The organism is Sagittula sp. P11 (assembly GCF_002814095.1).
Taxonomy (GTDB): domain Bacteria; phylum Pseudomonadota; class Alphaproteobacteria; order Rhodobacterales; family Rhodobacteraceae; genus Sagittula.
In genome coordinates this window covers 57,672-170,795 of the sequence record NZ_CP021914.1, presented here as the reverse complement: position 1 = coordinate 170,795, position 113,124 = coordinate 57,672, and the positions used below count along the sequence as shown (strand labels likewise).

The window sequence follows — 113,124 nt, the reverse complement described above, 5'->3', positions numbered from 1 at the left end:
TCGCCCGCGTTTTTCCTCTCCTCCTGCAAGTCCTTCCTCATATGCCGTTCAAATGCCGCCATTCCGACCACCGCCGGGTTGCGGAAACCGGCGCGCGGGGGCCCTTCTGTGCGGCCCTGCGCGCCGGAAGCTTGTTCAGGCGAAGTCGTACTCGAACCCCTTCTCGCCCACCTTCACCGTCACCTCCTTCATGTCCTCTCCGGACACCATGCGCTGCAGCACCTGGCGGGACAGGTCGGGCAGGATGGAGTTGGTGATGATGTTGTCGATCATGCGGCCACCGCTGTCGGGGTCGCGGCATTGTTCGGTAATGTAGTCGATCACCTCGTCGCCATAGACGAGGTTGGCGCCATGCGCGCCTTTCAGGCGCTTGGCCACCGCGCCGATCTTCAGCTTCGTGATACCGGCCAGCACGTCCTTGCCCAGCGGGAAATAGGGGATCGAGACGATCCGGCCCAGCAGGGCCGGGGGGAAGACCTCGAGCTGGAAGGGCTTCAGCGCGGTTTCCAGTTCATCGAGGTCGGGCGTGGTGTTGCCGCCCTCGGCCATCTCCATGATGACATCGGTGCCGACGTTGGAGGTCAGCAGGATCAGCGTGTTCTTGAAGTCGATCCGCCGCCCGTTGCCGTCTTCCATGATGCCCTTGTCGAACACCTGGAAGAACAGCTCGTGCACGTCGGGGTGGGCCTTTTCGACCTCGTCCAGCAGCACGACGCTGTAGGGCTTGCGCCGCACGGCTTCGGTCAGGCGACCGCCTTCGCCATGTCCGACGTAGCCCGGAGGCGCGCCCTTCAGCAGGGAAACGGTGTGCGCTTCCTGGTATTCGGACATGTTGATGGTGATGATGTTGTCCTCACCGCCGTAGATGGCTTCCGCCAACGCCAGCGCAGTCTCGGTCTTGCCGACACCGGACGGCCCGCAGAGCATGAAGACACCGATCGGCTTGTTGGGGTTCGACAGGCCCGCGCGGTTGGTCTCGATCCGCTTGGCGATGGCCTTCAGGCCGTGGTCCTGACCGATCACACGCTCCTGCAGATGCTCTGCAAGGTGCAGAACCGCCTCCAGTTCGTCCTGCACCATGCGGCCCGCCGGGATGCCCGTCCAGTCGGAGATGACGGAGGCCACGGCCTGCGCATCGACGTGGGCATAGACCATGCGGTCGTCCGGGTTGCCCTCTTCCAGCGTCGCCATGAAGGCGTGCATTTCCTTGCGCGCCTCGTCTGGATCGATCGTCGCCCCCTCGGCCTCTGCCTCCGCGTCGGAAGAGGCGTCCTCCGCTGCGGGACGGTTGTCCATGACCTCGGCGACGTCGTGACCTTGCGAGACGGCGATCTCCTTGCGCAGAAGGATGATCCTGTCGACGATCTCCTTCTCCTTGGCGTACTTCACTTCAAGGTCGGCCAGTTCGGACTCCAGCTTCCCTTTCTCCTCCATCGCCTCGAGAATGCGTTCCTCGTTCGACTCGCCCAGATCACGCTCGGACTCCTTCCCGGCGATCTCGACGTCCAGCGCGGCGATCTTCTCGCGGATATCTTGGATGCGGGCGGGAACAGAGCTTTGCGAGACGGCGACGCGGGCGCAGGCGGTGTCGAGCAGCGAAACGGCCTTGTCCGGAAGCTGCCGCGCGGGGATGTATCGGTGCGACAGGGAGACGGCGGCGACGATGGCCTCGTCCGAGATGCGCACGCCGTGGTGCTTCTCCATCGGCTCCAGGATGCCGCGCAGCATGTAGCAGCACTTCTCGACCGAGGGCTGGTCGACGTTGACCGGCTGGAAGCGCCGGGTCAGCGCCGGGTCCTTCTCGAAATAGGTGCGGTACTCCGACCATGTGGTCGCGGCGATGGTACGCAGCGTGCCGCGGGCCAGAGCCGGTTTCAGCAGGTTCGCGGCATCGCCGGTGCCCGCCTGACCGCCGGCACCGATCAGGGTGTGCGCCTCGTCGATGAAGAGGATGATCGGGGTGGGGGAGGACTGCACCTCGTCAATGACCGATTTCAGACGCTGCTCGAACTCGCCCTTCATGGACGCCCCGGCCTGCATGGCCTGAATGTCGAGCATGTAGAGCTTCGTGCCCTGCAGCTTCGGCGGCACTTCGCCCGCGGCGAGGCGCTGAGCGAAGCCTTCGACCACGGCGGTCTTGCCGACACCCGCCTCGCCCGTGAGGATCGGGTTGTTCTGGCGGCGGCGCAGCAGAACGTCGATCACCTGACGGATCTCGTCGTCGCGGCCGACGATCTTGTCCATCTTGCCCGACGCCGCATCCGCCGTCATGTCGACGGAGAAGCGGCCAAGCGCAGTGGACGCCCCGGGGCGGCCGTCGTCGTCGTCACCCGGCTGCGCGGCGGAAGGAGAGGACAGGCCGGAACCGTCCATCGGACGCATCGTCTCTTCCTCTGAATCCTTCCAGAGGCGGCGGCTCTCCTTGGCGAGGATGTCGGCAGAGATGTCCCCGAAGACCGACGAATAGCGCATGATGTGGCGGCGCAAGTGGTCGTCCTGAAGGATTCCGGTCAGCACATGGCCCGTCCGGATCTGGCTCTCTCCGAACAGCAGCGTCGCGTAGGTCCAGGCGTGCTTCAGCGCGTCGAGGAACTGCTCGGAAATGCCGGGGGCCTCGGTGACGTTCTTGTCCAGCTTGGCGAGCGTGTTCTGCAGATCCTTCAGCACCTGCCCGCGGTTCAGCCCGAGCGCGTTCAGCGTGACCGAAACATCGGAGTTCTTGTTGGACACGACCGGCCACAGCCAGTGGCAGAGGTCGATCTGGCGGTTGCGGTCCCCGCGCGCATGCCGCATGCCCTGAATGAAGGCATTGTACCCGGCCTGGTTCATCTTGAGAGCGTAGCTCTCGATCTCAATTCCTGACATTGCAATAATCCCTTCTGAAATGTTCCGGCCCGGTTATCGCTCCGGGTCCGGATCTCCCTGTTGTATCCGCGGCCGTCACGCGGCCGCCTTTTGGTCTTGCCCTTTCGGGGGCAGAAGCTTGAACACCGTCACCTGCACCATCACGTCGGGATCGCCCTTCGGCGGCGCGATACAGGCCATCCAGCCAAGCTGTGCGTTGACGCCCATCACGGCGGGCTGGATCTCGGTCTGCGGCAGCCACAGCACGGTTTCGACCTCGTAGGCCTCGCCGAGATACCAGAACACCAGATCGCGCAGGTCGGGGTGGTCGCCGCCCGACGGCAGCAGTTCGAAGTAGTCCTTGATGGAACGGACATAGAGGTGCACGCGGATCTTCTCTCCGACCGTGCGCACCCGGGACCCGAGGTGCATGTTCATGCCGATGCTGCAGGCCTGGCGCCCCATGTGCGACAGGGTGTCGGGCTCGAAATCGAGCCATGTCGGCACCAGTTCCTCGATCTCGACGCGCAGCTTGCCGTCGAAGTGAAGCTGCAGGATCTGGCGCAGGCGCACCGGGCTTTTCACGCGCCCGCCGGCCAAACCCGCGTAACGCGCCTTCACCGTGTCCGACACCTCGTCCCGGTCGCGCATCGCCTTGGTGCCGTTGCCCGCGACCGCCAGAAGGTAGGACTGGAAGCGGTCGTCGGTCGGGTGGTCGAACTGCGTGATGGCATGGGCGTCGGACCACGCGCGGAAAAACAGCTCCTGGAAGCGTTCGGTGAAAATGTCGACAAAGCGGGTAAAGCTCTTGTCGCCGTGGATGAACCACTGCTGGATTTCCTCGGTCCAGTTCAGCGGGAAGGCCCCGAACGGCCCGAAGAACCCCATGAACTGCGCGCGGATCATCGGCACGCGACGGCTGGGATCGTAACGGGCGATATCGGCAGTTGGGACGCCGGTGAACGGGTCCTGACCCATGCGCACAAGCTGATCGTGAAGCCGGGTGTTGCGCCCGATGCGCGGCTTGGTCCCGGCGCGGCGCTCAAGCTCCCGCAGGAGGAAGAACAGACCCTTGCCCATCGCGCGCCACGCGGCTTGTTCGTCCTCGTCGAGGCCGGAGGGCATCTCCGGCTCTTCGTCGAGGTCGTCCATGGCAAGCTGTTCGACCTGAGAAGTGACGAGTTGCCGGAAGGTGTCGAGCAGCCCGTCCTCGAGGAAGGCATCCTCGGGGTGTTTCAGCCGCTGCCCAGCCCGGCGGATGAGGTCGTCGCGCAGGGCAGGGGTCAGGCCCTCGGGCGCGCGCCGCGCGGTGTGGCGCAGGGCTGCCGTCAGCCCGTGCCCCAGCAGGGCCTGTTCGATCACCTCGTTCGGCGTCCATGCCTCGCGCGGGATGAATTTCTGGATCGAGGTCTCTGCCCGGGGCAGACCCGGAAGCGCGGCGAAGACGGTCTTGTCGTCGTCATCCCAGCCACTCTTGGCGGCGGGGGCGGGTTCCTCCGCCTTCTTGGGCGCATCATCGAACCAGTCGAGGTCCGCCATGACCGTCTTGTCGTCTTCGTCCGTCTTGCCACCCATCAACGGCGGCCGGACGGAGGGCAGTTCGACGACCGGCACGGAGCCCCGCGGCTTCTGCGCCACGCCGGGCAGGGGCGGGAAGGTCGGCTCCTTCACGTCCTTGTCACGCACCGGCTGGGAAAACCCGCCCTTCGGCATCGGCAGCGGCTCGATCTCCTTCGGGTCGCTGTCCTTGTCCTTCGGCGGCGTCTTGGCCCTTGGCTTGCCGGGGTCCTTGTCCAGCCAGGCCATCACCGTCTTTTCGTCGTCGTCCCAGTCGTCGCTCACAGCACGCGCCCTCCGCCCAGCCGGGGCGGCCAGGTCTTCAGGTGCCCGCGCTGGTGCGAGCGGATGACCGTCTTGGTGAACGAATTGACAGAGGCATATTCGGCAAGGAACCGGTCCAGAACGGAGCCGAGCAGCATGATCCCCGACCCTTCGAAGGCCTCCTCGTCGAAGGTCAGCGTGACTTCGAGGCCCCGGGCCGTGTGGAAGCCCTCGGGATGCGGGATCGACGCCGGAACCTGCCGCGTCTCCACCGATTGCAGCCCGTCGATCTGGCTTTCGATGAAGCTGTCCGACAGGTCGGCAAACAGGCGCATCATCTCGCGCAGCGCCTCTGCCGCATCGGCGCCGGTGCGGCCCAGCACGCCGTAGCTGTTCAGCGACATGTGGCTGACGAGCCGCCAGTAGACGTCGCCCGACTGCGTCCGGTGGGCGGCGCCGCCCTCCATGTCGGCAAGGCTGTCGCGCGGCGGAGTCGGGCCGTCGATGCAGGCCAGCCGGATCGTGTTCTCGTCGCAGAAGTAGAAGTCTTCCTCGCCCTGCTTGATAGGCAGTTCCCCGGCGAGGTGCCGGTTGGAACACAGGCCCCGGATCTGTAGGCGTTGCACCCGCACGTCGTCGGGTGGTTCGTAGATCGACAGGAACGTCTCCGTCCCGCGATAGCGCGACCGGGAAATGCCCTGCTTGCGCTCCTGCGCGGTGATCCGGCGCTTCTTCTTGCGGCTGGTATAATACAGCGCGTGCCGCGGGCTGACCTTGTTCGAGGGCAGCGCGTACAGCGGATAGACCCGCGTCTTGGCCTGGCTGCCCTGGTAGTGGGCGAAGACCTCGGTCACGCGGTGGAATTCGTAGTGCGTGACGGGCGTGGAAAGGGGCGTGACCACGTATTCGTGGCTCTTGCGGTCCATGCGCAGCGGCGCCGCGGCCTCTTCGAACAGGTTGACCGCCGGGGCGCAATGCAGGCGGATGTCCTCCGTCGACAGTTGCGCGGCGAGCTTCTGGCTCGACGTGTCGAACTCGAAGATAATCTGGATGCGTGAACCGGGAACGCGGGCCCAGACGTCGCGCAGGCCCTTGACCCGGAAACCGAGGAACTTGCGCGGGTAGACGAAGACCTCGCGCAGCAGGGCGAACCCCTCGAACAGGCGGTCGTCGTGGGGGAAAAGCCGTTCCGACCGGTCGAAACCCACCTGCTCGATCTGGTGCGGGGCGAGCGTCTGGTAAACGTCGTCGCCAAGCGCGTTCTGCCAGCGCAGCGACACCTTCACCCGGTCGCAGAAGATCTGTTCGTAGAGCGCCACGGCCTCGTCCATCGGACCGGCGAGGTGGAACTGCAGCGTATCGGCCTGAAGCTCGGTCAACGGTTCGCTGTTGTCGGCCTTGCCCGTCACGCCAAGCCGCGCGATGTCGATGAGCATGCCCGCTTGCACGCCCTTCGCAGGCTCGCGCATCACCGCACCCACCTGCCCGGAGCGTGAGAGATAGCGCACCTCTGCCACGTCGATGGGCCAGAGGCTGAGGGGAGCGGCCAGCGCGAAGCGGCAGGACACGCGCTTCTCCGTGTCGACGTAGCGCGCCTCCATGTAGTCGCCGGGCCTGAAATGGATGCCGGTCACCGTCTTCGGGTCCTCAAAGGGCGCGGCGGCCCGCACAGTCATGACCGAAGGGGTCGGCTCCAGCACGCCGGGCAGAAGCTGGTCCAGAAGTTCGCGCGTGAAGCCGCGGAATTCCTCGTCCAGCTTCAGCTGCACCCGGGCCGCAAGGAAGGCGGAGCCTTCCAGCAGCGCCTGCGCGGTCGGGTCCATGTTCTCTTCGAGCAGCCCGCCAAGGCGGTCGGCAAGGCCGGGATACTCCTGCGCGAATTCGCGGGCACGCTCCTTCAGCAGTGCGAGTTCCCGGTTGTAGGCGTCGCGGAAGGCCTGTTTCACATCTGCACCCGCAGCTTGGACATGCGCATCTTGCCCGCACCAAGGTCCAGCTCCGCGTCGAAGTCGAGCGGGATGTCCACCGGGTCGCCCATCAGGTCGGCCTGCACGAACAGTTCGAGCCGCTGATCGTTCTGGCTGTCGCTGCGGCGCACCGACACCTCGATGGAGGACGGCACGAGGCGCGGCTCATGATCAATGAGCGACTGCTTGATGGAATCCTTGATCGACTCGCCGTTCAGCTCGCGGATCGTGACGCTCGACAGGTCGCGGAAGCCGTAGTTCAGGATCGACCGCGCCACGTGCGGCGCCTGGTCGAGCGGCAGGGCGGCGTCCAGTCGGATGGTGTTCATCAGGGCGTTCAGGTCCGCCTCGATATGGTGACGCAGGGTGCCCTCGGTGACACCTTCGCGGAAATCGATGCGGCGGGTGATCGTCGTCTCGCCGTCTTCCTTCTGGTCCTGCGTGCGTTCGGCGTGCTGCCGGCGGCGGCGGTCATGGAAGCTGGAGCGGAATATCTGCAGGATCGAGACCTTGGCGCGGTCTTCCTTGCGCCAGACGCGGGTCACCTGCGTCGTCAGATCCGGATCGTCGGAGGTCATGTCACGCTCTCGAAATCAAAAGGCCCGAGACAAAACGTAACGGCCATCCCCCGAGCAATCAAAGAAAAGTTAATGCTGGAAGGGCGGGTTTGCCGCCCTTCCCGATATGCGAATACGCCGAAAGGGCGAAGCGCTTACGCGCTCCATTCCTTGTCTTCGGCGATTTCCCAACCGGCAGAGAATTCGCCGTCCGGCGCACCCTTCTGGTTCTGCTTGGTGTAGGTGATCTCGAACATGCGGAAGTTCAGGGTGAGGCTTTCCTGGATACGGTCCAGGCCGTCGTTCATCCCGCCGGTGTTGTACGACGTGATCATGACGTCCTTCATCTTGATCTTCATGTAGTCGACGGGCTTGGAACCGCCGGCCTTCAGCACGTGCAGCTCTGCGTCGGAGATGTGCTCGCCCGAGCAGCAGCGCTTGATCAGGTCGTGCGAGGACGCGTCGACGTACTTGGTGAACGCGATGTCACCCACGTCGACCTTGCCGCCGCCGCCACCAGACCCCAGGTGGGTCGTGCCCGACTGGGTCATGCCGACGCTCCAAGACAGAATGTCGATCCAGTCCTTGTGCTGGTCATTCTGGGACTCGCCCTTGATGCCGTTGCCGAGTTTCAAAAAGATATTGACAGCCATTTTGCTTCTCCTTCTGGCTTAAAATCTCACCTACCGCTTAATTGCGGGCGGCAATCACTTATTTGGCAGGCAGTTTCGACACGAGGCTCATGCCGATATCCATGCCTTCCATTTGAAAATGCGGTTTCAGGAAGAACTTGCCGGTGTAGTAACCGGGGTTGAGTTCGTCTTCGACCACTTCGACCTTTGCCCCTGCCAGCGGACGCTTCGCCTTTTCCAATTCCGTCGCGGTGTCAGGGTTACCCGTCACATACTTGTTGATCCAGGTCTGCAGCTCGATCTCCAATTGAGCCCGTGTCGGGCTCTGGCCAATCTTGTCGCGCACCATGACCTTCAGATAATGGCTGAAACGCGACACGGCGAAGATATAGGGGATGCGCGACGACATGTTGTCCGATGCCGTGGCAAGGTCATCCACGTATTTCTTGGGCTTGTAGAGCGACTGCGCACCGATGAAGGCCGCCTTGTCGGTATTCTGCCGGTGGATCAGGCCGATCAGGCCTGCCTTCGACAGCTCGCCCTCCCGACGGTCCGTGATGGACACTTCCGTCGGGCATTTCATCTGCTTGTCACCGTCGCCGGTGTCGAAGACGTGTGTCGGCAGGTTGGTCACCTCGCCGCCGGAGGTCACGCCGCGGATGCGGACGGTCCAGCCGTGCTCCTTGAAGGCACGGTTGATGTTCGTGGCCATCGCATGGGCCGCGTTCATCCAGGCGTACTGTGTGCCGCCATGGCCGTCGGTTTCCTCGCGGAAGTCGAATTCCTCCACGACCGAGGTGCTGTCCGGGCCATAGGGCTCGCGGGCCAGCGCGCGGGGCAGGGTCAGCGCGATAAAGCGGCTGATCTCGCTGTCACGCAGCGAATTCCACTGTGCGTATTCCGCGTTCTCGAACATCTCCGACAGGTCCGGCGGAACGGCGATCTCGTTCCAGCTGTCCATGCCCAGCAGGTTCGGCGACGCGCCAGAGATGAACGGCGCCAGCGAGGCTTCGGCGATCCGGCCCATGAAGCGCAGGATGTTCACGTCGGCCGAGGAATGGTCGAAGTGGTAGTCGCCCACGAGGCAGCCGAAGGGCTTGCCGCCCAGCGTGCCGAGCTGCTGTTCGTAGACCATCTGGAAGAGCGGCGACTGTTCCCACTTGTTCTTGGGATAGCGCCGGGTCATGGCCGCCAGCTCCGACTTGGAGATGTTCAGCACCTTGACCTGCAGCGTTGCGTCGGTCTCTGCGTTGTTGAGCGTGTAGGCCAGGCCGCGCCACTGGCTCTCGAAATGCTGGAACTCCTCCTGGTGGAGGATCGCGTTCATCTGGTCGCTGAGCTTCTTGTCCAGCTTGGCCAGCATCGCGTCGAGCGTGTCGATCACGTCGTCTTCGATGATGGTCTGGTCGTCGAGCGCCTCGCGGACCAGTGCCACGAGGGCATTGTCCACCTCACGCTCTGCCACGTCGGTGCGCGGCTTGATCGTTTGCTTCAGAATGTCGGAGAATTCCGCAAGTTCGTTTACGGATTCCGCGACCGCGCCGCCTGCGCCTTCTGTATCCAGTTGTGCGTCGTTAGCCATGGTTCATGTCCCTGTTATCGCGTCGCGGTCAGTTATTCTTCGTCTTTGCCGGCCTTCGCCTGCTCGCCGAGAGCGGCAAGCAGTTCGGGGTCGCTCAGAAGCTTTTTGATGTGCTCCTGCGCCTTGGGCTTCGAAGCCATGTAGCGCTGCAGGGAGGCCAGCTGTTCGCGGGCTTCCAGCAGCTTTGCCATCGCCGGAACCTGGCGGGCGATCTGCGTCGGCTCGAGGTCGTCCATGGAGTGGAACTTCAGGTCCACGCCCATCTTGCCGCCGTTCGGGTCCAGCTTGTTCTCCACCATGAAGGACATGCCGGGCTCGATCGAGGACATGTAGTCGTCCAGTGTGTCCTTGGTCACGCCGGTGAAGGTCCGTTCGGTGACGTCCTCCTTCTCGACGCCCGGATTGTTTCCGGACAGGTCGGAAAGCATGCCCATCACGAAGGGCAGCTCCACCATCTTTTCGCTCTCGTAGGGATCAGCGTACTGGATCGACACCCGCGGAGGGCGATTGCGCTTGATGTAACCGGAACCTGAATCAGACATAAGAAAAACTCCCTGAAGCTTTGTTGCAGTGCTGCAATCTTGTTGAAAATCAAACCGCCAAGCGGACCTAAAGTCAACGATGTAGATATACCAAAAAACCGTACTTGTACACGACGGGAGGAGTACCTACTCAGTCCTCTTCGCGCGGTATAAGCTCGTCTATGATAGACTGAAAATCCCTGTCGAGATAGCTTCTTGCGCGGCTCAGCAGAGTCGGAATCGGGCTGGAGCGTTCGACCCTGCGGAAGTAGTCCTCGACTGACCGGATCGCGACCGCAGCCTCCCCCGCATTGGTTACGGAGACCTCCGGACCGGGCTCCGGCTCGGGGAACGGGGTGTCGGGATCCTCGTGCATGTCCTCCGTCAGCGCCCGAATCCGCGCGATTCCAAGCGAGAAACCGGCCGTCGGACTGAAGCTGACAAGCGCCTCCTCGACATTGTCGGGCAGCAGGGTTTCCAGCGCCTCCAGCAGCGGTTTGCCGATCAGCGACCGGGCCTGCGTTACCAGGAGCAGCGTGGCCGACGACGGCTCGTAGGTCCGGTAATAGGCCTCGCAGGCCTGCAGCAGACGCTTGGCGTGCAGGTGGCTGACCACCTCGGCGCCGCCGCCCTTGGCCGCAGCCGCCGCGGCAGAGAACGCCGGTCCGCCGCTGCCGCTCCCTTCGCTTCTGCCCTCGTCGTCATCGCCCCCCTCTGCAACCGGCTCCTCGACCTGCGCGACAGAGGCGAGGTCGGACCGGGAGTTGGTGATCGCCTCGATCATCTCGGTGATGGTCGGCCCGAAGCGCGAGAAATCGGGAGAGAACTTCGCCGTGCTGCTCGACTCGCAGGCCGCCTTGATGCGGTTCATCGCGTCGCGCAGTTCGACCAGTGTTTCCAGCGTCTTCTCGACGTGTTTGGCGTTGCCCGCCGAGGACAGCGCATCGAGGATCGGCGCCTGTTCGATGTCCTCTTCGGACTGCAGCGCCGTCAGCTCGCCGCGCGCCACCTTCAGCCGCCGCAGCGTCGCATCGCCGGTCGGTGTCAGCGGGGTGAAGTAAAGCGGCTGCACCACGCTGGTGTTGTCGTTGAGGTCGTTGATCGTGCTGCGGCGGTCCCCGGAATCCGTCGGATGCACGTCCGCATCGAAGGTTTCCAGAAGCCCGGCAACCCAAGCCACGGATTCCGTGAACTTGGCCAGGTTTCCGGAGAGGATCGCCCATTGTGCCCTCAGCACCACCAGCCGCAGGTCCTTCGACCGCTCCAGCACCGGGTCGATCAGCTTGATCTCGTCACGGAAGCTGACCGACTTGGGGTCGAACATGTTGTCCGGCGTCATGCTGCCGTCGGGCTTCTCGACGCCGGGCCGGTAATAGAATTCCGGCAATTCGCCCATCCGGTCGAAATAGGCTTCGTCGAACTGCGGGTCACCCTCGGGTTCGAGGTCGGGACCGCAGGGGGCATCCTCCGAAATCGGCTGGAGAAGCTTTTCGAGATCCATTCAGGCGCTCCGTCAGTGGCCCGCGACGATGCGGGCAAATATCATTTTCTGTTGTTGGCCTCCGCGTAGGCCTTTGCAAATGCTTGCAGGAACGCGTCCAGAATTCCGTGTTCCCCGGCTTGCGCCTTCTCGTCCCACCGCTCCACGTAGGTCGGCCACTGTTTGCCCGACCGCTTGCCGCCCAGAAGGTTGGAACCGGTGCTTTCGCAGGCCGCCTCGATCTCTTCGGGGGACAGGCCGCGGAACACCTCGGCCAGCGCAGGCTGCAGCGCGCGGAAGACCGCCTCCTGGTGCTGGCGGATGTCGCCGAGCGCGTCCTTGAAGCTATCCGGCCCCATCATGAACCCGTCGCGCGGTGCCACGAACATCAGCTCCAGCGCCTGCTGGCTGTCGGGCATGAACTTCATCGGGTTGTTGGCATTGGCCGACAGCATCGTGCGCACGCCGCCGCGGGTGAAGTTCTTCACGTCGGCCCGCGCCTTGAGCATCATCATCGTCTCTTCGGTCGCGATCCGCACGCACCGGCCCAGCATGTGCATCAGTTGAACCGCGTTTTCCGACTTCACGGCCTTCGGGTCGAGCCCGGCACCTTCGCAGAACGCGCGCAGGGCAGGGCCCACGTCACCGCCGCCGCCCGCCGCAGAGGGCGCGGGTCCCGGAGCGGGCGCCGCCGGTTGCGGAGAGACCGGGCGCGGCTCGGGCCTCGGCTGTGCCGAGGGCGAAGGCTGCGGCGGCATCGGCCGGGGCATGGGGATCTGCGACGGCGACATGGCGCGACGCGGCTCCTCCGGCAGATGCTCGGGCGGGCGATATTCGGGGCTGAAATCCTCGTGCTGCGGCATCTGCCGCGCCTGCGGCGGGTTGGCCGGGGCCGAGGGCGGCGGCGTCTCCTGCCCAAGGCTGGGCTGGTAGGCGGGTGCATGCGGATCCTGCGGGGCGTCCTGCCCCAGCGACGGCGTGTAGGGCGGCACGTCGCCCGGGGGCGGTGCCTGGCGCTCCGGTGGGCGGGCCGGTTCCTGCGGCGCATCCCGGCCCAGCGTCGGCACATAGGCCGGCTGCGGCTCGGACGGGTGCTGCGGCGGTGCGGGTTGTTGCGGCGGCCCCCATCCGGAAGGCGTCTGCAGCGACCCTTGGTTGTGTGACACCGAAGGCGCGCTGCCCGGCGCGGGCGTGTTGTGCATCGGAAGCTGGAGCGAGGTTTCGGTCTTCAGCCCGGCGCTGGCGCTCGGGCGCTGCACCTGGATAAAACCGTCGTTCAGCGCATCGAGCCCTGCACCGCGACCACCCGAGACCGGCTGCATGTTCGAAGGATTTGGCGACCCGAAGGCGCCCCACGGATCGTCGTCCGGATCGGGCGCGGCGGCACCGGCGGCCTGCTGCACCTCGACCCCTACGATGTAGTGGCCGACGATCAGCCGCTCTCCGCCGCGCAGGGCCAGCTTGCCCTCCAGCCGGTGGCGCTGGCCGTCCACGAAGGTGCCGTTCATCGACACGTCGGTGAGGTAATAGGTCCCGCCCTCGAACGTGATGTCGAAGTGGTGGCCGGAGATCATCTTGGACGGATCGGGCAGCGACCAGTCCATGGAGGCGCGCCGGCCGACGCTCGCACCATGGCCGTCGAGACGGAGAGACGTCGGCCCACCGTTCTCGAGCTGATCGAAGTTCTCGATTCGCAATACAAGTGTCATCGCACTCAATTAACCAGTTGTCCGCAGCCTAAGCCAGTGGCCACACGATCAAAATTTCAGAATGGACGGAACAGCGCCGAGGCCTGGTCAATGAACCTCGCCAGCCGCACGGGGCGCTGCTGAAGCTCTGCACGGGCGAGACAGGACAACACGGCAGAGTTGATTGCACGTGGTGCACGATGGGCCGGAACAGCGGCGCTGTCGTTTGGCGCGATGGGCCCGCCCGACCACCCCACGGCAAGGCCGAGGAAGACCGCCGGGCTGCGCACCGGGGCATAAAGCGACCTGCTCATCACCCGGTATCGGTTCTCGTTGTCGGAGTAGCTGCACCAGTTGGCCACATGCTCCATCAGTTCGCGGTCGGCGGCGGTCATGTCGTCGCTGGCGATCCGCAGGCATTCGTAGGCCCACCAGATCGCCATCGCAGGAACCGCTGCGAAGGCAGCGAAGGTCACGGCCTCTTCGGGCGTCGTGGACCCGGCAAGACGATTGAGATACTCAAGGTTCTCTTCGTCGTCCCGCGGGCGATGCTGGGTCATCTGCTTGACCTGAGGCATCTCGGAGTAGAGTTCGAAAGGGGTCTCGTACCGCAGCGCCGACATGGGCGGCTGGGTTTTGTCCTGGTCTTCCGTGATGTCCTGCACGTCGTTTGCCATGTTTCGACTGTTCCCCGTCGCGCCGTGCCGGTCAAGTAGGGTTTCACCGACCATGCGCATTATCCCCCATGTTGTGTGGCTGCCCGGCCCGGTCACCCAACATGCTGCACCGCAGCCCCTGCTCCGGGGCTCCGATAAGCGGAATTATGTCAAGCAGCCAGCGTCGCGGGTTTGCCGCCGAGTTCAAGGATGCGGTCGGCGAGCCGTTCGGCTTCGGCGCGAGCATGGGTCACGAACAGCGTGGCGGGCCGGGTCTGGGCGATCAGCGCCTCCGTCAGGGCCATCATCTGGTCGGCCATTTCCGGATCGAGCGAGACGAAGGGTTCATCCATGATCAGAAGCTCCGGCCGGCCCGCGAAGGCCCGCGCCAGTGACAGCCGCCGCTGCATGCCCAGCGACAGCTCGCCCGGAAAGGCCGCGCCACGCCCGGCCAGTCCGACCCGGTCCAGTGCCGCCTCGGCCCCGGCGCGGTCGAGGTCGGTGTGGGTCAGGAGCAGGTTGTCGACGGCAGAGCGCCACGGCAACAGCGTCGGCTCCTGGAAGACGATGGCCATGTTCTCGGGCCGCTGCACGGTACCCTCGAACCGGGTGTCGATGCCCGACAGGATGCGAAGGATCGTCGACTTGCCGATACCCGAGGGCCCGACCAGCGCGACCGTCTCGCCCGGCTGGATGTCGAAGCGCACGGGGCCAAGCACCTGTGTGTTGCCGAAGTGCTTGGACTGGATGTCGATCCGGATCACGTGCCCCTCCATCGGCGCACGCGCCGTTCCCAGGGTTGCAGGACCAGCCATTCCACCGCCAGCATCACGGCGATGAAGGAGAAGGCGTAGACCAGCACCATCCGCACGTCGAACAACTGGAAATACAGGTGGATCTGGAAACCGACGCCGGACGACCGTCCGAGGAATTCGACCACCAGAACGATCTTCCAGATCACCGCGATACCGGACCGCGCGGCGGCGGTCAGGAAGGGCGCAAGCTGCGGCAGGGTCACGTGTCTCAGCCGCGCCCACGCCGACATGCGGTAGACCTTCGCCATGGCGTCGATCTGCGGATCGAGTGCGCGGGCGCCCTCGCGGATCACGGTGGCGACGTTGGGAATCTTGTTCAGCGTGACGGCCAGGATCGCCGCCGTCTCGTTCAGCCCGATCCACAGGTAGCACAGCACGATCAGCACAAGCGCGGGCAGGTTGAGGAAGATCACCAGCCACGGGTCGAGCCAGTGGTTGACCGCCGGATACCGTCCCATGACCAGACCCAGCGCCGTGCCCACGGCCATCGCCAGGGTAAACGCCCAGATCACCCGGATCAGCGTCGACCCGAGGTGGTACGGCAGTTCGCCCGACACCGTTTCCCGCCAGAACGGCTGCAGCAGCGACCACGGCTGCGGCAGGACGGTCGCGTCCGCGGTCAGCCACGCCGCAACCACCCATAACAGCAACAGCCCGAAGAGAGACAGGGTCGTTACGCCCGCTGAGGTGTCCTTCATCGGGCTGACTGCCTCATTTCAGATCGGCAAAGAGCCCTGCGGGCACTTCGGTGGCCTGACCGACCAGTTCCTCGCCGCCCAGCTCGTTCATCAGGGCCAGCATCTTGTTCGCGCCCTCGATGTCGATCGGGCCGCGCGCAGGGATGCCCGCGATCCAGTCGGCCTTGAGCTGCTCGAACTCTGCGTCGTCGCTGGCGTTCATGTCCGGGCGGATCGCTTCCCACGCCTCATCGCTGGTGGTCAGCAGGTCCTTGGCGTCGCGGCTGGCGTCGTAAAGCGCCTGCGCAAGCCCCGGATTTTCCTCAAGGAAGCTCTCCTTGAAATAGTAGCCCAGAAGCGGCGTGTCGGTGTTCAGCCCCAGTGCCTGGCCCGCCGTCTCGACCGAGATCACCTCTTCCATGCCGGCGGCCTTCATCTTGGCGAGGAAGTGCCAGAAGTTGATGGCGCCCTGCGTCTCGCCGCCAAGCGCGGATTTGAAGATCAGCGGGGGTGCGCCGAAGACCTGCTCCGTCTCGGCCTTCAGGTCCATGTCGTATTCCTGCTGCGCGTAGGCACGCAGGATCAGCCACGACTTGTCGAGCGGCCCGCCAGCGATGCCGATCTTGCCGCCGGCCAGATCCTTCAGGCTTTCGATCCCGGCGTCGGGTTTGGCTACAAGGCCGCCGACCGCCTTCGAGTACGGCACGAACACGTAATCCTTGCCCTCGGCGCGCTGCCGGGCGACCCAGATCCAGTCCGCAACCGCGATGTCGGCCTCGTCCCCTTCCACCGCGACACGGGTCGCGCCGTTGTCGGCGTAGGGCTTCATTTCAAGGTTGAACCCGTGCTTCTCGTCGAAGCCCTGGTCGATGATGGTCTGCAGTTCCCAGTTCACCGTACCGATCTTGAGAGTGGCGGCACGGATGGTCGGCAGGTCCTGCGCAAAGGCCGGCATCGCCACGGCCAAAGCGGCCAGCGCGACAGAGCCTGCGCGTGTCAGAATGTCGAACATGTCTTCCTCCCCTTGAGACAAGGGGGAGGCTGTCGGGCCTCCCCACTCGTATTCTATGTCACGGGTGGCAGTCTTCACCCGGTTCTTTGGTCGCAGGCGCGCCTATTCCGCGCGGCGGCCGACCTCGTTCAGATCGGCGTCCAGCTCGATATCGAACTGGTTGCCGCCCTTGCAGATGACGTCGTCCAGCTCGTAGCCGCCGTCGTCCTCCATCTCGATGTCGTCGGGCGCCATCTGGCACTCCATGTCGGTCAGCATCGACATGATGGCGTCGACGGTCTCCTGGGGGATACCGCCTTCATGGCTTTCGGCAAAGACGGGCGTGGCCAGGGCAAGGGCGGCGCAGGCAAAGATGATGCGTTTCATGGATGGTTACCTCACTGGATGGAAATCTTGATCTGCTGGGTTTCGCCGGTGGAGCCGGGGATCCTCAGCACGTGCGTACCGGGCTTGATCGCGATGAAGGACATCTCGACCACGCCCGCCTTGTCGAACTCGATCGAGTCGATGGCCATGGGCCTGACCTCGATCTTGTTGATGACGATCTCGTTCATCCAGATCGCCCGGAAGAAGGACGCGCCCTCGACCGCAAGTTCTGCCGACCCGTCCGCCTCGATCACCAGCGTGTAGTAGGCACCGGATTGCAGCACCACGTCCTCGCCGAGCGGCTTGCCGGAGGCCAGCGTGATATTGATGTCCTCGCCGCGGTTGCAGGCGGCCAGCAGCCCGGCAAAGCCCATGTCGTCGCATAGCGGCGCGGCCATGGCGGGCGCAGCCAGTGTGGCGGCCACGAAAGCGGCGGTCAGGCGTCGGATCATTTGGTCTCTCTCCCTTGTCGTGTTTGCACCGGCGAAGGACCGGCCTATTCGATCACCACCACGCCCCAGGGCTGCTGCCCGACCTGGACGGACTTGATGGCCTTTTCCTCGGCCACGTCGATCACGGTGATATCATTGGAATTGCCGTTGGTGGTCAGCAGGTACTTCTCGTCGGGCGTGAATGCGAGCTGCCAGACCCGCTGGCCGGTCATGATGTAGTCGATCACCTCGAGGGTCTCGCCGTCGATCACCGCCACCCGGTTGGCGGGGCCAAGCGCCACGAAGATGCGGCTGCCGTCGCTCGTGACCTTGACCCCAACGGGCTGCAGCCATTCCGGCAGGACGCCCGGCACTTCGAAGCCGATCTTCTTGATAAGGTCGGGGGTGCCGTCCTCCGCGATGTCCATGACGGAGACGGTGCCGCCGATCTCGGACGACACGAACAGCCGTTTGCCATCGTCGGTGTACTGCGCGTAGCGCGGGCGCTGGTCGACCAGCACGTTGTGCTTGATCTTGTAGTCGTCGGTGGAAATGAAATGCGCCATGTTGGTGGTCTCGGACGTGTTGACCACCCACTTGGCATCCGGGCTCATGCCCATGCCCTCGGGTTCGACACCCACCGGCACCTCCGCGATGATGGTGTGCGTCTCCGTATCCGTCACGGTCACGAGGTTGTCGTCCTCGTTCGCGATATACAGCCGCTTGCCCGACGGCTCGATGATGAAGAGTTCGGGGTCGGGGCCGGAGGGCAGGCTTTCCAGTTCCTCGTAGGTCTCCGTGTCGAACACCCGGACAAGGTTGTCGTCGGAGGCGCACACATAAAGCTTCGTCCCGTCCGGCGACACGGTGATGCCGCGCGGACGGTTGCCGCCCGGAAACTCGGTCAGGACTTCCCAGGTGTCTGTATCGACCACGGTGATGGTGTTGCCCCTCTCGTTGGAGACGAAGGCCTTCCCGGCCACCGCAGGTGCGGCGGAGAGGGCGATCAGGGCGGTGGCAAGCATGAGGCGTTTCATGGCGGACTCCGTCAGTTGAAGGCGGTGCATTGGGATTCGGGACGGTCCAGACCCAGCGTGTCGAGGCTGGACACCTGGTGGAGGAAACCGTCCTGCGGGCTGACGCTGACCGTGATCATGCCGTCGTACAGCAGGATCGGCTGACGGAGCTGGCCGTTCCAGTTGCGGAAGGTCACCTTCTGCCCCTTGAACGCCGCCAGCTCGAACTTGTCTGACAGCACGTAGGCCTTGATCTCCATCGGGTCGGCGGTGCTGGCGCGGGTCACGGCCTCGCCGATCACGCGCAGGGCAAGCCAGACGTTGTAATCCTCCGGCTGGACGTAGCGGCGGGTCAGCTCCTCGAACCGGGTGTGGTACTGGGTGGCGCCCCATGCCTCATGCGCACCGTGGAAGGTGACCGGGCGCAGGCCGCCGGACCCCATCACCGGGCGCGGATCCCAAAGGTTGTAGGACAGGTAGCGCGCGAAATAGTCAGTGGCGTCTGCGGCGATCACCACGTCGTGGCGCGAAGCCCCCTGCGTATCGAGCGGCAACTGACGCTGCACCAGCGCGTGGCCCGTGTCGGTGCGCCGCGCACCGCCGGTGTCCTCGATGGTGCGCTCTTCGACGATGCGGGCGCCGAACTTGTTGGCCGAACGGCGGTAGGATTCAGCCAGCGACAGGTCCGCCGGGTTCGAACCGGAGATCAGGAACCAGCGGTCCCACTTTTTCCATATGGCGAACTGCGCGACGGCGTCGGTGGTCATCTGGTCGGAGGGTGCGATGTGCAGAAGATTCGACCGGCAGGCGCCGTTCCTCAGGACGGTGTCCGGGGCGGTGGCATTCAGGACCAGTGCGCCCTCTTCCCCGGCGCGCCGGGTCAGGCGCAGCAGGTCCTCGCGCTCGGCCATCACGACGATCAGGCGGCGACCGTCGGCCAGGATCTCCTCCAGCGCCGCATCGGCCTCCTCGGGGGGAACGGCCACGGTCGTGGTGTCGTAGGTATTGCCAAGGAAACTGCCGGTGGTGTTGTTGTCCTCGTCGGCCAGCATCGCCCCCGCGAACCCGAGGTCCGGCGCCTTCAGGTCGTAGCGCGAAATCGGCAGAAGGCGCGGGTAGTCGATGCGCAGCACGGCGGCCCGCACCTCGACGGCCATGGCCCGGCCCGGGGCCGAAACGATCATCAGCGCCGCCAGAAGCAGCGTCAGCAGTCGTGCCATTTGATCCTCCCTTCGCCCGTCTTCGAGGACGGGTCTGTCGGAAAAAGACCCTTTCAAAACGGGGCCTTTTCGCAACCGATACCTTTGGGCGTGTTGCCAGCCAAACCCTAGCCCAGCCACGATGTGTCTCGACTCTTAATTTCTAAGAAGGGGGCCATGCGGCGCTTCGCGATCTTCCTGTGCCTGACTCTGGCCGCGCCCTGCGCAGCCGACGAGAAGATTGCGTTCTTCGGAATCACCCTCCTCGACGGTTCGCTCCAGACCGCGACGGGCGGCCACGAGGCGGAAGAGGCCCGTATCGAGGCGCTGGAAACCCTCGTCGCCGACCGCTTCCGGGAAGAAGGCTACGACCTCGTCGACATCGCGCCGGTGCAGGAAAAACTCGACCGGGTGGCCAACCCCGCCAAGTGCTACGGCTGCGATGCCCGGATGGCCACGGAACTGGGCGCCGACTTCGCGCTCGTGGGAGAGGTGCAGAAGATCTCCAACCTCATCCTGACGATGAACCTGCAACTGCGCGATGCGGAAAGCGGCGAGACGGTGAAGGGCCGCGTTGTCGACATCCGCGGCAACACCGACGAATCCTGGACGCGCGGCATGCGCTACATCCTGAAGACGGCATTTTTCGAAAGGGAGGAAAAATGAAGAGACGTCATTTCCTGATGACCGCGGCGGCCATGGCCCTCGTGCCCGGCATGGCGCTGGCGCACGGGCCGACCCGCCAGAAGGTCACGCTGACCGCCGAGGTCGCGGCCGAGCCGGCCGAAGTCTGGGCGGCCATCGGCGACTTCCAGGACATGTCCTGGCACCCGGCGGTCGTGTCCTCGACCGGCGAGAACGGCAACGAGATCGACGCCACCCGCGACCTTTACCTGTCGGACCAGGGGGCGGACGGCCCGCTCCTGAAAGAGGTGCTCTACAAGTACGACGCCGACAAGATGACCTATTCCTACCGCATCCGCGAGGACAACGTGGATGTGCTGCCGGTCACCAACTACTCCTCCCACCTGACGGTCAAGCCGCGCGATGGCGGCGGGTCCATCGTGGAATGGCGCGGGGCGTTCTACCGCGGCTACCCTAACAACGATCCGCCAGCAGAGCTGAACGACGAGGCCGCCATCGCGGCGGTCAGCGGCGTCTACCAGGCCGGGCTCGATGCCCTGGTCGAGCGGTTCGGTGCGGCGAGCTAGGCTCGCCCTGACCGCGGCCCTCGCCGCTGCGGTGGTCGGAACGGGACCGCTGGCGGCGGGGGATCGCGCCTTTGTCACCTGTCAGAACGGCGACGCGCTGAGCGTCATCGACCTCGGGACGGGCGAGGAAGTCGCGCGCTGGGACGTCCCCGGCAAACCGGCGGGGGTGGCCGTGGCTTCCGACGGTTCGGTCTACACGGTCTCGCCCGACAGCAAGACGGTCCGACACCTGTCGCCCGATGGCGCGCTCCTGGCCGAAACCACGCTGGACGGCGGCCCCATCGGCATCGTGCTGGACGAGGCACGCGGACGGGTCTTCGTCTCGGACTGGTACAACGCCCGGATCTGGGAATTGACAGCCGTCGACCTGTCAACGCTGTCGCAACTTGCGACCGGAGAGGCGCCTGCGGGCCTGTCCCTCTCGCCCAATGGCCGGTTCCTTGCCTCCGCCGACAAGGACGCCGACCAGGTCTCGATCTTCGACGCCGACACGCTGGAGATCGCGCATCGGGTCAAGGTCGGCACCCGCCCCTTCGGCCTGCGGTTCGCACCGGACGGACGGCTGTTCGTCGGCAATGTCGGCTCGAACGACGTGACCGTGCTCGACCCCGCAAGCGGCGAAATCCTGGCCACGGTGCCGGTGGGCGAACGCCCCTACGGGGTGGCCTTTGCGCAGGGGCGCGCCTTTGTCACCAACCAGTACGCCAACACCGTTTCGGTGATCGCGCTCGACGACCTGTCGACCGTCGCGACGCTCGATGTCGGGGAATACCCGGAAGGCATCGACACAACGCCGGACGGCGCGCATGTGGTCGTCGCCAACTGGTTCGAGAATACGGTCGAAGTGATCGACGCACAGAGCCTCGAAATCGTCGACGCCATCGAGACAGCCGACGGCCCCCGCGCCTTCGGCCGCTTCATCACGGGAGGAACGGAATGAGACATCTGGTTTTCGCAGCGCTGCTCGGCGCCACTGCCCTGCCCGTTTCAGCTGAGGACGCGTGGGACTCCATCGCGCTGCAACTCTACGGGGACCGCGCCCTGCTGGACGGCGGCGATGTGATCGCGATCGACGCGCCCTACCGGACGCAGAACGACAGCCGGACCCAGATCGCCGCCATGGTGCGCGCCCCCGAAGGCCTGAACATCGGCACGGTGACGCTGGTGCTGGACGAGAACCCCATGCCGGTCTCGGCGGTGTTTGCGCTGGAGACCCCCCTGCCCTCCTTCTTCTTCGACGTGACCATGCGGGTGAACGGCCCGACGCCGCTGCATGTCGTCGCCGAAACCACCGATGGCCGCCTCTGGATGGCCGAAGGTTTCGTGAAGACCTCTGGGCAGGGCGCCTGCGCCGCCCCTCCGGGCACCGATCCGAAGGAAGCGCTGGCCACGCTGGGCGAGATGGAACTGGAACTGGCTGACCTCCTGCCCGGCGCCGACGCCAAGGGCCGCCTCGAAGCGCTCGCCACCCGGCAGAAGCGGCTCGACGTAGACATCTCGCACCCCTCGCATTCGGGCATGCAGATGGACCAGATCTCGTTGCTCTACATCCCGATGCGCTACGTGAAGGACGTGCAGATCGACCTCGACGGCGCGGGCTACGTGGATGTGACCGGCTCGATCTCCCTATCGGAAAACCCGCGCCTCGGCCTGTCCGTCCCGGGCCGGACCCGCTCCGTCGACGTGACGATGACCGACACGGACGGCACCGTGACCACGGCACACAAGGACATCGCCGGGTTCTGACCCTGTTGCGCGCCTTGAGGGGTGCGCGGTCACCCGTCAGCACAACGGCTGCCAACGCCCCCCCCCTTGGCGCGAGCATCCCTAGGTGGACGGCGTCGGCAGCGGATTTTCCACGATGGAAGCCATGAACGTCTGGCTCTGCTGTGACTGCGCGATCATGGACCCGAAATCCGTCACCTGAAACGCGAATCCATCGGTCGATGGCGGCCAGGCGCCACCGGAAGAACCGAAGTACCGGTCGGTGTCCCCCACGAGCCGCTCCGGGCATTGGCCGAAACAACTTCCCACCGGTTTCACCGCAAAGGCGAGGTCCGCAAGCTGCTGGTAATCGGACTGCGCACCGGTCTGCAGCAAAGTCACATGCATGTCGTGCAGGCTGTCGACAAGCGACTTCACGTCAGAGTTGCCGCACTGGCAATAGGGCCCCGGCTGGTACGAGGCCTTCAGCATCTTGTCCTCGCTCATCCAGTGATCCCGGAAATAGTATTCCTTCCGGTGATCGTCTTCCTTCACCGGTTCGACGTCCCCCATCCGCGCAGGCTGGATCTGTCCGATCACCGCGGCAACCCGGTCAGAACAGGACTGAGCATAGGATGTGACGTTCTTTATCTCGGCCGCTTTCTGGGTGTCGTCGGGGGCATAGCGGGCGCGCGCCTGGTACAGAGCGATGCAGGCCGCTGCCAGAAGCATGTAGATCGGCAGCGTCTGCACCGTCTCGTCGTCATCCAGCGAGTACTGCAGCATGGTGTCCATCTGATCCTCCATGGCGGTAAGATGGTTGCTGCCGTCGCCGGTGCTCAACAGGGCCCAGATATCGGCTTCGCTTTCACCGCTGGTGACCGCGTCCTGGTAATCGGTGTTGATGAAGTCGAGACCGGCCTGCAGAACGCCTTGGGCCTCTTCTATGGCGGCCTGGGTCAACTCCTGGTGCAGGATGGTGGTGATCGCGTTTTCCAGTTCGCTCACGACCTTCGCGAGGTTGAGTTTGTCCGGGTGGAAGATCTGGTAGATCTTCTCGCCCATCGCGACCAACTTCAGAATGGTGTTGATCGTCTGATAGACCATCAGAAAGGTGCCCATTCTCTTCTCCCCCCTTGAGTGAATGAATGCCGGTTCAGGCAACCTCCCGTTTATCGGCGGCGCCATGACCCGGAAGATTGACGTTGGGGAAGTTAAATAGCAAACCTTTTCGGGCAGGGAGCGTCGTGGCGGATCGACGGCATTTGCGTTTGAGGTTCAACGCCTTGTTCCCGATGAGCCATCGCTGCCGGTCAAAGTGCAGGTCAGGCCCGTCAATACAATCGGGCAGCCTCCGGCTCTGGCTTTGGTCGCGGCACAGCCATTGAAGATACGCGGTGCATACTCGCTACAAGCCGTTTGTCCGAAATCACACGTGCCCGGAGAAACCCTGCTTCAGGGCTGCGGCTCCTCAGGCTTCGCCACTTCCAGCGGGTAATCCATGAAGGACCAGCCGTCCGTGCCTTCGGGCAGCCAGAAGACCTCTTCGTATCCCCATTCGATGGCCCGCTTCGCGGCGTTCCAGCTCATCCAGCAGTCGTCCAGACAGAAGAAGACCACCGGGCGGGAAGGATCGTCGCCGGTGGCCATCTTCAGGCCGCGGCGGAAGTACTCGGCGGTGACGTCGGCAATCGCGCCGTAGCCGACGTTGGGCAGCCAGATCGCACCGGGGATCGTGTCGCGGGGCTTGTCGCGCCAGATCGTGCCCTTGGGCAGGTTCGGAGGACGGGGGGCCTGAGGCAGAACGTCGATGAAGGCGGCTTCGCCGGCTTCCCAGATCCGGTGCGCCTCTTCCGGGTCGATCACCGTGCCGCCGGTCAGCGTATCGGGCACGGGCGCGCGAAACTCTTCCATGCGATAGCCGTCGGGTTCCGGCACCCCCTCGGCGCAGAGCGGCGCGGCGAGGCCTGACAGGATCAGGACCAGCGCCGCGACGGATTTCATTGCGTGACGTCCAGAACCGCGTCGCCCATGTCGTTGACCATCGGCACGCCGGCCTCGGCCAGGACCGCGTTGATTTCGTCCTGATGGCGGCGGATCAGGGAATTCAGCTCGCGCTGCCAGACCTTCTCGCCCTGCCGGACGCCCATCGTGATGCGGTAGTACATCTTGGGTGGCAGCGTTTCATGGATCAGCGGAATGACCTTCAGGTCGGGGTGGTCGGACTTCACCAGCGGACCGCCGATCGGACCCCAGAGGATCGCCGCGTCAATCGTGCCTGCGTCGAGGTCATTCAGCATGTTTTCCGCCGGGCTCTCATACCGGCGATCGACGACCAAGGCGTAGGGTTTCGCCTTTCCGATCAGGCCGTTGCGGGCCATGTGATCCGCCGGGGGCGAGCCTGCGATGACGCCGATACGCTTGCCCTTCAGCGCTTCGTCGGAAAGCGCGGTAACGTTGGCCAGATCGCTCTCCTTCGGCACGATCAGCGTGAAGACGGAGGTCAGGTAGTGGTTGGTGTTCAGGACCAGCTCGTGCCCCTGGGCGTAGCCCATGATGACGTCGCACTTCTTGGCCCTAAGCGTGTTGCGCACGAAGCCGGTGGCCATCGGATACCAGGTGTAGGTGACGGGCAGGTCCAGCTTCTCGCCGATCAGGTCGGCCAGCTTGTTCTCGTACCCGCTCTCGTCCTTGCCGGACATGGGCAGGTTGGCCGGGTCGGCGCAGACGCGCAGGCTCGACGTGGACACGAGGTCCGAAGTCTGCGCCTCGCCGCGCGCGGCCCAGCCGAGAAGGCCGGACAGCGCAAGCGTGAGGCACAGGGTCAGCTTAGCCCATGCATGCATCTTCCTGCTCTCTGATGAGGTCGGATTTTGCTTCCTTCTTCGGCGGGCGGCCGCGCGGCACCGCGTCCATGCCGCGGGCGGCAAGGTAGACGTAGATGTCGTTCAGGTAGCACATCACGTTCTGGTTGTCGCCGAAGTGGGGCATGACGGAGTTGCCGTTCTGCCGCCCGTTCACCACGACGTCGTAGAAGTCGTAATAGCCCATGTGCACGGCAGAGTTCTTGATCTTCGGTGCGTAGGAGGACCCTTCGCCGTCCGGGCCGTGGCAGACGTGGCATTCGGAGTGATAGCGGCGGAAGCCGGAGAAGGTCAGCCAGTCGACGGTGCCGTCCTCGGCCACGTTGTAGGTCGGGATGTCCTCTTCGTTGTAGTAGATGCCGCCGTCCTCGTAGGACACGGTAAACTCTCCTTCGTGGTCTGCGGGCTTCACCGGCTGGTCGCTCCAGCTCTGTGCGGCCGCCACAGCGGGAAGCAGCGCCGAGGCGGCCACTGCTGCAAGAATTCGGGATGCGTGGCGCATCATGTGGGTTCACCTTTCGGCTGTAACTGGGAAGGAGGGGCCGGCACGCGGCCTAGGCGTGCCGGCCCCCTTTTACGGACTGGTCAGATCAGTCGGGCAGTGCGAACACCGTCAGCTGACCACCCAGAGCGGTGTAGTCGCTGAGGGCTGCGTAGCCGCCCACGGCGCCGAGACCGTCGTTCGGGTTGGTCAGACCGGCCGCGAGGCCGATGCCGGCCCAGCCGCCGATGCCGGACAGGATGCCGATGTACTGCTTGCCGGCCTGCTCGTAGGTCATCACGTTGCCGATGATGCCCGAGGGGGTCTTGAAGCGGTAGAGTTCGTCACCCGTCTCGGAGTCGACAGCCTTCAGGTAGCCTTCGAGCGTGCCGTAGAACACCACGTCACCCGCGGTTGCCAGGGCGCCCGACCACACGGAGAACTGCTCCGGCAGCGACCACTTGATCTCGCCGTTGATGTTGTCCCATGCGATGAAGTTACCCATGCCGCCATGGCTGTCCGGTGCCGGGTACATCGACAGGGTCGCGCCGACGTAGGGCTGACCTGCGGTATAGGACACGCGGAACGGTTCGTAGTCCATGCAGACGTGGTTGGTCGGCACGTAGAACAGCTCGGTCTTCGGGCTGTAGGCCGCCGGCTGCTGGTCCTTGGAGCCAAGCGCCGCCGGGCAGATGCCGGTGGAGTTGACGTCTTCGCCGTTCTGCTCGGTGGAGTACTGCGCCACCACGGCCGGACGGCCATAGGTGTCGGATGCCGGGTCCATGTCGACGCCGGTGGTCCAGTTCACAGCCGGGTCGTACTTCTCGGCCACCAGCAGTTCGCCGGTCACGCGGTCCAGGGTGTAGCCCAGGCCGTTCCGGTCGAAGTGGGTCAGCAGCTTGCGCTCTTCGCCGTCGATCTCCTGCTCGGTCAGGATCATCTCGTTGATGCCGTCGAAGTCCCACTCGTCATGCGGGGTCATCTGGTAGACCCACTTGGCCATGCCGGTGTCGATGTCGCGGGCCATGATGGTCATGGACCAGCGGTTGTCGCCGGGACGCTGCGCCGGGTTCCACGTCGACGGGTTACCCGTGCCGTAGTAGACGAGGTTCTCTTCCAGATCGACCGAATACCAGCCCCAGGTGGTGCCGCCGCCGATCATCCACTGATCGCCTTCCCAGGTGTTGGTGCCGGAGTTCTCGCCGACAGGCTCGCCCAGGTGCGTGGTGTTCTCCGGATCCATCAGGATGTCTTCGTCCGGACCCATGGAGTAGGCGCGCCATTCCTGCTCGCCGGTTTCCATGTTGTAGGCCGTGACCGAACCCCGGACGCCGAATTCGCCGCCGGAGATACCGACGATGACCTTGTCCTTGACCGGAAGCACGGTGGCGGTGTTGGTCTCACCGATGGACGGGTCGCCGTTCTGCACTTCCCAGACCACTTCGCCGGTCATCGCATCGAGCGCGACCACCTTCGTGTCGGCCTGGTGCAGGAAGACCTTGCCGTCGGCATAGGCCACACCGCGGTTCACGGTGTCACAGCACATCACCGGGATGACTTCCGGATCCTGCTTCGGCTCGTACTTCCAGATGATCTTGCCTTCCTGCGTCAGATCGAGCGCGTAGACAATGTTCGGGAACGGCGTGTGGACGTACATCACGTCGCCGATCACAAGCGGCGAACCCTCGTGGCCGCGCAGAACGCCGGTCGAGAAGGTCCACGCAACCTGCAGGTCGCCGACGTTGTCCTTGTTGATCTGGTCCAGCTCGGAATAGCGCTGGTTCTTGTAGTCGCCGGTCTGGATCGCCCACTGAGCTGGGTTGTCCATCTGCTCCACGAGATCGCTGTTTGCCATCGCCGTCGTGGCGCAGCAAAGGGCGATGCCCGATGTGAGTAGTTTTAACGATTTCATTGTCTTCCTCCCGATGTGGCGTATTTCGCCGTTTTCTGGCTGGGCCCCTGGAGCCCTGCCGGTTGACACCGCGCCGCCGGTTCTCTCCCACCCGGCGGCACGGCGAATTCCCTTATTCGCCCATTTCGTGGGTCTTGAGGAACGCGATCACGTCTGCGCGCTCTTCTTCCTTGCGCAGGCCGGCAAAGGCCATCTTGGTGCCCTTGGCATAGTCGCGCGGCTTCTCGAGGAAGGCGGCGAGTTCTTCGGCCGTCCACGTCTTGCCTTCCGCGCCCATCTCCTTGAGGACGTCGGAGTATTCGAACCCTTCGACGGATGCGATCTCGCGGTCGACGACGCCGTTCAGCACCGGGCCGACCTTGTTCTCTGCGCCTTCACCCACGGCGTGGCAGGCCTGGCACTTGCGGAACACCCGCTCGCCCTTCTCGGCGTCGCCTTCCATGCCGCCATGGCTTTCGGCCGCGGCGAGGACGGGCAGCAGGGTCAGAATCGATGCGCCGATGATGTGTTTGATCATGTTCTTTCCTTGGTCAACTGGGTTGCTCTAGTGGAGCCGCTCTGCGTGCCAGGCGACGTGGTCTCCGGCGAATGAGTTAACGAAGAAGTACGAATGGTCGTATCCCTTCTGCATCCGGAAGGTCCCTGGTTGGCGGCGACGGGTCATCATACCCGCCAGGGCATCGGGTTTGAGCAGTTCGAGAAACTGATCGGCCCCCCCCTGATCCACCAAGATATCTCCTTTCCAGCCCTTGTCCTCTAGTAACAAAGTCGCATCGTGGTCCGACCACGCCGCCTCGTCGTCGCCCAGGTAGGCGGACAGTTGCTTGCGGCCCCAGTCGCTTTGCGTCGGGTTGGCGATCGGGGCGAAGGCGGACAGGCTTTCGAACAGGTCCGGGTTGCGCATCGCGATGGTCAGCGCGCCGTGCCCGCCCATCGAATGGCCGGTGATCCCGTGCCTGTCGAGCACCGGGAACCCCTTGGTCACGATGTCCCGCAGTTCGTTCACGACGTAGTCGTACATGCGGAAATGCGGTTTCCACGGGCTGCGCGTCGCATTCACGTAAAAACCCGCGCCCTGCCCCAGGTCGTAGGCGTCGTCGTCCGCCACACCGTCGCCGCGCGGCGAGGTGTCGGGGAAGACCACCGCGAGCCCGTGGCGCGCGGCATGTTCCTGGAGACCGCCCTTGGTCATGGCGTTCTCATGCGTGCAGGTCAGGCCGGACAGATACCACAGCACCGGCACCGGGGACTCCTCTGCCTGCGGCGGCAGGTAGACCGCAAAGGTCATCTCGCATCCGCAGGTGTTGGAGTCGTGCTTGTAGACGCCCTGCACGCCTCCGAAGCAGCGATTTTCGGAGATGGTTTCCATGACGCCTCAGAACTCCACGACTGCGCGGATGGACTTGCCCTCGTGCATCAGTTCGAACCCGTGGTTGATCTCTTCCAGCTTCAACTTGTGGGTGATCATCGGGTCGATCTCGATCTTGCCCTGCATGTACCAGTCGACGATCTTCGGAACGTCCGTGCGCCCCTTGGCACCGCCGAAGGCCGTGCCGCGCCAGACGCGCCCGGTGACAAGCTGGAACGGACGGGTCGAGATCTCGGCCCCGGCGGGTGCCACGCCGATTATGATCGACTCGCCCCAGCCCTTGTGCGCGCATTCCAGCGCCTGCCGCATGACCTTCACGTTGCCCGTGGCATCGAAGGTGTAATCGGCACCGCCCTTGGTCAGTTCCACCAGATGCGCGACCACGTCGCCGTCGATCTTCGACGGGTTCACGAAGTCGGTCATGCCGAAGTGGCGGCCCATCTCTTCCTTGTCGTCGTTCAGGTCGACGCCGACGATCTGGTCCGCTCCGGCAAGGCGCAGGCCCTGGATGACGTTCAGGCCGATTCCGCCGAGGCCGAACACAACGGCGCGGCTGCCGATTTCAACCTTCGCGGTATTGATGACTGCACCGATGCCGGTCGTGACGCCGCAACCGATGTAGCAGACCTTGTCGAACGGCGCGTTCTTGTCGATCTTCGCCAGCGCGATTTCCGGCACAACGGTGTGGTTCGCGAAGGTCGAGCAGCCCATGTAATGGTGAATCGGCGTGCCATCGAGCATCTTGAACCGAGTGGTCCCGTCCGGCAGCAGACCCTGACCCTGCGTCGCCCGGATGGACTGGCAGAGATTGGTCTTCGGATGCAGGCAGTATTCGCATTCCCGGCATTCCGGCGTGTAGAGCGGGATCACGTGATCGCCGACCTCAAGGCTGGTCACACCCTCGCCGACCTCGATCACGACACCCGCGCCCTCGTGGCCGAGGATGGCCGGGAAGATGCCTTCCGGATCGTCGCCCGAGCGGGTGAATTCGTCGGTATGACAAAGGCCTGTGGCCTTGATCTCAACCAGAACCTCACCCTTTTTCGGGCCGTCCAGTTCCACTTCCATGATCTCGAGGGGTTTGCCGGCCGCAACGGCCACGGCAGCGCGTGTTCTCATGTCTGTCTTCCTCCCTGGCCCGGGCGTCAATGCACCCCGGCTGTTTGATCCGAGTATGGTGGGCTGCGGCATACCGACACAATGCAGACCATCGGATGCATTCGGTCGGCATGGACAGCCGGGGGTGGGCTTTGGCATCCTTGCGCATCAAGGGAGGACTTCCACCATGCTGACACGCAAGGCGCTTGCTGCGCTGGCCTTATGTGCCGCCACACCGCTTTCCGCCGCCGATTACTCCGACCCGACCTGGCCCTGCATTCAACGCAAGGTAGAGCGGCTGTCGGAAGGTCTGATGTGGCCGCACCCGATTCCCGAAACCATGCCCGAGGATCCCGCCCTCCGGCGGGAGATCGAGCAACTCGCCGCAAAGCTCGCCATCCGGCGTCTCGAGGTCTCCGAGCTTCAGGCGGACGTGACGGCGTTTGCCGAACGCAACGGCGGCGATCCGGCGCTTCTCGGGCTGGTCTTCGAAGAGACCTTCTCCAGCCTGAGCGGCCGCCGCTCCCGGATCATCGACGGCATCGGGAAATTCTCGCTCAGCCAGATTTCCCTGTCAGAGCGGATCGAGGCCGCCCGCCAGGACATGGAGGCGGAGATGGCCCAGGAGGACCCGGATTTCGACAAGGTCGACGCGCTGGAGGAACAGCTGGACTGGGACCAGACGATCTACACCGACCGCCAGCAGTCCATCACCTACCTCTGCGAAACCCCCGTGCTGCTGGAAAAGCGGCTCTACGCGATCTCGCAGCTTTTGCAGGGCGTGGTCTCGGGCTGATCACTCCCATTCCAGTTCGGTGAAGGCGAGAGTGGCGTTGCGGGGATTGTAGGCGTCGAACAGTTCCCAAGCGTCACGCTCGCTTTCTGCGATGTGCTTGACCGCCTCGCCCAGCCGTTCGCCCGCGTCGATGGCGGCGCGGGTCTCGCGCGCCAGCGTGTCGAGGTAGCGCTTCAGCGCCGTGCCGCCTTCGGGCCATGGCAGCAAAGGGTCGCCATGGCCGGGCACCACATGAGTCCCCTGCCCTTCCAGTTCGGCCAGCGCCGCTTGCCAGCCGCGCAGGCTGCCGTCGAGCGCGGGCGTGTGCCGGTGGAACAGGAGATCTCCGGCCAGGAGCGTCCCGGTCGCCGCGTCGAAGACGGTCAGGTCCACGGTCGTATGCGCGGCAGGCCAGGCGTCCAGACGCAGAACACGCGCTCCGAGGTCGATCTCTGCCGTGTCGGCGACCGTCTCGGTCACCTCCGGCGGTTCGGTCCCGAGCATCCCCTGCGCACCCACCAGCCGGTCGAGGCTGTCGAGGTAGTTCTCCTCCCGGTCCGCCAAGGCGCGCGGCAGCCCTTCGTGACCGACGACCTCTGCCCCGGCCTCCGCAAGGACACTTGCGCCAAAGACGTGGTCCGGGTGCACATGGGTCAGGATGACGTGGCTTACCGGCAGGTCGGTCCTTGCCCGGATCGCCCGCCAGAGCGATTCGCCGATCCAGCGCGCCGACCCGCTGTCGATCACCGCGACGCTGTCCCCACCGATCACGATCGCGAGATTGGAGACATCCCCGCCGTTCTCGGTGTCCGGCTCCTCGATCAGCCCTTGGTGCACCCAGAGGCCCGGGGCCACCTCCGCGAGGTCCAGCACCGGCCCGGCGGGAACACACCTTGGGTCCCCCTCTACCGAACCGCGTGAAAACGCCGGTACCTCAGGCGGTTGCGCCGCGATCCTTGCCGCGCACTCCGCCTGTGTGCCGCCTTCGTACCCCGGCAGCAGCACATCGCGACAGGTGTCGCCCCCCGTCGCCAGACACAGCATGACAACCACTTCGAACATCTCCCATCCTCCCGCGACCAGCCTGCCACAGCCATCCCGCCAGACCACACAGACTTAATGCCCGCTATCGCGATGGCGGTCGGCGTGGCACGCTTCGCGACACACCATGCAAAAGGAGGAGGCATGGCCCACACTTTCAGACTGGCCACCGCGCTGGCCCTGTTGATGACCGTTCCCGCCATGGCCGAGACGGTCGAGAACCCGCTTGTCCCGAGCGAGACGTGGGAAGACCTGCGGTTCGACGTGATCGGCGACACCGTCATTTCCGACGCCGAAAGCCCGCTCTCCATCGACGCCCCCTACCGCGCGCATGACGCTGCGACGGTGCCCATCGTCCTGACGCAGACGAACCTCTCCGCCCAGATCGACAAGGCCACCGTGGTGATCGACGAGAACCCGGCCCCGGTCGCGGCGGAACTGACCTTCGGCCCCGCCATGGTGCCCGTCGATTTCGAGCTGCGTGTGCGGGTGAACCAGTATTCCAACGTCCGCGTGCTGACGGAGACGCCGGACGGCACCTTCATGTCGGGCCGGTTCGTGAAGGCCTCCGGCGGCTGTTCCGCCCCCGCCTCCCGCGATCCGTCCGAGATGATGGCCACGCTCGGCCAGATGAAGCTGCGCCTTTTCGGCGAACCTGAGATCTCCACCGCCCGGCGCGAGGCGCAGATCATGCTGCGCCACCCGAACTACTCCGGCCTGCAGCGCAACCAGGTGACACAGCTTTTCATCCCGGCCCACTTCATCGACCACATGGAAGTCTGGCAGGGCGACGAGATGCTGTTCACCATGGATGGCGGCATCTCGATCTCCGAGAACCCGGCCTTCCGGTTCTCCTACACCGACAACGGCGCACCCGCGCTGACGGTGAAGGCCACCGACACCGAGAGCAACGTCTTTGAACAGAGCCTGCCCAAGGACGCGCAGGGGTAACGGATCAGAAGCAGACGACCTCGGCCTCGGCCTGCGCACGGCGAAGGTCGGTGACGAGGTTCTGCGCGGCCACCGCACTGTTGAACACGGCCATGCGCTCGCCCCCGGTGCGGCGCATCGACAGCACCGTTTCGGCTTGCAGGTATTTCTCGTAGGGCAGGATAGAGGCGATCTCGTCGATCGAGCAGGAGCATTGTTCGAGCGTCAGCCGCGACCGGCCGTTCGTCGCCATGCAGGCAAAGACATAGTCCGCCCGCGCGGCGGTGGGATAGTCGTTGTACCGCTGCGCGATGTCCTGCGCCTGCACGCCGTCCGGCATCAGGGACAGGGCCGCCGCACAGAGAGCCGCGCCCAGCACCGACCCGCGCAAGCCCCGAAATCCTGGCAATCTTCGAAGCAAATCGCGTCCGCGGACACCGGACCTTAAGACCTCGCCCCGGATGATAGGGGCGGGAGGACGGGGGAGTAACCGTTTCTTTGCGACTATCTGCGCGGCGGCATCTGCCCCCGCGCGGCTGCACCGGTCTTCAAGATGCGGATGGGTCATTCCGCGCCCTCCGCCTCCAGGCTTTCGAAGTCGATCTCCGAGCGGTAGACTGGCGCGCCTTCTTCGCCCGGCACCTCCGCGACAAAGCTCATGTACCAGCCCGGCACGTCTTCGGACATGGTGACGGCCAGCGCCAGTTCGCCAAAGCCCTGCATGCGGTCACTGTTGGGATCGCCCTCGAACGGGTGCAGCACCACGGTCTTGGTCGGCACGGTACGGCCATCCAGCGTGGCGTCTCCCTCGACCACCTCGCTCGGACGGATCAGCGCCTCCTTCACGCGGTTGCGGATGTAGTACGGGCTGCCGCCTGCCGCCTCTGCCATGTCCCGCACCACGGATTCGTAGAAGAACATGATCATCGGGTTACCCACGCTGGCCGGGAACTTGCCCAGACCCCGGTGCTTGCCATTCTGGCGGAACTCCAGCTCCGCCATCAGCGCCTGCTGCTCCTCGAAGGACAGGCGGATCGTGCCGGTGTCGCGCACCGCCGATTCCGGCTTCAGTGCGTTCACCACCTCGCGCGTGTAGCTCAGCGCCTTGTCCTTGCCCACCGGGTCGAGCGTGCCCGAGCGGAACAGCAGATCATAGGTCTCCTGACCGTCCAAAGTCTCTGCGGCGGCCGGTCCGGCCAGCCCGAGACAGAGCGCGGCGAATAGCATCGTCTTGCGCATGTTGAAATCCTCCTTCACCCGAGACTAGCCGCAGGCCCGGTCCTGTCATTGCCGACTTTCGGCTCGGTCCCCGCGGCGCCGCCCCGGATCTTCCAGTCGATCAGCGGGCGTAAGCGCGACACCTGCACCGGTTTCGTCATCACGGAGAAGTCCTGTTCGGCCCCAGCCCGCAGCAACCGGTCGCGCCGGTCGGCGGTGATCATGATCGCGGGCACGTGGGTTCCGAACTCCGCCCTGACCCGCGCGATGGTCGACAGCCCGGTGTCGCCGCCGTCGAGCTGGTAATCCACCAAAAGGATGTCGGGCGGGATGCCCATGTCCCGCAAATGCCCGACCGCCTCCTCCGTCGAGCGCGCGCCCAGCACGCTGGCGCCCCAGGTCTCGAGCGTCTGGCAGGTGGCGAACAGCACGTTCTCGTCGTTCTCCACCACAAGCGCGATGAAACCCTCGAGGCTCTCCTCGCTTTGCATCGGCACCTTGGGGGCGGTCAGCGCCGTGGCGGCGTCCACCACGTCGAACTCGATGCAGAACTTCGACCCCACGCCCACCTCGGACGACATCCACAGCCGGTGGCCAAGGTGACGGCAGGTGCGCTCCACGATGGACAGGCCCAGCCCCACGCCGGAGCCGACCGGCACATTGCCCGCACGGGCGAATTCCTCGAAGATCCGGGACTGGTCCTCCGGGCCGATGCCGATGCCGGTGTCGAGCACCTGAAGCTCGACCTTGTCGCCCCGCCGGCGGCAGCCCAGCACCACCTTGCCGCCCGGCTCCGTGTACTGGATCGCGTTCACCACGAGGTTCTGGATGGAGCGCAGCAGGTACACCGGATCGGACCTGACCCAGGACATGCAGGGCACCATCCGCAGCGCCACGTTGCGCTTCTGCGCAAGCGGCATCTGGTCCTCGAAGATCGTCTGCATGATCTGGCCAAGGCACAGCGTCGTCGGATGCACCGTGTCGTGGTCGGCGCTGTCCAGCCGCGAGATGTCCAGCAGCGCGTGCAGCAGTTGTTCGATGGAGGTGAAGGCCCCCTTCAGCCGGTCCACCATGGGTTCGTGTTCCGACCCGGCCGAGTTCGTCTGCAAGGTGGCGATCAGCAGTTTGGCGGCGTTGATCGGTTGCAGCAGGTCGTGGCTGGCGGCTGCGAGGAACCGTGTCTTCGACGAAACCGCCGCCTCCGCCCGTTCCTTGGCAACGCGCAGCTCTTCCTCGACGCGGGCCTTCTCCTCGTATTGCTGGGTCAGGCGTGCGTTCGTCTCCGTCAGTTCGCGGGTGCGTTCCAGCACGCGCTTTTCCAGCGTCTCGGTCGCGCGGATCTCCAGCGTCACGTCCTTCAGTTCGACGAGGAAGCCGCCGTCCGGCAGCCGGTTGCCCTGCAGGTCGAACACCTGCCCCGACCGGCTGCGCACCTGCCGCCGGAGCCGCCCCTGCCGCAGCAACTGCCGCCGCCACTCGTCCACCTGCAGCAGCGAATGGTCGGCGATGAAGCCGCGGATCGACATGAGCTGCAGCAGCCGGGCCATGTTCATGCCCTTCTGCAGCACCGTCATCGGCAGGCCGGTCAGCTTGCGGAACTGCTGGTTGTGCATCACCACGTCGCCGTTGGCGGAAAAGCTGCAGACGCCGCTGGTCATGTTCTCGAACACCGCCTGAAGGTAATCGGCCTGCCGGTCGATCAGGTGTTCCTTCTCGCTCCGGTTCTGGCGGACCACGGCTGTGATATCGCTCAGCAGCAGCACCGTGTTGTCCATCGAGGTGCGCTGCGTCGACAGCTGGTAGAAGCGGTCCTCCGTCACCTCGATCACCATCGAGGCCCCGGGCAGCGGGCCGTCGTTCGCGCCGATCTGCCGGTCGGTGGAGATCACGAAACGGCTTTGCGCCAGCAGTTCGAAGTATTCCGGCAGCGGCAGACCGGGCACGATGCGGTCCGACACGTCCGGCAGCAGGTGCTGGAACAGGTCGTTGCAGATGGCAAGCTGGCCCTCGGTAAAGAGCGCAAAGCCCTCGCCCATTGCCGCCAGCGCCTCGTCGAGGTTGCGGCGCGTGCGCTCCCGTTCGAAACGGGTGGTCTCCAGCTCGTCGGCGGCGCGTTCGAGGTCGCGGGTCTTGGCCGCAACCTGTGCCTGCAACTCGATGGCCGACTGGAAGGCGCTGTAGGCCGTCTGGCCCACGTGGTTCTGCCGCATGGCGCGGCGCACCAGCGCCTCGATGATCCTGTCCTGCCTGAGAAGCTGGAGCTCGGGCGGTTCCAGCGGGTCGATCAGGTTCACGGCAGAAGGCTCCCCCTCGGGCCGAAAAAGGCGACGCCCACGAAGGTCTGGTTCATGTGGAGGCCGCAGTGCTGTTCGCCGTAGGTGTTGAAGCCCAGCACCTTGCGGCGCCGGAAGATCTCCGACACCTGGCCGTCCAGCTTCTTCTCCTCGATCTCCAGCTTTCGCAGCACGCAGTCGAAGGCGAGGATGAAGTCCGGTTTCCGGCCCATGGAATCCGTGACGTCCAGCTCGGCTTCCAGCGTCTCGATGATCTCCTTGCCGCGGCCCATCACCATGATCAGACCGTCGTCGATGGCGGCAAGGAAGGACAGCGTGTTGCCCTCAAGCACGTCGGCGATGGCGCGGACGTAATGCGCCTGCTTGTGGCAGACCAGCATTGGGTTCTCGGCAAAGACCTGCGGTGTCAGCTCGGCCACCGAACACCCCACCAGCCGCGCGTATTCCTTGGCCGCCGGCGCGCCGTTGATCTCCGTGACCAGCCGCTCCTCGGTGTTGGCCTCGGTGATGACCAGTTCGTGCCCCTCCGGCAGGAAGTGGTCGAAACTCACGCCCTGGAAATGCAGGTCGGTCTCGATCAGCAGCACCAGCGCGGCGTTGTCGTGGAACTGGCCCTTGTGCAGGATCTGCGTCCGCTCGAAGGCCATGCCGTCCCCGGCGGAACCGCCGAACACCGGCACACCTTCCAGCACGCTCTCCAGCACCGACGCCAGAAGATCCTCCTGCTTCGACAGCCCGTCGGCAAACACCAGCGCCAGCCGGTTCCAGCCCGCCGTGTGGATGAACTTGCCGTTGTTGCGGGTCATCGTCTCGAAGATCTGGGCGATGGACAGCGGCTTCAGCGGCGTGATCAGCGTGGACGCGCAGCGGAAGTGCTCCTTGCGGAAGCCGATCAGCAAAAGCGCATCATTCTCGTATCCGAAGGGGGTGATCTGCCCGGCGGTGGTGCAGCCGAAGACCGGAACGCTTTCCAGTTCCTCGGCGAAGACCTCGGCCACCGCGTCGGAATCCATCGCCGCGGGGATCAGGGCGATGACGAAACAGAGTTCATGCGCGCTGACGGCCCGCGCGGCCTCTCGGGCAGCACAGGCCGGATCCGCGTTGTCGGACCGTCCAACAGTGACATAGGCCGGAAGATCCGGCCCGATTTCATCGCGCGCCATACCTCAGTGACACAGGAAGTTGCGCGCTTCCGGCTCTGCCTCGATACCCGGGGCGGCCGCCTTGTTCGCCGCCTCGACCATCAGCGCCGCCTGCGTCCGGTTGTTGACCCCAAGCCGCCGCAGGAGCGCGGTGATGTGGGCCTTGACCGTCGCCTCCGCCAGTTGAAGCTCGTAGGCGATCTGCTTGTTCGGCTTGCCCGCGCAGATCAGCTTGATGACCTTCTTCTGCTGGGGGGTCAGCGCCGCGAGCTTGGCGTTCATGTCGCTGCCGGGGGCATCCGGTGCATCGGACACGGTGTTCTGGCGATACTCCATCGGCACATGCTTGCGGCCGTTGGCGATCTCCAGAAGCACCTGCTGCAGGTCCTCCACCGGGGTGTCCTTCGTCAGGAAGCCGGAGGCGCCCTCGTCCATAAGCGCATGCACCAGGGCCCGCGAGGTCAGCGAGGAAATCACCAGGACCGGTGTGTCGGGCACGCGCCCGCGCATCGTCACGAAGCCGGAAATGCCCTGCACGTCGGGCAGCTTCAGGTCGAACATCACGAGGTCGGGCGAAAACCCGTCGTCCAGAACCTTCAGTGCGTGTTTGAGAGAACGCGCCTTCTCGAAGCGGCAGAGCGGGAAAACCCCCTCAAGCGCCGAGGCCAACGCGTCACTGAATAGTGGATGGTCGTCCACGATCAGCACGGACGAAATCCCTTCGTCACGCGCTGCAACTTTGAAGTGTTGCATGTCAAAGCCTCCCTGTTGAAAAGCTAGACCAAGCACATCGTTTTGCAACTGTTTCCGAATGGAACAAGTTAGGCTGAGAGGGGGTTACGCGCAACAATGTTGCGAAGACCCTTTGTGGCAAGGGCTTGACGGGTTTTGTGCGGCTGGCGGAAAAACTCCGCTGCACCGCAGAAAATAAGGACAATTTTCCGCACCGCCCTGAAAGGTGATTCGCAGATCGGCCATTTCGCTGCGCCAGCCCTGAAAAAGCCCGTTCCGAACGTGGCCCGCTTGGACGATCTCTGCGGGCCTGCCACCCCGTGGAAAACGCACAACCAAAGCGCGAGTAACGGCGCCCCGCGGCGCACGGTCGGGCACCGGTATGGGAGAGACGGACCCGGTCGGGGCCGCGGGGCGTCGGGAAGACAAGGGGCCCCAGTAGACCCCGATGCCCGCACCCTGCCCCGCGACGGACGGAAACGGAATTCTTAATTTATGAGAGGATCTGCGGCGCTGTGCCCTCGATGCAGAACCCCTTGTTCCGCACCGTGCGGATGCCGAACCCGAAATCCTGCGCGGCCAGCTTCTTGCGGACATAGCCGATGTAGACATCGACGACGTTCTCGTTTCCCGGCCCGTCCGCCCCGCTGTCGGACGCCCACAGCGCGTCAAAGATGGCACCCCGCGCCAAAGGCTCTCCGCCCTGCCGGACAAGCAGCATCAGCAGGTCGGCCTCGCGTTCCGTCAGTGTGGCCTCGGCGTCGCCGAGGCAGAGCAAGCGGATGGATTTACGGAAGATGGCGGGTTGAGGACGGCGTGCCTCCGCGCGTTTTTCCTGCACCCTCAGGCGCGCGACCAGTTCGTCCAGCGAGAACGGCTTCACCACATAATCGTCCGCCCCGGCCTCCAGCCCTGCGGCGCGCTGTTCGACCTCCGACAGCGCGGACAGCATCAGGACGGGCACGTCCACCCCTGCGGCGCGCGCTTCCCGGACAAGGTCGATGCCGCTGTCCTCGCCCAGCATCACGTCGACGATGGCGGCAGCGAACCCGCCGCCCAGCAATTGCGCCAGCGCCGTATCGGCCCGCAGTTCGGTCTGTGCCTCATAGCCATGGATCGCCATCCCCCGCGCAAGGGCAGAGGCGATGCCGGGGTCGTCGTCCACGATGAGCAGCCGCAAGGTCATCGCCGCACCCTATCCTTCCGCCACCGGCAAGCGAACCGAAACTTTCGTCCCCGGTCCGTCGCCAAGCCGCTCTGCCTCGGGCACCGGGCTGGTGACGGAGATCTCACCGCCCTGCGCCTCGATCACCCACTTCGCCAGCGCGAGGCCAAGCCCGAACCCGGCGGAATCCTTGCGTCCCTGGCCGAAGCGTTCGAAGATCCGCGTCTGCGCCTCTGCCGGGATGCCGGGACCGTTGTCGATCACCGCCGCCACGCCGCCCTGTACCACGATCCGCACCCTGCCCCCGTCACGGGCGTGGCGGATGGCGTTGCGCACCAGTCCGGCCAGCACCTGCCGCAGCCAATTCGGGTCAGCCAGCACGGTGCCCTCCCCGGCCTGCGTATCCAGATGGACCCCGGCGCTTCGGCACTCCGCTTCCACCTCTTCGACCACCGCGCGCACCGTTTCCGGAAAATCCACCTTTCCCGGGTCCAGCGCCAATTCGCCGCTGTCCGACCGCGCCACCCGCAGCAGGTCGTCGATGCGCCGGTTCAGCCGCGCTGCCCGGCTCTCGATCGTCCCGAAGATTTCCGCCCCGTCCGCAAGGGTCTGCCTGCCGATCTGCGCCTCCATCAGGATGACGGTCAGGGGCGTGCGCAACTCGTGACTGACATCGGCAAAGAACCGGCGGCGGCGGGCATCGACGGCTTCGAGCTGGGCGTTGGCGGCGCGGAGCTCGGCCGTCCGCTGGGCGATCTCCTCCTCCAGCCGGTCCCATTCCGCCTGCACATGGGCCTGCCGAGAGGCCAGCGCGGCAGCCATGCGGTTGGTCTCCGAGAAGAGCGCGCCGATCTCGTCGCCGCGGGTTTCCGGCAGGGCCACGTCGAAGTCCTCCGCCCCGATCCGCCGGGCGGCGCCCCGGAGTTGCTCCAGCCGGCGGAACTGTGGCCGGACCAGCCCCAGCGTGAACCCCGCCACCATCAGGAGAGACAGAACCACCATCGCAGCGGCCGCCCAGATCATCCGCTGGCGGAGCGTCTCGATCCCCTTCAGGGTTTCGCGGCGAAACATCGCCTCCCCGTTGAGAGCCTCGTTCAGAAGCGGGTCGAAGGTGCTGGCGAAGGCGTCGATGTGGGCGCGCAGAACCGGCACGTCCTGATCGACGCGGCCCAGCCCGGTCAGCGTGGAGCCAAGCTGCGCCTCCATACGTGCCAGCGTAATCGACTGCGTGGCATGGCGCGACTGCCGGTCGATGCCGGAGGCCTCCGCCTCCTCGACCGCGCGCTCAAGGTCGCTGCGGATCAGCAGGAAGGTCGCGCCGATGTTCTCGGCCACCGGCTCCAGCCGCTGCATCCGTTCCTCTCGGGGCAGGCCGCGCTGCACCGCCTCCGTGGCGATCACGAGGAAGGTGGACACCTGCGAGGACAGCGTGCCGTAACGCGTCATCCGGGCCTCGGCGTTCAACGCTGCCTGCATCCGGTCGCCCACCCGCTCCATGCCCCAGAACAGGGTCAGGGCCGTCAAAAGGGTGACCGCGCTCAGCGCCACGGCACCGGCGGTCAACCGCGCGCGCAGCGACCAGGGCTGGCCAAGACGGGTCATCGCCCCAGTTTCGTGATGAAATGGTGGGCAAGCATGGCGGGACTGAGCATTCCTTACGCTGTTCTCCGGACAATTCGAGCCACCGCCCGCCCGGTTAACGGAGTTTTCCCTTACCGCGCGCATAGTGAAACTACGACTAAAGGATGTATTGATAGAGGCCCCCGATGATCGAGCTGCTTTTCGTAACCTGCATGGCGACAGCCCCCGGCGACATGGACACCTGCCGAGAGCGTAGCCTTGTCTTCACCGATGTCACCCCCATGGCCTGCATGATGGGCGCACAGCCGCAACTGGCGCGCTGGGTGAACGAACACCCGAACGAGCGGATCCAGAGCTGGAAGTGCCGGACAGTCGACCATTCCGAGCGAGACGCCTGATCGCCGCGGCCTTCCGCCACTCCGCATAATCCTGCAAAATTTCCGGACAGGCTGACACCCGCTGCCAATCTGTCCGACACTCTGACCCGTCGCCTGCATGCGCCGGGCCATCGTTACCCTTGCCGTATTCGCCGCCTGAGACCTAAAATGGCACTCAGGACGACGGGAGGCGTACGGAATTCATGCAGGACTTCGGCGAAGCATTCTCGCTGGCTTTCGGGCTGGTGCTGCATCCGTCCGCGGACCTGATCGAGATCGTCTCGCTCTCGCTGCGTGTCAGCCTGACGGCGACCGTGCTGGCCTGCGTTTTCGGACTGACGCTGGGCGCGGTCCTTGCCATCGCGCGCTTTCCGGGGCGCGGCGCAGTGCTGATCGTGCTGAACGCGCTCATGGGCCTGCCGCCGGTGGTCGTGGGCCTTCTGGTCTACCTCAGCCTGTCGCGCGCCGGGCCGCTCGGCTTCCTTGGCCTGCTCTACACCCCCACGGCGATGATCGTGGCGCAGACCATCCTGATCACCCCCATCGTCGCCGCGCTGTCGCGGCAGGTGCTCGAAGACCTCCACGACGAATACCGCGACCAGTTCCGGTCTCTCTGCCTGACGCGTGTGCAGGTGGTGCAGGCGCTCCTTTGGGACGCGCGGATCGCCCTAACCACGGTTGCGCTGGCGGGCTTCGGCCGCGCGGTGGCAGAGGTCGGCGCGGTGATGATCGTCGGCGGCAACATCGACCACCTCACGCGGGTCATGACCACGGCCATCGCGCTGGAAACCTCGAAGGGCGAACTGGCGCTGGCGCTGGCCCTCGGCATCGTGCTGATGGTCATTGCGCTTGGCGTCAACGCGCTGGTGCAGGCCCTGCGCCTGTCGTCGGAAAGGCAGCAGGCCCATGCGTGATCTGACCGAACAGGACCTGAAGACCGCCTGCGATGCGGAGGCCCCCTGCCTAAGGATCGAGAACCTGACCCTGCGGCTCGGTGGCAAACCCGTGCTCGACTGGCTTGACCTGACGCTGGAGGGGCGCGGCCTGACCGTGATGCTCGGTCCGAACGGTGCCGGGAAAAGCCAGCTTCTGAAGGTGATGCACGGGCTGACCCGCCCCGATCAGGGCCGCGTCACATGGAATGGCCGCCCCGCCCAGCAGGCCACCCGCCAGCAGGCGCTGGTTTTCCAGAAACCTGTTCTTCTGCGCCGGTCGGTCGCCGCCAACATCGACTTCGTGCTGAAGGCGCGCGGGCGCGCCCGGTCGGAGCGTGACACCCTGCTGAACCACGTGGGCCTTCTGAACAAGGCGCGCCAGCCCGCACGGGCCCTATCCGGCGGAGAGGCGCAGCGCCTGTCGCTGGCCCGGGCGCTCGCGCTCGACCCGCAGGTGCTGTTGCTGGACGAACCGACCGCCAGCCTCGACCCCGGTTCGGTGCTGGCCATCGAGCGCATCATCCAGAACGCCCACGACCGCGGCGTGAAGGTGATCCTCGTCACCCACGACATCGGGCAGGCGCGGCGGCTCGCCGACGAGGTCGTCTTCCTCCATCGCGGCCGGATCGCCGAGCAGGCCCCTGCCCACCGTTTCTTTTCCACCCAGGACAGCGCCGCGGCGCGTGACTTCCTGCACCACAGGATCGTCGTCTGAACTGACTTCATGACATAGGGAGACTTCATGAAACCCGTTAAATTCACGCTGGCCGCGCTGCTGGCGCTGGCCCCGCTTGCCGCATCGGCACAGGAGTCCATCATCGTGCAGTCGACCACCTCGACCGCCAATTCCGGCCTCTACGACTACCTGCTGCCGATCTTCTCCGACAAGACGGGCATCACGGTGAACGTGGTGGCGGTCGGCACCGGGCAGGCGATCAAGAACGCGGCCAACTGCGACGGCGACGTGCTGCTGGTGCACGCCAAGCCCGCCGAGGAGAAGTTCGTGGCCGAGGGCGGCGGTACCTCGCGCACCGACCTTATGTACAACGACTTCGTCATCGTGGGGCCGGCCGACGATCCGGCAGGCGTGGCGGGCACCTCGGACGTCGAGGCGGCCCTGAAGACGATTGCCGGGAAGGGTGCGGTCTTTGCATCCCGCGGGGACGATTCCGGCACCCACAAGAAGGAAAAGGCGCTTTGGCAGGCCGCGGGCGTCGATCCGGCGACGGGCTCCGGCGACTGGTATCGCGAGACCGGATCGGGCATGGGCGCGACCCTGAACGCGGGCATCGGCATGGGTGCCTACGTGATGACCGACCGCGCGACCTGGATCAGCTTTGCCAACAAGCAGGACTACCAGATCGCGGTGGAAGGCGACGATGACCTCTTCAACCAGTACGGCGTCATCCCGGTGAACCCGGAGAAGTGCCCGGCGGTGAAGATCGAGGCGGCAAAGGCGTTCTCGGCCTGGCTGATCTCCGACGAAGGGCAGAAGGCCATCGCGGGTTACACGGTGGACGGGCAGCAGCTGTTCTTCCCCAATGCGCCCAAACAGGGTAGCTGAGAACCGGGGCACGGTCTGCCCCGCCATGGGGCAGAGCGATGCATGAACCGGAATTCCTGACGGTCCCCGAACTGGCGGACCTGTTGCGGATCAAGGAGCGCAAGGTCTACGACCTCGCCGCGTCGGGCGAGGTCCCCTGCACGCGCGCCACCGGCAAGCTGCTGTTTCCCTCCGTCGCGGTGCGCGACTGGCTGGAGGCGCATTCCTCGGGCCACGTTGTGAAGACGCCAAGGCCGCCGGTGGTGCTGGGCAGCCACGATCCCCTGCTGGACTGGGCAATCCGCGAAAGCCGCTGCGGGCTGGCCAGCTACTTCGACGGGTCGGCGGACGGGCTTGCGCGGTTCAACCGGCGCGAGGGCGTGGCGGCGGGCCTGCACCTTCACGACGCTGAGGGACGGGAGTGGAACATTCCCAGCGTGGCACGCAGCTCGGCCAACCAGAACGCGGTGCTGGTGCGCTTTGCCACCCGCGCCCGCGGGCTGGTGCTGAGGCGGGAACTGGAAGGTGTCAGCGGTATCGCCGACCTGGCCGGACGGCGCGTGGTGCCGCGGCAGGGCGGATCGGGCAGCGACGTGCTGTTCCGGCAGCTTGCGGCGAAGGACGGGCTGGATGTGGATGCACTGGACCTGACTGAGGTCGCGCGGACAGAGACCGAGGCCGTTCAGACCCTCGCCCGGGGCGACGCCGACGCGACGCTGGGGCTGGAAACGGTCGCACGGGATTTCGGCCTGCCTTTCGTGCCGCTGGTGGAGGAACGTTTCGACCTGCTGGTGAACCGGCGCGCCTGGTTCGACACGCCGATGCAGCGGCTGATGGTCTTCTGCCAGTCGGAGGCCACGCTGGCCCGGGCGGAGAAGATGGGCGGTTACGACCTGACGGGGCTGGGCACGGTGCGCTGGAACGCCTGAGCGTTTTCGGGGCGCTGCCGCGCGCCCCGACCCGCCGGGGGGCGTCGCCCCCCGGACCCCCCGAGAGTATTTGAGAAGCAAAGAAGCCTGAGTGCCGTGCAGGCGCTGGGGGCTATTGCGCGCCTTTGGCGGTGCGGGTAGCCCCTAGCCTTCCCAGGCGGCGACGCGGCGGTCGATGGTCTTGCGCGAGACGCCTAGGCGGCGGGCGGCCTCTGCCCGGTTGCCGTCGCAGAGGTCGAGCACGTGCAGGATGTGGCGCTGCATGACCTGTTCGAGGTTCAGGGTGGCGCGGGCCCCGGTCACCTTGGCATCGCCGGAAAATTCCTGCGGGAACTGCCCGAGGATCACCGAGCGTTCGATCATGTTCTTCAGCTCGCGCACGTTGCCCGGCCAGTCGTAGCGGCGCATCTTCAGCAGGGTCTCGGCGGAGAGCTCGAGCCCGGACAGGCCGAGGACGCAGGCGAAGTGTTCCATGAAGTAGGCGGCGAGTTCGGTGATGTCCTCGCTCCGCTCCTTCAGCGGCGGCATGTGGATGCGCACCACGTTCATGCGGTGGTAGAGGTCGGCGCGGAAACGGCCCTGCGCCACCGCCGCGTCGAGATCGGCGTTGGTGGCGAAGAGCAGGCGCAGGTTGAGGGGAAACTCCCGCTCGGCGCCGATGGGGCGGACGCGCTGGTCCTCGAGCACGCGCAGGAGCGCCGCCTGCACCTGGATCGGCATCTGCGCCACCTCGTCGAGGAACAGCGTGCCGCCGTCGGCCAGCAGGAAAAGGCCCGGTTTGAGCGCCCCGTCGCCACCGCCGTTGTCGCCGAAGAGCTCCTCGGCGATGCGGTCGGGGGTCACGGCGGCGCAGTTGACGGCGACGAAGGGCCGGTCGGCGCGGTCGGAGAGCGCATGCAGCTGGCGCGCGGCCAGCTCCTTGCCTGTGCCGCTGGCGCCGGTGAACAGCACCGGCGTCGGCAGGGGCGCGAGCTTCTTCAGCATGGCCCGCACCTCTCCGAGCGTGTCGGAGGTGCCGAGCATCTTCACGCCGTTGGGGTCGCTGTTCAACTCGTGGCGCAGGAGGGTGTTGTCGCGCCGCAGGTACTTGCGGTCGAGCGTGCGGGCCACAGCGCCGAGGATCTGGTTGGCGCGGAAGGGTTTCAGCACGAAGTCCGAGACGCCGGCGCGCAGCGCGGCGATGGCGGTTTCGAGATCGGCATAGGCGGTGATCAGGATGGTTTCGGCCATGAAGCCGAGCCGCTTCTGTTCGGTCACCCATTCCAGCCCGGTCTTGCGCGGCATCACGTTGTCGAGGATCACGAGGTCGAAGTGGTTCTCGTCCAGCTTGGCGGTCGCCTCGTCCGGCGAGGCGGCGAGGTCGATCCGTTTCACCCGGGGCTGCAGCGTCTTGTAGAGGAAGTTGCGCATGCCGGGTTCGTCGTCGATCACCAGGATCGACGCCCCCGCGAGGTCGTTGCCGTAATCCTCTGCCACGTCAGTCGAGCCGGACGCTCTCGCCCGTGGTCTGGCGCGCGGCGGTGGTGTCGTCCAGCGCCTCCAGCCCGTAGTGCGCCGCCACGCCGATCACGGCCACCGCGACAAAGCCCATCACCATTGCCTTCATTTCTCAGCCTCCTCGCCGGATTGGTCGTTGGCCGATTTCAGGAAGGCGATGAGGTCGGCCCGGTCGTCCGCCCCCGCGATCACCTGCATCGGCATCTTTGAGCCGGGAATATAGTGATCCGGCCCCTGGTCAAACAGGGCGTCGATGGTGTCGTCGGTCCAGACGATGTCGGCGCCGTCGAGCGTATCGGAATAGGTGTAGCCCGGCACCGTGCCCGCCCGGCGGCCGAACACGCCGTGCAGCGTCGGCCCGGCCTTGCGCGACGGGCCAGGCTCCAGCGCGTGACAGATCGAGCATTTTCGCATGAACTGCCGTTCGCCGTTCGACATGGTCCCGGCATCGCGCAGGAAGCTGCGGTCGCCACTGATGCCCGGATCGAAGGCGTCGAGCGCCTCCACCGGCCAGCCGAAGGCCACGTCGTCCAGACCGCCCGCCCAGATCCGCGCCCCGTCGTCAGAGAAGGCCAGCGCCCAGACCGGCCCTTCGCGGGTGGCGCGGAAATCGCGGGTGATCTGCCACCCGGCGGTGTCGACGATCATGATGAAGCCGTGCCCGTCCCCGGCGGCAAGCTGATGGGTCCCGGCGTGATAGGCCATGGCAAGGATCGGGCGGCGGTCCAGCGTGAAGTCGGCGATCTGGCCGCCCTGGTGGTCTATCACCCGCGTCACCCCGTCGACCGCGCCATAGGCGATCCAGTCGGGCGTCACCACGATCTCGTTGATGCCGAAGCCATGGCTGACGATCTGGTCGGCGGTCTGCTCGATCAGGTCGTAGCGCAGGATGTAGCCGTTGGAAGTCGCGGCCCAGACCCGGGCCTTGTCGTCTATGGCCACGGCGTTCACCCCGCCGGGCGCGTCGAGGAACCGGCCGTCCGTTCCGCCGGACAGCGGCCAGAGCCCGATGGTGCCGTCCCAGCTTGCGCTGGCGGCGAGGCGTGCGTCGGGTGACATGGCCAGCGCCGTGACCTTGCCCTTGTGGGTGCCGAGGAGGCGGGCCTCTCCGTCCTTGCCCCAGAGCCGCACGGTGAAGTCGTCCGCGCCGGAGATCACCGTGCCCTCCGGCCCGAAGGCGACAGCGTTGACCGCCGCCTCGTGGCCTTCCTGCCATTCCGGCTCGTCCGCCGACCAGACGCCGACGGAGTTGTCGAAGCTGGCGGTGGCCACGCGGTCACCGGAGGCGGCGATGCCCATGATCGGTCCGCCGTGTCCCTTGAGGGTGGTGAACTCCTGCGCCCCGGCGGCCGAGGCGCAGAGGCACAGGATCGCAAGCCAGCGCATCACTCCGCCGGGGTCGCCTGTTCGGGCGCCCTGCCCTCGCGCGCGGCTTCGCGTTCCTTGACCTTCTCGTACCAGATGGAGTGGTGCTGTTCGGCCCAGTTCTCGTCCACCTGCCCGGACCCCATGGCGTCGAAGGCGCCCTCCATCCCGATCGAGCCGATGTAGATATGGCCGATGATGATCGCCATCAGGACAAAGGCGACGATGGCGTGCCAGAGCTGGGCAAGTTGCATCTCTTCCTGCGGGGCAAGCGCCACGGGCAGCGGCTCCATGCCGAGGAGGCCGGTGATGCCGATGTCGTTCAGCAGCGTGAAGGTCTTGCCGAACAGCGGCAGGTCGAAGGGGAAGAGCAGCGACAGGCCCGACAGCGAGATCGACGCGCCGAACAGGATCACCGACCAGAAGATCAGCTTCTGGCCCGCGTTGAACTTCTTCGCCGGGGGGTGCTTGTCGCCGACGATGCCGCCCGCCTGCTTGAACCAGATGATGTCCAGCTTGTTGGGGATGTTGTGCGCGACCCAAAGGATGAAGACCAGCACGATCCCCAGCATGAAGGCCCAGCTGACATTGTTGTGGATGTACTTCGAGACCGCCAGCCAAACGGAGTTCGCGTCATGGCCCAGCACCGGGATCAGGAACTTGCGCCCGAAGAGGGTGAAGAGCCCGGTGAAAGCCAGGAGCACGAAGGACCCGGCGGTCATCCAATGGGTGAAGCGTTCGAAGGCGTGGAAACGGGTGACGGTCTTGCCGGTCTTGCCGCCCTCGATCCTGATGCGGCCGCGGAACAGGAAGAAGACGGCGAGGATGCCGATGGTCCCCAGCAGCAGCCAGCCGCCATAGGTGCGCAGCGGGCCGTCGCGCACGGTCAGCCATCTCATGCCGCCGTCCTGCATCAGCACTTCGCCCACCGGCCGGTGCGTCGAGACGGTCACATCCGCCTTGTTGTAGCGCAGCGCGCGCCACAGGTCCGGGTCGGACGAAGTGCCGAGCGGCGCGGTGTTCGGCGGCGGCACGGCGTCGCCGCCGATGTTCGTCGACCGGAAGTCGTCGTTGACCGGCAGGCCCTGCTGCCGCCGCAGGATGTCTTCCAGCGTCTGCGCGCCGCCGGTTTCCAGCCGGGCCGCGGCCAGTTCTGCCTCGGTCTCGTCGATGCGCGGACCCGGTGCCATCCAGAACGAGAATATCGCAATGGCCAGCAGCACGAGTATGAAGGCGACGAAGCCGCTCGAACGTTCAGTCGTCATGTCAAACCCCATCGGCCACGAAACCCCCTCCGGTCCGTGGCAAAAAGGGCGAGGCCGCGAAGGCCCCGCCGTCATGGTGCAGATGTAGGCCGGACAGGCGCCCGGCCCACGCGCGGAAAGGCGTCAGCCGCCCTTCTGGTCGTAAGCCGTGCCCCAGCCCCAGGCGCCGGAGCCGAAACCCCGTGCGACGACGCGCTCGCGGTAGATGGCCGACACGACGTCGCCATCGCCCGCCAGCAGAGCCTTGGTGGAGCACATCTCGGCGCAGATCGGCAACTTGCCTTCCGCGATCCGGTTGCGGCCGTACTTCTGGAACTCCGCCTGGGAGTTGTTCTCTTCCGGACCACCGGCGCAGAAGGTGCACTTGTCCATCTTGCCGCGCGACCCGAAGTTGCCCGCCTGCGGATACTGCGGCGCGCCGAAGGGGCACGCGTAGAAGCAGTAGCCGCAGCCGATGCACAGGTCCTTGGAGTGCAGGACGACACCTTCCTCGTTCTGATAGAAGCAGTCGACCGGGCACACCGCCATGCAGGGCGCGTCCGAGCAGTGCATGCAGGCGACCGAGATCGAGCGTTCGCCCGGCTGGCCGTCCTGGATGGTCACCACGCGGCGACGGTTGATGCCCCACGGCACCTCGTGCTCGTTCTTGCAGGCGGTGACGCAGGCGTTGCATTCGATGCAGCGCTCGGCGTCACAGAGGAACTTCGCTCTTGCCATGTTTCTCTCTCCTTATGCCGGCATGATCTTGCAGAGGGTGGCCTTGGTCTCCTGCATCTGCGTGACGGAGTCGTAGCCGTATGTCTGCGCCGTGTTGCAGGATTCACCAAGAACGATGGGGTCCGCCCCTTCCGGGTACTTCGACCGCAGGTCCTCGCCCTGGTACCAGCCGCCGAAGTGGAAGGGCATGAAGGCCACGCCTTCGCCCACCCGCTCGGTGACCATCGCCTTGACCTTGACCTTGCCGCCTTCGGGACCTTCGACCCAGACCATGGCCGCGTCACGCACACCGAGGTTGTTGGCGTCGCGCGGGTTGATCTCGACGAACATGTCCTGCTGCAGCTCGGCGAGCCACGGGTTGGACCGGGTTTCGTCCCCGCCGCCCTCGTACTCGACCAGTCGGCCGGAGGTGAGGATCATCGGGTAGTCCTTGGAGAAGTCCTGCTTCTGGATCGACGCGTACATGGTCGGCAGACGATAGAACTTCCGGTCGTCGTAGGTGGGATAGTCGGCCACCAGGTCGCGCCGGTTGGTATACAGCGCCTCGCGGTGGATCGGCACGGGATCGGGGAATTCCCAGACCACGCAGCGCGCCTTGGCGTTGCCGTAGGGCGCGCAGCCGTGCTCGATCGCGACCCGCTGGATGCCGCCGGAAAGGTCGGTCTTCCAGTTGGTCTTCGGACCGGCGATCTCGTCGATCACCTTCCGCTCCTCGTCGGTCAGGTCGCTGTCCCAGCCGAGGTCCATCAGCATCTGCATGGTGAACTCGGGGTATCCGTCCTGGATCTCCGAGCCCGGGTTGTAGACGCCTTCCGCCAGCAGGTTGTCGCCGTTGCGCTCCACACCGTAGCGGGCCCGGAACGGCAGGCCGCCGTCCTTCACCGCGAGGTCGATGTTGTAGAGGTTGGGCGAGCCGGGATGCTTGATCTCGGCGGTGCCCCAGCACGGCCACGGCAGACCGTAGTAGTCGCCGTCGGCAGGTCCGCCCACCGCGCGCAGCGTGGTGCGGTCGAAGGTGTGCTGGTTCTCCATGTGGAGCTTGAGGCGCTCCGGCGTCTGGCCAGTGTAGCCGACCGTCCACATGCCGCGGTTGATCTCGCGCAGCGTGTCCTCGATGCTCGGGGTCACACCGTCGTCCTCAAGCGCGATGTTGCGGAACAGCCGGTCGTGGTAGCCGAACTTCTTGGCGAACAGGCCGATGATCTCATGGTCGGGCTTCGACTCGAAGATCGGCTTCACCACCTGCTGGCGCCACTGGATCGAGCGGTTCGACGCGGTGACCGAACCGTGGGTCTCGAACTGCGTGGCCGCCGGCAGCAGGTAGACGCCATCCGTCCGGTCGTGCAGCACGGCCGTCACGGTCGGATAGGGGTCAACCACCACAAGCAGGTCCAGAAGCTCCATCGCCTTCTTCATCTCGACCATGCGGGTCTGAGAGTTCGGCGCGTGGCCCCAGAAGACCATGCCGCGGACCTTGTTGGGCTGGTCCATGTTCTCGGCGTCTTCAAGCACACCGTCGATCCAGCGCGATACCGGTATCCCGGTCTCGTACATCAGGTCCTTTTCCTTGCCGTCGGCGCCGGGCATCTTGGCGAACTGACCGTTCAGCCAGTCCCAGTCCTCGCCCCAGACGCGGGCCCAGTGCTCCCACGAGCCCTTGGCCAGGCCGTAGTAGCCCGCCAGCGTGTGCGACAGGACGCCGAGGTCCGTGGCCCCCTGCACGTTGTCGTGGCCGCGGAAGATGTTGGTGCCGCCGCCGGATACCCCCATGTTCCCCAGCGCAAGCTGAAGGATGCAGTAGGCGCGGGTGTTGTTGTTGCCCGTGGTGTGCTGGGTGCCGCCCATGCACCAGATCACGGTGCCGGGACGGTTGTTCGCCAGCGTCCGCGCCACGCGCTCGAGCTGGGAGCCGGGGACGCCGGTGACGCGCTCGACCTCTTCCGGCTTCCACTTGGCCACTTCCTCGCGGATCTGGTCCATGCCCCAGACACGGGTGCGGATGAACTCGCGGTCTTCCCAGCCATTCTCGAAGATGTGCCAGAGGATGCCCCAGACCAGCGCCACGTCGGCACCGGGGCGGAAGCGCACGTATTCGTCCGCATGGGCCGCCGTCCGGGTAAAGCGCGGATCGCAGACGATCAGCGGGGCGTTGTTCTGCTCCTTGGCGCGCAGCACGTGCAGCAGCGAGACGGGGTGCGCCTCGGCCGGGTTGCCGCCGATGATGAAGATCGCCTTGGAGTTATGGATGTCGTTGTAGGAGTTCGTCATCGCGCCGTAGCCCCAGGTGTTGGCAACACCTGCAACCGTGGTCGAGTGACAGATCCGCGCCTGGTGGTCGACGTTGTTCGTCCCCCAGTAACGCGCGAACTTCTGGAACAGGTAGGACTGTTCGTTGCTGTGCTTCGCCGAGCCCAGCCAGTAGACGGAGTCCGGGCCGCTTTCCTCGCGGATCGCCATCATCTGGTCGCCGATCTCGTTGATCGCGTCTTCCCAGCTGATGCGGACCCACTCTCCCCCGACCTTCTTCATCGGGTACTTGAGGCGGCGTTCGCCATGGGTGTGCTCGCGCACGGAGGCGCCCTTCGCGCAGTGGGACCCGAGGTTGAACGGGCTGTCCCAGCCGGGCTCCTGCCCGATCCAGACGCCGTCCGACACCTCTGCCATGACGGTACAACCGACCGAGCAATGGGTGCACACGGTTTTCTTCAGGTCCACCTTGCCGGTGGCAGCGGTCTGCGCACTGGCCTGCTGGACGGTTCCTCCGGTCGCTGCAATCGCGGCAAGGCCGCCGATCGCCAGACCGGACCCGCGGAGGAATCCGCGCCGGTCAACCGAGGTCTTGGCAACCTCGGACAGGATCGAAGTCCGCTGGGGGCGTCGCGCAACCCCGTTGGTCTTTTTCCTAAGCATGTGTCTCTCTCCCTCAACGCACCTCGCGGTGCGAAAGACAGTGCCCGGCGCACAGGCGCAGAGCGGTGACGGCGGAACGGTCGGGCCTCACGCAACCAGTTGTTCCACCAGCGGGGTGCCACGCCCGGGCGGGGCGTCAGCGGGGCGCTCGGCCAAAGGCCTGTGCGCGGGCGCGGATCAGAACCGCGCGGCGTCGAAGTAGGCGCGGGTGTGCACCGTGTCCTGCATCCGGTTGGACGACAGGTCCGGCTCCGCGGCTTCGGCCTGCGTACCGGCGGTGGCCACGGCCACGGCGGCGGCGGGCGCGGCGGTCCCGGCCAGCTTCAGGAAGTCGCGCCGGGACGCTTCTTTCTCTGACATGTCTTGCTCCTCTGTAGGTTCCGGCGCGTCCCCCGCGCCGCTCGTTTGACGGGACCCGAAGGCCCCGCCGGCTCAGCCGAGGCGGAAGGCTTCCGCCTCGATTTCCATGAAGGTGCGACCGATGGTTCCCACCGGCGCGTAGAACACCGATCCCTTGGCGTTCTCGAGGTCACTGAAGAAGTGCCCGGCCCAGGACGCGATGTGCTTGTTGAAGAAGGTCTTCTGCGCCTCGAGCGACGCGGGCGAGCTGAAGCGCCCGACGATCAGAGCGCCCATCATCTCCATCAGGCTGGCGATGTTGTCCTCCGGCTCGAACACGTTTTCCGCGCGGGCCAGCCCGTGCGCCGTCATGTCCTGCCGCAGCAGGGCCAGCGGCTTCTCGTTCAGGAAGCCGGTCATGTAATAGGAAGCATAGGGCAGAAGCTCTCCGCGCCCGAGGCCGATGAACAGCTTGTTGTATTCGGTCACGACGCTGCGGGGCTTGGTCACCTTTGCCATCTTGGCCAGAGTGGAGATCGCCTCCCCCAGCGGCGTCGCATCGCCGGACAGCGACGCGGTCTGCGCCAGCAGCATCTCGTCCGGCGGCCCGGAGAGGATGACCCCGAGGAAATTGTAGAGGTCCGCGCGCAGGCGGTCCTCTTCGGCGATCTTCGGGGCGGGTGCTGCGGTCATGCCTGTCCTTCCGTCTCTGCGAACACGAAACGCATCCGCCGCGTTGTGGCGGGCAGGGCGTCTTCGCTGTCGTGTGTTTCCGTCTCGGTCGCCACCTCCGCGGCGTCGTCTTCCGGCTCTGCCATAGCGAGTTGCGTCGGCGGATCGGGCAATGGCGCGGGCTCGCGGACCGACACCAGCTCCGGCGCGGGCATGTCGTCCTCTTCGGCCTCGTCGGCGGCGCCCTCCGCTTCGGCGAGCTTCGCCGCCTTGGCGTCCGCCTCCTTCGCGGCCTCGGTCACCTTGTCGAACATGCCCTTGCCGACCTTGTAGGCTGTCTTCATGTCCGGCACGCAGCGCGCGGCGTCGGTGTAATCCTCACCGTAATCCACCAGCCCGTCGAGGTTCGCGAGAACCGGGTTGGTGCGCCACAGCTTGCGCAGCGCCCGTGCCTTCAGCCGCTGCGGCAGCGCGGACTTCATGAAGGCGCGCACCTGCTCGGCGGTCTCGAGATCCTCCGGCATGGGCTGTCCGGCCTCGGCCAGAAGCTCCTCGTCAGTCTTCTCCGCCAGCGCCTGTTCCTCGGCCGCCCGTTCGGCGGCAAGGCGCGCCTCTTCCTCGGCGCGGGCCTCGGCCGCAACAGCGGCACGGCGCTTGTCCCAGAATCCGCTCATGACAGATCCCCGCGCCCGCGGACGGAGAACCGGTGCCCACTTGTCCTGCACGCACTCATTGCAACCGCCTCCGCTTCAGCGCCGGAGAGGCGTATATGTCGCCCGGCTTTGCCACCCGCGCATCGCCGATCCCGTCCTCGACCAGATCGATCCGCTTCTTGTCGCGCTTGCGCTTAACGAAGACCTCTTCCTGGTGGTGCGCCTCGATGAACTCGCGGACCCAGGCGACCAGCCCGTGCGGCATCGGCACCTTCTCAACCAGCTCGTTGCCGCTGTCGGTGTAATCCTGCGCCTCGAAGGGGGAGGCCGTGACCTTCAGCACCTCGTAGGGCTGCGGGCCGTCGCTCGTTTCGCGCATCACGACGTAAAGGCTCGGCACCTCGTCGCTGATCGCCTGAAGGTAGGCTTCGGTCTCTGCGCCGTGCAGTTCCAGGACCGGGGTCGCGGCGTGGTACTCCACCGCCTCGCCTTCGCGGCGCATTTCCTTCCACTCCGCCGGGCCGGCCCCGGGCAGTACAGCGGCTGCCGTCCAGTGCCACTTTGCCCAACGCGTCACACCCGGAGTCCGTCTCAGGACGACCCCGACCGGCATCGTTCGGTAGGCATTCGGATTGTGGATCACTCTGAAATCTCCCTGCCCCAACCTTTGCGCAGCTTCGCAGACCGGTGAAGCGTTTTCGTGCACGACGGTATCCCAAACCCCCGTCCCGGTCATTTTGACCAGCCCCCGCAGCGGCCCGGAACGCCCTTGGCCAACTAGTCCATCTTGACTGTTTTCATCGGGAAAGAGGCGCTCCGCGACCACGCGAATCACCCCGCGGAAATCGCGGCCAAGGCCGCCATGCCCTGCCCCGATGCGCGCCGGGAAAACGGTTGTGGGCGCCTCCGAATCATGTGTAGCTACCGGCTGCGGCGACGTTCGGACCGGCCTGAATCCGGCCCCCGCCACGGGAGGAACATCATGATCAAGTCCTTGATTACATGCGATTGTCTCGGCTCGCAGAAGATCGACGCAGAGGCCCTGTCGCGCACCACCGGGCTGGAAGTCCGCCCCCCCTGTTCGGCGCTCTGCACGAAGGAGCTGCCCCGCGCCGCAGAGGCCTTGACGCAGGGTGACACAATTTTCTGCTGCACCCAGGAGGCCCGGGTTTTCGAGGCCCTCGCAGAGGACATGGACCTTGCCGCGCCCCCTACCCTCGACCTGCGCGACCGGGCGGGGTGGAGCGCCGATCCGGCCTCCAAGGTGGCCAAAATGTCCGCGCTGGTGGCCGAGGCGATGCTGCCCGCCGCGCCGGAAAAGACCATCGACGTGATTTCCGAAGGGCTGTGCCTGATCGTCGGCCCGGCAGAGGCCGCGCTGGCTGCCGCCGAACAGCTCAGGGATCACCTTGGCGTCACCGTCCTGCTGCCGCCCGGCGCGGACATTCCCGACACCCGCGCCTTCGACGTCATCACCGGCCGGCTGAGACGCGCCAAGGGCGCGCTCGGACAGTTCGAGGTGGTGATCGACGCGCTGCGCATGGTCGAGCCCGGCGGGCGCGGCGGCTTCACCCTGACGGAACCGCGCGACGGCGGCGCCTCCCAGTGCGATATCCTCCTGGATCTTCGGGGTGACACGCCCCTCTTCCCGGCGCACGAAAAGCGCGAGGGTTACCTGCGCGCCGATCCGAACCACGCCGCCGCCGTTTCTGCCGCGATCCTCGCCGCGTCGCACCTGACCGGCACCTTCGAGAAGACGATGCACGTCCGGATGGAGCCGCTGCTCTGCGCCCATTCCCGGGCCGAGCAGACCGGCTGCACCCGCTGCCTCGACCTCTGCCCCACGGGCGCGATCACGCCGGACGGCGAACATGTCTCCGTCGACCCGCTGATCTGCGCGGGCTGCGGCGCCTGTTCGGCGGTCTGCCCCTCCGGCGCGATCAGCTACGACGCCCCACCGGTGGACCTGACCATGCGCCGGGTCCAGACGCTGGCGAAGGCCTTCCTCGACGCGGGTGGCACCGCGCCGCGCCTGCTGGTCCACGACGACCACGGGGCCGAGATGATCCGCCTCGCCTCCCGCCACCACACCGGCCTGCCCGCCGACGTGATCCCGCTGGAATTGCCGAAGGTCGGCGCCTTCGGCCATGCAGAGATCGTCGCGGCGCTGGCCGCCGGGTTCGCCTCCGTCGCGCTGCTGCCGGGACCGAAGGCGGACATGGAGGCGATCGGCCCGCAGGTCGAACTGGCCCGCGCCATCGGCGGCGCCACCCGCGTGACGGTGATCGACACGCCCGACCCCGAAGCGCTCTCCGACACGCTCTACGGCGCCGAGGCGCCTCAGCCGCTCGACACCGCGAACGTCAGGCCCATGGGCACCCGCCGCCAGATCACCCGTCAGGCGGCGCGGGCGCTGAACCCGGTGGCCGAGGTCCTGCCCCTGCCCGAGGGCGCGCCCTACGGGGCCGTTCTGGTGGATCAGGACGCCTGCACGCTCTGCCTGTCCTGCGTGTCGCTCTGCCCTTCGGGCGCGCTTGGCGACAACCCCGACCGGCCGGAGCTGCGCTTCCAGGAGGACGCCTGCCTGCAATGCGGTCTCTGCGCCAACGTCTGCCCGGAGGCGGCGATCAGCCTTCAGCCGCAGCTCGACCTGACACCCGCGGCCCTGACCCAGCGCATCCTGAAGGAAGAGGAGCCCTTCGCCTGCATCGAATGCGGCAAGCTCTTCGGGGTGAAGTCGACGGTGGAAAAGATCACCGAAAAGCTGCAGTCGCATTCCATGTTCGCGGGCGACCGGCTGCGCATGGTCCAGATGTGCGACGACTGCCGGATCAACGCGCAGTACCACTCCGACGACAATCCCTTCGCCAGCAAGCCGCGCCCGCGGCCGCGCACCACCGAGGACTACCTGTCAAAGCGGCGCGACCACTGATGTCAGCGGAAATCCAGCGGCGCGCCGAGGTCGGCGGCCTCCATCGCCGCGACATAGGCCAACACCGCGTCGACCTCGTCCAGCGTCATCTCCATGGGGACGATCGGGCTGGGCCGTGCCTCGTCGAACGGCGGCGAGACGCCCTCGATCTGGGTAAAGGCTGGGTGCGGGTTCAACGCGTAGAACCCCATGAATCGGTCGACCCAGTCCGGGAAGGCGCGCATGACCATGAAGCTGGGGGTGGAGCCGATGCTGCGCAGCGCGCCACCCTCTTCGACGGCGTGGCAGCGCCCGCATTTCAGGCGCGAGACCTCAAGCCCCAGCGCGGCGTCGCCGTCGGGGACAAATGCCGCGACCTCGCGCTCCTTCGGCTTCGGCAGGGTGAACAGCGCCTCGCCTTCCGGCGCGTAGGAGGTCACGGTGTTGCGCCCGACCTCTCCGGTCAGCCAGTCCGCCAGCTTCGCCGTCCACTCCGTCTGATCGGTGACCTGCATGGACCAGACCGCGCCCGCGCCTTCAAACAGCGGCGTGCCGTCCTCGCTCAGCACCATCTGCGCGGCGGCCGGGTCATCCACGACCTCCACCTGCACCTGCGTCTTCAGCCTGAAGCGCGGCAGGATGTAGTCCAGCAGACCGGAGGCCACCAGCGGCTCCGGCGCGAACAGACGAACGGCACGATCCTGTGCGACCGCCTTGAAGGGCAGCACGGCAAGGGCCAGTATCAGCAACCAGACACGCATGCCGTCCAGCCTATGGGCCGGGCGCGCCATGCGTCAACATCTCAGGGAGCGATCCAATGAGCGACGATTTCAACATGTCCATGCGCAAGTTCCTCAAGCAGGTCGGCGTGACCTCGCAACAGGCCATCGAAGAGGCGATGCGCGACGCCGACACCGCCGGAAAGTCCTTTCCGGTCAAGGCCGTCATCACAATCCCCGAGCTTGGCCTGACCCATGAGGTCACGGGCGAGATCAAGGGTCAGGAGTAAACCTTGGCATCGCGTGAAGAGATCCTCGAGATCCTGAAGACCGTCTCCGCGCCCTCGGGCGAGGACATCGTGGCCGCCGGCGTGGTCCGTGCGCTCGGCGTGGCCGACAGCGGCGTGCGCTTCGTGCTGGAGGTCCCGCCGGGACAGGCCGACAAGTGGCAGCCGGTCAAGACGAAGGCCGAAGAGGCGCTGGCCGCCGCCGGCGTGGGCAACGTCAACATCGCGGTGACCGCAGACGCCCCGCCGCCCGGCCTCGGCGCCAAGCCGAAACCGAAGCCGCAGGGCCCGCAAAAGATCCCCGGCGTCGATCACCTGATCGCCATCGCCTCCGGCAAGGGCGGCGTGGGCAAGTCCACGGTGTCCGCCAACCTCGCCTGCTCGCTGGCGCAGCAGGGTAAGCGCGTGGGCCTGCTGGACGCCGACGTCTACGGCCCGTCGCAGCCGAGGATGCTGGGGGTCTCCGGCCGCCCCGCCTCGCCCGACGGCAAGACGATCCTGCCGCTGCGCAACCACGGCGTCACCATGATGTCCATCGGCCTGATGACCAACGAGGACCAGGCCGTGGTCTGGCGCGGTCCGATGCTGATGGGCGCGCTGCAGCAGATGATGATGCAGGTGCAATGGGGCGCGCTCGACGTGCTGATCGTCGACCTGCCGCCCGGCACCGGCGACGTGCAGATGACGCTGGCACAGAAGGCGCAGGTGGACGGTGCAGTCATCGTCTCCACCCCGCAGGACGTGGCGCTTCTGGACGCGCGCAAGGGCATCGACATGTTCAAACAGCTGAACGTCCCGATCCTCGGGATGATCGAGAACATGTCGACGCACATCTGCTCCAAGTGCGGGCACGAGGAACACGTCTTCGGCCATGGCGGCGTCGCGGCAGAGGCGGCAAAGCTGGGCGTGCCCCTGCTGGCAGAGATCCCGCTGGACCTGCAGATCCGGCTGGCGTCGGACGGCGGCGCGCCCATCGTGGTCAGCCAGCCCGACAGCCCGCAGGCGCAGGGTTTCCACGCGGTGGCCACCGCGCTCATCAAGGGTGCGCTGGCATGAGCGACCTCGCCTTCCCCCCGGCCATGTTCGGCGAGAAGGTCGACGGCGACCCGGCAGAGACGGCGATCCTGCGGGCGATCCAGGGGGTGGATGCGGGCCTCATCACGTACCGCATCGCCTCGGACCAGGTGGGGGCCGCGCTGGTCTTTGCCCCCGAGGTGCCGCTGGCGCAGGCGATGACCATGCTGCCCCTTTGTGGCGTGGGCTTCCAGAACGCGCTTGGCGCCCTCGCCCCGCCCGAAGTGGCCGTGCACCTGGGCTGGAACGGCGGGCTGCGGGTCAACGGCGCGCTCTGCGGCCGGATGCGGGCCTTTGCGTCTTCCACCGATCCGGAGGCCGTGCCCGACTGGCTGGTGATCGCCTGGCAGCTCATCCTGCTGCCGCTGACGGAGGACACGGGGACGGACCCGGACCGCACCGCGCTTTACGCCGAAGGCTGCGCCGACGTCGATCCCGGGATGCTGGTCGAGGCATGGGCCCGCCACACCCTCAACTGGATCGCCAAGTGGGAAGACGCGGGCCCCCGCGCGCTGGCCGCCGAATGGCGCGGGCTGGCGCATGGCGTTGGCGACGACACGGTGCACGACGGCCGCAAGGGCACCTTCCTCGGCGTCGACGAAGACTTCGGGATGCTCCTGCGCGACGCGGATGGCACCCACCTGATCTCGCTCACCACCCTGCTGGAGGACACGCCATGAACCTCGCCCGCGCGATCCACGTGGACGAAAGCGACCAGTACGTCTTTGCCAACCCGGCGCGCACCGGGGAATGGTGCATCTCCGGCGGGTTCGAGTTCTCCGACTGGACGGAGGGCGACCTCACCGGCAAGCAGCGGCAGGCCTTCGCCAACGGCTGGCTGGGGCTGGAAACCGGCGGGCGCGTCACCTTCGTCGCCGTCACCCCCGTCACGCCCGAAGAGGTCGCCGACCTCGAGGTGAAGCTGGCGCAGCACTTCGTCACTTACTACGGCGCGCCCTCGGTCGATGCCGCCCGCCCCGTCGCCCGCGAAGAGATCTTCCACATGGCCGACCTCTGCGAGGAACACGCGCCCAACACCCTGCTGACCGTCATGCGCGACCTGACCGAGGCCGGCGTGCGCGAGGTTTTCCGTGTGATCGATCCGGAGGATGCCGACCTCGACCAGTTCGCCGTGCACGGCTCGCTGGACGAGTGACCGGGACAGCCCCACCCCGGCGCAGCCCGCTGCGTTCCATCCGGGTGCGGCTGCTGTTCCTTGCGCTGGCGCCGCTGGTTATCCTGACGCCCCTCCTGCTGCTGGTGGGCATGACCCGCTGGACGGCGGACTACGACAAGGTGCTGATCGCAAACGTCGAATCCGACCTGCGCATCGCCGAGCAATACCTTGCCCGGATCATGACCACCACCGGCGAGGACCTGTCCGGCGTGGCGGGCAGCGTCGGTTTCGCCGAAGAACTCGACGCCTCCGAGGCCGCGTTGCAGGCATATCTCGACGACACGCGGCGGGCGCTCGGGCTCGACATCCTCTATTACCTGCCGGGCGGGCAGACGTCGGACTGGCCGGTGATCGACAGTGCGCTGAAGGGCACGCCCGCCACCGCCATCGACCTCTTCGACGCCGAGACGCTCACCGCCTTCTCACCCGATCTGGCCGCCCGCGCGCGGATCGAGCTGATCCCGACCCGCGCCGCCGTGCCCACCGACCGCACGGTCGAGGACCGCGGCATGGTCGTGCACGCCGCGACGCCCGTCCGCCTGCCCGGCCATGACGGCGCGCTGGTGGGCGGCATCCTCCTGAACCGCAACCTGCAGTTCATCGACACGATCAACGCGCTGGTCTACCTGAACGCCGTCACCGGCGGCGACCGGCAGGGCACCGCGACGCTGTTCCTCGACGACGTGCGGGTCTCGACCAACGTGCGCCTGTTCGAGGATGTGCGCGCGCTTGGCACGCGGGTCTCTGCCGTGGTGCGCAGGCAGGTGCTGGACGAGCAGGAGACATGGCTCGACCGGGCCTTCGTCGTCAACGACTGGTACATCTCCGGCTACCTGCCGCTGCACGACAGTTTCGGCGAGGCGGTGGGCATGCTCTACGTCGGTTTCCTCGAAGCGCCCTTCACCCATGCCAAGCGCACCGCCTTCGTCATCATGCTGGCCGCCTTCGCCGCCGTGGTGCTGCTGTCCGCGCCCCTGTTCCTGTGGCTGGCCAAGGGCGTCTTCGACCCGCTGGAACAGATGACCCGGACCATGCGGCGCGTGCAGGACGGCGACCTGTCCGCCCGCAATGCCGTGCCCCGCTCCGGGGACGAGATCGGACAGGTGGCGGGACACCTCGACGACCTTCTCGACCAGGTGCAGGAGCGCGACACACAGCTGCGCGCATGGGCGTCCGAGCTGAACCAGAGGGTCGAGGAACGCACCGCCGAACTGCGCGAGGCCAACGCCAAGCTGGAGGACACCTGGCGGCAACTGGTGATGAGCGAAAAGCTTGCCTCCATCGGCGAGATCACCGCCGGCGTCGCGCATGAGATCAACAACCCGGTGGCGGTCATCCAGGGCAACCTCGACGTGCTGCGCGAGACGCTGGGCGACGCCGCCCAACCCGTCCAGACAGAGATCGACCTGATCGACGGGCAGGTCGCGCGGATCAACGCCATCGTCGGCAAGCTGCTGCAATTCGCCCGGCCCGACGACTTCTCGGGGACGGAACGCGCGGTGGACCTTGCCCCGGTGGTGCGCGACTGCCTCGTGCTGGTGGAACACGTCCTGACCCGCGCCGACATCCGTGTCGAAACCGCGCTGGCAGAGGCCCCCCGCGTCGCCATCGGGGCCGGTGAGATGCAGCAGGTGGTCATCAACCTCGTGGTGAATGCCGTGCACGCGATGGAGCACAGCGGCACGATCTTCCTGACGCTGGACGCAGAGGACCGCAACGGCCGCCCGGGCGCGGCGCTCAGGGTGCGCGACACCGGGCCGGGCGTGCCGGAGAAGCTTCTCGACACGGTGTTCGACCCCTTCTTCACCACCAAGCAGGCAGAGGGCACGGGTCTGGGTCTGTCGATTTCGCAGACCCTGATCCAGCGCGCCGGGGGGCGGATCAGCTACCGCAACCCGCCGGAGGGCGGCGCGGAGTTCCTCGTCTGGCTTCCCGCCTCGGGCGAGACCTGAGTCCCCGCCGGACCGGGTCCGGCAGCGGGGGTATTGAATAAATGACTTCCGGAATCCGTTCGCGTGCCCATATGCTGGTGACGACTGGTAATGTCATTGAAAATGGACAGCCCGCCCGCAGCCGGTTTTGACGTTGCACCATGGGTTGTCTAAGGTACTATCACTTTGGATTAAATCAGGTTCGAACGATGGCTTTGAAACAAGATTCCCGTATGGGGAAGTTGTCGACCGCGCTCGGCAAGGACGTATTGGTCCTCCAGCGGTTCGAAGGTTTGGACCGGATGAACGGGCTCTTCGAATACCATGTGGCATGCCTGTCCGAAAACGAGGACATCAATTTCGATGACCTGCTGGGCACGAACGCCACGGTGACGCTCAAGTCCCAGGACGACTCCGACAAGTTCTTCAGCGGTCTGGTGACCGAGGCGCGCTGGCTGGGCGCCGGCGACAACGGCATCCGGTACGAGCTGACGCTGAAGCCGTGGTTCTGGCTGGCGACCCTGCGGCGCAACCAGCGGATCTTCCACGAGAAGACCGTGATCGAGATCCTCCAGGAGCTGCTGAGCCCCTACGGGACATTGACGGTCAACACCCAGGGCTCCTACCCGACGCTGGAATACACCGTACAGTTCAACGAAAGCGACTTCGACTTTGCCGTGCGGATGATGGAACGCCACGGCATCAGCTACTTCTTCAAGATGAGCGACGGCAACCACGACATGGTGCTGACCGATTCCGTCGAAAGCCACGACGTGCTGGGCAGTTTCCCGGTGAAGCCCTACGTCGGCCACCACCAGGAAGACACCGAACACCTGTGGGAATGGCGCCCGGAACGGCGGATGACCACCGGCGCCATCCGGATGACAGACTACAACTTCAAGACGCCCACCACCGTGATGGAGAAGGATCAGACCGGCAGCGCCGCCTATGCGCACGGGCAGATCGAAAGCTTCGACTGGCCGGGCGACTACCTCGATCCCGGACGCGGCGGCGAGATGGTCTCGCTCGGGCTCGACCGGGCGCAGGGCCATGACAAGCGGTACGAGGCGATGGGCGACATCGTGGGTCTCGTCTCCGGCCTGAAGATCACCGTTTCGGGCGACAGTTCGGAGGTGCCGGGCAAGGGCGACGAATACCTCTGCCTTGTCGCGCACCATTCCTACACCTCCGACAACTACGGCTCGGGCGGCACCTCCGGCGACGGGTTCGCCTTTACCGCGCGCTACGTGATGATGCCGGTGACCGCCCCGCTGATCCCGGAGAAGAAAAGCCGCCGCGCCGATGTGCGCGGGCCGATGACCGCGCTCGTCGTGGGCGCCGAGGGCGAAGAGATCGATTGCGACGAATACGGCCGCATCCTCGTCCGCTTCCCCTGGGACCTCAGCGACGCGCGCTCCATGCGCTGCCGCGTGTCGCAGAACTGGGGCGGCGGAAGCTGGGGCGGCATGATCATCCCGCGCATCGGGATGGAGGTGGTCGTCGAATTCCTCGACGGCGACCCGGACAAGCCGCTGGTGACGGGCTGCGTCTACAATGGCAAGAACATGGTCGCCTACCCCCTGCCCGCCCACAAGACGAAGTCGGTCTTCCGCACCGACAGCCACAAGGCCACCGGCTTCAACGAGATGGTCTTCGAGGACGAGCCGGGCCAGGAAAACATCGCCTTCAAGGCGCAGCAGGACTGGTCGCGGCTGGTGCTCAACGACTCGATCAGCCGGGTGAAACGGCACGACATCGAGAGCGTCGGCATGAACAAGATGGTCGAGGTCGGCAACAACCTGAAGATGGAGGCCGGCGGCTCGGTCAACATCTCCTCGGGCGGCACCGGCCCCAACATCAAGAACCTGCTGGGCGGCATCGGCGGCCTGATGGGCAAGTCGCAGTCGCTGGTGAAGAAGGGCGCGTCCGAAGGCGGCGGCTCGTCCGGCGGCGACCTGGGCAAGTTCGCCAGCACCATCGGCGCCAAGGATCTCGGTTTCATCTCCGGCGACGGCGGGGCCGGACGGACGGGGATGCACGGCGCCGACGAGGAAGGCAAGGACGCCAACCACAAGCTGCGCGAGGACGGCTCCAAGTACGGCGAAAGCGGCTATTCCCTGTTCAAGAGCCCGGGCGTGGTCAACACCTTCGCGTCGAACTTCCGCTCGGACACCACCGGGGTCGCGTCTGTGGAATCGGTCGGCCTGACCAAGATCCTGAACGTCGGCGGCGCGGTGAAGGAGCAGGTCGGCAAGAAGATGACCACCGATGTCGGCGAGGACATCGAGATGACCTCCGGCAAGTCCATCCTGAACAAGACGATGAAGCACACGCTGATCGCCACGCAGAAGTTCACGATCGCCGCGCCCGGCGCCACGATCGAGATGGACGCCTCCGGCATCACCATCAAGGCGTTCAGCATGAAGGTGCAGTGCCCCTCGGTGGACTTCAACATGGGCGCGCCCAGCCAGGCGACGGTGTTGCAGGCGCCCCAGGCCTTCTGCGAAGAATGCCAGGGCACGGCAGGGGGTGATTGATGAACGAAGTGGTCACGCACATGTCGGACCCGGCAGCCAGCGCGGACGAGGCGCTGGCCCTTGCGCTGGAAAAGGCCTGCGGTCCGGACCAGGTTGCCTACCTGCTGGTCGACGCCAGCAAGTCGCCCGCGACACAGTTCATCATCGAGACCATGACCGACGACGCGCTGTGCCTGTTCGACGGACAGGCCTTCGAGGATCTGGCCGCCTATGCCCCGTGGCTGGTGCCGCTGAACGGCTCCGGCCGGCGGGTGTTCGACTGGTTCATGGAGGAAGGCTGGAACAAGGACTGGGGCCTGTTCCTGATCGCCGGGCCGGAGGCGAAGAAGGTGAAGACTTCGCTCAAGCGGTCCCTGCGGGTCAAGACGGAGGACGACAAGGAGCTGTTCTTCAAGTTCTACCGTCCCAGCGTCTTCAACACCTACCTGCCCGCCATGGAACCGGAGCAATGCGCCTACGTGCTGCGTGACCTGTCGCAGGTCTGGGCCGAGGACTCCGACAATCCCAACCTCGTGCACCGCTATGCCATCCGCGAAGGCACCCTGCGCCGTGCCGACCTGAGCCTGACTGTCGCCGAGGATGCCTGATGCCACCGCGGCTCACTCTGAACCTCAGCCAGCGGTCGGCGCCGCTCAATGACGACCGGGCCTTCGCCAGGGCTTACGTCGAAGAGGTGATGAAGACCCACCTGCCCCAGGACTACTGGTCGCTCTCGCCCGAGGGCCGGATCGAGATGACCATGAACGGCCGCCGCTACGCGCGGCATTTCGGCATCCGGGACGTCCCCTCACAGATGATGTTCATCACGCTGATGTGGGAGGTAGGGGCAAATTTCTTCATGTTTTCAGGGTTTAAGGAGATCGCGGTCAGCGCGGTCGAAGGCCCTGCCAAGATAGACGCCTTCTTCGAGGTCGACAGCGACCTCGCAGCCGAGGCGATCATGAATGCGGATCCCAGGTACTGGTATCCGGAGATGGCCGGGATCACCGGCCTGAACGGATGAAGCACCTGATGTGAGCCCTGCGTCATGAGCAAGTACCTGAAGGACGAAGGCGTCGATCCGGAGGCCGTGCGCGCCCAGCACAAGCAGGTCGACGACATGTACAAGGACATCGCGACCGAGATCGGCTTTGCCGTCGGCGGCGCGATCCCCGGTGCCGGCATCGCGGTCGACGCGGCCTCGGCGGTGCGCTCGGCGTGGCAGGGCGACTGGTTCGGCGCGGCGGTCGACGTCTTCGGCATGATCCCCGGCTGGGGGGATGCCGCGAAGGCGGCCAAGGTCACCGACAAGGTCAACACCATCCGCCGCACCATCGACGTTGCACGGACCGGGCTGAAGGCATCCTACCGGCAGACCAAGCAGGCGGCGGCGAAATACTGGGACGACGTCGTCAAGAAGCAGAAGGCGGCCTACGAGGCCGCGGCCAAGAAGTGCAACGGCACGAAGGAATGCCTCGAGAAGCTCGAGAAGATGAAATACCCGCCGCATTACGACCAGGTGCCGACCAACGGCACATGGACCAGCGGCAGCAAGGGCGACGGCTGGTTCCAGCCCGCCGACGCCTCGAAGCCCCCGATCAAGTACACTAACGGCTTTCCGGACCTCTCGCCGCATTCGAAGGGCAACGTCGACATCCCGATGAAGGGCAACCATTCGTCGGATTTCACCAATGCCGACAAGGCGATGCGCGAACAGCTGGGCGACGACAACTGGACCCGGCCCGAAGGCTACACTTGGCACCACCACGAAAACGGCACGACGATGCAGCTTGTGCCGCAGGACATCCATTCGACCAGCAAGGGCGGCTACGCCACGCACACCGGCGGCGCCGCGCTTTACAAGGGCAGCCACCAGTCCGAATTCTAACCCCCGCAGACAGGGGCAAGGGAGACCGCCATGCCACAAGATCCGATCATCGCCCCCGAAGGCAGCGCCTGGCCCGACGAAGCCGCGCTGTCCGACGCCGTGGCAGAGCTGGAGGCCGCGCTCGGCACCACCCTGCCCGAGCCCTACCGCAGCTTCCTGCTGACCTATGGCGGCGGCGCGCCCTACCCGCTGATCTTCGACTACGCCCCCGACGAGGACGATCCGGAACGCTTCCTCGACCGGCTGAACCGGCCCGCCCGCGTGCAGGAACTGTTCACCGGCAAGACCTTCGGCGACGGCACCCCGCAGGGATTTGCCGCCATCGGCGAGGACCCCGGCGGGCTGATCGTGCTCCTGTCGCTGCATCCGGGCGATTTCGGCGCGATCTACGCCTGGTCCGCCACCGCAGAACCCTGGGGCGGCCCGAACAACGCCCCTGACATGTTGGTGCCCCTGGGGCCCGATTTCGGCGCTTTCATGGCCTCGCTCTATGAAACCGAGGACCTCATGGGCTACGAACACTGGAGCACGCCGCAGCGCCGCGCCCTGCAGCGGGACCTCGTGCTGCCATGATCCCCGAAATGCTCGCCCTGACCTTCCCGGAGAACTGGCCGCCGACGCTGACTCTTGCGTCGCTGCCGGGTGTCTCCGTGACCCTGTCGGACGGCGACGCAGAGACACTGGGCAGCCAGTCGGCGCTGTTCCGGGAGATTTACGGCGACACCCGGCAGATCGGGTTCAGCCCGGGCTTCGAGAAGGCCATCGCCAAGGCGCTGGAGGAATTCCCCGAAGGCGTGGTGCCCCGCATCGGCATGTGCAGCTGGAAGGCTTCCACCGTTGTGCACGCGCCCTGCCGCAGCGTGGCCGACGTGATGCGCGTCATTACCGCCAACGACCCGCGCGTCGCGCAGGCGATATTCGACCACCGCATCAGCAAGCGCCGCGTCGTCCTGCACCTTCGCGCCTGGCGCGACATTCCCGACTGGGCGGAATTCCGGCTGTTTGTAAAGCGCCGCCGCCTTGTCGGCGTGTCGCAGTACGCCTGGCAGCAGACCTTTCCCCAGATCGCCACACAGCACGCGGCCATCGTGACGGCTGTCAACGCGCTGCTCAGGGACATCTGGGACGACCTTCACATGGACGACGTGGTGATCGACGTCTGCGTCCTGCCGGAAGGCGACGCGCTGAAGGCATGGCTGATCGAGCTGAACCCCTTCGACCGCCGTTCCGATGCCTGTCTCTACCGCTGGGAAAACGGCGGAGACTTCGACGGCGGTTTCAGATACAATAGATACCAAGACGCGGCGGCCTTCCACGGGACCCCGCACAACGGGTCCGCGTCCGGGTCGTATTCCGGATCTGCATAAGGGCCGGGCCCCGGGAATTACGAAGAGGCTATTGAAAGAAAGGATTTCAGAATGGGACAACCGATTTGCTGTCTCGGCGACATGCACACCTGCAACATCACCATCCCGGCCAGCCCGGTCAGCCCCGCGATCAAGCACCTCGGCGGGCCGGTCGTCCAGCCGGGCCAGTTCCACGTCCGCGTGATGGGGCGCCCGGTGGCCGTCGTGACAGGTCAGACGATCTGCATGAACCTCATCATCCCGCCCGGCGCGCCGCCGGTGCCGACGCCCGACCCGATGGTCAAGGGATCGATGATGGTGCGGATCAACAACCTGCCGGTGATGCGGATCACCGACCTCTGTTCCCACGGCGGGCAGATGTCGACCGGCAACCCCATGGTCAAGATCGCCATGTGACCGGTCCGGGCGGCGGTTGACAGCTGTCAACCAACCCGGTCAACCTGCCTGCGCCGGCCGTCCTGGCCGGCGTTTGATTGAAAGGGGTTCGTATCCATGTCCTTGCGCACATTCGCCTGTATCGCCGCCTTTGCCTGCCCGTCGCTCTCCGCGCCCGTAAGCGCGCAGGAGGATGTCGCCAACGGCCAGAAATTCGGCGCGTGGACGGTGTCCTGCGAGGCGCTCGGCAAGAACCGCACCACCTGCATTCTGACACAGACCCTGAGCCGCGATACCGACAATGCCTTCATCGCGCAGATGATGGCCTTCTGGTCGTCGGACGGCAGCCAGCGCTTCATCGCTGCGCGCGTGCCCATGGGCGCCTACCTGCCCTCCGGCTTTGCGATCAGGGCCGAGGAATCCGACGAGGCGATCCCCTTCGTCTGGCAGTCCTGCTTTGGCGACGTCTGCGAGGCCATGCGCCAGGTCGACGGCGAAGAGATCGACACCGTCGCGCTGGAGAAGGGCACCGTGCTGGGCAGCTTCCGCCCCCGGCTGGGGATGGAGCCGTTCGTCTTCCGCTTCTCGATGGAAGGGCTGGACGCCGGGCTCGAGGCGCTGCGCCCCGCTGCCGCGGAGTGACCGGAGGCAGTTGACGGCTGTCAACCTCACGCCGCCCGCCGTCCACCGCCATTGAGCAGCGCCATCACCATCGGCTTGGTCGAAAATGCACCTTCCGCGCCGCGCATCGAGAGACTGCGGAGATAGCCGCCCGGGCTCTGGATCTGTTCGGCATTCTGGAAGATGCAGGCCACGGTCACGGCGGCATTGCAGGCGCCACCATCGCCGGGATCGAGACATCACACATGATCCGCAAGCGGCAGATCACGGCCAACGGGGAAACGACTTTCCAGATTTTCGACTGGCTCGCAGCATACGCCTGTCCTGCGGCCAAGGCATTCCGCTTTCAGGAAAACTTGTCGACAGAATCGTCGGGCTGGACCATTCGCCGGGGTCCGCTCACTCGCCGCAGCTTATTTCGCAGGACTGCCCGGCCTGCGCCATCCGCGCCGAGCAACTGAAACACATTCTTCGTCAGATCCAGCTCGGCCGCGATAATCTCCGACATGATCGTCCTACTTTGCGGATCAACGCAAACACACCTTGGCACCCCGATGCCGTCGGGTGGCAGTCAGAACATCAAAGCCGCCGCGCCGACGATAACGACGACCCGCTATCCTTCCCTGCGTCTCGATGCTTGGCAGGACGCCTAAAATGGTCTCTTCGAGGAGCGGTGCCCAGGGTCGGTACGGAACCTGTCACGCCTAGCCGCGCCGGGGTCCGATGCCGTCGCGGTTCAGCCCAAGCCGCGTTGCATGCCATGACGCCTCGGCGCGAGACGAAATGCCGAGCTTGCCGTAGATCGACTTGATGTAGCTTGCCACCGTTGTCTCCGCGAGGCCGAGCTCGCGCGCCACCTCGCTGTTGCGCAGCCCGCGCGAAATAAGCGCCAGGACCTCTGTCTCGCGATCAGTGAGCCCGTGGGTGGGCGGTGCACTCGGGCCGGTCAGGCTGAAATGCTCCATGATCCGCCGCGCGATCGAAGGCGAAAGCGCGGGCAGGCCCAGATGGATCTGGCGCAACTGATGAGCCAGCAGCGAGGCCGGGTTCTCCTTGAGGAGGTAGCCTTGCGCCCCCGCAGAGAGGGCGCCCACGACGCTGGCATCATCACCGAGCACGGTGGTGACGACGCAGATCGTGGCGGCGCGGCTGTCCCTGATCTGCCTCAGCAGGTCGAGGCCTGACCCGTCCGGCAGACCCAGGTCGATAAGCGCCAGATCCTGCGGCTGTTCCAGCAGCCCGCGTGCCTGCCGCAGCGTCTCGGCCTGCGAGACCTGCGCGCCTGCAAAAACCTCCTCGACGATGGCACAGAGCCAGCGGCGGGTCTCGGCAATATCTTCGACGACAAGGATCCGCATCAGCCCGCCGCCCTTTCCAGACCGGCAGTGTCAGGCGCGCGCACCCCGGCCAGCGGCAGGGTGGCGCGCACCCGCGTGCCGCCCTGTGCGGGCTCGATCACGAGCGTGCCGCCACAGGCCTCCACGCGAAAGCGCAGGTTTGAAAGCCCGCTTCCCTGACGCAGCCAGTCGCCCTTTGTGCCGGTGCCATCGTCCTCGACGATCAGGCTGAGTCGTTCACCCGGCAGGGGGAGGAACCGGAGATGCACATTGCGGGCTTCGGAATGACGCAAGGCATTGCTGACGGTCTCTCGCAACAGCGCGCGGACCGTTTGCGCCTGAAGCGCCATGAGCGTGATCTGCGGCGCATCCCCGGCGCTCAACCCGCTGTCCTGCCACCCCATCCCGATCCCTGCCGCTTCGAGATGGTCACCGATCTCCCGCCGGAGGTCCGCCAGAAGCTGCGCCAGAACCGCTCCGTCCTCCGCCGGGTTCGACACGATCTGCCGCAAGTCCGAGAGGGTCTGGCGGATCAGCATGTCCTTCCGCTCGGCGTCCGACGAGTGCAGCGCACCCAGCAATTGGACCCCGATGTTGTCATGCATGTCGCGGTTGATACGGCGGCGTTCGGTTTCGACGGCTGCGTCATGGGCGCGCTGCCGTGCGATGGACCGGTCGAGCATTTCGACCACACTGCGCGCCAGCTGTTCGTCGCGCCGGTTGAACAGGGCGCGCCCCTGCCGCGCCCAGTGCAGGCGGATGCCCGGGAGCCCGTGCGGCAAAGGGATCTCGAGCGTTTCGCCCCCGTCGCGCAGGCCCGCCACATCGAAGGCCGTGAGGCCTTGCTCGATGCGGAGCGGATCGAAGAGGCGCTGCAACAGGGCATGCAGCGCGGCATCGCGATCTTCCGCCCGGGTGGCCAGCGCCACGTCGCCCACCAGCGCGAAAAGCTCTTCGCGGGCCAGTCCGCGGTCGTTGCGCAGGTGGCGGGCCAGCACGTCGCGAAGCGGCAGATAGACAAGTCCCACCACGGCGAGCGCGAGGCCGAGCGCGGGCGCCCGGTCGAGCGCAAGCCCGAGGATCAGCGCTGCGTCGAGCACCAGCAACACAAGGACGCCGCCCATGTAGAACAGGATGCGGAAGGACCAGTCCGACAACTCGAACAGCCGATAGCGCGCGATTCCCATGGCGAGGCCGACGAAGATCACGAGGAAGAAGAGAAAGGCGTAGCCCTGCGAAAGGCTCGGCGTCGCGCCCATCAGCAGCGGAAGGGTGACGGTCAGGCCGAAACCACCGGCTCCCAAAAGTACGGAAAGGCCGAACCATCCGAGCATGGCCCGCGCCGTGGGGTTGCGCCGGTTCATCACCGCCTGCGCCAGAACCGCGGCCAGCAGGATCAACATGGCGAGGGCGACAGGCGCCTGTCGGTCCAGCAGCGCATCCGGCCAGTCGATGAAGACGGTCAGGATGCAAATCCCGAAAAGCGCCGCGACGAGCCAGAGTACCGCCCGCCCGGCAAGGCGGCTCGGATAGATCAGGAAGAGGTTGATCATGCCGATCCCGAAGACCAGCGTCCCGAGGTAGTTCAGCCGCGAGGTGATCGTGAAGACCTCGGCGCTGAGCGCAAGCTCCCGAGTGCTGTAGAGCGCCGCCGCGTCGGCAGAGATCATCAGGCCGACACCTGCAAGCCCGAAGAACTGCACCGCCCTGTCATCGCGCCGCAAGGCCATGACCCAGCCGCCCAGAACGACCCCTGCAAGCCCCACGCCAAGCTGAACCCAGAAGACACCCGGCAGGTCGCCAAGCGGCCGGGTGGCAGCGGGTCGGATCTCTTGCATGACGGGGTCGGTTGCGCCTTGGGGGCGTATCAGAAGGTGCGTGGTGGGGCCTGCCATACGGGCGTGCAGCGCGCTCTGCTTGGCAAAGAAGGCGCGCATCGCCGCCGGGTCTGGCAGGGCGTCGGGCTCTTCGGTCAGGTCTCGCGCATCGACCGGCAGGGCCGGGAGGCCCGGAGCCGCAACCGAAAGCAGCGTCGCGCCCTGGGGGACGCTGCCTTCGGCGGGACCGTCAGGATGGACCGAATAGACTGTGGCGCTGTCATCCGGCCCCGCGACGAGCCGCACCCCGAGCCAAGGCTGACTGAGTGCGACCCAGAGCACCAGGAAAGCGACCGCAAGACCAAGTGCCAGTGCCGACGCCGCGAGCAGAGTCGGAGAATAGGTTTGCTTCATGCGGTGGGTGCCATGTCACGAGAAACATCAAAAACCAAGCATTCCGAAAGCTTAGTGCCTGTTTTTTTGCTTGAATACCCCTGAACAGGGGAGAGACAGCGCAATTCCCGGACGCCAAAAGGATTTATTATCAATTTATTAAGGATAAGAGGGATGCGCATTGCAATTCTTGGGCGGCTCGGCTTGGCGCTGGTGCTTGGAACGTCGCTGTCCGGCTGTCTGCATGGCGGCAGTGGTGGTGGTGGCGGAGCCGGTGGCGGCGGCGGAGGCGGCGGAGCCAGCGGCTCAGGTTTCGACGCGGAGTTCGATCGCGTCACCGCCAAGGCTCCGACGTCGAACATGCCGACCGCGATCAACGCATCCTATGCCGGACGGCTGAAGGTGGACGTGACCGATCCTTCCAGCACGATCGGCCAGGTCGAGGGCGATCTGAACCTCGATGTGGCCTGGAATGACGGACAGACCACCAACCCGTTCACCGGGACAGCGTCGAATTTCACCGGCACGCTGGCGACCGGCGAAACGGGCACCATCGACGGAACTCTGACCGTGAACGACAGCTTCGGCGGGTCCATCAGTCGGGTGGTCAATCCCGCGATGAACGTGGGCGGGATCACCGTCCCGGAGACACAGACCGGGGCGCTGAGCGTCACCCTCACCGGCGACCTGAGCCAGGGCGGCACCACGGCCGACACGCTTATCACGTTGGGAGGGTCCTTCTTCGGCAATGCCGGTGAGGCCGCCCTTGGGCCGGTGGTCGGCGGTTACAACCTGCCGGGTTCGTCCAATCCGGCGGTGTTCGACGGCGCCATCGCAGGCACCTACTACATCGAACAAAAATGATGACAAGGCTCGCGGCATTGGGCGTGCGGCGCCTGCTCGCGGGCCTTTTCCTTGCACTGGCGCTTGTGTCCCAAGCGCCGGCGCAGCAGCCTGACGCGATTGCCCGCGCCGAGGCGCAGGTAAATGCCGGAGACTATGCCACAGCTATTTCCGCCCTGCAGGGAATGGGGCCCCAAGCGGTGCGCGAAGCCGAGCTGCGCCGTCTCTGGGCACTCTCCATGGCGCATATTCGGCAGGGTCGACCGCGCGCGGCGCAGCCTTGGCTCGACCGGCTGGTCTCTCTTGCGCCCGATGCCGTCAACTACCGTCTGGAACTCGCCAACGCGCTCGAGGCTGCGGGTCAGGCAGAACGCGCGCGCTACCACTATTCCCTGGCGCGCGGAGCCGCGCTGCCGCCGTCGCTTGCCGCCGAGGTGACGCGGCGCATCGACGAGATCGACCGCGCCCGGGTCTGGGAGGGCAATTTCCGCTTCGCAATCGTGCCCGAAAGCAACCCTGCGAAACGGACCGCGGTTGACACCATCATGATCGGCGACCGGCCCTTCAAGCTCAAGGATGGCTCACGCGCGCAGCCGGCCCGGGGCATCGAGCTTGGGCTTGGGCTTGCCGCCCTGCCCCGGCTGGGACCGGATCTGAGGCTTCGGCTGGGAGCGGCCGTCGATGCGCGGCTTTACGAAGAGGGCGCGCCCGACGACATTCAGGCACGGGCGGAACTGGGGCTGTTGCACTTCGGCGACCGCAACCGCAGGCTGGGCGCCGGGCTCACCCTTGGAAAGCGCTGGATCGACGGAGAGGCCTACGCCAACACGCGCGGCGTCTATCTGACCTGGGGCCGGTCCATCGACGCCAAGGCGCGGAGCACGCTGAACCTGACGCTGATCCGCGAACGCACCGACTATGAAGGCCCCGGCACCGAGCCTGCCACCCGATCCGTCGGAGCCGCATCGCTCAGCCACACGGTCACGCCCCGCCTCCAACTCAGCTTCGGTTTGCAACTGGAGCGGACCGAAAGCGAGCTCGCAACCGAAGCCGGGCAAGGTGGAGCGGTGACGCTTGGCGCGCGCTACGCCTTCGAAGGGGGGCTGCTCGCCGAGCTGACCTTGGCGCTTGGCCGGCATGAGCGCGAGGGTCCCGACAGCCTGCTCGGAATTGTGCGCGAGGACCGGCGCCAGAGCCTGTCACTGAAGCTCACGCACCGCGACTGGGCGGTTGCGGGCTTTGCGCCGGTGCTCGAACTCGGAGCAGAGCAGCAGGACTCGAACAACGACATCTTCAGCTACGAAAACCGCCGCGCGTTGGTGGGCATCACCCGGCGGTTCTGACGCCTGCGGAAGGCGATCGCGGAGCACGCACGACCGATCCGTGGGTCATCGCGGTCGAAGCTTGCCCGACGGTTCTGCCGCTGAGTTTTCCTGAAAGCGGAATGGCCTGGCCGCAGGACAGTCTTATGCTGCGAGTCCGGCGAAGATCTGGAAAGCCGTTTCCCCGTTCGCCATGATCTGCCCCTTGCGGATCATGTGTGAGGTCTCGATCCCGGCGTTGGTGGCGGCTGCCGGGGGGACCATGCCGACACCAATGGACGGGTGGCGGTGAACGCTGGTAGCCGCTTGCCCGCGGCCCGGTCAGATATCCCCTTCGAGGTGTCAAGCTACCCTCTGGAATGATGACGCCGCAGAATGTGCGTCAGACCAAATTAAAACCGCCCGCCTGAGCCACCCGCAGGGGCGCGTTCCTCTATCTATCCCCATCGAAGCCGTCATGAGGATGCGGCAATCGGCGCGACTTGAGGACCGGCCCCGCCGAAAAGGGCGGAGCCGGTCCTGGTGTCGGATCAGGCCTCAGCCCGCGTTGACGGCGGCTCTGACAGGTTCGGATGCACGTTGAGCGACGAAGCCCTCGGTCACCTCGTTGCTGACACGGGTCACAAGGCTGACGCCGACGAACAGCAGTGTGGAAACCGGCAGACCGAGAATGCCCGCGTTATAGCCAAAGAGCTTGTTGCCGGTCAGATACATCACGATCACGAAAAGACCACCCCCCGCGATGGAGGCCAGCGCCCCCGCAGCCGTGCCGCGCTTCCAGAAGAACGCGCCGACGATGGCGGGTACGGTGAACACGAGGCCAGCGGAGGCCGCTACCGACAGGATCGAGATCAGGCTCAGCTCCAGCGCGGCAAACCCCAACGCCAGAAGCGAGATCACCGGGATAACCAGCTTGCCGACCCACAGCTGACGGTGATCGGACTGATCGCCGCCGACATTGCCATAGACGTCCCGCGCCACCATGGACGACAGGGTCAGCAGGATGGAGTCGATGGTCGACACCGCTGCGGCGAGGATGCCCACCATCACGATGACACCCAGCACCGGCGGCACGAAATCAGACGCCAGCAGGACCGAGGTCGCCAGGTCCGGGCTGGCCAGATCCGGGAAGGCGACGAATGCCGAGAAGCCCCAGATCACCGATACCAGCGTGTAGATCAGGCCGAAGCACAGGAAGATCAGCAGCATCCGGCGCAGCGCGCCAAGGGATTCCGGCATGAACAGACGCTGGCTGACCTGCGGATTCGAGATCGAGAAGAAGAACCAAGGGATCGTCAGGCCGATGAACGTCTGCAGGCTGAACAGGCCCGGACCCGGCACGGTCAGCATCTCGGGCTTGCGCTCGGCCACGGTGGCAAACATGGCGTTGAACCCGCCAAGCTCGCTGACCACCAGGATGGCGACCAGCGCCGATGCGACGATCATGACCAGCGCTTGCAGGCTGTCGGTCCACATGACCGAGCGGATGCCTGCCACATACGAAAAGAAGATCGCCAGTACGGTGGCAATCAGGAGACCAGTCCCGAAGGAAATGCCGCCTTCGGTCATGCCCGAGACGAGGTAGCCGATGCCCGACAGCTGCACCGCCGAATAGGGGATCAGGAAGACGCAGCTCACCACCGCCGCCGCAATAGCGACCCAGCGGCTGCCATAACGCGCGCCCAGCATTTCCGACGGGGTGACAAAGCCGTATTTCTTGCCAGCGGCCCAAAAGCGCGGGCCGAAGACCGCCACCAGCGAGACGCCGGCGAAATAGACGATCTCAAAACCCAGAGCGCCAACGCCGCCCTTGTAGGTCAGCCCCGCGAGGCCGACCATCATGAAGGCGGAATAGGTGGTTGCGGAATAGCTCAGAGCCGAGACAACGCCGCCCATGCTGCGCCCGCCCAGAAAGTAATCCGACATGGTGGTGGATTTGCCCGCGCGCGACAGCAACGCGACGATGACCGAGATTACGACATAAGCGCCGATCCCGTACCAGATGAACGACTGGCTCATTGCTCATCCTCCGAGAAAGACGCGGTCGCCAGTGCGTTCAGCACGATGATGGCGACGCCCGCGAGGGTCCAGAACAGAAAGGCCCCGGTCCAGCTTGGCGTGTCGCCAAGCAGACCGTAGGGCACGGCGTAGCAGGCCAGGATGACCAGCCCCACCAGGCATAGGGATACTGTACGTAGCATTGTGGGTGCTCCCGTTGGTGTGTTGAGGTGTTTGCGGTCGGGTGCTTTGCCGCACCGCTTATTGGCTGCCGTCAAGGAGTGCCAGGCGGCCTGAAGACCGCGCAGGCACGTGCCTCTCAGGCGAGGCTGTCGAGCCAGGCCGCGATATCCGCCGCGTCGGTGACATCGGCGTATTTCTGGTTCATGTCATAGAGGTTTGCCTCGTGCGGGGCGGCGGCGCGGTCGGCGCAGCAATCGCGCGGCACCAGCACGTTGAAACCCGATTGTACCGCATCGACGACAGTTGCCCGCACGCAGCCCGAGGTGGTTGCGCCGCAGACGACCAGCGTATCGGTCTTGGCGCCGGTCAGCAGAGCCGCAAGGGTCGAGCCGAAAAAGGACGATGCGCCCTTCTTGACGACGATGGGGTCGTTTGGCTGGATACCGGTAGCGGCGTCGATTTCGACAAGCCGCGATCCTTCGACGAGAGCGCGCATGCCGGCGGCTTTCCGGAGCCAAGGCAGGGTGTCCAGTTCACCGAGGTGAAAGGCGATGGTCGAGAAGATCACCGGGAAGCCCTTGTCGCGGGCGATATCGCAAATCCGGCGCGTCTTGGCCATCTGGGCGCTTGCGTCAGATGCGGTGGGGTATTGCGTGTCGGTGAACCCGTAAGAGAAATCCACCACCACAATCGCCGGGCGTGTGCCGCGCGGCACCGGCTGGCCGAAACCGGCGTCGGAATAGACCTGTTCCTGAGACATCCCTGGTCCTCCTGCGCGGCCTCAGCCGCGCTCCATCTGCATCTCTTTAACCACCAGATCGCCATCGACCACGATCGGCTCGTCGTCGAGGAACAGCGAACAGCCGCGCATCGGGATGTCGAGATGGCAGGGGGTGTCATTCGGTCCGCCAAGCTCGTTGTTCGGCCCGGTGGAGAACATCACATTGCCGTAGAAGCTGCGCGGCTCCATGCCCATGCCGCCCGGGAATTCGCCCGGGGTCATACCATGCCACTTGGCATCGGGGTTCATGCCCCAGCCCACATGGCTCATCCCCATGCCGCGCGGATCGTTAAAGGCATCCATGTAGGATTTGACCAGCTCCGCATCGAGGCCGCCGCGGATATCGGTGACCCAGCCCTTTTCGATCGTGTAGGTGATCGGTTCGCGCACATACATGTTCTGCGGCAAGAGAATGTCACCGGGCGCCACGACGATCTGGCCGTCCACCCCGTCATCGTCCCCGCCTGTAAAGACAAAGCCCGACGGCCAGTGATCCCAGCGACCCGGCGTGTCGGTGCAGGCGTACTCGGCCACCGTCTCGTAGGTGTTGAGCTTGTAGGTCACGTCGGTGCCATGCGGCGAGGTGATCCGCATCACCTTGGCTTTGGACAGGTATTCCGCCCCGATCTCCACCTTCTCGCGCAGCTCCTGCGAGGGCAGCATGCGGGCCAGCAGCTCCGGCGGCTCCACCGCGGTCAGGATGCGGGTGCCGGCGGCCTGGATGGCGAATTGCTCCGGCGAGAACAGCAGGAAGATGCAGTCGATCAGCATGTCGCAGTTCTTCAGCGCCTCGACCGCTTCGGGCATCGCGGCCAGACCGGTCTGACCCACCGCCCAGGCGCCGACAACCGGCGGCGCGGGCAGGCGCATGTGATACATGTTTGCACCGAGGATCCGGCCCGCCGCCATGAAGGCATCGGCATAGTCCAGCCGCTCGCTGCCCTGGGTCAGCACGATCAGCCGCTCGTCGGACTTGACGCCGGACATCTTCAGCTGGTGCAGGCAGATCTCGGTAAAGCTTTGTTGGTCCATCTTGTCTCTCCCTGAATTCCGGTTGTCTTACGCGGTGAAGTCGAGCACGGCGTCGAGGAAGCCGTCGAGATTGTCCCAGGGGATCATGTGCCCTGCATCCGGCACGATGCGCTGTTCGATCCCGGGGTTGAGTTTGGCGACCTCGGCCTGGTCGTCCGCATCGACCACGGTGGCACCCCCGGCGATCACCAGCCGGGCGGGCTTGGCGATCTTGGGGATGTCCTGGTGAATGTCGTCAGTGTGGAACCCGTCAAAGGCGATGCGGATGGCGCCCCAATGGCAGGTGTGCAGCCATTCGGCACGCAGGGCCAGCTGCTCATCGCTCCAGGTCGGGCAATAGGCGCGCATGTCCTCGATGGAACAGCCCTTGGCGGCCATGGCGATGCTGTCACCGTACCAGGGCCATTTGGACGGATAGGCCCGGCGCATCGGCCCGCTCATCGGCGGATCGACCAGCAGGAAGCCAGCAAACGCCTCGGGGTCGCGGGCGTTGGCGCGGATCGCGGTGCGTGCGCCCATGGAATGGCCCATGATGATGGGGCTATTCATCTGGTGCGCCAGGGCGATAGCGTCATCGGCCATGGCATCCAGCGTGTAATCCAGATCGCCGGTCTCGGACAGGCCCCGGCCCCTGACGTCAAGCACATGCACGTCGAACCGCTCGGCCAGGCGTTCAGCGACAAAGCCCCAAGTGATCGCGGGTGAAGTGATGCCCGGGATCAGCAGCAGTTCAGGCGCGCCTTCGGGGCCTTCATGGCGGATCAGGTGCTGGCGGATGCCGTTGGCGCGGGTGTTGTATCCGAATGCCATGTATCTTCTCCCTCAGTATGCGCCGGACAGCAGCGTGCCGCCACCGGGAACGCGGGTGTCCAGATCGAGCGCCTTGAGCATCGACCAGGTGGTGGCAATCGCGGCGGTCAGTACCGGCTTGCCCACCTGCGCCTCGACGGTCGACACCGCCGGCAGCGACGGCATCTGCACGCAGGCCGACAGCACCACCGCATCGACGCCGCTGGTGTCCATCTCCCCGACGATACCGGGCAGGTTCATCGGGTCATGGGCAGCCACGGCGAGGTTGTTGGAAATCTCCAGCGCGCGCCAGGTCACCACCTCGATACCTTCGTTGCGGATATAGTCCACGACCATCTCGGTCAGCGGCTTCATGTAGGGGGCGACAACGGCGACTTTCCTGGCGCCGATCGCCTTGATCCCCTCGACCAGCGCCCCGGCAGAGGTCACCACCGGCGCCTCGGCCTCGTTGGCCTTGGTCACGCCCTGCAGGCGCTCTTGCGAAACGCGGTGATAGCCGTGGCCCATCGACATGATCGCCACGAGACAAGCATACCCCATCACGTCGACCTGCGCATCCGACAGCTCCAGCGCGCAGCGGTCGCTGTCGCCGTCCATCTTCGCCAGCTCTTCCTTCGTCACGTGCTTCATCCGCATCCGCGACGAATGGAAGGTGAACCGCTCGGGCGCGATGGCTTCGCGGGCACGCAGAAGCGCCGGGATCTCGGTTTCCATCGTGATGTTGGAACTGGGGACGATCTGGCCGATCCGATAGGATTTCATGTCCTGCACCTGTTTGTATACGAATTACTCATATGTTTAATTTTTTGTTCGTACCGAAACAAGTTTAAATTATATACTTTTTGTAAACTCGTTTAATTTTAAAGGCTTGAGATCAATCGGCGCGCAGTCCGGCGGCCAGAAAGCGCTGCAAATGGTCGAGCAGGTCCTCTTTTTCCATCGCTGGCACGCGCCCGTCACTGAGATCGCCGACTCGTCCAAGGTCGTTCAGCATGAACAGGTACGTCCCCACCAGGAAGGCCATCCTCAGGCTCACTTCCTCGATGGTCAGATGCGGCAGCGCCTCGGCCAGAACAGTGATGTACCGCTTGGCCGTTGGGTCGTAGATCTCGCGCCGCAGGTTGAGCGCGCGGGCTTCCGGCTCTGCATGCAGCCGCGCCTGAATCCGCACGAATGCCGCTCCGCCCGGACCGCTGGCCTTCATGTCCCATTGCGGTTCCAGGTAGGCGCGCACGATCTCGCGCACGCGCGGCGCAGACGTACGGGCCAGAAGCGCATCAAGATTGGCCTGGCGCGCCGCTGCGATCAGGGCCCCCTTGCGGCGGATCACCTCTTCGAACAACGCCGCCTTGGAGCCGTTGTAGTAGGCGATCAGCGCCGGGTTCACACCGGCGCGGGCCGCAATCTGCCGCAACCGCGCACCATTATATCCGTGCGCGGCGAATTCCAGCTCTGCCGCGTCCAGGATGCGGTCGCGCAGGTCCGCGCTGTCGGTGTCCTTCGGGCGTCCCGGCTTGCGTCGGGCGGGTTTGGCCGCGCTCACCCGGGACTCAGCAGAGCTTGGCGAGCAAACGCAGGAAGGTCTCGCTCTCGCGTTTGGTCAGCGGTGCCAGCGTAGCCTCGGTGATGCCGATGACCACCGGCAGCGCCTCCTGGATCAGGGCCCGGCCCTTGGCGGTCGAGCGCAGCATGTAGCGCCGCTTGTCCTCGGTGTCGCGCTCGGCGGTGATCAGTTCCTGCATCTGAAGCCGCGACACCACCCCCTTGGTGGTGGCCGCATCCATCGCCACCAGCCGCCCCAAAGCGTTCTGGGAGATAGGCCCGGGCGTCTGGTAGAGCCGAAACAGCATCGAGAACTGAGTTGCTGTCAGCCCCCCGATCATCCGCTCGGAAAAGATGGTCTGGTGTCGCTGGTACGCCTTGCGCAACAGAAAGCCGACCTGCTCGTCCAGCACATACTGTGGGTCGGCGGCCTTGTCCTGTTCCGCTGTGTGTTCGGGGGGGCGGGGCGCCATGACCTGCTCTTTCCGCTGTAGCTCTTTGCTCTCACCGTTTACATGGCTCGCCAGTGGAGGCAAGTCAGCAGCCGGCCAGCGTCCGGCGCCTGTATGCATTTCGCCCGGCGGAACTTGTATGTGTGCGTACATTTTGGGCAGTCCGGCAGCGCACAGGGCTCGACAGACAAAAGCCCTTCGGAACACCATTGCGCCGGACGTGAAAATTTGTTCGTGTACATGCAAAGATACATTTGGCGTTCAGGAATGCCTCTGGATTCCTGAACGCCAGCAAGGGAGCTCTGCATCATGTCTGGCGCAACACGTGCACTGCATCTAGCTGTCAATGGCACCGCCCATAACCTCGAACTCGACCCTCACAGGACCCTCTTGGACGTCTTGCGCGCCGAGCTCGGCTTGAAGGGGCCGAAATACGGCTGCGGCATGGCCCAATGCGGCGCCTGCACCGTGCTGATAGACGGCGCCCCGGCGCGCGCATGTGTGCTCAGGGTGGGCAAACTTGCCGGCCGCGCGGTGACCACGCTCGAGGGGCTGGCGGACCCGGACACCGGCGCACTGCATCCCGTGCAATCCGGTTTCATAGCCGAGGAAGGCGCGCAATGCGGCTACTGCCTCAACGGCATGATCATGAGCGCCGTGGCACTTCTGCGGCAGGATCCCAGCCCGAGCGAGGCCCGCATCCGCGCCGCCCTCGCCCATAACCTCTGCCGCTGTGGCACCCATACCGAAATCGTCGCCTCGGTGCAGCGCGCCGCCGAACGTCTCGCCGCCAGCCCGGACCGTCAGGCCGCTTCAGCAAAGGTCACCACCGCATGACCGACCATCCCTTTGGCAGCCTGTCCGTTCATCGCGACACCGACAAAGGCCGCGAGATATTTGTCACCTTTGACAGCACCGGGGTGCTCACGGCCTTCAACGGCCATGTGGATCTGGGCACCGGCATCCAGACCGCGCTGGCGCAGATCGTGGCAGAAGAGGCTGAACTGCCGCTGTCCCGCGTGCAGGTGATTCTGGGCGATACCGCATGCACACCGGATCAGGGGCCGACGATCGCCTCGGAAACGATCCAGGTCGCCGCCGTACCGCTGCGCCTGGCCGCCGCGCAGCTGCGCGGTGAGTTGGCCGCCCGGGGCGCCCGCCGGCTCAATGCTCCCGAAGACGGCGTCACCCTCCGCGACGGGATGGTCCACTGGAAGGACACATCGGTCGCCTTCGAGGCGCTCCTGGAGGGGCGTGAGGAGATGCTGCGGCTCGATCCTGCCACACCGCTGAAATCCCCGGCGGATTACACGATCGTGGGCCACAAGACCCCGCGCCAGGACTTGCCGGCCAAGGTCATCGGCCAGCATACGTTCATCCATGACGTCGATGTCGCGGGCATGGTGCACGGGCATGTGCTGCGCCCGCCCTATGCAGGGCGCGACAGCGGACCCTTCATCGGCACCAGCCTGCTTGGCTGGAACGAAGACGCCGTACGCGACATGCCTGGCTTCATTGCCGTGGTCCGGAAGGGCGATTTCCTCGGCGTGGTCGCGGATCGCGCCGACCAGGCACAGGCCATCGCCGAGGCGCTGCCAGTCCGGTGGCGCACGCCGCCGTCCGCACCTGACCTCCGCGACCTGCGCCATGCGATCCGCAACCAGCCCGCCACCCCCCGTGCGCTCGATCGCAGCGGCGATTTCGAAAAAGAAATGGCCGAGGCCGACACTACCCTGTCGCGTAGTTACGTCTGGCCCTATCACCTGCACGGCTCGATAGGGCCGTCCTGCGCGGTGGCCGACTGGAACAACGGCAGGCCCGTCGTCTGGTCCGGCAGCCAGAACCCGCATATGCTGCGCGGCGACCTTGCCACCCTGACCGGCCTGCCCTCCGAGGCGATCGAGATCCGCCGCTATCAGGCCGCCGGCTGCTATGGCCGAAACTGTGCCGATGACGTCTGTGGCGATGCACTTCTGCTGGCGCAAGCGGTGGGGCGTCCGGTGCGGGTGCAGCTTACCCGCGCGCAAGAACATCTGTGGGAGCCGAAAGGCGCCGCTCAGCTGATGGACATTGCCGGGGGACTCAAGGACGGGGCGCTGCACGCCTACAGTCTAGACACCTGGTATCCCTCGAACCGCGCGCCAAACCTCGCGCTTCTGCTCACCGGTGCCGTCTCGCCCGAGCCGCGCCCCTCTGACATGGGCGACCGCACCACCGTGCCGCCCTACCGCATCCCGCACAAGCGGATCACCGTGCATGACATGGCCCCCATCGTGCGCGCGGCCTGGATGCGCGGGGTGTCCGCCCTGCCGAATACCTTTGCACATGAAAGCTTCATCGACGAGATGGCACATGAGGCCGGCACGGACCCTATCGAGTTCCGCCTCGCCCATATCGACGATCCCCGCGCCACAGACCTGATCCGTCGCACCGCCGAAGCCGCGGGCTGGGACACCCGGACGCGCCCCCGGATGCGCCGCGAAGGCCGCATGGCCTATGGCAGCGGCTTTGCCTACGCCACCTATGTGCACGGCACTTTCCCGGGAACCGCTGCGGCCGCCGCGGCCTGGGTCTGCGACGTCGCGGTGGACATGGAAAGCGGTGAGGTCACCTTGACCCGCGTCTTTGTCGGCCAGGATCAGGGGCTGGTCATCAACCCCGACGGCGTACGCCAGCAGATCCACGGCAATGTGCACCAGACCGCCAGCCGGGTTCTGAAGGAGGAGGTGAGCTTCGACGAGATCACCGTCACCCCGCAAAGCTGGGCCAATTACCCGATCCTGACCTTTCCGGAGACGCCGCAGATCGAGACCCTGCTGATCGCGCGCCCGGAGGAACCCGCCTTGGGCGTCGGCGAAAGCGCCGCGGTTCCCGCCGCCGCCGCCATTGCAGGCGCGATCTTCGATGCGACCGGCGTGCGCATGCGCGAGGCGCCCTTTACGCCGGAAAAGATGCGCGCCGCTCTGGGCATTGCCCCGCAAGAGGTCACCCCCCCTGCCCTGCCCGGCCTGACCCCGGTGAAAAAGCGCCGCAAGCCGCGTGTCCTGGCGATGGCTGCGGCCCTGGGCGGGGCGCTGACCGCCGGGGCCGTGGCCATGCCGATGGCGCGCGCGATCCCCGCCAGCCCGGCGCCCGGCGCGGGCAGTTTCTCGGAGGCCTTGCTTCAACGCGGGTCCGAGGTCTTTGCGCTTGGCAATTGCGCCACCTGCCACACCGCAGAGGGCGGCAGCCCCAATGCGGGCGGGCGCGCGGTCGAGACCCCCTTTGGCACCATCTACACGACGAACATCACACCCGATCCCGAGACCGGCCTTGGCGACTGGAGTTTCACCGCCTTTGACCGCGCCATGCGGCAGGGGATCAGCCGCGACGGCCACAACCTGTATCCGGCCTTCCCCTACACATCCTTTGCAAAGATGAGCGGCGAGGACATGTATGCGCTCTACGGCTACCTGCAGACTTTGCCGCCGGTCCGGGCCGAGGCGCCGCAGGCACAGATGGTCTTTCCGACCAATCTCCGACCAACCAATGCGGTCTGGAACATGCTTTATCACCGTCCCGGCGAGCTGACCGCCGATCCGGCGCAATCCGAGGCCTGGAACCGCGGCCGTTACCTCGTCGAGGGTGCGGGACATTGCAGCGCCTGCCACAGCCCGCGTTCTGCGCTTGGGGCGGAACAGGGCGGCACCGACGCGCTGTCCGGCGCGATGGTCAAGAACTGGTTTGCACCGGCGCTGGCCGGTCGCCCGGCGGGCGAACGCGGCTGGGACGAAGAGAGCCTGTTCTCCTATCTGCGCTCCGGCGTCGCACCGGGGCTGGCGGCGGCCTCCGGCCCGATGGCGGACGTGGTCGACAGCCTTGCACCCCTGCCCGACGCCGACATACGCGCAATGGCCACCTATCTCGCGTCGCTGACCGAGGGCGAACCGGTGGAGACCCCCGCCCCCCGGCTGCCCGCCCAGCCCGACGCGACCCATCGCCTGTTCGAAAGCGCCTGCGCCACCTGCCACGAGCCTGCGATTGCGGGCACCGTGACCGCCGCACATGTACCGCTGGGACAGTCGATGGCCATTCGCGCCCCCGGGCCAGAGGCGCTGGCCACTGTGATCCGCGACGGGCTTGTAGCCCCGCTGAGCATCGACCTGCGCGACATGCCCGCCTTTGGCGGCGAACTGAGCGAGACGCAGATCGAATCACTCAGCGGCTACCTGCGTGCCCGGTATGCGCCGGACCTACCGCCATGGCCCTGATCCGCCCGCCTGCTTTTTCGTTTGCATAAAAATGAAAACCAGAGGTGGAAAATCCGGCGCGATTCCACTCAAACCGCGCCGGATGCCTGGAAAAGATACATGCTTCATATGCCGTTGAACTGGACCGGGCACTGATTATTCGTTAGTATACGAACAATATGAACGCGCAGACAAAGAGGAACTGACATGGACTCGATCGATCAGGTGGACATAGCCGTTATCGGCGCGGGGCTGGGTGGCGCAGCGGCGATGGCGCTGCTCGACGACGCGGGCTTCTCCGTGCATTGCTTTGAACAGGCGCCGGTCTTTACCCGGCTCGGCGCGGGCATCCATATCGGCCCCAATGTGATGAAGGTGTTCCGCCGCATCGGGCTTGAGGATCGTCTGGCCGCCATCGGTTCGCATCCGGATTTCTGGTTCTCCCGCGACGGGATGACCGGCGAATACCTGTCCCGGATCGAACTGGGCGACTATGCCAAGTCGGAATACGGCGCACCTTATATCACCATCCACCGTGGCGACCTGCACGCCGAGCAGATCGAGGCCCTGCCGCAGGACCGTCTGCATTTCGATCACCGCCTGACCGACATCGCCGAGCGGGACAATGACGTGCTGCTGACCTTTGCCAATGGCCGCCAGGTGGCCGCCAAGCTGGTGATCGGCGCCGATGGCATCAACTCGATGATCCGCGAGAAACTGCTGGGCGTCGAAAAACCCCGCTTCTCGGGCTGGGTCGGGCACCGCGCGCTGGTCAACATGGACAAGCTGCGCGCCTCGGGCGTCGATTTCGAGCCCTGCGTCAAGTGGTGGTGGGAACAGTCGCGCCACATCATGGCCTATGCCACCAAGGGCGACGGCTCCGAATATTACTATGTCACCGGCGTGCCGGTGGATGGCTGGGAGCATGAGACCGGCTTTGTCGATAGCTCGCGCGAAGAGATGGAGGCGATCTTTGGCGGCTCGCATCCGGTTGTGAACGCGCTCATCGACGCCACCGAAGAGATCACCAAGTGGCCGTTCTGGAACCGCGACCCGCTGAACCTGTGGAGCCAGGGCCGCCTCTGCCTGCTTGGCGATGCCTGCCACCCGATGCGCCCGCACATGGCGCAGGGCGCCTGCATGGCGATCGAGGATGCTGCCGTGCTGACCCGCTGCCTTGAGGAAACCGGGACAACGGATTACGCCTCGGCCTTTTCGCTGTACGAAGCCACCCGGCGTGACCGCGCCACCAAGGTGCAGACCATTTCCAACGCCAACACCTGGCTGAAAGAGCCGGAAGATCCGGCCTGGGTTTACGCCCATGACCCTCTCGGAGTTCCGCTCGGCTAGGACCTCTCGTCACCGACATACCCTGAACGCGCGGCCGGACCCCTTGCGGATGGCTGCGCGTTCAGACTCTTTTGGCTGTCTCTGCAGCACCACGCCAACCGAAGGCGCCCCATTATTCAACCATCGTCGTGCCCGGATCGAACATTCAGGCCGTGGCTGCCGGCAAGGTCTTCCAATTTCCCTCTACTGCATGGATCGGCTATTCGAACTCCGATGGGTTTCAGGGGAAAGATACCCCTGAGGACCCTTGCTAGGTCCACGGCTCGGATCGGTCCGGCATGCCAAGTGCCGGACATGCTTTTGGTCATGAGCGACGACAGGCTTTCACCTTAAGGCTTCTTCCCCGCGCGGCTGTCTCGGCCCGCATGCGGCGGATCTCCGAACAGGGGACCGGGCGCGAACACTTTCTGAAACGGGCCGTCGTCCGGGTGGTCGATGCGTCCCAGAAGCCCTTCGACAAGGCTTTGGCCGACACGTGCCATATCCACGGAATGATAACGAATTCCGGGGAGCCCCAGAAAATCGCACATACGGGTGTTGTCCCTCGTGATCAGCGCGAAATCGCTCGGAGCCGAAATGCCATGCCGCCGCAGAGCGGCAATCGCCCCTAGAAGGCCGAGTTCCGACACGCAGATCATTGCAGTCGGCGGATCCGGCAAGAGCAGCAGGTGATCCAGTGCGTTGCTTGACGTTTCCATGTCGAAATGGTCCGTGCCCACCAAGGCCGGATCAGCATGAATCCCGGCCTCTTTGTGCGATAGAAAAAAGCCGGAAATGCGTTCGGCGCTCGCCATATCGCGGCCTCCGAGAACCTGCAGAGCAATGCGGCGGTGGCCCTCGGACAGGAGCTGCGCTGTCGCGATCTGTGCAATCTTCGCATTGTCGATATCCACATAGGCGTGCTGCCGGGCGCTGTCGCTCCGCCCGAACGTCACGAAAGGGATGCCTTGCTCGTCCAGCCACGCAATCCGCGTGTCGTTCCGCTCCATCCGGGTGATTATCAAGCCGTCGCAGGCACCGAGCCCGACCGTTTTTTGTACGACCTCGAGCGGATCCGCATCGGGCAACGCCGAGTGTATCGACAGGGTGTATCCCCTGGCTTGCGCCGCGACGGTCATGCCTTCGATCAAGGGCAGCCGCGCAACATCGGAAAGATAGGCCTGGGTTTCGAGCGGCAAGATCGCAGCCAGCACGTTCGTCCGACCGGTCCGAAGCGCCTGGCCGGTCCGGTTGGGAACATACCCCATAGTCTTCGCCGCTTCCTGAACTCGCTTGACGGTCTTGGAATTCACTTCGGGACCATTCTTGAGCGCCCGCGAAACGGTGGTTACCGAAAGCCCCAACGTGGACGCAAGCTGTCGAAGATTGGGGCGAGATGGAGATTTTCTCATGCGTGTTCAGGCCAACTCTGTGCGTCTACGATCTGGTTTTGCAGGACTTAACACGTGTTGCCGTCAGGTATGCAATCTGTCCGCGGTCGATGCTCACAAGACGGGCATGTTCGGAAAGATATGTCAGTACACAAACAAAATGTCTTCCAAAGAATCATCGAATCTGCAATTCGTAACGTTACGAATTCCTAAAACGCCGCTCAGAACGGCTTTCGCACCCCCAACCGACAGAGGACCAAATGTTTCGCAAACCCCTGACTTCGACCCTCTCGCTGGCACTCATTGCCGGCGTCTCGTTGCCGACGCTTGTAACGGCGCAGACATTGACCATCACCGCTGCGGGCGGCGACTACGGCACGGCCCTGAAAGAGGCGATGTGGGGTCCAGCCGCCGACGAACTTGGCTTTGAGATCCGCGAGGAAAGCCAAAGTGACAGCCTCGCCGCGCTGCGGATGCAGGTGATGTCGGGAACCGTCACGACGGATGTCATTCATCTGGGATCGGCAGAGGCGGCCCAGGCTGCCGCGCTCGACCTCCTTGAACCGCTCGATACCTCCATCGTGGACATGTAGTCGCTGCCCGAGGGTGCGCGCAACGATTACTGCTTTCCCTTCGACAGCTACGGTACGGTGATGGCCTGGAACACGGAGACCTTTGGCGAAAACGCTCCGAAGACCTGGGCCGAATTCTGGGACACCGAAGCCTTTCCGGGGCGCCGTGCGCTGCGGGCAAATGCCCAGGACTCGCTGGAGATCGCGCTGCTGTCCGATGGTGTCGCACCGGATGAAGTCTATGACGTTCTGTCCTCCGAAGGCGGTCTTGACCGTGCCATCGCCCGCCTCGCAGAGCTGAAGCCGGATGTGGCGATCTGGTGGACCTCCGGCGCCCAATCGACACAGATCCTTGCCGACGGCGAAGTCGATCTGGTCGTAGCGTGGAACGGTCGGGCCGCAGCGGCAAAGGAACAGGGTCCTGCCGACTATACGTTCAAGGGCTCGATCGTCGGCACGGACTGCCTGGCAGTTCCGGCCGGCTCCGAAAACGTCGAAGATGCGATGCGACTGATCGCGGGCATGACCACGGCCGAACGCGAAGCCAAGCTGACGGACTACATCCTCTACGGCCCGATGAACGAAGGCGCCTATGAAACCGGCCTGATCCCCGAAGACCGCTTGCCGCTGCTGGCCACCGCGCCGGAGAACGCCGGGACTTCGGTCTATTCAGACCCCTCCTGGTGGGTAGAAAACGGCGAAGCGGCTCAGATCGCATTCGACGAGATGATCAATCGCTGATCGCTCGCCACCCTCACTCGCCCGGCAGGACGCACCTATGACACCTCTTCCCATCACGATCGAAAAATTGCGCAAGACTTTTGGCGACTTCGTTGCGCTCGACGACGTGTCGCTCCGCATCCTGCCGGGCGAGTTCCTGACCCTGCTGGGGCCTTCGGGCTCAGGCAAGACCACATTGCTGATGGCCATCGCCGGCTTCACGCGCCCGGAAACGGGCCGGATCGTGATCGGAGATCGCGACGTGACCCGGCTGGCCCCCAACAAGCGCAACATCGGCATCGTGTTCCAGAACTACGCCCTGTTTCCGCATATGTCCGTGCGGGAAAACGTCGAATACCCGCTGAAACTGCGCAAGCTGTCCAGCGGTGACGTCAGGGACCGGGCCATGGCGGCACTCGAACGCGTGAAGCTCGGAGCATTTGCGGACCGCGACATTGCCGCCCTGTCCGGCGGCCAGCGCCAGCGCGTGGCGCTGGCCCGGGCCATTGTCTACGAACCGCGGATCATGCTGATGGACGAACCGCTGTCGGCCCTGGACAAGAACCTGCGCGAGCATATGCAATTCGAGATCAGGCGCCTGCATGACGATCTGGGCATCACCACGGTCTATGTCACCCACGACCAGCGCGAGGCCCTGACGATGTCGGACCGGATCGCCGTCATGAGCGCCGGGAAGATCCAGCAAATTGACGCGCCGAAAGAGATCTACCACCATCCGCGCTCTGCCTTTGTCGCCGAGTTCATGGGTGAGGCCAATGTTCTCGACGGCGCCCATTGCCGGGGGCTCGACGGGCAGGCGTTGCAACCCTCTCGTAAATTGATGGTGCGGGCCGAGACCTTCCATCTGGATCGCGCCGCCTGCGGTGCGGAGGGACTGAGCCTGTCCGGCAAGATCGCCGCCATCGCCTTCCGCGGCGAGAACTGGCTGATCCAGCTGACGCTGGCGTCGGGCCAGGAGGTGATGCTGTCAATTCCATCAAGCCGATCGGAGGGTTGCGACAACCTCAAGCCCGGAGATGAGGTCACCGCCTATGCCGATGCGCGCCATGTCCACGAAATGGCCCGGGAGGCGGCATGACCCACGCTGATTTTGCTCCTCCCGGCGTCGACACCGTCGCGGCCGGGCTGCGCCGCGATATCCGGCGCGAGAACGCCTTTTTCCTGTCCCTTTCGCTGCCCGCGCTGGTGCTGGTCGGCCTTTGCGCGATGCTGCCGATCCTCTGGATCTTGCGGCAAAGCTTTCTTTCCCTGCGTGGCAGCTACACGCTTGCGAACTGGGAAAACCTGCTCACCAGCGATCTGACCTGGCGTGCGATCTGGAGCACGGTAGAACTCTCTGCAGGCACCCTTGCGCTGTGCTTCATCCTGGGCCTGCCGCTGGCGCTGGCGCTGGCCTCGGCGCCGCAAAAGCTGGCCAATCGCCTGCTGATCCTGCTCATGCTGCCGCTCTGGACGTCGATCCTTGTGCGCACCTACGGCTGGCTGGTTCTGCTGCGGCGGGATGGGCTCGTCAATCAGGGCCTGCAAGGGATCGGCCTGACCGACGAGCCGCTGGCGCTGGTCTACAATTTCACCGGCACGCTGATCGGCATGGTCCATTTCATGCTGCCGCTCTTTGTCCTGCCGACCTATGCCACCTTGCGGGACATCGACCATAACACGATCCGGGCCAGCGCCAGCATGGGGGCCTCGCTGCCGCGCACGCTGGTCAGCGTCGTGCTGCCACTGGCGGCGGGCGGAATCCGGTCCGGGGCGACAATCGTCTTCATCTACACGCTCGGGTTCTTCATCACGCCGGCCATCCTTGGCGGTGGGCAGGTGAACCCGATCGCGATCCGGATCGAGCGCACGCTCTCCACCTTCCAGAACTGGGGCGCCGCGTCAGCGCTTGGCATCCTGCTGTTGCTTCTCGTTGCCCTCACTGCCGCGATGCTCTTGTGCCTGCGTCATCTGCTGTCCCGCAAGGAGCGTCGCCATGCTTGAGTCCTTTGACAACCGTGGGTTCAAGACCGTCATGTGGGTCGTTGCCGCGCTGATCCTTGGATTCCTGATCCTTCCCACCCTGATCGTGGTGCCGCTGTCGTTCTCCGGATCAGACTTGCTGGAGTTTCCGCCGCGCACGCTTTCGTTGCGCTGGTACCAGAGCTTCTTCGGCTCGGCGACATGGATGCTGGCGCTCAAGACCTCGCTGATCCTCGGCACCCTGACCGCCTTGGTTGCGGTCCCCGTCAGTCTTGCGGCCTGCATCGCGATGAATCGTCTTGGCGGGTTCAGGTCCCGCGTCTTGTACACCTATGTGCTCTCGCCTTCGGTGATACCCGGCATCCTTCTGGCCATCGGGCTGTTCTTTGTCCTGGCAAAGCTGAAACTGATCGGCACGCTGACCGGTGTTCTTGTTGGTCACGTCGTCCTCGCGATCCCGGTCACCACGATCGTGATGTTCCCGGCCGTGTCGCGGTTTGACTGGGGGCAAGTGGACGCCGCGCGAAGCCTCGGGGCCGGATGGGCGCGCGCCATTGCCGGGATCCTGGTTCCGCAGCTCAACTTCACCCTGCTGACCGCTGCACTCATGGCCTTTCTCACCTCGCTCGATGAGGCGGTGATCTCGATTTTCGTTGCCGCAGGCGACAGCGCCACGCTGCCCAAGCTGATGTTTCTGTCGCTGCGCGATCAGATCGATCCGACCATTGCCGCCATTTCCACCCTCTGGACCGTACTGGTGATCGCCGTTGTGTTGCTCGTCAACGCGCGCCGCGCCACCTGAAGACAGGAGTTTCCCTCAGATGAACGATGAATCCCCGAGCGCCGGCAGCCACATGGCGGTTGGCATACCTCAGGTGCGCCTCGCTCTCATCACCGGCTCTGCGAACTGGGGGCTGGCGTTCCCCGAGGATACCGGCATGGACGGCGTCCGTGTCGTTGCGCGCGATTTGGGCTTTGACACCCCTTGGGGACCTTCCGAAAACTGGAAACTGCTCGAGTTTTCCGGCGACGTGACGCCAGACGGGACACCCCATCGCGCACTCTGCATGTATTCCCATGGTAACCCGCGGAACGAGATCGATCACGCGTGCCACCGAAGGGCGTTCTGGGTCCTTCAGGAGGCAGGTGTCAGACAGGTGCTCGCGAGCTCGACCATGGGTGCCGTCAACAAAGCCATTCAGCCCGGCGATCTCGCGATTGCAGCTGATATCATCGAGCTGACGCAGACCCCCTATTCCCTGCTTCCCGGACGCCAGCGTTTTGATGCGTCCGGAAAGGCGATCATCTGCGCCGAATGCGCCGGATTGCTGGCAGAGACGGCCCGCGAGGTCTGGCCGAAGCATTGTCGCGTTCACGGCATCGAACAGGGTTTGGTCGCGGCACACTGCTACGGGCCGCGCCTGACAACGCCGGCCGAAGCGATTGCCTTCCGGTCAATGGGGGCGGATCTCATCAACCATTCGCTTGCGCCCGAGGCCACGCTGAGCCGCGAAATCGGCGCGTGTTTTGTACCCCTCGCTTTCGTCACAGCAGGCTTCAACGACTACATGGACAGAGATCGCGGCACATTGCTGCAAGCGGACGTCCTGCCAAACCTGTCGCGCGTCGCTTCGGAACTCGCCTTGCTTACGGCGCTAAAGATGCTGCAACGAAGCTCGTGCGGCTGCCATGATCTCCAAGCCCCCCAACCTGCAGAGAGATATGATCGTTTCTGATACCGGTAAAGGCGCAGAGATCTTGTCGTGCTTGTCCCGCGAAGCGTTGCTTTCCGCTGGGGTGACGTGCATTGATTTCAATCGCACTTTTTAGGTCACGGCTCCGAAAACGGAGCTGTGACAGACGCGATCTCTTTTGGCTCACCGACATGAAGGTGGCACGTTTACCCGTGTTTGGGCCGAAGTCGCACCGCGGGCGCCGAGCGGACGCGCGTGCTGAGCGGAATAATCTTCATCAATCGCAATGGCCTTCGCTGATGCCACGCGCCTGCTGCATATGGCCCGCACAATGCGCTGAACGGCTGCTGAAAGCGATGGAGTGTGAAAGGCTTCTTCGCTCGGATGATGGCCCGGCTGGGCGACAGCAACGGAGCACGCCGGTCAAATGCGACCAACGCGGGTAAAAGCGGCGAAACCGGACACCATCATTCGAAAGCTCTTGAGGAGGCGAAGGCAAGAGCGCCTCTTTCCGAGCGCAAGGGTTTGAAGAATGCGTAAGACGGCCCTGACGCTTGCGCTTCGGCCATATTGACGCTATATCCTGTTATTATCACCGATGGAGGCCTGACCATGCACCTCGCCAACTTCGCCGAAGGAGGACAGTTCGAGCCCCGCAAGATTGCGGCGGCGTTGCGGACCTCTGCCGAAGAGATCGCCGTGACGGTGGGTCTTGGCAAGGATGCGCTGCAACGGCGCACCCGCATCAACTCGGACAAGACCCAGCGGCGCCTGCGTGAACTCGTGGAGGTGCTGAACAAGGTCGAACCGCGCTTCGGTTCGGAACTTATGGCCTATGCCTGGTACCGTTCGGAGCCCCTGCCCGGCTTCGATGGCCGCACCGCGATGCAACTCGTGCGGGACGGCAAGGCGCAGCAGGTCCTCGATTACATCGACGCGGTCGACGCCGGCGTCTTCGCCTGACCCACTGACAGCCGTGCATTACACCGGACCGCTCTACCGCGCCCTGAACCCCGTTTACGCGCGCGAACCGCTGTCGGGCCGTGGCGCGGAGCTTTACGGCGGACGTTTCAACGCGAAGGGCACACCAGCGCTCTATACCACACTCGAACCCACCACCGCCCTCCGGGAAGCCAATCAGGTCGGCAGCCTGCAACCCACAATCCTGGTGTCCTACGAAGCGGACCTCGGTCCGGTCTTCGACACCCGCGACGGAGCCGCCCTTGCCCGGCGCGGCGTGACGGAGAGCGACCTCGCCGATCCCGGCTGGCGCATCCGGATGATCGAAGGACAGGATGTCCCGACCCAGGATTTTGCCCGCCACCTGATCGACGACGGATTTGCGGGGCTCCTGATCCGAAGCTTCGCGAAGGGCGCTGCTGCAACCGACTTCAACATCGTGCTATGGCGCTGGACCGGCCCAGATTGTGCGCTGAAGGTCGTGGACGACGAGGACAGGCTTTCGCGGATCTAAGCTTGGCGCGGGCAATGGACGGGAACCATGCGTTGCTGTTTGCTGGCCATGGCGCAAATCGACCGTCCATGCGGGGATTGGGTTAATACAAAGCGCAATCGGGCAACTTCTGATCAGTTACGAAAGCGCGGTCCCAAGGTCCAGGACGGGGACGATGGAACCGCGCCGTCATGACCAGACAAACACCCCCGCACCTCAGGCGGGCCGCGCATCCTCCCCTTCCTTTGAAGACGCGTGCTCCCCGGGGAAGAAAAGGTAGTAGAACACCGGCGCCGCGATGAGTGTCAGTACCGACGCAAAGCCGAGCCCCGCCATGATCGTCACCGCCATCGACGCGAAGAACGCGTCCCAGAGCAGCGGCAGCATCCCCAAGATCGTGGTCGCCGCCGCAAGAACGACGGGGCGCAGACGCGAGGTTGAGGCCTCCACGATCGCGCGCTCGAACGGCACGCCCTCTGCGCGGGTCAGGTCGATCTCCTCCACCAGCACGATGCCGTTCTTGATGAGCATGCCCGACAGGCTCAGCAGGCCCAGAAGCGCGGTGAACGAGAACGGCAGCCCCGTCCCCAGCAGCCCCAGTGCCACGCCGTTCACCGACATCGGCACGAGCAGCCAGACGATCAGCGGCTGACGCACGGCGCCGAACAGCAGGATCGAGATCAGCACCATGATCAGAAGCGACACCGGAAGCTGGCGGCCGAGACTTTCCTGCGCCTCGGTCGAGCTTTCGTATTCGCCACCCCACTCGCGCGAGTAGCCTTCGGGCAAGGGGATTGCCTCGATGGGACCGCGCACCTGCCGGAACACCTTGTCGGCGTTCACGCCCGCGGGCACCCCCGCCATGACGGTGATCGTGGGCAGCCGGTCTCGGCGGTGGATGAGCGTGTCGTGCACCTCGTAGTCAAGACCGTCGATCAGCTGTTCGAGCGGAATGAACTGCTGCGCAGCAGAGCTGTAGACCGGCTGATCCACAAGATGTTCGCCACCTTCGGCACCGGCCCCCAGCTGACGCACAATGATCGGGATCAGACGGCTGCCTTCGCGGAAGGTGCCTGCGCGGTCTCCCTCCGTCGCCAGCTTCATCGTGGCGGCCACGTCCTCGCGCGTGACCCCGGCAGTCTGGGCCCGGCCTTCGCTGTAGCGCGGCGCGATGACAAGCTCGCGCTCCCGCCAGTCGGTGCGCAGGTCTTGGGTCTGGTCGCTGGCCTCGCGCATGACTGTCTCGGCCTCCACCGCAAGGGCCCGCAGCACGTCGGGATCGGGGCCGGAGAACCGCACCGCGACGGGCGCGCCGCCACCGGGACCAAAGGCCAGCCGCTCGGTGCGGAACTCGCCCCCGGACAGGGTTTCGCGCCCGAACGTCTCCAGCGCGTCCCTCAACGGCGGTATCTCTTCGAGCGTGGCGGTCCGGATGATCAGGTGGCCATAGGTCGGCAACTGCTCTTCCGGCGCATAGGTCAGCATGAAGCGCGAGGCACCGCCGCCCACGAATGTCGAGACCGAGACGACTTCGTCGCGTTGCAACAGCCAATCCTCGACCAACGCCATGTCGCGCGACGTGGCGGAGATGTCGGTGCCCTGCGGCAACTTGTAGTGCACGTAGAACAGCGGCGTGTTGCTGTCGGGGAAGAACTGCTGCTTGACCTGTCCGAACCCCCAGTAGCAGCCGGCCGTCAGAACCAGCAATGTAACCACCACCAGCCAGCGCGCCCGGATCGCGCCGCGCAAGACGGCAGCATATGCCCGAAAGACCGGGCCGTCGTAGGCGCCTCCCCCTTCGCCATCGCCGCGCTTGAAGATGTAGTGCGCCAGAAGAGGCGTCGCCGTGATCGCGAGCACCCAGGACAGCAGAAGCGAAATGCCGATCACCGCGAAGAGCGAGAACAGGAATTCGCCGGTCGCATCGGGGCTGAGCCCGATTCCGGCAAAGGCCATGATGCCGATCACGGTCGCCCCAAGAAGCGGGATCTGCGTCTTCGATGCGACGTCCTCAGCCGCATCGCGCGAGCTTTTCCCTTGCTGCATGTCGCCCTGCATCCCCTCGGCGACGACGATGGCGTTGTCGACCAGCATCCCCATGGCGATGATGAGCGCCCCGAGCGAGATCCGCTCCATCTCGATCCCGAAGACCGCCATGAAGAAGATCGTGCCCACCACCGTCAGCAGAAGCGTCGCCCCGACCACCAGCGCCGCGCGCCAGCCCATGGCGAGGGCCAGAACGATCACAACGATCGCGACCGACATGGCGAGGTTCAGAAGGAAGGCGTTCGATGCCTCGTCGACGACGTCGTGCTGCTTGTAGATCGGGTTGAGTTCGACCCCCAGCGGGATGTCCGCGCGCAGCTCATCCAGCCGCGCATCGACCCGCGCGCCCACGTCGACGATGTTCAGCCCCTCCTTGCCCGCGATACCGATGGTAAAGGCTTCCTGTCCGTTGTGCCGGATGATCATCGACGGATCGTCGACCCGCTCCCGGCTGACGATGGCGAAGTCGGTCAGGTCGACGATCTCGCCGTTGACGCCAATGGTGAGGTTCTGGATCGCCTCGACGCTGTCCGACCCTTCCGGCGTCTCGATCCGAAGGGACAGGTCGCCGCTTTCGACGCTGCCGGCGGGCGTGACGGTCTGGGCGTTGGCGATGGCCTGCGCGATGGCGGCGGGCGCGATGCCGAGGTTGGTGACGATGGCGGGCTGCACCTCGACGAACACCGCCTCCTCCGGCAGGCCGGAAAGGGTGACGTCGGCGACACCCTCGACCGCCAGCAGTTCACGCCGCAGGAAATCTGCAATGTCGTGCACTTCCTTGTCGGTGAAACTGGGTGCCGTGACGGCGTAGAAGATCCCGAAGACATCACCGAAGCCGTCGTTGACAAAGGGTTCGCGCGCGCCCTCGGGCAGGGAGCCGCGGGCGCTGGCCACCTTGGCGCGCAGCTTGTCCCAGATCTGCGGCAGCTCCTCACCGGAGTAGGTCGACTCGATCTCGACGTTGATCCGGCTGAGCCCCGGCTTGTTCGACGAGGTGATCGTCTTGACCTCGCCCATCTGCTGGATCGCGCTCTCGATCTGTTCAGAGACCTCGCGGGCGACCTCCGCTGCCGAGGCGCCGGGATACTCGGTCAGCACCACGGCGTTCTTGATGGTGAAGGCCGGGTCTTCCAGCCGGCCGATGGTGGCAAAGCCCCAGATCCCCCCGAGGAGACAGCCCAGCATCAGGAGCCATGTCAGGAGCGAACGGTCGATTGCGGAACGCGCGATAGCCACGGGCTCAGTTCCCCAAGCCGGTGTAGCGGCGCACCGCCTGCCCATCGACAAGCTGCGAGGCACCCGTCGCCACGATTTCCGTGCCCGTGTCGGGCCCCTCGATCAGCGCCACGCGCGCATCCTCGCGCATCTCGATCTCGACCGGCACCTGCCGGACGGTGCCCCTGCCCTCCTGCTCGCCCGGTTCGAACACCATGACTGCGACCGAGCGGTCGGGCGTGAACACAAGCGCGGTTTCCGGAAGCAGGATGGCCATGCCTTCGTCCTCAAGGTCGGCCCGCGACTTGACGGTGACGGAAGCGCCGGGCAGCACCCAGCCCGGCACCTCTTCGACAAAGGCCAGCGTCAGGGTGAAGGTCTGCGCCACCTGGGCGGTCTCTGCCTCGAATTCCCGCAGGGCCAGCGCGTATTCGCGGTCTTGTCCCGGAAAGCTGGCGGTGAAGGTCACGCTGCTGGCCGCGTAATCGGCGGAGCGGCGGAACAGAACCTCGGGCACCTCGATCTCGACGCGCAGCTCGGACATGTCGTGCAGCCGGACGACCGGCTGGCCGGCACTCACCGTGGTGTAGACCGGCACTTCGCGGCGCGCCACAAGCGCGTCGAACTTGGCGTGGAGGCTCGCATCTTCCAGCCGGCTCTCGGCCTCCTGCGCGGCGATCCGCGCCAGGTCGAGCTGTGTCCGGGCATCGCGCACCTGCACCTCGGCGACGGCATTGCCCTGCAGGCTGCTGAGCCGCTCGGCGTCTCGTTCGGCCTTGGCGAGATTGACCCTAGCGCGCTCCAGTTCACGCTCGAAGGGCTCAAGGTCGAGCTGCGCGACCAGCGCGCCCTCCTTGACGGGCGTCCCCTCCGTCACCGGGAACGAGACGATCTGGCCGGGCACCTGAAACGCGAGGTCGACCGTCGACCGGGCACGCACCCGTCCGAAGAATTGCCGTGCGATGGGCGCGGCGCCTGCCTCGATCGTCATCAGCTTGACGGGACGCGGCGCACCCTGCCGGGCCGTCCCTTCATCCTCTTGGGCCAAGACGGCGGAGGGTATGGCCAGGAGGCACACCAGCAAGAGACGGATGGCGAGGGTGCATCGATGTGACATGCTAACTCTTTCGCGGTTCGAATGTGCGTCGCAAGTAAACTGATCGGTTCACCACGACAAGTGCGCTGTCGCACAGAGCCTACGCTGACATAGAAGTGTTGCAGGCGACGTTCAGGATTTGGACGCAACGGCCTGGGACGCATGGGACCAGTGCCGGGACGGCGACACGGATCGCTTTCCTCGGCCCATCCGGAACTGCGATGCCAGTCTCGGAAACGCGCGCAACCCAACCCTCGACGATCTTGGATTTTGCTGCGGTCGTCGCTGTCCGCCAGCGGGCACACGCACCCCTCCATCCCTCGATTCCGCGCCTTTTGGCTCGCGGTCCACAATTGGAAAGCCCGCCCGACACGCACGTATTTACATCTTGGCGTCAGACGGGATTGTGACGGCAAGCGCCATAGGCTGGTCCGGCGAACCGAGATGCATGATTGTCATTTGTCATATGTTTCAGCAACTTGAAGCGGCGATGAGATGCCCGCCCGCATCGGCCGATAGAAAAATTCTTGGCTGTCAAAAAAGTTTTGGATTGGACGTGACCCGGAACCTGCGTGTCCGATGACCGAAAGCGCGGTCACGTCCCAAGGGACCGCCGCCGCACGGGAACAACAGGAAAAGCCGAGCGATGAAGGACCTCACGAACACAGAACCCGGACAGGCCCGCTGGCGCGTCGGGGTCGACTCCGGCGGGACCTTCACCGATGTCTGCCTCTTCGACGAGACCTCGGGACGGATGGAAGTCTGGAAGGTCTCGTCCACGCCGGACGATCCCTCGCGCGGCATTGCACAGGGCGTCGAGGAAGGCATGCGCGAATGCGCCGGGGCCACCGATGATCCTGCCGCGGCCGTCGCCTACCTGGGTCACGGCACCACCGTTGCCACCAACGCGCTGATCACCCATCGCGGCGCGCGCGTCGGACTGCTGACCACCGCAGGCTTCCGCGACCTACTGGAAATCGGACGCCAGAAGCGCCCCGACCTCTATGACATCTTCGCGGAAAAGCCGCAGACCCTGGTGCCCCGCGCGCTGCGCTTCGAGGTCCCGGAACGGCTGTTGCACGACGGTACGGTCGACATGGCGCTGGACGAAGACGCAGTACGCACCGCCGCCCAAGGTCTGCGCGCGGCCGGGGTGGAGGCAGTGGCCATCTGTTTCCTCTACGCCTTCGTGAACCCCGCGCATGAAAAGCGCGCCCGTGAGATCCTCGAAAAGGAGCTGCCGGACGTCTTTCTGTGTGCCAGCCACGAGATCGCCCCGGAATTCCGCGAGTTCGAGCGGCTGTCCACCGCCACGGTCAACGCCTATCTCGGCCCGATCATGCAGCGCTACATCCACCGCCTGACCCCGCGGCTGGAGAACCTCGGCCTGCCGGTCCCGCCACATCTGACGCAGTCGAACGGCGGGGTGGTTCGCTTCGAGGTCGCGGCCGAGACACCGGTGCGCGCGGTCCTCTCCGGCCCCTCCACCGGCGTGGTGGCGGCACAGGTGATCGGCCAGGCTGCGGGCGAGGCCGACATCATCACCTTCGACATGGGCGGGACGTCCTCTGACGTGGCGCTGATGGCAGGCGGACAATGCGCGCGCACCAACGAGGCGCAGGTGCACGGCTACCCGATCAAGGCGCCGATGCTGGACATCCACACCGTCGGCGCCGGCGGCGGTTCCATCGCACGGATCGACTCCGGCGGGCTCCTGAAGGTCGGCCCGGAAAGCGCGGGCGCCGATCCCGGGCCGGTCTGCTACGGGCGCGGCGGCGAGGATCCCACCGTCACCGATGCCAACATCGTGCTGCAGGTGCTGAACCCGACGCATCTGCTGGGCGGCCGGATGGAGGTGCGACGCGACCTCGCCCTGGCCGCCATCGACCGCATGGCCGAACGGCTGGGCATGGACACCATGGCAACGGCGCAGGGCATCATCTCGGTCGTGACGGCGAACATGGCCAAGGCGATCCGGGTAATTTCCGTGCAGCGCGGGCACGACCCCCGCGCCTATGCGCTGATGGCTTTCGGCGGCGCGGGGCCGCTGCACGCGGTGCGACTGGCGCAGGAGCTGGGGATGCCGCGAGTCATCATCCCCCGTACGCCCGGCACCCTCTGCGCCATGGGGCTGCTTCTGACCGATCTGCGCGCCGAATTCCCGCTGACCCGGCTGATGCCGCTCGACTCGGCGATGCTGGTAGAGATCGGCGATGCGGTCGCGCAGGTCACCGCCGAGGCGGAAGACTGGTTCCGATCAGAAGAGATCGAAGCCGACAAGCGCGGCCTCACACGCCGTGTCGACATGCGCTACGAAGGCCAGAACTACGAACTGTCCGTCGAACTGCCCGAAGGGCCGGTCACCGAAGAAACGCTGAAGGCTCTTCGCGCGGGCTTCACCGAGGCGCACAAGCGGCTTTACGGCTTCGCGGTCGAGGATGAACGCATCTTCTGCGTCACCTTCCGCGCCGAGGCCGTGGGACAGGTGGAAAAGGCCACGCTGGCCAGCAGCACCCCCGGACCGGAAGATGCCCGGCACGCGATCATCGGTGCGCGCCAGACATGGTATCCCGAGACCGGCTGCTTTACCGAAACGACGCTATACGCCCGCGAACGGTTGCGTCCGGGGATGCGCTTCGACGGTCCCGCCATTGTCGAGCAGATGGACACCACGACGCTGATCCCCCCCGGCGTTTCGGCCCATGTCGATGCAACCGAAAACCTGATCCTGGAGCTTGGCCAATGACACAGACCCCGGCTCTCGACCCGATCACCGTCGAGGTCATCGGCGCCGCCCTCTCCTCCATCGTGGAGGAAACCGGCGAGGCGCTGGTCCGCGCCTCCTATTCGACCAACATCAAGGAGCGGCGGGACTGCTCCACCGCGCTTTTCGATGTCGAGGGCCGAACGCTCTGCCAGGCCGAACATATCCCGGTGCATCTGGGCAGTTTCCTGGACTTCATCCCGATGGTGCTGAAGCTGCACGATGCGAAGGACATCCGCCCCGGAGACGTGTTCGTCGGCAACGACGCCTATCAGGGCGGCGGCACGCACCTGCCCGACATCGTGCTGGCGGAGCCGATCTTCCACGGCGGGACGCTGGTGGCCTGGACCGTCAACCTCGCGCATCATTCTGATTTCGTCGATCGCGCGCACGCCCACATCTATCAGGAAGGGCTGCGGATTCCGCCGATCCGGCTCTACCGCGAGGGCGTGCTGCAGGAAGACGTGCAGAACCTGATCCTTCTGAACTGCCAGGTGCCGCGGGAACGCCTGTCGGACCTGCGCGCCCAGATGGCCGCGAACCGGGTCGGCGTGCAGCGGTTTCAGGAACTTTGCGACCGGTACGGTGCCGACACGGTGCTGGGCTCGGGTCAGGCGCTGCTGGACTACGCGGAGCGCAAGATGCGCGCGGGCATCGCCGCGCTGCCGGACGGAAGCTGGCGGTTCGAGGACGTTTTCGACAACCTAGATTTCGACGACCCGATCCCGCTGGCGGTGACGGTGACGATAGCGGGCGAGGACATCAGCCTTTCCTTCGAGGCGCCGCCGCAGGTGCGCGCGGGCATCAACATGACCCGCACCGCGCTTCTGGCCACGGTCTATTACATCGTCAAATCGGTGGTCGACCCCTCGGTCCTGCCCAACGCCGGGCTGGCGCGACCGATATCGGTGACGGCGCCGGAGGGCTCGATCCTCAACTGCGCGCATCCCGCGGCGGTCAACGGGCGGGTGCAGACCTGCCAGCGCGTCGCCGACCTGATCCTCGGCGCACTGGCGCAGGCGGCCCCGGCGCGAGTGTCGGCCTGCACCAACTCGACCTGCACAGTGGCGCTGTTCTCCGGAACGCGCCAGAGCGGGCCGGAACAAGGCACCTACTGGGTTTACCTCGAAACCATCGGCGGCGGCGGCGGCGCACGCCCGGATGCCGACGGGCTGGACGGCATTCACGTACACGCCACCAACACGTCGAACCTGCCGGTCGAGGCGCTGGAAGTGGAATACCCGCTGATCCTGGAACGCTACGAACTGGTCGACGGCTCCGAAGGCGCCGGGCGGCAGCGCGGCGGCATGGGGCTGCGGCGGGTCTACCGCGCCACCGAGGACTGCCTCGTCCGGGTCGACATCTCGCGCAACCTCTCACGCTCGTGGGGGCTGGACGGCGGCGGCGAAGGCGGCCACGGCAGCTATGCCACCGGCCCGGGCACCGCGCCCTTCGACCGTGGCCAGGGCACCCTGCGCAAGGGCGAATGGCTGGAGGTCGTCACCCCCGGGGGCGGCGGTTACGGCCGCCCGGAGGAACGCCGCGTCGCGGCCGAGTGAACCCATCTTTCCGAAGACAAAACCGAAAGGCCGTCAAGAGCCTGCCTCAACCGACAAGGAGACTTAGATGACCAACGATCTGAACCGCCGCGGCTTTCTCGCCACGACCCTCGCTGGTGCCGGTGCACTCGGCTTTCTCGGCCCCCGGGCTCTGATGGCGCAGGAGGGCGGCACGCTGCGCTTTGCCCTGTCGACCTTCCCGCCCAGCCTTGCGGCCTGGACGTCCGCCGGAACGGCAGCGGGCACCATCAAGCTGATGATGCACCGCGGGCTGCTCAGCTACGGCCCCGACGGGATGCTGCGCGGCGAGTTGGCAGAAGACTGGTCAGTGGACGACGCCGGTGTCTGGACCTTCACCCTGCGCGAGGCGCAGTGGCATGACGGCTCTCCGGTGACCTCCGAGGACGTCGCCTACACAGTCGCCGAGGTGGCAAAGCCCGACAGCGCTGCCTTCCGTCAGGGCCAGATGGCGCTCATCACCAAGGTCGAGACGCCCGATGCGCGCACGGTGAAGATGCACACCTCCGAACCGCTGGCAGTCCTGCCCGGCTGGTTCGCGCATTACCACATGCCGATCATAAAGGCAGGCGAAAGCCCGGAGACCGAGATCGGCGCCGGCCCCTTCACGCTCGACAGCGTCGAACGTGGCGTGTCGCTGAGCCTCAAGGCCTTCGACGGCTACTACAAGGAAGGTCTGCCCAAGCTCGCCGGGGTAGAGGCCATCGTCTACGCCGACGAGAACCTGCGCGTCGCAGCGCTCGAGGCGGGCGATGTCGATCTAGCCGAATATGTCCCCTGGCAGGCCATGGCGCAGGTCGAGGAGAACGAGGCGCTGAAGCTCGACGTGACCGACGGCCCCTTCATGTACCTGACCTTCAACGGCGGCAAGGCGCCCTTCGACAATCCCAAGGTCCGGCAGGCCGTGGCCCATGCCATCAAGCGCGAAGACATCGTGGCGGCGGCCTTCTACAACCGCGGCGGCGCGCTGAACCACTTGCCGATCGCCGAAGGATCGGAGTTTTTCAACCCAGACCTGGCCGACGCCTGGTCCTATGACCCGGAAAAGGCGAAGGCTCTGCTCGCCGAGGCGGGCTACCCGGACGGCTTCACCTGCACCATGCTCTCGACAGCGCAATACGGCATGCACCAGTCGACCGCCGAGGTCTGCCAGGCCTACCTGTCGATGGTGGGCATCAACGTACAGCTCGACCTGCCGGAATGGACCAGCCGGGTGAAGAAGGGCAACGAGGGTCAGTATGACCTCGCCGTCATGGGCACCACCGCCGACAACAACGATCCCGACGGTCTGGTCAACGTGCTCGACGGCTCCCTGCCCCCGTCCTTCGTGCGCAGCTACGACATGCCGACGCCCGAGATCACCGATCTGTTCGCCAAGGGCCGCGCGACCTTCGACACCGACGAGCGCAAGGCGATCTACCGCGAGCTGGAGCAGGTGGCCATCGACACGGTTCCACTGGTGGGTCTCGCATGGCGCGCGCAGGGCTACGGCATGAAGGAAAACGTCACCGGCTTCTCCAACCTGCCGGGACAGCTGACCTTCTATTCCGGCATCACGCTGGAAGAAACGATGCTGGGCTGAACGTACCCCAATGGTCCGATACATCGCATACCGCAGCCTTGTCGCCATCTTCCTCGTCTGGGTGGTGGTGACGCTGGTCTTCCTCTTGCTGCACCTGATCCCCGGCGATCCGGCGGAATTGCTTCTGAGCCAGGGCAGCATGGCCGCCGACCCACAGGCGGTGGCCGCCCTGCGCGAGAAGATGGGGCTGAACGCCCCGCTGTGGCAGCAGTATCTGGACCATCTCGGGGGCGTCCTGTCCGGCGATCTCGGCGCGTCGTTCCGCGACGGCGCGCCGGTGATGGAGCAGATCGCCACCCGCCTGCCCCGCACGCTGGAGGTGATCGCGACGGCAGCCCTTCTGGCCAGTCTTGCCGGGGTGCCGCTTGGCACCTGGGCGGCGATCCGGTCCGGCGGCAAGGTGGACGGGTTCGTCTCTCTCCTGTCTTCGGCGGCGCTGTCGACGCCGGTTTTCGTCGTCGGTTCGGTCGTCATCCTGATCTTCGCGCAGGAACTGAAATGGCTGCCGGCGGGCGGCTTCGTGCCCTTCTCGGAAGATCCCGTGCAGCACCTCAAGCTGTTGATCCTCCCCGCCGGCACCGTGGCGCTGAGCCTCTGGGCCGTGATCACCCGCATGACTCGCGCCTCGGTGATTGAGGTGCTGGAACGCGACCACGTCCGCACCGCCCGCGCCAAGGGGCTGGCCCGCAACACGATCCTGCGCCGCCATGTGGTGCGCAACGCGCTGATCCCGGTGCTCACGGTCCTGGGGCTGGAGATGGGCACGCTGATCGGCGGCACAGTCCTTGTGGAATTCGTGTTCAACTGGCCCGGGCTGTCGGGCTACCTCGTCGCCGCGGTAGACGCGCGCGACTACCCGGAGGTTGTGGGCATCGTCATGACCATCTCGGTGCTCTTCGTCTTTCTCAATCTCGTGGTGGACGTGGTGAACGCCATGCTCGACCCGCGCATCTCGCTGGTGACGTCATGAACCGCGCAACCCGCAAGCTGCTGCTGCCGGGCGGCATCATCGCCGTACTGGTGGCCGTGCTGCTGCTGGCGCCGGTCCTGCCGTTACAGGACGTGCGCGCCATGGACATCCCCAACCGCTTTGCCGGTCCTTCCGCCGCGCACTGGCTGGGACAGGACGACTTCGGTCGAGACGTGCTGGCGCGGCTGATCTGGGGCGGGCGCGCCTCGCTCTTCATTGCCGTGGGTTCTGCGCTGGCAGCGGCGATCATCGGCACGGTGCTGGGCCTGCTCGGCGGCTACTTCCGCGGTTTCGTCGAAGTGCTGACCGTCCGCGCCGCAGAGATCCTGCTGTGCCTGCCGCCGCTCCTGCTCGCGCTGCTGGTCGTCACCATTCTCGGCGCCGGGACATGGCCGCTGATCCTTGCCCTGACGCTGCTCTATACACCGAACTATGCCCGCGTCGTCTATGCCGCCACGCTGCAGGTGCGCGGGCTGGATTACGTCACCGCGCAACGGTCGATGGGGGCCTATCCGCTGACCATCCTCGGCCGGACCATCCTGCCAAACGTCATGCCGCCGCTCCTTGTGCAGATGTCGCTGGTGGTGGCCTCGGCCATGGTGATCGAAAGCGGGCTCAGTTTCCTCGGCCTCGGCGTCGTGCCGCCGACGCCGTCCTGGGGTCTGATGATCCGCTCCGCGCGCGGCGCGATGGAACAGGCCCCGATGCTGCTGGTCTGGCCGTCGCTTGCATTGGCGGGCACGATCCTGACCTTCAACCTGCTCTGCGACCGCCTGCAGGAGGCGCTGGACCCGCGCGAGGTCACCCGTGGTGGAGCGCTGTGGATGCGCGCCAGGGCACGGCGACGCGCTGTTAAACCCGTGGCGCAGGCCGAGAGCGGCCCGCTGGTCGAGATCCGCGATCTGGCGATTTCGGTTGGCCACAATCCGAAGGTCGACCTCGTGCGCCGCGCAGGCCTGACCGTGATGCCGGGCGAGACGGTGGCACTGGTCGGCGAAAGCGGCTCTGGCAAGACGCTTACCAGTCTGGCGCTGCTGGGTTTGCTGCCCGACCAGCTGCGCGTGACGGCGGGCGAGATGCTCTACCGGACCCGCGATGGAGAGGTGGTGAACCTCGCAGACCTCGACGAAGAAGGCTTCCGCAACCTGCGCGGCCCCGAGGTGTCGATGGTCTTCCAGGATGCCTCTGCCGCGCTGAACCCGGTGCACCGGGTCGGCGACCAACTGGCGGAGGCGCTGCGCGCCGGGGGCATCACGGACGAAGCCAAGGTTCAGACCCGCGTGGTCGAGCTGTTGCGCCATGTCGGCATTCCCGATCCCGAACGCCGCCGCCGCGCCTATCCGCACGAACTGTCCGGCGGCCAGCGGCAGCGCGCCATGATCGCACTGGCCGTGGCGAACACCCCGCGCCTTCTGGTGGCGGACGAACCGACAACCGCGCTCGACCCTACGATCCAGGCGCAGATCCTCGACCTGTTCCGCACGCTCAAGGCCGATACGCCGGAGATGGGCCTGATCTTCGTGACCCACGACCTTGCCGTGGTCTCGGAACTGGCCGACCGGGTGGTCGTGATGTACGCGGGCGAAGTGGTCGAAACCGGCCCGGTGGCCGAAGTCTTCGCCGATCCCAAGCACCCCTACACCGCCGCGCTGATCGCCTCTGTCCCCGAGGGCGGGGCGGAGCGGCTGCGCGCCATTCCCGGCAGCGTCCCGCCGCCCTTCGCCATGCCGGAAGGCTGCCGCTTTGCACCGCGCTGCGACCATGCCGCCCCGCAGTGCAAGGGCCGCGCGCCGGAGGCCAGCCGCATCGACGACGGTCGCATCACGCGCTGCATCCGCTGGAAGGAGGTCTGCTGATGTTCGACACGGCAGCCAAACCCGCCCCTCTGGTAGAGGCAAATGGGCTCTCCCGGAACTTCCCCAGCCGGCAGGGTATCCTCGGCCGGAGCCGCGATGTCTGGGCGGTGCGTGACGTGTCATTGACACTGGCGCCCGGCGAAACGGTGGGCGTTGTGGGCGAAAGCGGCTGCGGCAAGTCCACGCTGGGCCGCATGATGATGGGACTGGATCGCCCGACGGAGGGCAGCGTCTCCTTCGACGGGCGCGACCTGTCCGGCCTCTCGGCAGCAGAGAAGAGGCGGCTCTCGCGGCGCATGCAGATGGTGTTCCAGGACCCCTTCGGTTCGCTTGATCCGCGCCGCACCATCGGCGCACAGATCACCGACGGGCTGCGCATCCACCGCCTCGTACCCTCGGGCGAGGTCGAGGCGGAATTGCACCGGCTGCTCGATCTCGTCGGTCTCCCGCAGGAGGCCGCCGCCCGCCGCCCGCATGCCTTTTCCGGCGGCCAGCGCCAGCGGATTGCCGTGGCGCGTGCGCTGTCGACCCGGCCGGATTTCATCGTCGCGGATGAACCCGTCTCCGCCCTCGACGTGTCGATCCAGGCGCAGGTGGTCAACCTGCTGATGGACCTGCGTGACGAACTGGACCTGGCGATGCTGTTCATCAGCCATGACCTGCACGTGGTGCGCCATCTCTGCACGCGGATCGTGGTCATGTACCTTGGCCGCATCGTCGAGGAAGGCCCCGCCGATCAGGTGTTTGCCAGCCCGGCACATCCGTACACCCGCGCGCTGCTGACCGCGACGCCCAGCATGAAACCCCGCACGCAGGGCGGCGCGCCCCGTATCCTGCCGGGGGAACTGCCAAGCCCCGCCAACCCGCCGTCGGGCTGCCCCTTCCGCACCCGATGCCCACTGGCCGAAGACGCCTGTGCCGAAGCGGTACCCGCCGCGCGCGCCATGGGACCGGGCTGGACGGCGTCCTGCATCAAGGCCGCGCCCGAGGTCCTTTCATGAGCGCGCCGGTTGCGATGATCTCCGGCGGCAATCGCGGGATCGGCGCGGCGATTGCGCAGGCGCTGCACGCGCATGGCTACCGGGTGGCGCTGGGGCTGCGCCGTCCGGACAGCCTGCCGCCGGAGCTTGCCGCGCTCGACCCGCTGGTGGTGCCCTACGATGCGGCGGACACAGGGGCCGCGCGCGCCTTCGTGACCGCCGTCGAGGACCGCTTTGGCCGCATCGACGCGCTGATCAACAACGCGGGCACCGGCGGACCGCTGGAACTGATGCCCGAGACGCCGCATCCCGACGACGAGATGGAAGAGGTGCTCGACCATCTGCTGAACATCAACGTCAAGGCGCCCTTCCGGCTTACCCGCGCCGCCCTGCCCGCGCTCTGCAGGTCCGGACGGGGCCGGGTGATCGTGCTCGCCTCGCTGTCCGGCAAACGTGTGCTGGGCCTGAATGCCGGCTACCAGATGACCAAGCACGCCGCCGTCGCGCTGTCCCATGCAGCCCGCCGCGCCGGATGGGACAAGGGCGTGCGTGCCTGCGCCATCTGCCCCGGTTTCACCGCCACGGACATGACGCTGCGCCACGACCTGCCGCGCGAAGAGATCACCCAGCCCGAAGACCTCGGGCGCCTGGTGGCCGAGATCGTCACCCTGCCCAACAGCGCCAGCGTCTCCGAACTGGCGGTGAACTGGCGCTACGAGCCGGGACTGTAATGCGCCCGGTCGTGACCGAAGTGCGGGGCGACTCCCGCCTGCCCAACGCGGTCGACCTCGTGGTGATCGGCGGTGGCATCATCGGCTGCTCTGCCGCGTTCTGGGCCGCCGAGCAGGGGCTGCGCGTGGCGCTTGTCGAAAAGGGCCGCATCGCCGGAGAGCAGTCGGGCCGCAACTGGGGCTGGGTCCGGCGCATGGGCCGTGCCGCTGCCGAATACCCTCTGGGCATCGAAAGCCTGAAGCTCTGGCAGGGGCTTAATGAACGAACGGCGCGCGACACCGGCTTTCGCCGCGGGGGCATCGTCTACGCCGCCCGGACGGATCGCGAACGCGCATGGCTGGCCGGTGTCGAGGCAGAGGCCGCGCGCTTCGGCCTTGCGGTCGCGAGGATGGACAAGGCCGCGCTGGCGGCAACCTTCCCCGGGGCGCGGCTGTCCGATACCGAAGGTCTGATGACCGCCGACGACGGTCGTGCCGAACCGGCGCTGGCGGCCCCTGCGCTCGCGGAGGGTGCCCGCGACAAGGGCGCGGTGCTGCTGACCGGGTGCGCCGTACGGACGCTGGAAACGGAGGCCGGACAGGTCTCTGCCGTGGTGACGGAGCGCGGCGTGATCCGGTGCCGGGCCGTGATCCTGGCCGCCGGGGCGTGGTCGCGGCTGTTCTGCGGCAACCTCGGGATCGACCTGCCGCAGGTGCGTATCAGAAGTTCGGTCCTACGGACTGCGCCAGTGAAGGGCGGGCCGGAACTGGCGCTCGGAAACGGGCGCTTCGGCATCCGTCCGCGTCTGGACGGCGGCTATACCGTGGCACGCCGCGGGCGCACGCCCGTGCAGTTGACGCCGGACGTGCTGCGTCAGGCGCCGCGATTTGCCCGCGGGCTGCTGAAGAACCGGCGCGAGATTGCCCTGACGCTGGACGGCAGCCTGATCGAGGACCTGCGCACCCCGCGCACATGGCAGGGCGACGCAATCACGCCGTTCGAAGCATGCCGCGTCCTCGACCCGGAACCGCAGGGCGCCATTCTGGCGAGGGCCCTGCGCGACGTCGCGCAAGCCTTTCCGGCGCTGGACGGGGTGCAGGTACTGGAGCGCTGGGGCGGCATCATCGACGTCACGCCAGACGGTGTACCGGTGATCGACCACGCGCCCGGCCTGCCCGGACTGGTGATCGCCACCGGTTTTTCCGGACATGGATTCGGCCTTGGTCCGGGCGCCGGTCAGCTTGCGGGGGAACTGGCCACCGGACGCACGACGCTGGTCGATCCCGCGCCCTTCCGGCTGGATCGTTTCGGCGGCGGACGGACGGCAACGGCGCGGCAGGGTGCCATCGCACAGCCGCCAACTCCCTGACGCCAAGACGAAAATTTTCTTTATCGCCGGACAATCCCTTTGAATTGGACGGCAGACCGTCACCCGGCTTCACTGAAGCCAAAGAGCGATACGAAAAACGCAGGAGCGCATTCATGATCGAAAAGATCCGCATGGCCGAACTGACCTCGGAAGAGGCGCGTCAGCACCTGACCGCCGAGGCTGTCGTCCTGCTTCCGATGGGGTCTCTCGAGGATCAGGGCATCCATGCGCCGATGGGCGACTACCTCGCCGCCGACCTCATGGCGGTCGAGATTGCCAAGGCCGCCCGCGCCGATGGTGTCGCGACCTTCGTCGCCCCGGTCATACCTTTCGGCGGGCGCGACTATTTCGACAGCAGCCATGGCGGCATCTCGATCAGCCACGCCACGCTGTGCGGCATCCTCGACGACATGTTCGCCTGCCTGAACCGCCACGGCATCCGCAAGGTGATGATCGTCAACGGGCACGGCGGCAACGTGCCCGCGATCACCGAGGTCACGCTGCGCTGGCGCCAGAAGGCCGGGATGTTCGTTCCGTCGATGTACCTCTGGCAGGTGGCCTACGGCGAGCTGCCGGGTCTGATCGGCAAGGAGCAGGCGGCGAAATCCTCCGGCCACGGCGGCGATCCGCTGACCTCGGTCGGCCTGCACTTCTACCCCGACATCCTGCGCGCGGACCTGATCCGCAAGGCGCCCGAAGGCGCCACGATCAAGGGCATGGCGATTTCCGGTTTCAACAGCGTGTCGATCGACGGCGCAAAGATCCAGGTGCCGATCGAGGCGCTCGAAGCGACGGAAACCGGGGCCTTCGGCTGCGATCCGACCCTGTGCTCGGCCGAGACCGGCGAAAAGCTGGTGGCCCGGCTTGCCGCCATCGGCGCGACGCTTGTGCGCGATCACGTAGCCCCGGGCCTGCACGACTGAGTTTCACCCGCGGACCGGTCGACACCGTAACCGCACCCCCAAAGGGCTGACGTCATCCACGGACCATCACGAACCGGGCAAACCGGTCGGTCAGCCCCCCAACATGGAGAGACGAAGATGACCAAAACACTGCGACTGACCCTGACGACAGCTATGGCGCTCGCGCTTGCCGGCCCCGCACTGGCCGAAACGACCTGGCGCATGGCGACCAAGATGCCGGTGGACAGCCCCGAGGGGCAGGTCTTTGCCAAGTTCGCAGAACTGACCGAGGAATACACCGGCGGCGAGCTGAAGATCGACGTTTTCCCGAACGAGCAGCTCGGCAAGGAAGACGCCGTTCTTGAGCAGCTTCAGGCCAACATCGTCCAGATCTACGCCGAAGGCTTCGGCTACCTGAAGAAGTGGGAGCCGGCGCTGGCCTGGGTCGCCGCCGCATTCGCCTTCGACGATTTCGACCACTGGCAGCGCTTCATGACGTCGGACACCGTGACGGCCTGGTTCGACAATGCCGCCGAGCAATCCGGCGTGCGGCCTCTGGGCGACCCGACGCGCGTGCTGCGCGGACCCTACCGCGTGATGGTCTCGAACGTGCCCATCGAAAGCGCCGCCGACATCGAAGGCATCAAGCTCCGGATGCACGAGAACAAGGTCGCCATCGAGACATGGGACCACCTTGGCGCCGAGGTCATCACCCTGCCCTGGACCGAGGTTTACCAGGGGATCTCCAAGAGCATCGTGGAGGCGGTGAACTCCCCCATCGCGCTGGTGGAATCCATGCGCTTCAACGAGGTCGCCCCCTACATCACCCGTCACGACGAATACTGGCAGTCGATCGGCTTCATGGTGAACGAGGACGCGCTTGCGGCGCTGGACGAGGAAACCCGCGCAGGTCTGATGAAGGCCTACGAGGAAACCGGCGACTACTCGCAGGAAGTGATGTTCGGCGTCGCCGATGAAAGCATCAAGCGCATGGAAGAGGCCGGGGCCACCTTCACCGTGCTCGACACCGCACCTCTGGTCGAGAAGATGCAGAGCTTCTACGCCGCCATGGCCGAAAGCGGCGAACTGCCCGAGGGCTTCATGGACGCGGTCGAGGCCAGCCGGACACCCAGCCAGTGACCCCCTACGACTACATGCCGGAGGGCCCGCTGCAGCGGGCCCTCAACCGGATCGACCGGCTGAACTGGGATCTGGGCGGCATCTTCCTGTGGCTGTCCAACGCTTGCCTGCTGGTCATGCTGGGGCTGACCGTGGCGACCATCATCCTGCGGCCGCTCAGCCTCGCGGCCTACTGGATGTGGCCGT

General features: G+C 65.7%; 107 protein-coding genes and 4 pseudogenes (1 of these 111 cut by a window edge). 51 read left to right on the top strand and 60 right to left on the bottom strand.

What is annotated here, in order from left to right; all coding sequences use genetic code 11:
- Positions 1-135 precede the first annotated feature (135 nt).
- From tssH to CDO87_RS22765, 17 genes are all read right to left on the bottom strand, one after another.
- On the bottom strand, positions 136-2,865 hold the full coding sequence (gene tssH, locus CDO87_RS22845) for a type VI secretion system ATPase TssH (RefSeq protein WP_100931220.1): 2,730 nt from the start codon (positions 2,863-2,865) through the stop codon (positions 136-138).
- A gap of 75 nt (positions 2,866-2,940) precedes the next feature.
- Positions 2,941-4,686, bottom strand: coding sequence for a type VI secretion system baseplate subunit TssG (tssG, locus tag CDO87_RS22840; RefSeq protein WP_100931219.1), 1,746 nt, complete (start codon positions 4,684-4,686; stop codon positions 2,941-2,943).
- Positions 4,683-6,611 carry a type VI secretion system baseplate subunit TssF gene (tssF, locus tag CDO87_RS22835; protein WP_100931218.1) on the bottom strand — a complete coding sequence of 643 codons (1,929 nt, stop codon included), beginning with the start codon at positions 6,609-6,611 and terminating at the stop codon, positions 4,683-4,685. The genes tssG and tssF overlap by 4 nt, the downstream gene beginning before the upstream one ends.
- A complete protein-coding gene (gene tssE, locus CDO87_RS22830) occupies positions 6,608-7,210 on the bottom strand; it encodes a type VI secretion system baseplate subunit TssE (protein ID WP_254698493.1) in 603 nt (200 codons plus the stop codon). The genes tssF and tssE overlap by 4 nt, the downstream gene beginning before the upstream one ends.
- A 134-nt stretch (positions 7,211-7,344) precedes the next feature.
- Positions 7,345-7,842, bottom strand: a complete 498-nt coding sequence (locus CDO87_RS22825) for a type VI secretion system tube protein Hcp (RefSeq protein WP_100931217.1) — start codon at positions 7,840-7,842, stop codon at positions 7,345-7,347.
- 58 nt (positions 7,843-7,900) lie between these two features.
- Positions 7,901-9,403, bottom strand: a complete 1,503-nt coding sequence (gene tssC, locus CDO87_RS22820; protein WP_100931216.1) for a type VI secretion system contractile sheath large subunit — start codon at positions 9,401-9,403, stop codon at positions 7,901-7,903.
- Positions 9,404-9,435: 32 nt separating this feature from the next.
- The gene (gene tssB, locus CDO87_RS22815; RefSeq protein WP_100931215.1) at positions 9,436-9,945 is read right to left on the bottom strand and encodes a type VI secretion system contractile sheath small subunit; all 510 of its coding nucleotides are present in this window, start codon (positions 9,943-9,945) and stop codon (positions 9,436-9,438) included.
- A gap of 130 nt (positions 9,946-10,075) precedes the next feature.
- Positions 10,076-11,425: an ImpA family type VI secretion system protein gene (locus CDO87_RS22810; protein WP_100931214.1), complete on the bottom strand. Its 1,350-nt coding sequence runs from the start codon at positions 11,423-11,425 to the stop codon at positions 10,076-10,078.
- A 41-nt stretch (positions 11,426-11,466) separates the two neighbouring features.
- Complete coding sequence (gene tagH / locus CDO87_RS22805) at positions 11,467-13,113, bottom strand: type VI secretion system-associated FHA domain protein TagH (RefSeq protein ID WP_100931213.1); 1,647 nt, start codon at positions 13,111-13,113, stop codon at positions 11,467-11,469.
- 56 nt (positions 13,114-13,169) lie between these two features.
- A complete protein-coding gene (locus tag CDO87_RS22800) occupies positions 13,170-13,769 on the bottom strand; it encodes a DUF6931 family protein (RefSeq protein WP_100931212.1) in 600 nt (199 codons plus the stop codon).
- A 149-nt stretch (positions 13,770-13,918) separates the two neighbouring features.
- Positions 13,919-14,512 (bottom strand): ABC transporter ATP-binding protein, encoded by a 594-nt coding sequence (locus CDO87_RS22795; RefSeq protein ID WP_198521921.1) that lies wholly within the window; start codon positions 14,510-14,512, stop codon positions 13,919-13,921.
- The gene (locus CDO87_RS22790; protein ID WP_100931210.1) at positions 14,509-15,261 is read right to left on the bottom strand and encodes an ABC transporter permease; all 753 of its coding nucleotides are present in this window, start codon (positions 15,259-15,261) and stop codon (positions 14,509-14,511) included. Before CDO87_RS22790 ends, CDO87_RS22795 begins: the two co-directional genes overlap by 4 nt.
- Before the next feature lie 13 nt (positions 15,262-15,274).
- Positions 15,275-16,195 (bottom strand): ABC transporter substrate-binding protein, encoded by a 921-nt coding sequence (locus tag CDO87_RS22785; protein ID WP_198521923.1) that lies wholly within the window; start codon positions 16,193-16,195, stop codon positions 15,275-15,277.
- 159 nt (positions 16,196-16,354) lie between these two features.
- On the bottom strand, positions 16,355-16,618 hold the full coding sequence (locus tag CDO87_RS22780; protein WP_100931208.1) for a PepSY domain-containing protein: 264 nt from the start codon (positions 16,616-16,618) through the stop codon (positions 16,355-16,357).
- Positions 16,619-16,629: 11 nt separating this feature from the next.
- Positions 16,630-17,070: a hypothetical protein gene (locus CDO87_RS22775; RefSeq protein WP_198521920.1), complete on the bottom strand. Its 441-nt coding sequence runs from the start codon at positions 17,068-17,070 to the stop codon at positions 16,630-16,632.
- Positions 17,071-17,114: 44 nt separating this feature from the next.
- Positions 17,115-18,086, bottom strand: coding sequence for a YVTN family beta-propeller repeat protein (locus CDO87_RS22770; RefSeq protein WP_100931207.1), 972 nt, complete (start codon positions 18,084-18,086; stop codon positions 17,115-17,117).
- Between the two features lie 11 nt (positions 18,087-18,097).
- The gene (locus CDO87_RS22765; protein WP_100931206.1) at positions 18,098-19,285 is read right to left on the bottom strand and encodes an ABC transporter substrate-binding protein; all 1,188 of its coding nucleotides are present in this window, start codon (positions 19,283-19,285) and stop codon (positions 18,098-18,100) included.
- A gap of 156 nt (positions 19,286-19,441) precedes the next feature.
- Here CDO87_RS22765 and CDO87_RS22760 point away from each other — a divergent pair, with 156 nt between their 5' ends.
- The 4 genes from CDO87_RS22760 to CDO87_RS22745 are packed head-to-tail and all read left to right on the top strand — an operon-like array spanning position 19,442 to position 22,221.
- Positions 19,442-19,930 (top strand): DUF3280 domain-containing protein, encoded by a 489-nt coding sequence (locus CDO87_RS22760; RefSeq protein WP_100931205.1) that lies wholly within the window; start codon positions 19,442-19,444, stop codon positions 19,928-19,930.
- Positions 19,927-20,475, top strand: a complete 549-nt coding sequence (locus tag CDO87_RS22755) for an SRPBCC family protein (protein ID WP_100931204.1) — start codon at positions 19,927-19,929, stop codon at positions 20,473-20,475. Before CDO87_RS22760 ends, CDO87_RS22755 begins: the two co-directional genes overlap by 4 nt.
- Positions 20,441-21,415, top strand: coding sequence for a beta-propeller fold lactonase family protein (locus tag CDO87_RS22750; RefSeq protein WP_254698492.1), 975 nt, complete (start codon positions 20,441-20,443; stop codon positions 21,413-21,415). Before CDO87_RS22755 ends, CDO87_RS22750 begins: the two co-directional genes overlap by 35 nt.
- Positions 21,412-22,221 (top strand): quinoprotein dehydrogenase-associated SoxYZ-like carrier, encoded by an 810-nt coding sequence (locus tag CDO87_RS22745; protein ID WP_100931203.1) that lies wholly within the window; start codon positions 21,412-21,414, stop codon positions 22,219-22,221. Before CDO87_RS22750 ends, CDO87_RS22745 begins: the two co-directional genes overlap by 4 nt.
- Before the next feature lie 81 nt (positions 22,222-22,302).
- Here the strand turns inward: CDO87_RS22745 and CDO87_RS22740 are convergent, their stop codons facing one another.
- From CDO87_RS22740 to CDO87_RS22705, 8 genes are all read right to left on the bottom strand, one after another.
- On the bottom strand, positions 22,303-23,301 hold the full coding sequence (locus CDO87_RS22740; RefSeq protein ID WP_100931202.1) for a hypothetical protein: 999 nt from the start codon (positions 23,299-23,301) through the stop codon (positions 22,303-22,305).
- Positions 23,302-23,634: 333 nt separating this feature from the next.
- Positions 23,635-24,183, bottom strand: coding sequence for a PQQ-dependent catabolism-associated CXXCW motif protein (locus tag CDO87_RS22735; protein WP_100931201.1), 549 nt, complete (start codon positions 24,181-24,183; stop codon positions 23,635-23,637).
- Positions 24,180-25,025, bottom strand: a complete 846-nt coding sequence (locus CDO87_RS22730) for a substrate-binding domain-containing protein (RefSeq protein WP_100931200.1) — start codon at positions 25,023-25,025, stop codon at positions 24,180-24,182. Before CDO87_RS22730 ends, CDO87_RS22735 begins: the two co-directional genes overlap by 4 nt.
- Positions 25,009-25,548 (bottom strand): c-type cytochrome, methanol metabolism-related, encoded by a 540-nt coding sequence (locus tag CDO87_RS22725; RefSeq protein WP_100931199.1) that lies wholly within the window; start codon positions 25,546-25,548, stop codon positions 25,009-25,011. Before CDO87_RS22725 ends, CDO87_RS22730 begins: the two co-directional genes overlap by 17 nt.
- An 85-nt stretch (positions 25,549-25,633) precedes the next feature.
- Complete coding sequence (xoxF5, locus tag CDO87_RS22720; protein ID WP_100931198.1) at positions 25,634-27,436, bottom strand: lanthanide-dependent methanol dehydrogenase XoxF5; 1,803 nt, start codon at positions 27,434-27,436, stop codon at positions 25,634-25,636.
- Between the two features lie 112 nt (positions 27,437-27,548).
- Positions 27,549-27,953, bottom strand: coding sequence for a cytochrome c family protein (locus tag CDO87_RS22715; RefSeq protein ID WP_100931197.1), 405 nt, complete (start codon positions 27,951-27,953; stop codon positions 27,549-27,551).
- Between the two features lie 27 nt (positions 27,954-27,980).
- Positions 27,981-28,805, bottom strand: a complete 825-nt coding sequence (fghA, locus tag CDO87_RS22710; RefSeq protein WP_100931196.1) for an S-formylglutathione hydrolase — start codon at positions 28,803-28,805, stop codon at positions 27,981-27,983.
- Positions 28,806-28,811: 6 nt separating this feature from the next.
- Positions 28,812-29,924, bottom strand: coding sequence for an S-(hydroxymethyl)glutathione dehydrogenase/class III alcohol dehydrogenase (locus CDO87_RS22705; RefSeq protein WP_100931195.1), 1,113 nt, complete (start codon positions 29,922-29,924; stop codon positions 28,812-28,814).
- 166 nt (positions 29,925-30,090) lie between these two features.
- Between CDO87_RS22705 and CDO87_RS22700 the strand changes: the two genes are divergently transcribed.
- On the top strand, positions 30,091-30,699 hold the full coding sequence (locus tag CDO87_RS22700; protein ID WP_100931194.1) for a hypothetical protein: 609 nt from the start codon (positions 30,091-30,093) through the stop codon (positions 30,697-30,699).
- Here CDO87_RS22700 and CDO87_RS22695 read toward each other — a convergent pair whose 3' ends face one another.
- Complete coding sequence (locus CDO87_RS22695; RefSeq protein WP_100931193.1) at positions 30,700-31,740, bottom strand: quinoprotein relay system zinc metallohydrolase 2; 1,041 nt, start codon at positions 31,738-31,740, stop codon at positions 30,700-30,702.
- A 123-nt stretch (positions 31,741-31,863) separates the two neighbouring features.
- Here CDO87_RS22695 and CDO87_RS22690 point away from each other — a divergent pair, with 123 nt between their 5' ends.
- Positions 31,864-32,670, top strand: coding sequence for a quinoprotein dehydrogenase-associated SoxYZ-like carrier (locus CDO87_RS22690; RefSeq protein ID WP_100931192.1), 807 nt, complete (start codon positions 31,864-31,866; stop codon positions 32,668-32,670).
- 4 nt (positions 32,671-32,674) lie between these two features.
- Here CDO87_RS22690 and CDO87_RS22685 read toward each other — a convergent pair whose 3' ends face one another.
- The 7 genes from CDO87_RS22685 to CDO87_RS22655 all read right to left on the bottom strand — a co-directional run bounded on the left by CDO87_RS22685 (position 32,675) and on the right by CDO87_RS22655 (position 40,802).
- A complete protein-coding gene (locus CDO87_RS22685; protein ID WP_100931362.1) occupies positions 32,675-32,989 on the bottom strand; it encodes a hypothetical protein in 315 nt (104 codons plus the stop codon).
- Between the two features lie 224 nt (positions 32,990-33,213).
- The gene (locus tag CDO87_RS22680; RefSeq protein WP_100931361.1) at positions 33,214-33,888 is read right to left on the bottom strand and encodes a hypothetical protein; all 675 of its coding nucleotides are present in this window, start codon (positions 33,886-33,888) and stop codon (positions 33,214-33,216) included.
- Between the two features lie 14 nt (positions 33,889-33,902).
- The gene (locus CDO87_RS22675) at positions 33,903-36,161 is read right to left on the bottom strand and encodes a hybrid sensor histidine kinase/response regulator (RefSeq protein ID WP_100931191.1); all 2,259 of its coding nucleotides are present in this window, start codon (positions 36,159-36,161) and stop codon (positions 33,903-33,905) included.
- Positions 36,158-37,324 carry an FIST N-terminal domain-containing protein gene (locus CDO87_RS22670; RefSeq protein WP_100931190.1) on the bottom strand — a complete coding sequence of 389 codons (1,167 nt, stop codon included), beginning with the start codon at positions 37,322-37,324 and terminating at the stop codon, positions 36,158-36,160. Before CDO87_RS22670 ends, CDO87_RS22675 begins: the two co-directional genes overlap by 4 nt.
- 3 nt (positions 37,325-37,327) lie before the next feature.
- The gene (locus tag CDO87_RS22665; protein ID WP_100931189.1) at positions 37,328-38,056 is read right to left on the bottom strand and encodes a response regulator transcription factor; all 729 of its coding nucleotides are present in this window, start codon (positions 38,054-38,056) and stop codon (positions 37,328-37,330) included.
- 472 nt (positions 38,057-38,528) lie between these two features.
- Complete coding sequence (locus CDO87_RS22660; protein WP_100931188.1) at positions 38,529-39,221, bottom strand: response regulator transcription factor; 693 nt, start codon at positions 39,219-39,221, stop codon at positions 38,529-38,531.
- A 9-nt stretch (positions 39,222-39,230) separates the two neighbouring features.
- On the bottom strand, positions 39,231-40,802 hold the full coding sequence (locus tag CDO87_RS22655) for a HAMP domain-containing sensor histidine kinase (protein WP_100931187.1): 1,572 nt from the start codon (positions 40,800-40,802) through the stop codon (positions 39,231-39,233).
- A 164-nt stretch (positions 40,803-40,966) separates the two neighbouring features.
- Between CDO87_RS22655 and CDO87_RS22650 the strand changes: the two genes are divergently transcribed.
- The 5 genes from CDO87_RS22650 to CDO87_RS22630 all read left to right on the top strand — a co-directional run bounded on the left by CDO87_RS22650 (position 40,967) and on the right by CDO87_RS22630 (position 44,565).
- Complete coding sequence (locus CDO87_RS22650; RefSeq protein ID WP_100931186.1) at positions 40,967-41,179, top strand: hypothetical protein; 213 nt, start codon at positions 40,967-40,969, stop codon at positions 41,177-41,179.
- Between the two features lie 182 nt (positions 41,180-41,361).
- The gene (locus tag CDO87_RS22645; protein WP_100931185.1) at positions 41,362-42,072 is read left to right on the top strand and encodes an ABC transporter permease; all 711 of its coding nucleotides are present in this window, start codon (positions 41,362-41,364) and stop codon (positions 42,070-42,072) included.
- Positions 42,065-42,808, top strand: coding sequence for an ATP-binding cassette domain-containing protein (locus CDO87_RS22640; RefSeq protein WP_100931184.1), 744 nt, complete (start codon positions 42,065-42,067; stop codon positions 42,806-42,808). Before CDO87_RS22645 ends, CDO87_RS22640 begins: the two co-directional genes overlap by 8 nt.
- Before the next feature lie 27 nt (positions 42,809-42,835).
- Positions 42,836-43,657, top strand: a complete 822-nt coding sequence (locus tag CDO87_RS22635; protein ID WP_100931183.1) for a substrate-binding domain-containing protein — start codon at positions 42,836-42,838, stop codon at positions 43,655-43,657.
- A gap of 38 nt (positions 43,658-43,695) precedes the next feature.
- Entirely contained in the window at positions 43,696-44,565 is an 870-nt protein-coding gene (locus CDO87_RS22630; RefSeq protein ID WP_100931182.1) for a helix-turn-helix transcriptional regulator, read from the top strand.
- 144 nt (positions 44,566-44,709) lie between these two features.
- Here CDO87_RS22630 and CDO87_RS22625 read toward each other — a convergent pair whose 3' ends face one another.
- The 10 genes from CDO87_RS22625 to CDO87_RS22585 form a co-directional block, all read right to left on the bottom strand.
- Positions 44,710-46,041 (bottom strand): sigma-54 dependent transcriptional regulator, encoded by a 1,332-nt coding sequence (locus CDO87_RS22625; RefSeq protein ID WP_100931181.1) that lies wholly within the window; start codon positions 46,039-46,041, stop codon positions 44,710-44,712.
- Position 46,042: 1 nt separating this feature from the next.
- Positions 46,043-46,171 carry a hypothetical protein gene (locus tag CDO87_RS27460; protein WP_256388408.1) on the bottom strand — a complete coding sequence of 43 codons (129 nt, stop codon included), beginning with the start codon at positions 46,169-46,171 and terminating at the stop codon, positions 46,043-46,045.
- Positions 46,168-47,448 carry a c-type cytochrome gene (locus CDO87_RS22620; RefSeq protein ID WP_100931180.1) on the bottom strand — a complete coding sequence of 427 codons (1,281 nt, stop codon included), beginning with the start codon at positions 47,446-47,448 and terminating at the stop codon, positions 46,168-46,170. Before CDO87_RS22620 ends, CDO87_RS27460 begins: the two co-directional genes overlap by 4 nt.
- Positions 47,448-48,692: a formate dehydrogenase subunit gamma gene (locus CDO87_RS22615; RefSeq protein WP_370312804.1), complete on the bottom strand. Its 1,245-nt coding sequence runs from the start codon at positions 48,690-48,692 to the stop codon at positions 47,448-47,450. The genes CDO87_RS22620 and CDO87_RS22615 overlap by 1 nt, the downstream gene beginning before the upstream one ends.
- 123 nt (positions 48,693-48,815) lie before the next feature.
- The gene (fdh3B, locus tag CDO87_RS22610) at positions 48,816-49,409 is read right to left on the bottom strand and encodes a formate dehydrogenase FDH3 subunit beta (protein ID WP_005864014.1); all 594 of its coding nucleotides are present in this window, start codon (positions 49,407-49,409) and stop codon (positions 48,816-48,818) included.
- 12 nt (positions 49,410-49,421) lie between these two features.
- Positions 49,422-52,319 carry a formate dehydrogenase subunit alpha gene (locus tag CDO87_RS22605; RefSeq protein ID WP_100931178.1) on the bottom strand — a complete coding sequence of 966 codons (2,898 nt, stop codon included), beginning with the start codon at positions 52,317-52,319 and terminating at the stop codon, positions 49,422-49,424.
- Between the two features lie 177 nt (positions 52,320-52,496).
- Complete coding sequence (locus CDO87_RS22600; protein WP_100931177.1) at positions 52,497-52,679, bottom strand: twin-arginine translocation signal domain-containing protein; 183 nt, start codon at positions 52,677-52,679, stop codon at positions 52,497-52,499.
- Positions 52,680-52,751: 72 nt separating this feature from the next.
- Positions 52,752-53,351, bottom strand: a complete 600-nt coding sequence (locus CDO87_RS22595) for a molecular chaperone (RefSeq protein ID WP_100931176.1) — start codon at positions 53,349-53,351, stop codon at positions 52,752-52,754.
- Positions 53,348-54,004 (bottom strand): DUF3306 domain-containing protein, encoded by a 657-nt coding sequence (locus tag CDO87_RS22590; protein WP_100931175.1) that lies wholly within the window; start codon positions 54,002-54,004, stop codon positions 53,348-53,350. Before CDO87_RS22590 ends, CDO87_RS22595 begins: the two co-directional genes overlap by 4 nt.
- A gap of 55 nt (positions 54,005-54,059) precedes the next feature.
- Complete coding sequence (locus tag CDO87_RS22585) at positions 54,060-54,596, bottom strand: DUF3305 domain-containing protein (RefSeq protein WP_100931360.1); 537 nt, start codon at positions 54,594-54,596, stop codon at positions 54,060-54,062.
- Positions 54,597-54,965: 369 nt separating this feature from the next.
- Here CDO87_RS22585 and CDO87_RS22580 point away from each other — a divergent pair, with 369 nt between their 5' ends.
- Positions 54,966-56,915 (top strand): 4Fe-4S binding protein, encoded by a 1,950-nt coding sequence (locus CDO87_RS22580; RefSeq protein ID WP_100931174.1) that lies wholly within the window; start codon positions 54,966-54,968, stop codon positions 56,913-56,915.
- Between the two features lie 2 nt (positions 56,916-56,917).
- Here CDO87_RS22580 and CDO87_RS22575 read toward each other — a convergent pair whose 3' ends face one another.
- Positions 56,918-57,655: a hypothetical protein gene (locus CDO87_RS22575; RefSeq protein WP_254698491.1), complete on the bottom strand. Its 738-nt coding sequence runs from the start codon at positions 57,653-57,655 to the stop codon at positions 56,918-56,920.
- 56 nt (positions 57,656-57,711) lie between these two features.
- Between CDO87_RS22575 and CDO87_RS22570 the strand changes: the two genes are divergently transcribed.
- The 13 genes from CDO87_RS22570 (at position 57,712) to CDO87_RS22510 (ending at position 68,870) form a co-directional block, all read left to right on the top strand.
- Positions 57,712-57,903, top strand: coding sequence for a DUF6494 family protein (locus tag CDO87_RS22570; protein ID WP_100931172.1), 192 nt, complete (start codon positions 57,712-57,714; stop codon positions 57,901-57,903).
- A gap of 3 nt (positions 57,904-57,906) precedes the next feature.
- Positions 57,907-58,956 carry an Mrp/NBP35 family ATP-binding protein gene (locus CDO87_RS22565; protein WP_100931171.1) on the top strand — a complete coding sequence of 350 codons (1,050 nt, stop codon included), beginning with the start codon at positions 57,907-57,909 and terminating at the stop codon, positions 58,954-58,956.
- On the top strand, positions 58,953-59,654 hold the full coding sequence (locus tag CDO87_RS22560; protein ID WP_100931170.1) for a biotin/lipoate--protein ligase family protein: 702 nt from the start codon (positions 58,953-58,955) through the stop codon (positions 59,652-59,654). Before CDO87_RS22565 ends, CDO87_RS22560 begins: the two co-directional genes overlap by 4 nt.
- Positions 59,651-60,130, top strand: coding sequence for a DUF6505 family protein (locus CDO87_RS22555; protein ID WP_100931169.1), 480 nt, complete (start codon positions 59,651-59,653; stop codon positions 60,128-60,130). Before CDO87_RS22560 ends, CDO87_RS22555 begins: the two co-directional genes overlap by 4 nt.
- A gap of 29 nt (positions 60,131-60,159) precedes the next feature.
- On the top strand, positions 60,160-62,103 hold the full coding sequence (locus tag CDO87_RS22550) for a cache domain-containing protein (protein WP_254698496.1): 1,944 nt from the start codon (positions 60,160-60,162) through the stop codon (positions 62,101-62,103).
- A gap of 212 nt (positions 62,104-62,315) precedes the next feature.
- Complete coding sequence (locus CDO87_RS22545) at positions 62,316-64,619, top strand: type VI secretion system Vgr family protein (protein WP_157815090.1); 2,304 nt, start codon at positions 62,316-62,318, stop codon at positions 64,617-64,619.
- Entirely contained in the window at positions 64,619-65,206 is a 588-nt protein-coding gene (locus tag CDO87_RS22540; RefSeq protein ID WP_100931167.1) for a DUF4123 domain-containing protein, read from the top strand. The genes CDO87_RS22545 and CDO87_RS22540 overlap by 1 nt, the downstream gene beginning before the upstream one ends.
- Positions 65,206-65,622, top strand: coding sequence for a hypothetical protein (locus CDO87_RS22535; protein ID WP_100931166.1), 417 nt, complete (start codon positions 65,206-65,208; stop codon positions 65,620-65,622). The genes CDO87_RS22540 and CDO87_RS22535 overlap by 1 nt, the downstream gene beginning before the upstream one ends.
- Before the next feature lie 24 nt (positions 65,623-65,646).
- Positions 65,647-66,486, top strand: a complete 840-nt coding sequence (locus CDO87_RS22530) for an HNH endonuclease (RefSeq protein WP_100931165.1) — start codon at positions 65,647-65,649, stop codon at positions 66,484-66,486.
- A gap of 30 nt (positions 66,487-66,516) precedes the next feature.
- Complete coding sequence (locus CDO87_RS22525) at positions 66,517-67,059, top strand: SMI1/KNR4 family protein (protein WP_100931164.1); 543 nt, start codon at positions 66,517-66,519, stop codon at positions 67,057-67,059.
- Positions 67,056-67,853 carry a hypothetical protein gene (locus CDO87_RS22520; RefSeq protein ID WP_100931163.1) on the top strand — a complete coding sequence of 266 codons (798 nt, stop codon included), beginning with the start codon at positions 67,056-67,058 and terminating at the stop codon, positions 67,851-67,853. Before CDO87_RS22525 ends, CDO87_RS22520 begins: the two co-directional genes overlap by 4 nt.
- A gap of 51 nt (positions 67,854-67,904) precedes the next feature.
- Positions 67,905-68,249, top strand: coding sequence for a PAAR domain-containing protein (locus CDO87_RS22515; protein WP_100931162.1), 345 nt, complete (start codon positions 67,905-67,907; stop codon positions 68,247-68,249).
- Positions 68,250-68,345: 96 nt separating this feature from the next.
- Entirely contained in the window at positions 68,346-68,870 is a 525-nt protein-coding gene (locus CDO87_RS22510; RefSeq protein WP_100931161.1) for an invasion associated locus B family protein, read from the top strand.
- A gap of 26 nt (positions 68,871-68,896) precedes the next feature.
- Here the strand turns inward: CDO87_RS22510 and repC are convergent, their stop codons facing one another.
- On the bottom strand, positions 68,897-69,049 hold the full coding sequence (repC, locus tag CDO87_RS22505; RefSeq protein ID WP_100931160.1) for a replication initiation protein RepC: 153 nt from the start codon (positions 69,047-69,049) through the stop codon (positions 68,897-68,899).
- 15 nt (positions 69,050-69,064) lie between these two features.
- Between repC and CDO87_RS27330 the strand changes: the two are divergent.
- Positions 69,065-69,163 (top strand): annotated as a pseudogene (locus CDO87_RS27330) (IS6 family transposase); the annotation flags it as partial.
- Positions 69,164-69,252: 89 nt separating this feature from the next.
- Here CDO87_RS27330 and CDO87_RS22495 read toward each other — a convergent pair.
- The 3 genes and pseudogenes from CDO87_RS22495 to CDO87_RS22485 all read right to left on the bottom strand — a co-directional run.
- A pseudogene (locus CDO87_RS22495) lies at positions 69,253-69,357 on the bottom strand (IS110 family transposase); the annotation flags it as partial.
- A 196-nt stretch (positions 69,358-69,553) separates the two neighbouring features.
- Entirely contained in the window at positions 69,554-70,207 is a 654-nt protein-coding gene (locus tag CDO87_RS22490) for a LuxR C-terminal-related transcriptional regulator (protein WP_370312795.1), read from the bottom strand.
- Complete coding sequence (locus CDO87_RS22485; RefSeq protein WP_100931158.1) at positions 70,207-72,417, bottom strand: sensor histidine kinase; 2,211 nt, start codon at positions 72,415-72,417, stop codon at positions 70,207-70,209. The genes CDO87_RS22490 and CDO87_RS22485 overlap by 1 nt, the downstream gene beginning before the upstream one ends.
- A 153-nt stretch (positions 72,418-72,570) precedes the next feature.
- Here CDO87_RS22485 and CDO87_RS22475 point away from each other — a divergent pair, with 153 nt between their 5' ends.
- Both CDO87_RS22475 and CDO87_RS22470 read left to right on the top strand, forming a co-directional pair.
- A complete protein-coding gene (locus tag CDO87_RS22475; protein WP_157815089.1) occupies positions 72,571-73,260 on the top strand; it encodes a hypothetical protein in 690 nt (229 codons plus the stop codon).
- The gene (locus tag CDO87_RS22470; RefSeq protein WP_157815088.1) at positions 73,260-74,582 is read left to right on the top strand and encodes a surface lipoprotein assembly modifier; all 1,323 of its coding nucleotides are present in this window, start codon (positions 73,260-73,262) and stop codon (positions 74,580-74,582) included. Before CDO87_RS22475 ends, CDO87_RS22470 begins: the two co-directional genes overlap by 1 nt.
- 123 nt (positions 74,583-74,705) lie before the next feature.
- Here the strand turns inward: CDO87_RS22470 and CDO87_RS22465 are convergent.
- The 9 genes and pseudogenes from CDO87_RS22465 to CDO87_RS22430 form a co-directional block, all read right to left on the bottom strand.
- A pseudogene (locus CDO87_RS22465) lies at positions 74,706-74,813 on the bottom strand (IS6 family transposase); the annotation flags it as partial.
- Positions 74,814-75,098: 285 nt separating this feature from the next.
- Entirely contained in the window at positions 75,099-76,580 is a 1,482-nt protein-coding gene (locus tag CDO87_RS22460) for a sodium:solute symporter family protein (protein WP_100931154.1), read from the bottom strand.
- Positions 76,577-76,762 (bottom strand): hypothetical protein, encoded by a 186-nt coding sequence (locus CDO87_RS26910; RefSeq protein WP_157815087.1) that lies wholly within the window; start codon positions 76,760-76,762, stop codon positions 76,577-76,579. The genes CDO87_RS22460 and CDO87_RS26910 overlap by 4 nt, the downstream gene beginning before the upstream one ends.
- Positions 76,763-76,878: 116 nt before the next feature.
- Entirely contained in the window at positions 76,879-77,502 is a 624-nt protein-coding gene (locus CDO87_RS22455; RefSeq protein WP_100931153.1) for an isochorismatase family protein, read from the bottom strand.
- A 21-nt stretch (positions 77,503-77,523) separates the two neighbouring features.
- A complete protein-coding gene (locus CDO87_RS22450; RefSeq protein WP_100931152.1) occupies positions 77,524-78,555 on the bottom strand; it encodes a leucyl aminopeptidase in 1,032 nt (343 codons plus the stop codon).
- A 27-nt stretch (positions 78,556-78,582) separates the two neighbouring features.
- On the bottom strand, positions 78,583-79,365 hold the full coding sequence (locus CDO87_RS22445) for an alpha/beta fold hydrolase (RefSeq protein ID WP_100931151.1): 783 nt from the start codon (positions 79,363-79,365) through the stop codon (positions 78,583-78,585).
- 12 nt (positions 79,366-79,377) lie between these two features.
- Positions 79,378-80,079, bottom strand: coding sequence for a maleate isomerase (gene ndpH, locus CDO87_RS22440; RefSeq protein ID WP_157815104.1), 702 nt, complete (start codon positions 80,077-80,079; stop codon positions 79,378-79,380).
- A gap of 160 nt (positions 80,080-80,239) precedes the next feature.
- Positions 80,240-80,908: a TetR/AcrR family transcriptional regulator gene (locus tag CDO87_RS22435; protein ID WP_100931149.1), complete on the bottom strand. Its 669-nt coding sequence runs from the start codon at positions 80,906-80,908 to the stop codon at positions 80,240-80,242.
- A gap of 7 nt (positions 80,909-80,915) precedes the next feature.
- Positions 80,916-81,380, bottom strand: coding sequence for a MarR family winged helix-turn-helix transcriptional regulator (locus tag CDO87_RS22430; RefSeq protein WP_100931148.1), 465 nt, complete (start codon positions 81,378-81,380; stop codon positions 80,916-80,918).
- Between the two features lie 288 nt (positions 81,381-81,668).
- Between CDO87_RS22430 and CDO87_RS22425 the strand changes: the two genes are divergently transcribed.
- The 3 genes from CDO87_RS22425 to CDO87_RS22415 all read left to right on the top strand — a co-directional run bounded on the left by CDO87_RS22425 (position 81,669) and on the right by CDO87_RS22415 (position 86,938).
- Positions 81,669-82,196 (top strand): (2Fe-2S)-binding protein, encoded by a 528-nt coding sequence (locus CDO87_RS22425; RefSeq protein ID WP_100931147.1) that lies wholly within the window; start codon positions 81,669-81,671, stop codon positions 82,194-82,196.
- On the top strand, positions 82,193-85,609 hold the full coding sequence (locus tag CDO87_RS22420) for a molybdopterin cofactor-binding domain-containing protein (protein WP_100931146.1): 3,417 nt from the start codon (positions 82,193-82,195) through the stop codon (positions 85,607-85,609). Before CDO87_RS22425 ends, CDO87_RS22420 begins: the two co-directional genes overlap by 4 nt.
- A gap of 186 nt (positions 85,610-85,795) precedes the next feature.
- Positions 85,796-86,938: an FAD-dependent monooxygenase gene (locus CDO87_RS22415; RefSeq protein WP_100931145.1), complete on the top strand. Its 1,143-nt coding sequence runs from the start codon at positions 85,796-85,798 to the stop codon at positions 86,936-86,938.
- Between the two features lie 329 nt (positions 86,939-87,267).
- Here CDO87_RS22415 and CDO87_RS22410 read toward each other — a convergent pair whose 3' ends face one another.
- Entirely contained in the window at positions 87,268-88,329 is a 1,062-nt protein-coding gene (locus CDO87_RS22410; RefSeq protein WP_100931144.1) for a LacI family DNA-binding transcriptional regulator, read from the bottom strand.
- 239 nt (positions 88,330-88,568) lie between these two features.
- On the opposite strand from CDO87_RS22410, the gene CDO87_RS27325 reads away from it, so the two are divergent.
- From CDO87_RS27325 to CDO87_RS22375, 9 genes and pseudogenes are all read left to right on the top strand, one after another.
- Complete coding sequence (locus CDO87_RS27325; RefSeq protein WP_254698490.1) at positions 88,569-88,901, top strand: hypothetical protein; 333 nt, start codon at positions 88,569-88,571, stop codon at positions 88,899-88,901.
- A gap of 60 nt (positions 88,902-88,961) precedes the next feature.
- Complete coding sequence (locus CDO87_RS27320; RefSeq protein WP_254698489.1) at positions 88,962-89,621, top strand: extracellular solute-binding protein; 660 nt, start codon at positions 88,962-88,964, stop codon at positions 89,619-89,621.
- A 37-nt stretch (positions 89,622-89,658) separates the two neighbouring features.
- Positions 89,659-90,699 carry an ABC transporter ATP-binding protein gene (locus CDO87_RS22400; RefSeq protein ID WP_100931143.1) on the top strand — a complete coding sequence of 347 codons (1,041 nt, stop codon included), beginning with the start codon at positions 89,659-89,661 and terminating at the stop codon, positions 90,697-90,699.
- Positions 90,696-91,604 carry an ABC transporter permease gene (locus tag CDO87_RS22395; RefSeq protein WP_100931142.1) on the top strand — a complete coding sequence of 303 codons (909 nt, stop codon included), beginning with the start codon at positions 90,696-90,698 and terminating at the stop codon, positions 91,602-91,604. Before CDO87_RS22400 ends, CDO87_RS22395 begins: the two co-directional genes overlap by 4 nt.
- A gap of 31 nt (positions 91,605-91,635) precedes the next feature.
- On the top strand, positions 91,636-92,385 hold the full coding sequence (locus CDO87_RS22390; RefSeq protein ID WP_254698488.1) for an ABC transporter permease: 750 nt from the start codon (positions 91,636-91,638) through the stop codon (positions 92,383-92,385).
- Positions 92,386-92,404: 19 nt separating this feature from the next.
- A complete protein-coding gene (locus CDO87_RS22385) occupies positions 92,405-93,319 on the top strand; it encodes a 5'-methylthioadenosine phosphorylase (protein ID WP_100931140.1) in 915 nt (304 codons plus the stop codon).
- A gap of 149 nt (positions 93,320-93,468) precedes the next feature.
- Positions 93,469-93,697 (top strand): annotated as a pseudogene (locus CDO87_RS27315) (IS5/IS1182 family transposase); the annotation flags it as partial.
- 192 nt (positions 93,698-93,889) lie between these two features.
- Positions 93,890-94,240 carry an MbcA/ParS/Xre antitoxin family protein gene (locus tag CDO87_RS22380; protein ID WP_100931139.1) on the top strand — a complete coding sequence of 117 codons (351 nt, stop codon included), beginning with the start codon at positions 93,890-93,892 and terminating at the stop codon, positions 94,238-94,240.
- 13 nt (positions 94,241-94,253) lie between these two features.
- On the top strand, positions 94,254-94,751 hold the full coding sequence (locus CDO87_RS22375) for an RES family NAD+ phosphorylase (RefSeq protein WP_100931138.1): 498 nt from the start codon (positions 94,254-94,256) through the stop codon (positions 94,749-94,751).
- 195 nt (positions 94,752-94,946) lie between these two features.
- Here the strand turns inward: CDO87_RS22375 and CDO87_RS22370 are convergent, their stop codons facing one another.
- Both CDO87_RS22370 and CDO87_RS22365 read right to left on the bottom strand, forming a co-directional pair.
- A complete protein-coding gene (locus CDO87_RS22370; RefSeq protein WP_100931137.1) occupies positions 94,947-98,012 on the bottom strand; it encodes an efflux RND transporter permease subunit in 3,066 nt (1,021 codons plus the stop codon).
- Between the two features lie 4 nt (positions 98,013-98,016).
- Positions 98,017-99,108 carry an efflux RND transporter periplasmic adaptor subunit gene (locus CDO87_RS22365; RefSeq protein ID WP_100931136.1) on the bottom strand — a complete coding sequence of 364 codons (1,092 nt, stop codon included), beginning with the start codon at positions 99,106-99,108 and terminating at the stop codon, positions 98,017-98,019.
- A 625-nt stretch (positions 99,109-99,733) separates the two neighbouring features.
- On the opposite strand from CDO87_RS22365, the gene CDO87_RS22360 reads away from it, so the two are divergent.
- The 11 genes from CDO87_RS22360 to CDO87_RS22310 all read left to right on the top strand — a co-directional run.
- Positions 99,734-101,833 carry a hydantoinase/oxoprolinase family protein gene (locus tag CDO87_RS22360; RefSeq protein WP_100931135.1) on the top strand — a complete coding sequence of 700 codons (2,100 nt, stop codon included), beginning with the start codon at positions 99,734-99,736 and terminating at the stop codon, positions 101,831-101,833.
- Positions 101,830-103,410 (top strand): hydantoinase B/oxoprolinase family protein, encoded by a 1,581-nt coding sequence (locus CDO87_RS22355; RefSeq protein ID WP_100931134.1) that lies wholly within the window; start codon positions 101,830-101,832, stop codon positions 103,408-103,410. The genes CDO87_RS22360 and CDO87_RS22355 overlap by 4 nt, the downstream gene beginning before the upstream one ends.
- A gap of 67 nt (positions 103,411-103,477) precedes the next feature.
- Positions 103,478-105,010, top strand: a complete 1,533-nt coding sequence (locus CDO87_RS22350; RefSeq protein ID WP_100931133.1) for an ABC transporter substrate-binding protein — start codon at positions 103,478-103,480, stop codon at positions 105,008-105,010.
- Positions 105,011-105,020: 10 nt separating this feature from the next.
- Positions 105,021-105,980: an ABC transporter permease gene (locus tag CDO87_RS22345; RefSeq protein WP_100931132.1), complete on the top strand. Its 960-nt coding sequence runs from the start codon at positions 105,021-105,023 to the stop codon at positions 105,978-105,980.
- Positions 105,977-107,836: a dipeptide/oligopeptide/nickel ABC transporter permease/ATP-binding protein gene (locus CDO87_RS22340; RefSeq protein WP_100931131.1), complete on the top strand. Its 1,860-nt coding sequence runs from the start codon at positions 105,977-105,979 to the stop codon at positions 107,834-107,836. The genes CDO87_RS22345 and CDO87_RS22340 overlap by 4 nt, the downstream gene beginning before the upstream one ends.
- Positions 107,836-108,837, top strand: coding sequence for an ABC transporter ATP-binding protein (locus CDO87_RS22335; RefSeq protein ID WP_100931130.1), 1,002 nt, complete (start codon positions 107,836-107,838; stop codon positions 108,835-108,837). The genes CDO87_RS22340 and CDO87_RS22335 overlap by 1 nt, the downstream gene beginning before the upstream one ends.
- A complete protein-coding gene (locus CDO87_RS22330) occupies positions 108,834-109,547 on the top strand; it encodes an SDR family NAD(P)-dependent oxidoreductase (protein WP_100931129.1) in 714 nt (237 codons plus the stop codon). The genes CDO87_RS22335 and CDO87_RS22330 overlap by 4 nt, the downstream gene beginning before the upstream one ends.
- Complete coding sequence (locus CDO87_RS22325; RefSeq protein ID WP_100931128.1) at positions 109,547-110,896, top strand: FAD-binding oxidoreductase; 1,350 nt, start codon at positions 109,547-109,549, stop codon at positions 110,894-110,896. The genes CDO87_RS22330 and CDO87_RS22325 overlap by 1 nt, the downstream gene beginning before the upstream one ends.
- 113 nt (positions 110,897-111,009) lie before the next feature.
- On the top strand, positions 111,010-111,819 hold the full coding sequence (locus CDO87_RS22320) for a creatininase family protein (protein WP_100931127.1): 810 nt from the start codon (positions 111,010-111,012) through the stop codon (positions 111,817-111,819).
- Between the two features lie 117 nt (positions 111,820-111,936).
- Positions 111,937-112,938 carry a TRAP transporter substrate-binding protein gene (locus tag CDO87_RS22315; protein ID WP_100931126.1) on the top strand — a complete coding sequence of 334 codons (1,002 nt, stop codon included), beginning with the start codon at positions 111,937-111,939 and terminating at the stop codon, positions 112,936-112,938.
- Positions 112,935-113,124, top strand: the beginning of a protein-coding gene (locus tag CDO87_RS22310) for a TRAP transporter small permease (protein ID WP_100931125.1). 374 nt of this gene lie beyond the right edge of the window; the window shows 190 of its 564 coding nt (coding positions 1-190); it begins with the start codon at positions 112,935-112,937; its stop codon lies beyond the right edge, outside the window. Before CDO87_RS22315 ends, CDO87_RS22310 begins: the two co-directional genes overlap by 4 nt.

Bases quoted from the DNA above. Each gene is read 5' to 3' on its own strand.
- tssH (WP_100931220.1), bottom strand. From the start codon at position 2,865: ATGTCAGGAATTGAGATCGAGAGCTACGCTCTCAAGATGAACCAGGCC.
- tssE (WP_254698493.1), bottom strand. From the start codon at position 7,210: ATGACCTCCGACGATCCGGATCTGACGACGCAGGTGACCCGCGTCTGG.
- CDO87_RS22825 (WP_100931217.1), bottom strand. From the start codon at position 7,842: ATGGCTGTCAATATCTTTTTGAAACTCGGCAACGGCATCAAGGGCGAG.
- tssC (WP_100931216.1), bottom strand. From the start codon at position 9,403: ATGGCTAACGACGCACAACTGGATACAGAAGGCGCAGGCGGCGCGGTC.
- tssB (WP_100931215.1), bottom strand. From the start codon at position 9,945: ATGTCTGATTCAGGTTCCGGTTACATCAAGCGCAATCGCCCTCCGCGG.
- CDO87_RS22810 (WP_100931214.1), bottom strand. From the start codon at position 11,425: ATGGATCTCGAAAAGCTTCTCCAGCCGATTTCGGAGGATGCCCCCTGC.
- tagH (WP_100931213.1), bottom strand. From the start codon at position 13,113: ATGACACTTGTATTGCGAATCGAGAACTTCGATCAGCTCGAGAACGGT.
- CDO87_RS22800 (WP_100931212.1), bottom strand. From the start codon at position 13,769: ATGGCAAACGACGTGCAGGACATCACGGAAGACCAGGACAAAACCCAG.
- CDO87_RS22790 (WP_100931210.1), bottom strand. From the start codon at position 15,261: ATGAAGGACACCTCAGCGGGCGTAACGACCCTGTCTCTCTTCGGGCTG.
- CDO87_RS22785 (WP_198521923.1), bottom strand. From the start codon at position 16,195: ATGCCGGCCTTTGCGCAGGACCTGCCGACCATCCGTGCCGCCACTCTC.
- CDO87_RS22780 (WP_100931208.1), bottom strand. From the start codon at position 16,618: ATGAAACGCATCATCTTTGCCTGCGCCGCCCTTGCCCTGGCCACGCCC.
- CDO87_RS22775 (WP_198521920.1), bottom strand. From the start codon at position 17,070: ATGATCCGACGCCTGACCGCCGCTTTCGTGGCCGCCACACTGGCTGCG.
- CDO87_RS22770 (WP_100931207.1), bottom strand. From the start codon at position 18,086: ATGAAACGCCTCATGCTTGCCACCGCCCTGATCGCCCTCTCCGCCGCA.
- CDO87_RS22765 (WP_100931206.1), bottom strand. From the start codon at position 19,285: ATGGCACGACTGCTGACGCTGCTTCTGGCGGCGCTGATGATCGTTTCG.
- CDO87_RS22760 (WP_100931205.1), top strand. From the start codon at position 19,442: ATGCGGCGCTTCGCGATCTTCCTGTGCCTGACTCTGGCCGCGCCCTGC.
- CDO87_RS22755 (WP_100931204.1), top strand. From the start codon at position 19,927: ATGAAGAGACGTCATTTCCTGATGACCGCGGCGGCCATGGCCCTCGTG.
- CDO87_RS22750 (WP_254698492.1), top strand. From the start codon at position 20,441: ATGCCCTGGTCGAGCGGTTCGGTGCGGCGAGCTAGGCTCGCCCTGACC.
- CDO87_RS22745 (WP_100931203.1), top strand. From the start codon at position 21,412: ATGAGACATCTGGTTTTCGCAGCGCTGCTCGGCGCCACTGCCCTGCCC.
- CDO87_RS22740 (WP_100931202.1), bottom strand. From the start codon at position 23,301: ATGGGCACCTTTCTGATGGTCTATCAGACGATCAACACCATTCTGAAG.
- CDO87_RS22735 (WP_100931201.1), bottom strand. From the start codon at position 24,183: ATGAAATCCGTCGCGGCGCTGGTCCTGATCCTGTCAGGCCTCGCCGCG.
- CDO87_RS22730 (WP_100931200.1), bottom strand. From the start codon at position 25,025: ATGCATGCATGGGCTAAGCTGACCCTGTGCCTCACGCTTGCGCTGTCC.
- CDO87_RS22725 (WP_100931199.1), bottom strand. From the start codon at position 25,548: ATGATGCGCCACGCATCCCGAATTCTTGCAGCAGTGGCCGCCTCGGCG.
- xoxF5 (WP_100931198.1), bottom strand. From the start codon at position 27,436: ATGAAATCGTTAAAACTACTCACATCGGGCATCGCCCTTTGCTGCGCC.
- CDO87_RS22715 (WP_100931197.1), bottom strand. From the start codon at position 27,953: ATGATCAAACACATCATCGGCGCATCGATTCTGACCCTGCTGCCCGTC.
- fghA (WP_100931196.1), bottom strand. From the start codon at position 28,805: ATGGAAACCATCTCCGAAAATCGCTGCTTCGGAGGCGTGCAGGGCGTC.
- CDO87_RS22705 (WP_100931195.1), bottom strand. From the start codon at position 29,924: ATGAGAACACGCGCTGCCGTGGCCGTTGCGGCCGGCAAACCCCTCGAG.
- CDO87_RS22700 (WP_100931194.1), top strand. From the start codon at position 30,091: ATGCTGACACGCAAGGCGCTTGCTGCGCTGGCCTTATGTGCCGCCACA.
- CDO87_RS22695 (WP_100931193.1), bottom strand. From the start codon at position 31,740: ATGTTCGAAGTGGTTGTCATGCTGTGTCTGGCGACGGGGGGCGACACC.
- CDO87_RS22690 (WP_100931192.1), top strand. From the start codon at position 31,864: ATGGCCCACACTTTCAGACTGGCCACCGCGCTGGCCCTGTTGATGACC.
- CDO87_RS22685 (WP_100931362.1), bottom strand. From the start codon at position 32,989: ATGCCGGACGGCGTGCAGGCGCAGGACATCGCGCAGCGGTACAACGAC.
- CDO87_RS22680 (WP_100931361.1), bottom strand. From the start codon at position 33,888: ATGCGCAAGACGATGCTATTCGCCGCGCTCTGTCTCGGGCTGGCCGGA.
- CDO87_RS22670 (WP_100931190.1), bottom strand. From the start codon at position 37,324: ATGGCGCGCGATGAAATCGGGCCGGATCTTCCGGCCTATGTCACTGTT.
- CDO87_RS22665 (WP_100931189.1), bottom strand. From the start codon at position 38,056: ATGCAACACTTCAAAGTTGCAGCGCGTGACGAAGGGATTTCGTCCGTG.
- CDO87_RS22660 (WP_100931188.1), bottom strand. From the start codon at position 39,221: ATGACCTTGCGGCTGCTCATCGTGGACGACGACCCCGGCATCGCCTCT.
- CDO87_RS22655 (WP_100931187.1), bottom strand. From the start codon at position 40,802: ATGACCCGTCTTGGCCAGCCCTGGTCGCTGCGCGCGCGGTTGACCGCC.
- CDO87_RS22650 (WP_100931186.1), top strand. From the start codon at position 40,967: ATGATCGAGCTGCTTTTCGTAACCTGCATGGCGACAGCCCCCGGCGAC.
- CDO87_RS22645 (WP_100931185.1), top strand. From the start codon at position 41,362: ATGCAGGACTTCGGCGAAGCATTCTCGCTGGCTTTCGGGCTGGTGCTG.
- CDO87_RS22640 (WP_100931184.1), top strand. From the start codon at position 42,065: ATGCGTGATCTGACCGAACAGGACCTGAAGACCGCCTGCGATGCGGAG.
- CDO87_RS22635 (WP_100931183.1), top strand. From the start codon at position 42,836: ATGAAACCCGTTAAATTCACGCTGGCCGCGCTGCTGGCGCTGGCCCCG.
- CDO87_RS22630 (WP_100931182.1), top strand. From the start codon at position 43,696: ATGCATGAACCGGAATTCCTGACGGTCCCCGAACTGGCGGACCTGTTG.
- CDO87_RS27460 (WP_256388408.1), bottom strand. From the start codon at position 46,171: ATGAAGGCAATGGTGATGGGCTTTGTCGCGGTGGCCGTGATCGGCGTG.
- CDO87_RS22620 (WP_100931180.1), bottom strand. From the start codon at position 47,448: ATGCGCTGGCTTGCGATCCTGTGCCTCTGCGCCTCGGCCGCCGGGGCG.
- CDO87_RS22615 (WP_370312804.1), bottom strand. From the start codon at position 48,692: ATGACGACTGAACGTTCGAGCGGCTTCGTCGCCTTCATACTCGTGCTG.
- fdh3B (WP_005864014.1), bottom strand. From the start codon at position 49,409: ATGGCAAGAGCGAAGTTCCTCTGTGACGCCGAGCGCTGCATCGAATGC.
- CDO87_RS22605 (WP_100931178.1), bottom strand. From the start codon at position 52,319: ATGCTTAGGAAAAAGACCAACGGGGTTGCGCGACGCCCCCAGCGGACT.
- CDO87_RS22600 (WP_100931177.1), bottom strand. From the start codon at position 52,679: ATGTCAGAGAAAGAAGCGTCCCGGCGCGACTTCCTGAAGCTGGCCGGG.
- CDO87_RS22595 (WP_100931176.1), bottom strand. From the start codon at position 53,351: ATGACCGCAGCACCCGCCCCGAAGATCGCCGAAGAGGACCGCCTGCGC.
- CDO87_RS22590 (WP_100931175.1), bottom strand. From the start codon at position 54,004: ATGAGCGGATTCTGGGACAAGCGCCGTGCCGCTGTTGCGGCCGAGGCC.
- CDO87_RS22585 (WP_100931360.1), bottom strand. From the start codon at position 54,596: ATGCCGGTCGGGGTCGTCCTGAGACGGACTCCGGGTGTGACGCGTTGG.
- CDO87_RS22580 (WP_100931174.1), top strand. From the start codon at position 54,966: ATGATCAAGTCCTTGATTACATGCGATTGTCTCGGCTCGCAGAAGATC.
- CDO87_RS22575 (WP_254698491.1), bottom strand. From the start codon at position 57,655: ATGCGTGTCTGGTTGCTGATACTGGCCCTTGCCGTGCTGCCCTTCAAG.
- CDO87_RS22570 (WP_100931172.1), top strand. From the start codon at position 57,712: ATGAGCGACGATTTCAACATGTCCATGCGCAAGTTCCTCAAGCAGGTC.
- CDO87_RS22560 (WP_100931170.1), top strand. From the start codon at position 58,953: ATGAGCGACCTCGCCTTCCCCCCGGCCATGTTCGGCGAGAAGGTCGAC.
- CDO87_RS22555 (WP_100931169.1), top strand. From the start codon at position 59,651: ATGAACCTCGCCCGCGCGATCCACGTGGACGAAAGCGACCAGTACGTC.
- CDO87_RS22545 (WP_157815090.1), top strand. From the start codon at position 62,316: ATGGGGAAGTTGTCGACCGCGCTCGGCAAGGACGTATTGGTCCTCCAG.
- CDO87_RS22540 (WP_100931167.1), top strand. From the start codon at position 64,619: ATGAACGAAGTGGTCACGCACATGTCGGACCCGGCAGCCAGCGCGGAC.
- CDO87_RS22535 (WP_100931166.1), top strand. From the start codon at position 65,206: ATGCCACCGCGGCTCACTCTGAACCTCAGCCAGCGGTCGGCGCCGCTC.
- CDO87_RS22530 (WP_100931165.1), top strand. From the start codon at position 65,647: ATGAGCAAGTACCTGAAGGACGAAGGCGTCGATCCGGAGGCCGTGCGC.
- CDO87_RS22525 (WP_100931164.1), top strand. From the start codon at position 66,517: ATGCCACAAGATCCGATCATCGCCCCCGAAGGCAGCGCCTGGCCCGAC.
- CDO87_RS22520 (WP_100931163.1), top strand. From the start codon at position 67,056: ATGATCCCCGAAATGCTCGCCCTGACCTTCCCGGAGAACTGGCCGCCG.
- CDO87_RS22515 (WP_100931162.1), top strand. From the start codon at position 67,905: ATGGGACAACCGATTTGCTGTCTCGGCGACATGCACACCTGCAACATC.
- CDO87_RS22510 (WP_100931161.1), top strand. From the start codon at position 68,346: ATGTCCTTGCGCACATTCGCCTGTATCGCCGCCTTTGCCTGCCCGTCG.
- CDO87_RS22490 (WP_370312795.1), bottom strand. From the start codon at position 70,207: ATGCGGATCCTTGTCGTCGAAGATATTGCCGAGACCCGCCGCTGGCTC.
- CDO87_RS22485 (WP_100931158.1), bottom strand. From the start codon at position 72,417: ATGAAGCAAACCTATTCTCCGACTCTGCTCGCGGCGTCGGCACTGGCA.
- CDO87_RS22475 (WP_157815089.1), top strand. From the start codon at position 72,571: ATGCGCATTGCAATTCTTGGGCGGCTCGGCTTGGCGCTGGTGCTTGGA.
- CDO87_RS22470 (WP_157815088.1), top strand. From the start codon at position 73,260: ATGACAAGGCTCGCGGCATTGGGCGTGCGGCGCCTGCTCGCGGGCCTT.
- CDO87_RS22460 (WP_100931154.1), bottom strand. From the start codon at position 76,580: ATGAGCCAGTCGTTCATCTGGTACGGGATCGGCGCTTATGTCGTAATC.
- CDO87_RS26910 (WP_157815087.1), bottom strand. From the start codon at position 76,762: ATGCTACGTACAGTATCCCTATGCCTGGTGGGGCTGGTCATCCTGGCC.
- CDO87_RS22455 (WP_100931153.1), bottom strand. From the start codon at position 77,502: ATGTCTCAGGAACAGGTCTATTCCGACGCCGGTTTCGGCCAGCCGGTG.
- CDO87_RS22450 (WP_100931152.1), bottom strand. From the start codon at position 78,555: ATGGACCAACAAAGCTTTACCGAGATCTGCCTGCACCAGCTGAAGATG.
- CDO87_RS22445 (WP_100931151.1), bottom strand. From the start codon at position 79,365: ATGGCATTCGGATACAACACCCGCGCCAACGGCATCCGCCAGCACCTG.
- ndpH (WP_157815104.1), bottom strand. From the start codon at position 80,079: ATGGAAACCGAGATCCCGGCGCTTCTGCGTGCCCGCGAAGCCATCGCG.
- CDO87_RS22430 (WP_100931148.1), bottom strand. From the start codon at position 81,380: ATGGCGCCCCGCCCCCCCGAACACACAGCGGAACAGGACAAGGCCGCC.
- CDO87_RS22425 (WP_100931147.1), top strand. From the start codon at position 81,669: ATGTCTGGCGCAACACGTGCACTGCATCTAGCTGTCAATGGCACCGCC.
- CDO87_RS22420 (WP_100931146.1), top strand. From the start codon at position 82,193: ATGACCGACCATCCCTTTGGCAGCCTGTCCGTTCATCGCGACACCGAC.
- CDO87_RS22415 (WP_100931145.1), top strand. From the start codon at position 85,796: ATGGACTCGATCGATCAGGTGGACATAGCCGTTATCGGCGCGGGGCTG.
- CDO87_RS22410 (WP_100931144.1), bottom strand. From the start codon at position 88,329: ATGAGAAAATCTCCATCTCGCCCCAATCTTCGACAGCTTGCGTCCACG.
- CDO87_RS27325 (WP_254698490.1), top strand. From the start codon at position 88,569: ATGTTTCGCAAACCCCTGACTTCGACCCTCTCGCTGGCACTCATTGCC.
- CDO87_RS27320 (WP_254698489.1), top strand. From the start codon at position 88,962: ATGGCCTGGAACACGGAGACCTTTGGCGAAAACGCTCCGAAGACCTGG.
- CDO87_RS22400 (WP_100931143.1), top strand. From the start codon at position 89,659: ATGACACCTCTTCCCATCACGATCGAAAAATTGCGCAAGACTTTTGGC.
- CDO87_RS22395 (WP_100931142.1), top strand. From the start codon at position 90,696: ATGACCCACGCTGATTTTGCTCCTCCCGGCGTCGACACCGTCGCGGCC.
- CDO87_RS22390 (WP_254698488.1), top strand. From the start codon at position 91,636: ATGTGGGTCGTTGCCGCGCTGATCCTTGGATTCCTGATCCTTCCCACC.
- CDO87_RS22385 (WP_100931140.1), top strand. From the start codon at position 92,405: ATGAACGATGAATCCCCGAGCGCCGGCAGCCACATGGCGGTTGGCATA.
- CDO87_RS22380 (WP_100931139.1), top strand. From the start codon at position 93,890: ATGCACCTCGCCAACTTCGCCGAAGGAGGACAGTTCGAGCCCCGCAAG.
- CDO87_RS22365 (WP_100931136.1), bottom strand. From the start codon at position 99,108: ATGTCACATCGATGCACCCTCGCCATCCGTCTCTTGCTGGTGTGCCTC.
- CDO87_RS22360 (WP_100931135.1), top strand. From the start codon at position 99,734: ATGAAGGACCTCACGAACACAGAACCCGGACAGGCCCGCTGGCGCGTC.
- CDO87_RS22355 (WP_100931134.1), top strand. From the start codon at position 101,830: ATGACACAGACCCCGGCTCTCGACCCGATCACCGTCGAGGTCATCGGC.
- CDO87_RS22350 (WP_100931133.1), top strand. From the start codon at position 103,478: ATGACCAACGATCTGAACCGCCGCGGCTTTCTCGCCACGACCCTCGCT.
- CDO87_RS22345 (WP_100931132.1), top strand. From the start codon at position 105,021: ATGGTCCGATACATCGCATACCGCAGCCTTGTCGCCATCTTCCTCGTC.
- CDO87_RS22340 (WP_100931131.1), top strand. From the start codon at position 105,977: ATGAACCGCGCAACCCGCAAGCTGCTGCTGCCGGGCGGCATCATCGCC.
- CDO87_RS22335 (WP_100931130.1), top strand. From the start codon at position 107,836: ATGTTCGACACGGCAGCCAAACCCGCCCCTCTGGTAGAGGCAAATGGG.
- CDO87_RS22330 (WP_100931129.1), top strand. From the start codon at position 108,834: ATGAGCGCGCCGGTTGCGATGATCTCCGGCGGCAATCGCGGGATCGGC.
- CDO87_RS22325 (WP_100931128.1), top strand. From the start codon at position 109,547: ATGCGCCCGGTCGTGACCGAAGTGCGGGGCGACTCCCGCCTGCCCAAC.
- CDO87_RS22320 (WP_100931127.1), top strand. From the start codon at position 111,010: ATGATCGAAAAGATCCGCATGGCCGAACTGACCTCGGAAGAGGCGCGT.
- CDO87_RS22315 (WP_100931126.1), top strand. From the start codon at position 111,937: ATGACCAAAACACTGCGACTGACCCTGACGACAGCTATGGCGCTCGCG.